At 66.0% G+C, this 112,281-nt stretch carries 103 protein-coding genes and 3 tRNA genes (1 of these 106 only partly in view); 54 read left to right on the top strand and 52 right to left on the bottom strand.

Translation table 11 applies throughout. The features are described from left to right. The 8 genes from BGO20_RS11160 to BGO20_RS11125 form a co-directional block, all read right to left on the bottom strand. A protein-coding gene (locus BGO20_RS11160) for an alkaline phosphatase family protein (RefSeq protein ID WP_291664064.1) crosses the window boundary here: on the bottom strand, positions 1 to 1,312 show its 5' portion. Its footprint begins 155 nt before the window's first position; 1,312 of the gene's 1,467 nt are visible here — the first part of the coding sequence; its start codon is at positions 1,310 to 1,312; its stop codon lies off the left edge, out of view. Between the two features lie 27 nt (positions 1,313 to 1,339). Continuing rightward, the gene (locus BGO20_RS11155) at positions 1,340 to 2,323 is read right to left on the bottom strand and encodes an ABC transporter ATP-binding protein (RefSeq protein WP_291664063.1); all 984 of its coding nucleotides are present in this window, start codon (positions 2,321 to 2,323) and stop codon (positions 1,340 to 1,342) included. Then, a complete protein-coding gene (locus BGO20_RS11150; RefSeq protein ID WP_291664062.1) occupies positions 2,320 to 3,390 on the bottom strand; it encodes an ABC transporter ATP-binding protein in 1,071 nt (356 codons plus the stop codon). The genes BGO20_RS11155 and BGO20_RS11150 overlap by 4 nt, the downstream gene beginning before the upstream one ends. 225 nt (positions 3,391 to 3,615) lie before the next feature. Then, positions 3,616 to 5,028 (bottom strand): M20 family metallopeptidase, encoded by a 1,413-nt coding sequence (locus BGO20_RS11145; RefSeq protein WP_291664061.1) that lies wholly within the window; start codon positions 5,026 to 5,028, stop codon positions 3,616 to 3,618. A 256-nt stretch (positions 5,029 to 5,284) separates the two neighbouring features. After that, positions 5,285 to 5,360 (bottom strand) — tRNA-Thr (locus tag BGO20_RS11140). A 98-nt stretch (positions 5,361 to 5,458) separates the two neighbouring features. Beyond that, positions 5,459 to 6,397 (bottom strand): prephenate/arogenate dehydrogenase family protein, encoded by a 939-nt coding sequence (locus BGO20_RS11135; protein WP_291664060.1) that lies wholly within the window; start codon positions 6,395 to 6,397, stop codon positions 5,459 to 5,461. A 5-nt stretch (positions 6,398 to 6,402) separates the two neighbouring features. Further along, on the bottom strand, positions 6,403 to 7,503 hold the full coding sequence (gene hisC, locus BGO20_RS11130; RefSeq protein WP_291664059.1) for a histidinol-phosphate transaminase: 1,101 nt from the start codon (positions 7,501 to 7,503) through the stop codon (positions 6,403 to 6,405). A 38-nt stretch (positions 7,504 to 7,541) separates the two neighbouring features. Further along, positions 7,542 to 8,375 (bottom strand): chorismate mutase, encoded by an 834-nt coding sequence (locus BGO20_RS11125; RefSeq protein ID WP_291664058.1) that lies wholly within the window; start codon positions 8,373 to 8,375, stop codon positions 7,542 to 7,544. A 169-nt stretch (positions 8,376 to 8,544) separates the two neighbouring features. Here BGO20_RS11125 and metX point away from each other — a divergent pair, with 169 nt between their 5' ends. Together metX and metW are read left to right on the top strand one after the other, a co-directional pair. Further along, positions 8,545 to 9,714, top strand: a complete 1,170-nt coding sequence (metX, locus tag BGO20_RS11120) for a homoserine O-acetyltransferase MetX (protein WP_291664057.1) — start codon at positions 8,545 to 8,547, stop codon at positions 9,712 to 9,714. Between the two features lie 2 nt (positions 9,715 to 9,716). After that, a complete protein-coding gene (gene metW, locus BGO20_RS11115) occupies positions 9,717 to 10,340 on the top strand; it encodes a methionine biosynthesis protein MetW (RefSeq protein ID WP_465246026.1) in 624 nt (207 codons plus the stop codon). Positions 10,341 to 10,412: 72 nt separating this feature from the next. On the opposite strand, the gene clpB is transcribed toward metW, so the two are convergent. After that, a complete protein-coding gene (clpB, locus tag BGO20_RS11110) occupies positions 10,413 to 13,031 on the bottom strand; it encodes an ATP-dependent chaperone ClpB (RefSeq protein WP_291664056.1) in 2,619 nt (872 codons plus the stop codon). 173 nt (positions 13,032 to 13,204) lie between these two features. Here clpB and BGO20_RS11105 point away from each other — a divergent pair, with 173 nt between their 5' ends. Both BGO20_RS11105 and BGO20_RS11100 read left to right on the top strand, forming a co-directional pair. Then, positions 13,205 to 13,519, top strand: coding sequence for a DUF2293 domain-containing protein (locus tag BGO20_RS11105; RefSeq protein WP_291664055.1), 315 nt, complete (start codon positions 13,205 to 13,207; stop codon positions 13,517 to 13,519). Positions 13,520 to 13,601: 82 nt separating this feature from the next. Beyond that, complete coding sequence (locus BGO20_RS11100) at positions 13,602 to 14,387, top strand: MOSC domain-containing protein (RefSeq protein WP_291664054.1); 786 nt, start codon at positions 13,602 to 13,604, stop codon at positions 14,385 to 14,387. Positions 14,388 to 14,463: 76 nt separating this feature from the next. On the opposite strand, the gene BGO20_RS11095 is transcribed toward BGO20_RS11100, so the two are convergent. From BGO20_RS11095 to BGO20_RS11070, 6 genes are all read right to left on the bottom strand, one after another. Next, on the bottom strand, positions 14,464 to 15,447 hold the full coding sequence (locus BGO20_RS11095; protein ID WP_291664053.1) for a DUF4167 domain-containing protein: 984 nt from the start codon (positions 15,445 to 15,447) through the stop codon (positions 14,464 to 14,466). A 405-nt stretch (positions 15,448 to 15,852) separates the two neighbouring features. After that, positions 15,853 to 16,707 (bottom strand): peptide chain release factor N(5)-glutamine methyltransferase, encoded by an 855-nt coding sequence (gene prmC / locus BGO20_RS11090; RefSeq protein ID WP_291664182.1) that lies wholly within the window; start codon positions 16,705 to 16,707, stop codon positions 15,853 to 15,855. 38 nt (positions 16,708 to 16,745) lie between these two features. Beyond that, positions 16,746 to 16,997 carry a hypothetical protein gene (locus tag BGO20_RS11085; protein ID WP_291664052.1) on the bottom strand — a complete coding sequence of 84 codons (252 nt, stop codon included), beginning with the start codon at positions 16,995 to 16,997 and terminating at the stop codon, positions 16,746 to 16,748. Between the two features lie 74 nt (positions 16,998 to 17,071). After that, entirely contained in the window at positions 17,072 to 18,157 is a 1,086-nt protein-coding gene (prfA, locus tag BGO20_RS11080; protein WP_291664051.1) for a peptide chain release factor 1, read from the bottom strand. 47 nt (positions 18,158 to 18,204) lie between these two features. After that, positions 18,205 to 20,472 carry a phosphoenolpyruvate--protein phosphotransferase gene (gene ptsP / locus BGO20_RS11075; RefSeq protein ID WP_291664050.1) on the bottom strand — a complete coding sequence of 756 codons (2,268 nt, stop codon included), beginning with the start codon at positions 20,470 to 20,472 and terminating at the stop codon, positions 18,205 to 18,207. A gap of 178 nt (positions 20,473 to 20,650) precedes the next feature. Then, positions 20,651 to 22,195: an alpha,alpha-trehalose-phosphate synthase (UDP-forming) gene (locus BGO20_RS11070; protein WP_291664049.1), complete on the bottom strand. Its 1,545-nt coding sequence runs from the start codon at positions 22,193 to 22,195 to the stop codon at positions 20,651 to 20,653. Between the two features lie 316 nt (positions 22,196 to 22,511). On the opposite strand from BGO20_RS11070, the gene otsB reads away from it, so the two are divergent. Continuing rightward, complete coding sequence (gene otsB, locus BGO20_RS11065) at positions 22,512 to 23,285, top strand: trehalose-phosphatase (protein ID WP_299857719.1); 774 nt, start codon at positions 22,512 to 22,514, stop codon at positions 23,283 to 23,285. Positions 23,286 to 23,287: 2 nt separating this feature from the next. Continuing rightward, positions 23,288 to 25,129 (top strand): glycoside hydrolase family 15 protein, encoded by a 1,842-nt coding sequence (locus BGO20_RS11060; protein WP_291664047.1) that lies wholly within the window; start codon positions 23,288 to 23,290, stop codon positions 25,127 to 25,129. A gap of 21 nt (positions 25,130 to 25,150) precedes the next feature. Here BGO20_RS11060 and BGO20_RS11055 read toward each other — a convergent pair whose 3' ends face one another. After that, complete coding sequence (locus BGO20_RS11055) at positions 25,151 to 25,372, bottom strand: hypothetical protein (protein WP_291664046.1); 222 nt, start codon at positions 25,370 to 25,372, stop codon at positions 25,151 to 25,153. An 86-nt stretch (positions 25,373 to 25,458) separates the two neighbouring features. On the opposite strand from BGO20_RS11055, the gene BGO20_RS11050 reads away from it, so the two are divergent. Continuing rightward, complete coding sequence (locus BGO20_RS11050) at positions 25,459 to 26,055, top strand: TetR/AcrR family transcriptional regulator (protein WP_291664045.1); 597 nt, start codon at positions 25,459 to 25,461, stop codon at positions 26,053 to 26,055. Between the two features lie 7 nt (positions 26,056 to 26,062). Here BGO20_RS11050 and BGO20_RS11045 read toward each other — a convergent pair whose 3' ends face one another. The 4 genes from BGO20_RS11045 to BGO20_RS11030 form a co-directional block, all read right to left on the bottom strand. Continuing rightward, entirely contained in the window at positions 26,063 to 27,271 is a 1,209-nt protein-coding gene (locus BGO20_RS11045; protein ID WP_291664044.1) for a M20 family metallopeptidase, read from the bottom strand. A 119-nt stretch (positions 27,272 to 27,390) separates the two neighbouring features. Further along, on the bottom strand, positions 27,391 to 27,930 hold the full coding sequence (locus BGO20_RS11040) for a chromate transporter (RefSeq protein WP_291664043.1): 540 nt from the start codon (positions 27,928 to 27,930) through the stop codon (positions 27,391 to 27,393). Beyond that, positions 27,930 to 28,496, bottom strand: a complete 567-nt coding sequence (locus BGO20_RS11035) for a chromate transporter (RefSeq protein ID WP_291664042.1) — start codon at positions 28,494 to 28,496, stop codon at positions 27,930 to 27,932. The genes BGO20_RS11040 and BGO20_RS11035 overlap by 1 nt, the downstream gene beginning before the upstream one ends. 17 nt (positions 28,497 to 28,513) lie before the next feature. After that, positions 28,514 to 29,146: a LysE family translocator gene (locus BGO20_RS11030; protein ID WP_291664041.1), complete on the bottom strand. Its 633-nt coding sequence runs from the start codon at positions 29,144 to 29,146 to the stop codon at positions 28,514 to 28,516. A 176-nt stretch (positions 29,147 to 29,322) separates the two neighbouring features. On the opposite strand from BGO20_RS11030, the gene BGO20_RS11025 reads away from it, so the two are divergent. After that, positions 29,323 to 29,826, top strand: coding sequence for a GNAT family acetyltransferase (locus BGO20_RS11025; RefSeq protein WP_291664040.1), 504 nt, complete (start codon positions 29,323 to 29,325; stop codon positions 29,824 to 29,826). A 49-nt stretch (positions 29,827 to 29,875) separates the two neighbouring features. Here the strand turns inward: BGO20_RS11025 and BGO20_RS11020 are convergent, their stop codons facing one another. The 3 genes from BGO20_RS11020 to gcvA form a co-directional block, all read right to left on the bottom strand. Further along, positions 29,876 to 30,382 carry a DinB family protein gene (locus BGO20_RS11020; protein ID WP_291664039.1) on the bottom strand — a complete coding sequence of 169 codons (507 nt, stop codon included), beginning with the start codon at positions 30,380 to 30,382 and terminating at the stop codon, positions 29,876 to 29,878. Positions 30,383 to 30,455: 73 nt separating this feature from the next. After that, positions 30,456 to 31,676, bottom strand: coding sequence for an NAD(P)/FAD-dependent oxidoreductase (locus tag BGO20_RS11015; RefSeq protein ID WP_291664038.1), 1,221 nt, complete (start codon positions 31,674 to 31,676; stop codon positions 30,456 to 30,458). Positions 31,677 to 31,761: 85 nt separating this feature from the next. Then, positions 31,762 to 32,676 (bottom strand): LysR family transcriptional regulator, encoded by a 915-nt coding sequence (gene gcvA, locus BGO20_RS11010; RefSeq protein WP_291664037.1) that lies wholly within the window; start codon positions 32,674 to 32,676, stop codon positions 31,762 to 31,764. Positions 32,677 to 32,841: 165 nt separating this feature from the next. Between gcvA and amaB the strand changes: the two genes are divergently transcribed. The 5 genes from amaB (at position 32,842) to BGO20_RS10985 (ending at position 39,259) form a co-directional block, all read left to right on the top strand. Next, positions 32,842 to 34,362 (top strand): L-piperidine-6-carboxylate dehydrogenase, encoded by a 1,521-nt coding sequence (amaB, locus tag BGO20_RS11005; RefSeq protein WP_291664036.1) that lies wholly within the window; start codon positions 32,842 to 32,844, stop codon positions 34,360 to 34,362. A gap of 126 nt (positions 34,363 to 34,488) precedes the next feature. Further along, positions 34,489 to 35,685 carry an acyl-CoA dehydrogenase gene (locus tag BGO20_RS11000; protein WP_291664035.1) on the top strand — a complete coding sequence of 399 codons (1,197 nt, stop codon included), beginning with the start codon at positions 34,489 to 34,491 and terminating at the stop codon, positions 35,683 to 35,685. A 108-nt stretch (positions 35,686 to 35,793) separates the two neighbouring features. Further along, positions 35,794 to 36,981 (top strand): CaiB/BaiF CoA transferase family protein, encoded by a 1,188-nt coding sequence (locus BGO20_RS10995; protein WP_291664034.1) that lies wholly within the window; start codon positions 35,794 to 35,796, stop codon positions 36,979 to 36,981. Further along, on the top strand, positions 36,974 to 38,650 hold the full coding sequence (locus tag BGO20_RS10990) for a thiamine pyrophosphate-binding protein (protein WP_291664033.1): 1,677 nt from the start codon (positions 36,974 to 36,976) through the stop codon (positions 38,648 to 38,650). Before BGO20_RS10995 ends, BGO20_RS10990 begins: the two co-directional genes overlap by 8 nt. A gap of 99 nt (positions 38,651 to 38,749) precedes the next feature. Next, entirely contained in the window at positions 38,750 to 39,259 is a 510-nt protein-coding gene (locus tag BGO20_RS10985) for a hypothetical protein (protein WP_291664032.1), read from the top strand. Between the two features lie 6 nt (positions 39,260 to 39,265). Here BGO20_RS10985 and BGO20_RS10980 read toward each other — a convergent pair whose 3' ends face one another. The 5 genes from BGO20_RS10980 to tal all read right to left on the bottom strand — a co-directional run bounded on the left by BGO20_RS10980 (position 39,266) and on the right by tal (position 42,955). After that, complete coding sequence (locus BGO20_RS10980; RefSeq protein ID WP_291664031.1) at positions 39,266 to 39,859, bottom strand: cytochrome b; 594 nt, start codon at positions 39,857 to 39,859, stop codon at positions 39,266 to 39,268. Positions 39,860 to 39,889: 30 nt separating this feature from the next. Then, the gene (locus BGO20_RS10975; RefSeq protein WP_291664030.1) at positions 39,890 to 40,453 is read right to left on the bottom strand and encodes a YceI family protein; all 564 of its coding nucleotides are present in this window, start codon (positions 40,451 to 40,453) and stop codon (positions 39,890 to 39,892) included. 120 nt (positions 40,454 to 40,573) lie between these two features. Beyond that, positions 40,574 to 41,179, bottom strand: a complete 606-nt coding sequence (locus BGO20_RS10970) for an HdeD family acid-resistance protein (RefSeq protein WP_291664029.1) — start codon at positions 41,177 to 41,179, stop codon at positions 40,574 to 40,576. 108 nt (positions 41,180 to 41,287) lie between these two features. Then, complete coding sequence (locus BGO20_RS10965) at positions 41,288 to 41,998, bottom strand: SDR family NAD(P)-dependent oxidoreductase (RefSeq protein ID WP_291664028.1); 711 nt, start codon at positions 41,996 to 41,998, stop codon at positions 41,288 to 41,290. Positions 41,999 to 42,001: 3 nt separating this feature from the next. Further along, positions 42,002 to 42,955 carry a transaldolase gene (gene tal, locus BGO20_RS10960; protein ID WP_291664027.1) on the bottom strand — a complete coding sequence of 318 codons (954 nt, stop codon included), beginning with the start codon at positions 42,953 to 42,955 and terminating at the stop codon, positions 42,002 to 42,004. A 205-nt stretch (positions 42,956 to 43,160) separates the two neighbouring features. Between tal and BGO20_RS10955 the strand changes: the two genes are divergently transcribed. The 3 genes from BGO20_RS10955 to BGO20_RS10945 all read left to right on the top strand — a co-directional run bounded on the left by BGO20_RS10955 (position 43,161) and on the right by BGO20_RS10945 (position 47,314). After that, a complete protein-coding gene (locus BGO20_RS10955; protein WP_291664026.1) occupies positions 43,161 to 44,150 on the top strand; it encodes an ABC transporter substrate-binding protein in 990 nt (329 codons plus the stop codon). Between the two features lie 31 nt (positions 44,151 to 44,181). Continuing rightward, a complete protein-coding gene (locus tag BGO20_RS10950; protein ID WP_291664025.1) occupies positions 44,182 to 45,930 on the top strand; it encodes an ABC transporter permease in 1,749 nt (582 codons plus the stop codon). A 76-nt stretch (positions 45,931 to 46,006) separates the two neighbouring features. Then, the gene (locus BGO20_RS10945; RefSeq protein WP_291664024.1) at positions 46,007 to 47,314 is read left to right on the top strand and encodes a diguanylate cyclase; all 1,308 of its coding nucleotides are present in this window, start codon (positions 46,007 to 46,009) and stop codon (positions 47,312 to 47,314) included. A 41-nt stretch (positions 47,315 to 47,355) separates the two neighbouring features. On the opposite strand, the gene BGO20_RS10940 is transcribed toward BGO20_RS10945, so the two are convergent. Continuing rightward, on the bottom strand, positions 47,356 to 48,285 hold the full coding sequence (locus BGO20_RS10940; protein WP_291664023.1) for a LysR family transcriptional regulator: 930 nt from the start codon (positions 48,283 to 48,285) through the stop codon (positions 47,356 to 47,358). 124 nt (positions 48,286 to 48,409) lie between these two features. Between BGO20_RS10940 and BGO20_RS10935 the strand changes: the two genes are divergently transcribed. The 8 genes from BGO20_RS10935 to BGO20_RS10900 all read left to right on the top strand — a co-directional run bounded on the left by BGO20_RS10935 (position 48,410) and on the right by BGO20_RS10900 (position 55,945). Further along, positions 48,410 to 49,906 carry a CoA-acylating methylmalonate-semialdehyde dehydrogenase gene (locus BGO20_RS10935; RefSeq protein WP_291664022.1) on the top strand — a complete coding sequence of 499 codons (1,497 nt, stop codon included), beginning with the start codon at positions 48,410 to 48,412 and terminating at the stop codon, positions 49,904 to 49,906. Positions 49,907 to 49,922: 16 nt separating this feature from the next. Continuing rightward, positions 49,923 to 51,071: an isobutyryl-CoA dehydrogenase gene (locus BGO20_RS10930; RefSeq protein ID WP_291664021.1), complete on the top strand. Its 1,149-nt coding sequence runs from the start codon at positions 49,923 to 49,925 to the stop codon at positions 51,069 to 51,071. A gap of 135 nt (positions 51,072 to 51,206) precedes the next feature. Continuing rightward, a complete protein-coding gene (gene mmsB, locus BGO20_RS10925) occupies positions 51,207 to 52,094 on the top strand; it encodes a 3-hydroxyisobutyrate dehydrogenase (RefSeq protein ID WP_291664020.1) in 888 nt (295 codons plus the stop codon). Positions 52,095 to 52,137: 43 nt separating this feature from the next. Continuing rightward, positions 52,138 to 53,094, top strand: coding sequence for an NAD(+) diphosphatase (nudC, locus tag BGO20_RS10920; RefSeq protein WP_291664019.1), 957 nt, complete (start codon positions 52,138 to 52,140; stop codon positions 53,092 to 53,094). 129 nt (positions 53,095 to 53,223) lie between these two features. Beyond that, the gene (locus BGO20_RS10915) at positions 53,224 to 54,399 is read left to right on the top strand and encodes an amidase (protein WP_291664018.1); all 1,176 of its coding nucleotides are present in this window, start codon (positions 53,224 to 53,226) and stop codon (positions 54,397 to 54,399) included. Continuing rightward, complete coding sequence (hpxZ, locus tag BGO20_RS10910; RefSeq protein ID WP_291664017.1) at positions 54,396 to 54,800, top strand: oxalurate catabolism protein HpxZ; 405 nt, start codon at positions 54,396 to 54,398, stop codon at positions 54,798 to 54,800. Before BGO20_RS10915 ends, hpxZ begins: the two co-directional genes overlap by 4 nt. A gap of 75 nt (positions 54,801 to 54,875) precedes the next feature. Continuing rightward, a complete protein-coding gene (locus BGO20_RS10905; RefSeq protein ID WP_291664016.1) occupies positions 54,876 to 55,622 on the top strand; it encodes a dienelactone hydrolase family protein in 747 nt (248 codons plus the stop codon). Positions 55,623 to 55,639: 17 nt separating this feature from the next. Then, the gene (locus tag BGO20_RS10900; RefSeq protein ID WP_291664015.1) at positions 55,640 to 55,945 is read left to right on the top strand and encodes a DUF6295 family protein; all 306 of its coding nucleotides are present in this window, start codon (positions 55,640 to 55,642) and stop codon (positions 55,943 to 55,945) included. Positions 55,946 to 56,086: 141 nt separating this feature from the next. Here the strand turns inward: BGO20_RS10900 and BGO20_RS10895 are convergent, their stop codons facing one another. Together BGO20_RS10895 and BGO20_RS10890 are read right to left on the bottom strand one after the other, a co-directional pair. Then, positions 56,087 to 56,941 (bottom strand): prephenate dehydratase, encoded by an 855-nt coding sequence (locus BGO20_RS10895; protein ID WP_291664014.1) that lies wholly within the window; start codon positions 56,939 to 56,941, stop codon positions 56,087 to 56,089. 8 nt (positions 56,942 to 56,949) lie between these two features. Continuing rightward, positions 56,950 to 57,693, bottom strand: a complete 744-nt coding sequence (locus BGO20_RS10890; protein WP_291664013.1) for a 3-deoxy-manno-octulosonate cytidylyltransferase — start codon at positions 57,691 to 57,693, stop codon at positions 56,950 to 56,952. A 203-nt stretch (positions 57,694 to 57,896) separates the two neighbouring features. Here BGO20_RS10890 and BGO20_RS10885 point away from each other — a divergent pair, with 203 nt between their 5' ends. From BGO20_RS10885 to BGO20_RS10860, 6 genes are all read left to right on the top strand, one after another. Beyond that, positions 57,897 to 58,439 (top strand): c-type cytochrome, encoded by a 543-nt coding sequence (locus BGO20_RS10885; RefSeq protein WP_291664012.1) that lies wholly within the window; start codon positions 57,897 to 57,899, stop codon positions 58,437 to 58,439. Between the two features lie 165 nt (positions 58,440 to 58,604). After that, positions 58,605 to 60,473 (top strand): extracellular solute-binding protein, encoded by a 1,869-nt coding sequence (locus BGO20_RS10880; protein WP_291664011.1) that lies wholly within the window; start codon positions 58,605 to 58,607, stop codon positions 60,471 to 60,473. A 7-nt stretch (positions 60,474 to 60,480) separates the two neighbouring features. Then, positions 60,481 to 61,569 carry a microcin C ABC transporter permease YejB gene (locus BGO20_RS10875; protein ID WP_291664010.1) on the top strand — a complete coding sequence of 363 codons (1,089 nt, stop codon included), beginning with the start codon at positions 60,481 to 60,483 and terminating at the stop codon, positions 61,567 to 61,569. Positions 61,570 to 61,571: 2 nt separating this feature from the next. Further along, positions 61,572 to 62,747 (top strand): ABC transporter permease, encoded by a 1,176-nt coding sequence (locus tag BGO20_RS10870; protein ID WP_291664009.1) that lies wholly within the window; start codon positions 61,572 to 61,574, stop codon positions 62,745 to 62,747. Next, positions 62,744 to 64,372 carry an ABC transporter ATP-binding protein gene (locus tag BGO20_RS10865; protein WP_291664008.1) on the top strand — a complete coding sequence of 543 codons (1,629 nt, stop codon included), beginning with the start codon at positions 62,744 to 62,746 and terminating at the stop codon, positions 64,370 to 64,372. Before BGO20_RS10870 ends, BGO20_RS10865 begins: the two co-directional genes overlap by 4 nt. Before the next feature lie 2 nt (positions 64,373 to 64,374). After that, on the top strand, positions 64,375 to 65,592 hold the full coding sequence (locus BGO20_RS10860; RefSeq protein ID WP_291664007.1) for a phosphopentomutase: 1,218 nt from the start codon (positions 64,375 to 64,377) through the stop codon (positions 65,590 to 65,592). A gap of 1 nt (position 65,593) precedes the next feature. Here BGO20_RS10860 and BGO20_RS10855 read toward each other — a convergent pair whose 3' ends face one another. Continuing rightward, on the bottom strand, positions 65,594 to 67,051 hold the full coding sequence (locus BGO20_RS10855; protein ID WP_291664006.1) for a methyl-accepting chemotaxis protein: 1,458 nt from the start codon (positions 67,049 to 67,051) through the stop codon (positions 65,594 to 65,596). Then, the gene (locus BGO20_RS10850) at positions 67,048 to 67,353 is read right to left on the bottom strand and encodes a hypothetical protein (RefSeq protein WP_291664005.1); all 306 of its coding nucleotides are present in this window, start codon (positions 67,351 to 67,353) and stop codon (positions 67,048 to 67,050) included. Before BGO20_RS10850 ends, BGO20_RS10855 begins: the two co-directional genes overlap by 4 nt. 235 nt (positions 67,354 to 67,588) lie before the next feature. Between BGO20_RS10850 and BGO20_RS10845 the strand changes: the two genes are divergently transcribed. Beyond that, a complete protein-coding gene (locus tag BGO20_RS10845; protein ID WP_291664004.1) occupies positions 67,589 to 68,017 on the top strand; it encodes a TadE/TadG family type IV pilus assembly protein in 429 nt (142 codons plus the stop codon). Between the two features lie 31 nt (positions 68,018 to 68,048). Further along, positions 68,049 to 69,770 (top strand): pilus assembly protein TadG-related protein, encoded by a 1,722-nt coding sequence (locus BGO20_RS10840; RefSeq protein WP_291664003.1) that lies wholly within the window; start codon positions 68,049 to 68,051, stop codon positions 69,768 to 69,770. Between the two features lie 4 nt (positions 69,771 to 69,774). Here the strand turns inward: BGO20_RS10840 and BGO20_RS10835 are convergent, their stop codons facing one another. From BGO20_RS10835 to BGO20_RS10810, 6 genes are read right to left on the bottom strand one after another with little or no spacing between them, the layout of a single operon-like run. Continuing rightward, complete coding sequence (locus tag BGO20_RS10835; RefSeq protein ID WP_291664002.1) at positions 69,775 to 70,179, bottom strand: arsenate reductase/protein-tyrosine-phosphatase family protein; 405 nt, start codon at positions 70,177 to 70,179, stop codon at positions 69,775 to 69,777. A gap of 47 nt (positions 70,180 to 70,226) precedes the next feature. After that, entirely contained in the window at positions 70,227 to 70,715 is a 489-nt protein-coding gene (locus tag BGO20_RS10830; protein WP_291664001.1) for a UPF0262 family protein, read from the bottom strand. 37 nt (positions 70,716 to 70,752) lie between these two features. Next, a complete protein-coding gene (gene hisD, locus BGO20_RS10825; protein ID WP_291664000.1) occupies positions 70,753 to 72,045 on the bottom strand; it encodes a histidinol dehydrogenase in 1,293 nt (430 codons plus the stop codon). A gap of 35 nt (positions 72,046 to 72,080) precedes the next feature. Further along, positions 72,081 to 72,524 (bottom strand): DUF2948 family protein, encoded by a 444-nt coding sequence (locus tag BGO20_RS10820; RefSeq protein ID WP_291663999.1) that lies wholly within the window; start codon positions 72,522 to 72,524, stop codon positions 72,081 to 72,083. A gap of 45 nt (positions 72,525 to 72,569) precedes the next feature. Continuing rightward, positions 72,570 to 73,859 (bottom strand): UDP-N-acetylglucosamine 1-carboxyvinyltransferase, encoded by a 1,290-nt coding sequence (gene murA / locus BGO20_RS10815; protein WP_291663998.1) that lies wholly within the window; start codon positions 73,857 to 73,859, stop codon positions 72,570 to 72,572. A 54-nt stretch (positions 73,860 to 73,913) separates the two neighbouring features. Further along, complete coding sequence (locus tag BGO20_RS10810) at positions 73,914 to 74,081, bottom strand: hypothetical protein (protein WP_291663997.1); 168 nt, start codon at positions 74,079 to 74,081, stop codon at positions 73,914 to 73,916. Positions 74,082 to 74,522: 441 nt separating this feature from the next. On the opposite strand from BGO20_RS10810, the gene BGO20_RS10805 reads away from it, so the two are divergent. From BGO20_RS10805 to BGO20_RS10790, 4 genes are all read left to right on the top strand, one after another. Beyond that, positions 74,523 to 75,464: an enoyl-CoA hydratase-related protein gene (locus tag BGO20_RS10805; RefSeq protein WP_291663996.1), complete on the top strand. Its 942-nt coding sequence runs from the start codon at positions 74,523 to 74,525 to the stop codon at positions 75,462 to 75,464. A 195-nt stretch (positions 75,465 to 75,659) separates the two neighbouring features. Beyond that, positions 75,660 to 77,990 (top strand): putative bifunctional diguanylate cyclase/phosphodiesterase, encoded by a 2,331-nt coding sequence (locus tag BGO20_RS10800; RefSeq protein ID WP_291663995.1) that lies wholly within the window; start codon positions 75,660 to 75,662, stop codon positions 77,988 to 77,990. Between the two features lie 89 nt (positions 77,991 to 78,079). Then, complete coding sequence (locus BGO20_RS10795; protein WP_291663994.1) at positions 78,080 to 79,540, top strand: FAD-dependent oxidoreductase; 1,461 nt, start codon at positions 78,080 to 78,082, stop codon at positions 79,538 to 79,540. A gap of 10 nt (positions 79,541 to 79,550) precedes the next feature. After that, entirely contained in the window at positions 79,551 to 81,008 is a 1,458-nt protein-coding gene (locus tag BGO20_RS10790; protein ID WP_291663993.1) for a sensor histidine kinase, read from the top strand. A gap of 6 nt (positions 81,009 to 81,014) precedes the next feature. On the opposite strand, the gene BGO20_RS10785 is transcribed toward BGO20_RS10790, so the two are convergent. Further along, positions 81,015 to 81,644: a S24 family peptidase gene (locus BGO20_RS10785; protein WP_291663992.1), complete on the bottom strand. Its 630-nt coding sequence runs from the start codon at positions 81,642 to 81,644 to the stop codon at positions 81,015 to 81,017. Between the two features lie 166 nt (positions 81,645 to 81,810). Between BGO20_RS10785 and BGO20_RS10780 the strand changes: the two genes are divergently transcribed. Then, positions 81,811 to 82,152: a DUF952 domain-containing protein gene (locus tag BGO20_RS10780; RefSeq protein WP_291663991.1), complete on the top strand. Its 342-nt coding sequence runs from the start codon at positions 81,811 to 81,813 to the stop codon at positions 82,150 to 82,152. A 72-nt stretch (positions 82,153 to 82,224) separates the two neighbouring features. Next, positions 82,225 to 83,313 carry a quinone-dependent dihydroorotate dehydrogenase gene (locus BGO20_RS10775; RefSeq protein ID WP_291663990.1) on the top strand — a complete coding sequence of 363 codons (1,089 nt, stop codon included), beginning with the start codon at positions 82,225 to 82,227 and terminating at the stop codon, positions 83,311 to 83,313. A 10-nt stretch (positions 83,314 to 83,323) separates the two neighbouring features. On the opposite strand, the gene BGO20_RS10770 is transcribed toward BGO20_RS10775, so the two are convergent. The 3 genes from BGO20_RS10770 to BGO20_RS10760 all read right to left on the bottom strand — a co-directional run bounded on the left by BGO20_RS10770 (position 83,324) and on the right by BGO20_RS10760 (position 86,171). Beyond that, positions 83,324 to 83,578 carry a DUF6460 domain-containing protein gene (locus tag BGO20_RS10770; RefSeq protein WP_291663989.1) on the bottom strand — a complete coding sequence of 85 codons (255 nt, stop codon included), beginning with the start codon at positions 83,576 to 83,578 and terminating at the stop codon, positions 83,324 to 83,326. A gap of 169 nt (positions 83,579 to 83,747) precedes the next feature. Next, on the bottom strand, positions 83,748 to 84,428 hold the full coding sequence (locus BGO20_RS10765; RefSeq protein WP_291663988.1) for a response regulator: 681 nt from the start codon (positions 84,426 to 84,428) through the stop codon (positions 83,748 to 83,750). 105 nt (positions 84,429 to 84,533) lie between these two features. Continuing rightward, a complete protein-coding gene (locus tag BGO20_RS10760) occupies positions 84,534 to 86,171 on the bottom strand; it encodes a cisplatin damage response ATP-dependent DNA ligase (protein ID WP_291663987.1) in 1,638 nt (545 codons plus the stop codon). Between the two features lie 107 nt (positions 86,172 to 86,278). On the opposite strand from BGO20_RS10760, the gene BGO20_RS10755 reads away from it, so the two are divergent. Further along, complete coding sequence (locus tag BGO20_RS10755; protein WP_291663986.1) at positions 86,279 to 87,055, top strand: SGNH/GDSL hydrolase family protein; 777 nt, start codon at positions 86,279 to 86,281, stop codon at positions 87,053 to 87,055. Positions 87,056 to 87,059: 4 nt separating this feature from the next. On the opposite strand, the gene BGO20_RS10750 is transcribed toward BGO20_RS10755, so the two are convergent. Then, positions 87,060 to 88,130: a ligase-associated DNA damage response exonuclease gene (locus tag BGO20_RS10750; RefSeq protein ID WP_291663985.1), complete on the bottom strand. Its 1,071-nt coding sequence runs from the start codon at positions 88,128 to 88,130 to the stop codon at positions 87,060 to 87,062. Between the two features lie 23 nt (positions 88,131 to 88,153). On the opposite strand from BGO20_RS10750, the gene BGO20_RS10745 reads away from it, so the two are divergent. The 4 genes from BGO20_RS10745 (at position 88,154) to BGO20_RS10730 (ending at position 92,721) form a co-directional block, all read left to right on the top strand. Then, positions 88,154 to 89,113 carry a methyltransferase domain-containing protein gene (locus BGO20_RS10745; protein ID WP_291663984.1) on the top strand — a complete coding sequence of 320 codons (960 nt, stop codon included), beginning with the start codon at positions 88,154 to 88,156 and terminating at the stop codon, positions 89,111 to 89,113. A 233-nt stretch (positions 89,114 to 89,346) separates the two neighbouring features. After that, a complete protein-coding gene (locus tag BGO20_RS10740; RefSeq protein ID WP_291663983.1) occupies positions 89,347 to 91,833 on the top strand; it encodes a ligase-associated DNA damage response DEXH box helicase in 2,487 nt (828 codons plus the stop codon). A 41-nt stretch (positions 91,834 to 91,874) separates the two neighbouring features. Next, on the top strand, positions 91,875 to 92,537 hold the full coding sequence (gene pdeM, locus BGO20_RS10735; RefSeq protein WP_465246027.1) for a ligase-associated DNA damage response endonuclease PdeM: 663 nt from the start codon (positions 91,875 to 91,877) through the stop codon (positions 92,535 to 92,537). A gap of 109 nt (positions 92,538 to 92,646) precedes the next feature. After that, positions 92,647 to 92,721 (top strand) — tRNA-Thr (locus BGO20_RS10730). Positions 92,722 to 92,838: 117 nt separating this feature from the next. Here BGO20_RS10730 and BGO20_RS10725 read toward each other — a convergent pair. Then, positions 92,839 to 94,188 carry a nucleotide sugar dehydrogenase gene (locus BGO20_RS10725; RefSeq protein ID WP_291663981.1) on the bottom strand — a complete coding sequence of 450 codons (1,350 nt, stop codon included), beginning with the start codon at positions 94,186 to 94,188 and terminating at the stop codon, positions 92,839 to 92,841. A gap of 250 nt (positions 94,189 to 94,438) precedes the next feature. On the opposite strand from BGO20_RS10725, the gene BGO20_RS10720 reads away from it, so the two are divergent. The 6 genes from BGO20_RS10720 to BGO20_RS10695 all read left to right on the top strand — a co-directional run bounded on the left by BGO20_RS10720 (position 94,439) and on the right by BGO20_RS10695 (position 98,397). Continuing rightward, positions 94,439 to 94,513 (top strand) — tRNA-Gly (locus BGO20_RS10720). 28 nt (positions 94,514 to 94,541) lie between these two features. Next, complete coding sequence (locus BGO20_RS10715) at positions 94,542 to 95,444, top strand: glycosyltransferase family protein (RefSeq protein WP_291663980.1); 903 nt, start codon at positions 94,542 to 94,544, stop codon at positions 95,442 to 95,444. Between the two features lie 131 nt (positions 95,445 to 95,575). Beyond that, positions 95,576 to 96,631 (top strand): dTDP-glucose 4,6-dehydratase, encoded by a 1,056-nt coding sequence (gene rfbB, locus BGO20_RS10710; protein WP_291663979.1) that lies wholly within the window; start codon positions 95,576 to 95,578, stop codon positions 96,629 to 96,631. A 17-nt stretch (positions 96,632 to 96,648) separates the two neighbouring features. Then, positions 96,649 to 97,206: a dTDP-4-dehydrorhamnose 3,5-epimerase gene (gene rfbC / locus BGO20_RS10705; protein ID WP_291663978.1), complete on the top strand. Its 558-nt coding sequence runs from the start codon at positions 96,649 to 96,651 to the stop codon at positions 97,204 to 97,206. Next, positions 97,206 to 98,099, top strand: coding sequence for a dTDP-4-dehydrorhamnose reductase (gene rfbD / locus BGO20_RS10700; RefSeq protein ID WP_291663977.1), 894 nt, complete (start codon positions 97,206 to 97,208; stop codon positions 98,097 to 98,099). The genes rfbC and rfbD overlap by 1 nt, the downstream gene beginning before the upstream one ends. A 4-nt stretch (positions 98,100 to 98,103) precedes the next feature. Then, on the top strand, positions 98,104 to 98,397 hold the full coding sequence (locus BGO20_RS10695) for a sugar phosphate nucleotidyltransferase (protein ID WP_291663976.1): 294 nt from the start codon (positions 98,104 to 98,106) through the stop codon (positions 98,395 to 98,397). Positions 98,398 to 98,547: 150 nt separating this feature from the next. Here BGO20_RS10695 and BGO20_RS10690 read toward each other — a convergent pair whose 3' ends face one another. Continuing rightward, the gene (locus BGO20_RS10690; RefSeq protein ID WP_291663975.1) at positions 98,548 to 99,429 is read right to left on the bottom strand and encodes a rhamnan synthesis F family protein; all 882 of its coding nucleotides are present in this window, start codon (positions 99,427 to 99,429) and stop codon (positions 98,548 to 98,550) included. A 399-nt stretch (positions 99,430 to 99,828) separates the two neighbouring features. Between BGO20_RS10690 and gmd the strand changes: the two genes are divergently transcribed. From gmd to BGO20_RS10665, 5 genes are read left to right on the top strand one after another with little or no spacing between them, the layout of a single operon-like run. Beyond that, complete coding sequence (gmd, locus tag BGO20_RS10685; protein WP_291663974.1) at positions 99,829 to 100,902, top strand: GDP-mannose 4,6-dehydratase; 1,074 nt, start codon at positions 99,829 to 99,831, stop codon at positions 100,900 to 100,902. Next, a complete protein-coding gene (locus BGO20_RS10680; RefSeq protein ID WP_291663973.1) occupies positions 100,899 to 101,840 on the top strand; it encodes a GDP-L-fucose synthase family protein in 942 nt (313 codons plus the stop codon). The genes gmd and BGO20_RS10680 overlap by 4 nt, the downstream gene beginning before the upstream one ends. Positions 101,841 to 101,845: 5 nt before the next feature. Next, positions 101,846 to 103,030 carry a DegT/DnrJ/EryC1/StrS family aminotransferase gene (locus BGO20_RS10675; RefSeq protein ID WP_291663972.1) on the top strand — a complete coding sequence of 395 codons (1,185 nt, stop codon included), beginning with the start codon at positions 101,846 to 101,848 and terminating at the stop codon, positions 103,028 to 103,030. Beyond that, positions 103,027 to 103,911, top strand: a complete 885-nt coding sequence (locus BGO20_RS10670) for a class I SAM-dependent methyltransferase (protein WP_291663971.1) — start codon at positions 103,027 to 103,029, stop codon at positions 103,909 to 103,911. The genes BGO20_RS10675 and BGO20_RS10670 overlap by 4 nt, the downstream gene beginning before the upstream one ends. A 46-nt stretch (positions 103,912 to 103,957) precedes the next feature. After that, the gene (locus BGO20_RS10665) at positions 103,958 to 105,034 is read left to right on the top strand and encodes a glycosyltransferase family 2 protein (RefSeq protein ID WP_291663970.1); all 1,077 of its coding nucleotides are present in this window, start codon (positions 103,958 to 103,960) and stop codon (positions 105,032 to 105,034) included. Here BGO20_RS10665 and BGO20_RS10660 read toward each other — a convergent pair. From BGO20_RS10660 to BGO20_RS10635, 6 genes are read right to left on the bottom strand one after another with little or no spacing between them, the layout of a single operon-like run. Further along, positions 104,972 to 105,940 carry a CatB-related O-acetyltransferase gene (locus tag BGO20_RS10660; protein WP_291663969.1) on the bottom strand — a complete coding sequence of 323 codons (969 nt, stop codon included), beginning with the start codon at positions 105,938 to 105,940 and terminating at the stop codon, positions 104,972 to 104,974. The two genes, BGO20_RS10665 and BGO20_RS10660, sit on opposite strands and share 63 nt — an antisense overlap. A 33-nt stretch (positions 105,941 to 105,973) precedes the next feature. After that, complete coding sequence (locus BGO20_RS10655) at positions 105,974 to 107,797, bottom strand: glycosyltransferase (RefSeq protein WP_291663968.1); 1,824 nt, start codon at positions 107,795 to 107,797, stop codon at positions 105,974 to 105,976. 59 nt (positions 107,798 to 107,856) lie between these two features. Further along, entirely contained in the window at positions 107,857 to 108,714 is an 858-nt protein-coding gene (locus BGO20_RS10650) for an alpha-1,2-fucosyltransferase (RefSeq protein WP_291663967.1), read from the bottom strand. A 1-nt stretch (position 108,715) separates the two neighbouring features. Then, positions 108,716 to 109,792, bottom strand: coding sequence for a glycosyltransferase family 10 domain-containing protein (locus tag BGO20_RS10645; RefSeq protein WP_291663966.1), 1,077 nt, complete (start codon positions 109,790 to 109,792; stop codon positions 108,716 to 108,718). Continuing rightward, positions 109,789 to 111,021 carry an ABC transporter ATP-binding protein gene (locus tag BGO20_RS10640; protein ID WP_291663965.1) on the bottom strand — a complete coding sequence of 411 codons (1,233 nt, stop codon included), beginning with the start codon at positions 111,019 to 111,021 and terminating at the stop codon, positions 109,789 to 109,791. The genes BGO20_RS10645 and BGO20_RS10640 overlap by 4 nt, the downstream gene beginning before the upstream one ends. 5 nt (positions 111,022 to 111,026) lie before the next feature. After that, a complete protein-coding gene (locus BGO20_RS10635; RefSeq protein WP_291663964.1) occupies positions 111,027 to 111,890 on the bottom strand; it encodes an ABC transporter permease in 864 nt (287 codons plus the stop codon). Between the last annotated feature and the right edge of the window lie 391 nt (positions 111,891 to 112,281).

Here is a 112,281-nt window from a genome sequence, read left to right as displayed (position 1 = left end):
CGAGACCGAGCAGGCCGAGGACGGTCGGACCGATGTCGATGATGCCGGCGGGCTCCTGCGAAACCGTTCCGGCTTCGGCGCCACCGAGGATCAGCACGGTGTTGAGCTCGTGGGGATTGATGCCGCCATGCATGCCACCGCCGAGCGGTACGTCGCCGGGCGTCATCGCCCCGAGGCCGGGCAGGCCGTACCGATCGGCGGCAAGGCTCGACTTCAGGATGAACATCAGCTCCGGCTGGCGTTCGGCGTGGCCGGTCCCCGTCAGGGCGAGCGAGAGCGTGCCGGGGACCTCGCCCTCGATGCCGTTGCGGTCGCGCGAGAAGAGGTGACCGACCGCCGGCTGCCGCATCAGCCAGTCGGCAATGCGCGCGATCTCCGCGGGATCGCCGCCGGCCAGGCGAATCTCGCCGCTGATGCCGCCCGTCGCGACCAGGGCCGCGTCCTCGATCAGCTTCGCGGCGCTGAGGTCGAAGCCGGCCTGCCGCGCCGTCTCGAACATCGGCTCAATCGAGTCTGTCGAGATCTGGCCGTGGTCCGAGGCTGCGAGAACCGTGATGCGTTCGGAGTCCGGCTGCGCCTCGACCCAGTCGAGAATGGCTCCGAACGCCCTGTCCGCCTCGCGCAAGCCCGCCGTCGCCTCCGGCGATCCAAGCCCGCGATAGTGGAAGGTGGTATCCGGCTCGTTGAACCAGATCAGCGCGACCTCCGGCTGCAGTTCCGGCAGCACGAGCTCCGTCATCACGCGGCCGCCATAGGCGACCTCCTGCAGCCGCGGCAGCTCCCGCTCCGGCAACGGCCCCAATCGCGCGGTCGCCTGCGCGACCGCTTCCGGCGTCTGCGTGGCTCCGGCGCCGTGCATGGAAAAGGTCCAGTGGCCGTTGGCGCGAGCACGCGGATTGATGAAATGCGCCGAGCCGGCCGAGCCGGTGTGCACGACGGCCAGCCGCTTGCCGGCGCGGGCCAGCACGTCACCGAAGGTGTCAGCGGCAAGCAGGCGGCCGTCATGATGAGCCTCCGCACGGCGGATGAGCGCGGCGTCGCTGGTATCGAACATGCGATCGGCGATGGCCGCGCGATGATAGAAGGCGTTGCCGACGATGCCATGCACGATCGGCGGCGCGCCCGCCGCGATCGAACTCGTCGCCACGCGCGTCACCGAAGGGAAGACGCTGCGCGCCTGGCGGAACCAGGTCCCGCGCGCGGCGAGCCGCAGGATGTTCGGCGTCAGCTCCGGGGTGACCAGGTCCGGCCGCAGGCCGTCGAAGACCGCAATGACGACACGGTCGGCGGAGGGGTGGGGTGGTGTGCTCATCTCGTTCCCGGTCAGCAAGGCAATCGGTCAGGCGGCGGTCGTCGCCGGAGCGGCGGCGGCCAGATGGCAGGCGGCGAGACGGCCATCGCCCACCGGCTGCAGTTGCGGCACCTCTTCCCGGCAGCGCGCCACCGCCCGCGGGCAACGCGGATGGAAGGCGCAACCACGCGGCCGGTCCACCGGATTGGGCGGATCGCCCCTCAGGATGATGCGGTCCTGGGTGCCGCGCAACGGCGTCGGCACCGCCGAGACCAGCGCCTCGGTGTAGGGATGCATCGGGCTGTGGAACAGCGCGTCGGGGCGCCCCTGCTCGACGATGCGGCCGAGATACATCACCGCGACCTCGTCGGCGATCTGCCTGACGACCTTGAGATCGTGGCTGATGAACAGATAGCCCATGCCCAGACTGGCCTGTAGATCCTGCATGAGGTTGATGACCTGGGCTGCCACCGAGACATCGAGCGCCGAGATCGGTTCGTCGCAGACCAGCAGCACCGGATCGAGCACCAGGGCCCGGGCGAGCACCACGCGCTGGCGCTGCCCGCCCGAAAGCTCGTGCGGATAGCGCTCGAACAGATCCGGCCTGAGGCCGACGGCATCGAACAGTGCCAGCGCCTTCTGCCGCCGCGCCCTTTCGCCGTCCTCGAGCCGATGGATGGTCAGCGGCTCGACGACCTGCTGCCCCACGGGCAGACGGCGGTCGAGAGCGGCAAGCGGGTCCTGATGCACCATCTGCATCCGGCGGCGGAGCGCGCGCCAGCGGCTGTCGCGTCTGGCTGTCACAGCGCTGCCCTCGAAGGCGACTCTCCCCCGCGTGGCCGGCAACAGGCCGAGCGTGAGCTTCGCGGTGGTCGATTTGCCGCAGCCGGATTCGCCGACCAGTCCAAGCGTTCGGCCGCGGGCGAGCGAGAAGCTCACACCATCGACAGCGTGCAGGAGCCTGCGTGCACCTGCCTCCGTCGCAACCGGATATGCGCGAGCAAGGTCCGAGACTTCGAGAAGCGAGGTCATGCGGGCACCTGCAGCCGTCGGAGCGGCGCCGCTTCCGGCGGCGTGCGCGCCGTCGGGGGCGGCAATTCCGCGAGGCGCAGGCACGCGGCCCGCTGGTCCTGCGCCGCGATCACGAGCGCGGGCAATTCGCGGCCGCAGCGCTCGACCGCCGCCGGGCAGCGCGGCGCGAAGGCGCATCCCGGCGGGATGGCCGCAGGCGCGGGAACCGTGCCCGCGATCGGGGTCAGGCGCCGCCGCGGGCCGTCGAGCGTCGGCAGCGCCGCGAGCAGGCCCTGCGTGTAGGGGTGGCGCGGGCACGTCAGCAGGTCTTGCGTGGCCGCGGTCTCGACGATGCGCCCGGCATACATCACGGCGATGCGGTCGCAGAGATCGCCGACCACGCCGATGTCGTGGGAGATCAAGACCAGCGCCATTCCGGTTTCGCGGCGGATGTCACGGATCAGGTCGAGAACCTGGGCCTGGATCGTCGCGTCGAGTGCCGTGGTCGGCTCATCGGCGATCAGCACGTCGGGCTCGCCAGCCAGGGCGAGCGCGATCACCACACGCTGGTTCATACCGCCCGAGAACTCGTGGGGATATTGGCGCAGCCGCCGCGACGCATCGGCGATGCCGACCCGGTCGAGCAGGCGCAGCGCCTCCCGCCGTGCGGCCTCCCCCCTCAACCCGCGATGCAGGCGCAGCACCTCGGCCAGCTGCGTGCCGATGCGCTGCACCGGATTGAGCGCACTCGACGGATCCTGAACGACCAAGGCGATCCGCCCGCCCCGGACTCCGGCAAGCTCGCGCTCGGACAGGCGGGCGAGGTTGCGCCCTTCGAGCGTCGCCTCGCCACCCGTCACCACGCCCGGGCCCAGCAGACGCAGGGCGGCGAGCCAGGTCAGGCTCTTGCCGCAGCCCGATTCTCCGACGATGCCGAGCGTCTCGCCGCGCGCGAGCGAAAGGTCGACACCGCGGACGATCGCAGCACCGCCCCGCTCCGCCACCGTGAAATCGCGCAAGCGCAGCAGCGGCTCGCTGGCACTCGCGGCGAGCAGGGTGGAGGCCGCCCCCTCGGGCCGGTTCCGCATCGGATCCGATATTGGTTGCATGAGGCTGGCATAGCGCCGGCCTCATGACCGTGTTGTGACGCCACCCGCTGAAGCCGATGCGGTGCGCAATCGGCACGCTGCCGAGCCGTCAGGCCTCCGCCCCCGGCGGATGGGTTGCGCCTGCGGTTGCGGCCAACCGCGTCGGCCTTCAAACGAGAAGAGCGGCTCGACCGGTCGGTCGACCGAGCCGCCGAGCTTGCGGCGTCAGAACATGTGGAAAGGCGGCTTGGCCTCGGCGGGCAGGAGCGCCTTGTAAGGCGTCCGTGCAAGGCGCTCGTCGAAATCGGCCTTGGCCTGTTCCAGAAGCCCCGGTTCGGCGAGCACGTCGGCGGCCACGCCGGCCATCGCCTTGGCGACGTGCACCATGCCCTTGTGCGCCAGCGGCGACTGCCCGTGCGCCGTCAGCTGCCAGGAATGCCCCGGCGTCCCGATGGTGTAGGTGGCGCCCCGCGCCTGCACGGTCGGCACGGCCCAGGAGACGTCGCCGACGTCGGTCGAGCCCATCATGCGCGGCCCCGGCACTTCCTTCGGAGCGATCGCATTGCAGAGCGGGAAGTCCGAGACCGGCAGCCCCGAACGACGGAACGCGCTCTCGATATGCGCCGCGGTCACCGTCTGCTGCATACGCTTCGCAAAAGCGACGTCTTCGGCATCGAAAGGCGGCGGCCCGAGACGGTCGAGGTTGCGTTGCATGGCGTCTTCGAGGGGCGTGTTCGCCAGCAGGCTGCTCATCGCGCTGACGACTTCACTCGTGACGGTCGTCTCCGTCATCAGCGCCGCGCCATCTGCGATCTTGCGCACACGCGCCAGCAGCTCGTGGACCTGAGACACCATCGTCGCCCGCACGACGTAGCGCAGCCTGGCCTTGGCCTGAACGACATTCGGGGCAATGCCGCCGGCATCCAGATAGGCATAGTGAACGCGCGCGTCGCTCGGCATGTGCTCGCGCATGTAGTTGACGCCGATATTCATCAGCTCGGCGGCATCGAGGGCCGAACGGCCGAGATGAGGCGCGGCGGCAGCATGGCTGGCACGCCCGGAAAACTCGAAGTCGATCGTGGTGTTCGCCAGCGAGACCGGCGCCGTCACTGCCGCGAAATCCGCCGGATGCCACGAAATCGCGATGTCGACATCCTTGAAGGCGCCTTCCTTGACCATGAAGGCCTTGCCAGCCCCGCCCTCCTCTGCCGGGCAGCCATAATAGCGGACGCGGCCCTTCAGCCCCCGCTCCGCCAGAAAGTCCTTGATCGCCGCCGCAGCCAGCATCGCGCCCGCGCCGAGCAGGTTGTGCCCGCAGCCATGGCCGGCAGGCTGGCCGGGAAGCGGCTGATGCTCCGCCACGCCCGGCGACTGCGAGAGTTCGGGCAAGGCATCGTACTCGCCGAGGAACGCGATGACCGGGCCGCCCTCCCCGGCCTCCCCCATGACGGCGGTCGGCAACCCGGCGATGCCGGTCTCGACGCGAAAACCCTCGCGGCGAAGCTGCTCGGCATGGGCCGCGGCCGATTTGAACTCCCTGTAGTTGAGCTCCGGCATTCCAAACACGCGGTCACTCAACGCGATGTAGTCCGCCTGCTTCGAATCGACGATGGTCCAGATCTTGTCGGTGTTCTGCACAGCGTTCTCCCGCGATGGCCTTTGCGCCCCTGCAGGCGCCTCTTCGTCGATCGGCTGCCGAGGACAGGCGCGACCGCGCGAGGCTACTACAGGGCGAACGGCAAGACGGTTGAATTCTACGCCCGCAACAGCGGCGCTTAGTGCAGATCGATCCGCCGCGATCCGCCGAGCTGCAGCGGATGCCGCAATGAGGCAACTGCCGGAGCGCCTGCGTCCAGCCGGCCCTGCAAGCCTCAGCGAAATCGATGGAAACGGATGGTGCCGCAAGAGGGATTCGAACCCCCGACCCCCTCATTACGAATGAGGTGCTCTACCAGCTGAGCTATTGCGGCGACGGGTGGCGCTGTACCAGCAGGCGGGTTGCTTGGCAAGCCGCAAGAGGCACCACACATGCCGGGCACGAGGCGGCTCGCGACCCGTCGCTCCTCTTTCAGTCCTTGCGCAGCTTCTCCGTCTCCGGCTTCTCCTGGCCGAGCGCGACGATGCCGCGGCGGATGGCGCGGGTGCGGGTGAAGTGCTTGTGCAGGGTTTCGCCATCGCCATAGCGGATAGCGCGGGTGAGCAGTGCGAGATCCTCGTTGAAGCGTCCCAGCATCTCCAGCACCGCCTCCTTGTTGTGCAGGAAGACGTCGCGCCACATCGTCGGGTCGGAGGCCGCGATGCGGGTGAAGTCGCGGAAGCCGCCGGCCGAGAACTTGATCACCTCGGACTGCGTCACCGCCTCCAGATCCTCGGCCGTGCCGACGATGTTGTAGGCGATGAGATGCGGCAGATGGCTGGTGACGGCGAGCACGAGATCATGGTGCTGCGCGCTCATCACCTCGACCAGCGCCCCCATGCCTTCCCAGAACTGGCGGGTTTTCGCGATGGCCGCAGCGTCCGTGCCTTCCGGCGGCGTCAGGATGCACCAGCGGTTGAGGAAGAGGCTCGGGAAGCCGGCATCGGGGCCGGAATTCTCGGTGCCCGCGACAGGGTGGGCCGGCACGAAGGCGACGCCCTCCGGCAGATGCGGCAGGACGGCGTCGACGACCGAGCCCTTGACCGAGCCGACATCGGAGACGATCGCGCCTTGCTTCAACGAAGGCGCGATCTCGGCCGCGACCGGCCCGCAGGCGCCGACCGGCACGCAGAGGATGATGTGGTCGGCATCGACAGCCGCTTCCGCCGCCGTCTCCGCGACCGCATCGCCAAGGCCCAGCTCTCGCGCCCGCTTGCGGACGGCTTCGTCGCGATCCGCCAGCACGATCGTGCCGGCTAGGTTCAGCTCCTTCGCCGCCCGCGCGATCGAGGAGCCGATCAGCCCGATGCCGATGATGGCGAGGCGGGCGAAGACCGGCTCAGAGCGGCGCGGCGCGAAGCTTTCCGCCATCTCGGTCACGCCTTGAGGAAATCGGCGAGCGCGGCGACGACGAGGCGGTTCGCCTCCTCCGTCCCAATGGTCATGCGCAGCGCGTCCGGCAGGCCATAGCCGCCGACGGCACGCAGGATGAGGCCGCGCTGCGTCAGGAAGGCGTCGGCGTCCTTTGCGGTCTTGCCGGGCGTTTTGTTGAAGTGGATCAGGACGAAATTGCCGACCGAGGGCGTGACGGTCAGGCCGAGCTTCTCCAGCTCCGCCGTCGTCCAGGCAAGCCACTTTTCGTTGTGTTCGAGGGCGGCAGCGACATGGGCCTCGTCGGCGACGGCGGCGGCTCCAGCCTCGATCGCGGCGCCGTTGACGTTGAACGGGCCGCGGATGCGCTCGAGCGCATCGATGATGTGGGCCGGCGCATACATCCAGCCGATGCGCAGATTGGCGAGGCCGTAGATCTTCGAGAAGGTGCGGGTCATCACGACATTCTCGCTCTCTGCGACGAGCTCGATGCCGGAGGCGTAGTCGTTACGGCGGACATATTCGGCATACGCGGCGTCGAGCACGAGCAGGACATGCGGCGGCAGGCCTGCCTGCAGGCGCTTGACCTCGTCGAAGGGCAGATAGGTGCCGGTCGGGTTGTTGGGGTTGGCGAGGAAGACGATCTTCGTCTTCGGCGTCACCGCCGCCAGGATGCCGTCGACATCGGCCGTGTAGTTCTTCTCCGGCACGACGACCGGCTTGCCGCCCATGGCAAGGATGGCAATGCGGTAAACCAGGAAGCCGTACTGGCTGTAGATGCCCTCGTCGCCCGCGCCGAGATAGGCCTTGGTGACCAGCTCCAGCAATTCATCCGAGCCGTTGCCGCAGATGATCCTCGCGGGATCGAAGCCGTAGCGGCCGGCGATCGCCTGCTTGAGCTTGGTCGACGTGCCGTCGGGATAAAGCTCCAGCTTGGCGGCGAGGCCCTCGAAGGCTGCGATCGCCTTCGGGCTCGGGCCGAGCGGGGTTTCGTTGGAGGAGAGCTTGTGCAGCTTCACGCCGGCGGGCGCGGCGGATTTGCCGGGAACGTAAGCCTCGATGTCGAGAACGCCGGGACGCGGGGTGGGTCGAGAGGCGGTCGTCATAGGAATTGACCTTGCAGCAGGAAGCGATTCGGGCCCGCTCAACGGGCGGATTTGACGGCGAAGCGGGCGGCATGACTGCCGACCTCGGAGAAATCGCTGAGGCCGGCCGGCACGAGCGCTTCACGGATCGCGGCCTGGTCGACCTCGCCGGAGGCCGCAACCAGCAGCGACAGATGCGAGCCGTCGGCCGCCGAGGCCGAGACCTCGGCCAGATGCTCGGCGAGCCCGTGGCGCAGCGCCTCCGACCAGCGCTCGACACGAGCGGCGTACAGCACGATTTCGCGCACGGCGGCATCGGTCAGTGGCTTGGCGATGCAGTAGACCGGCGTGCCGGCCGGGTGATCCGGCCGCTCGATGAAGGGCAGGCGCGCGATGATCTTGGGCTTGTCCGGCCCGATCAGGTCGCGCCACCAGATGCCGGCACTGGCGCCCTGGTCCATGCGGAAGATGCCGAGATCGCCAGCCGACTCGGCAACGGCACGGATCACGGCGCGGGCATCCTCATGCGGGACGAACGGCACGGTGAAGCCGAAATGGAAGCGGGCGGAATCGCGCATCGCCGGATCGCCGCCGGAGACGTCGGCGTGGACCGAATAGCTCGCCTGAACATAGGTGAAGGTCGCGATGATGATGCGCCAGATGCTCTCGACCGTGTCCAGCGGCAGAAGCCCCTTATGGCGCAGCGCAAGGCGCTTCATCATGTCCGCCTCGCGGCCCGGACGGAAAGCGGAGCCGGAGGCCTGCGTCTTCTTGACCGAGATCAGCGTCTCGATGATCTGCGAGCGCTCCATCAGCAGGGCATGCATCTCGCTGTCGATGCGGTCGATCTCGGCGCGCAGATCGGCGAGGGTCGTGGGGGCGGCTTCGGTCATGGCAAGAACGCGCTTTCCGGCAAGGCCACGCTCCTTAGCGCCCCGGCGCCACCTTGGCAAAGCGTCCATGCAGTCCCGCGTTGACAGCGGCGCGCCGGCGCGGCATCGCTAGTTCGATTTTCCGAACGCCTGGACCGGCAAGACAAATCCCACTGCCGAAGCGGACGACATGCGCGATCCTTTTCCCAGCCTGGCCGATCCGCTGAAGGAGGCGAACGAGCCTTCGAGCCTCGTCGCGCGCTTCGGGCCGGAGGCGCCGCTCCTGATGGACTGCGGCGTCGTGCTCGACCATTGGCAGATCGCCTACCAGACCTATGGCGAGCTGAACGCCTCGCGATCCAACGCGATCCTCGTATGCCATGCCCTGACAGGCGACCAATATGTCGCGAGCCGTAATCCCGTCACCGGCAAGGGCGGCTGGTGGACGGCGATGATCGGGCCGGGCAAGCCGATCGATACCGAGCGCTTCTTCATCATCTGCGCCAATGTCATCGGCGGCTGCACCGGCACCACCGGCCCGGCCTCGACCAACCCTGAGACGCGCAAGCCCTGGGGCCTGTCCTTTCCGGTGGTGACGATCCGCGACATGGTGCGGGCGCAGGCCGCGCTGATCGATTCATTGGGCATCGAGACGCTGTTCTGCGTCGCGGGCGGCTCGATGGGCGGCATGCAGGTGCTGCAATGGGCGGCAAGCTATCCCAACCGGGTCTTCTCGGCACTGCCGCTGGCCACCGGAGCCAAGCATTCGGCCCAGAACATCGCCTTCCACGAGGTCGGCCGGCAGGCGGTGATGGCCGACCCCGAATGGCGGCAGGGTCGCTATCTCGAGGAGGGCACGCGGCCTTCCAAGGGGCTTTCCGTGGCGCGGATGGGCGCGCACATCACCTATCTCTCCGAGCAGGCGCTGCACCGCAAGTTCGGCCGCAAATTGCAGGACCGTGAGGCGCCGACATTCTCCTTCGACGCGGACTTTCAGGTTGAAAGCTATCTCCGCCATCAGGGCCTGAGCTTCGTCGAGCGCTTCGACGCCAATTCCTATCTCTATGTGACGCGGGCGATGGACTATTTCGACCTCGCCGCCGACCATGACGGCGTGCTGGCGTGCGCCTTCGCGGGCACCAAGACGCGCTTCTGCGTGGCCTCCTTCACCTCGGACTGGCTGTTCCCGACGGCGGATTCGCGTGCCATCGTGCATGCCCTCAACGCGGCCGGTGCCTCGGTCTCCTTCGTCGAACTGGAGAGCGACAAGGGCCACGACGCCTTTCTGCTCGACGAACCCAACCTCTTCGCCACGACGCGCGGCTTCCTGAGCGCAGCGGCGCGGGCACGGGGGCTTTGACGATGGCGCTGACCGAGCCCCAGACCAACCGCATCGACCTCAAGCTCGTCGCCGAGATGGTCCAGCCGGGCACCCGCGTGCTCGACGTCGGTTGCGGCGACGGGGCGCTCCTCGCCTTGCTGGCCGAGACCCGCAATGTCGATGCCCGGGGCATCGAGCTTTCGCGCGAAGGCGTGGCCGATTGCGTCGCGCGTGGCCTCTCGGTGATCCAGGGCGACGCCGATACCGATCTCGCCGACTATCCCGACGACTCGTTCGATTACGTCATCCTGTCCCAGACGATCCAGGCCACGCGCAATCCGCGGCTCGTGCTGGAGCAGATGCTGAGGATCGGCCGGCGCGCCATCGTCTCCTTCCCGAATTTCGGGCATTGGCGGATGCGCAGCCAAGTGTTCTTCCAGGGCCACATGCCGGTGACCGACGCGCTGCCCTATAGCTGGTGGGACACGCCCAACATCCATTTCTGCACGATCCGTGACTTCGTCGCGCTCTGCGACCTGATCGGCGCGGAGAAGGAGCGGGCCGTGGCCCTCGACGCCGCCGGCGGCAAGGTCGGCGTCAACGCGCCCTGGTGGTTCTGGAACCTCTTCGGCGCGCAGGCCGTGTTCCTGCTGAAGCGGGGATAAGCAAAGTCGCCTTGCCAGAAACGGAAAAGGGCCGCTCGCGCGGCCCTTTCCTGTTCATCTGGCGGTCACAGGTCAGTTCAGTGCGACACCAGCCGGCCGCTTCTCCTTCACGGCCGCGACATCGCCCAACATCAACGAGCCTGGACCGACCGTGATCGGCACGGTCTCGCCGTCGACGATCTCGCCGGCAAGGATCGCTTCAGCCAGCGGATCCTGCACGAACTTCTGGATCACGCGCTTCAGCGGGCGCGCGCCATAGGCCGGATCGTAACCCTTGTCCGCCAGCCACTCGCGCGCCTCCTTCGAGAGCTCGAGCGTGATCTTGCGGTCGGTCAGCAGCTTCTGAAGCCGGGCCATCTGGATATCGACGATCGCGTCCATGTCCTTCCGCCTGAGGCGATGGAACAGGATGATGTCGTCGATCCGGTTCAGGAACTCCGGCCGGAAAGCGTGGCGGACCACGCCCATGACCTCCTCGCGGACCGCGTCGCTATCCTGCCCTTCGGGCTGGTTCACCAGGAACTCCGAACCCAGGTTCGAGGTCATGATGATCAGCACGTTGCGGAAATCGACGGTGCGGCCCTGGCCATCGGTCAGGCGGCCGTCGTCGAGCACCTGCAGCAGGACGTTGAACACGTCCGGATGCGCCTTCTCGACCTCGTCGAAGAGCACGACCTGATAGGGCCGGCGACGCACGGCTTCCGTCAGCGCCCCGCCCTCCTCATAGCCGACATAGCCGGGAGGCGCGCCGATCAGCCGGGCGACCGAGTGCTTCTCCATGTACTCGGACATGTCGATGCGCACGAGCGCCGTGTCGTCGTCGAACAGGAACGACGCCAGCGCCTTGGTCAGCTCCGTCTTGCCGACGCCGGTGGGGCCGAGGAACATGAAGGAGCCGATCGGACGGTTGGGGTCCTGCAGGCCGGCCCGCGCACGACGCACCGCGGTGGAGACCGCCTCCACCGCCTCCTTCTGCCCGACGACGCGGGAGCCGAGAACCTCCTCCATGCGGAGCAGCTTCTCCTTCTCGCCCTCGAGCATGCGGTCGACCGGCACGCCGGTCCAGCGCGAGACGACGGCGGCGACGTGATCGGGCGTCACCGCCTCCTCGACCATGCCGGCGCTGTCGCCCTTCTCCTCGATCTCGGCCAGCTTCTTCTCAAGCTGCGGGATCTCGCCATAGGCGAGCTCGCCCGCCCGCTGGTACTCGCCCTTGCGCTGCGCCTGGGCGAGTTCATTGCGGGCGTTGTCGAGCTTGGTCTTGAGCTCCGCGGCCTGGCCGAGCTTGTCCTTCTCGGCCTTCCACGTCGTGGTGATGGCGTCGGAGCGCGCCTCCAGATCGGCCAGCTCGGATTCGAGCCGCTTCAGCCGCTCCTTCGAGCCGGCATCGCTCTCCTTCTTGAGCGCCTCCTGCTCGATCTTGAGACGGACGATCTCGCGATCGATCGAATCCAGCTCCTCGGGCTTGGAGTCGACCTGCATGCGCAGACGCGCCGCGGCCTCGTCGACGAGGTCGATCGCCTTGTCCGGCAGGAAGCGGTCGGTGATGTAGCGGTTCGACAGGGTTGCAGCCGAAACCAGCGCCGAATCCGCAATGCGGACGCGGTGATGCTGCTCGTATTTCTCCTTGAGACCGCGCAGGATCGAGATCGTGTCCTCGACCGTCGGCTCCTCGACGAACACGGGCTGGAAGCGCCGCGCCAGCGCCGCGTCCTTCTCGACATACTTGCGGTACTCGTCGAGCGTGGTCGCGCCAATGCAGTGCAACTCGCCGCGCGCGAGCGCCGGCTTCAGCAGGTTGGAGGCATCCATCGCGCCGTCGGTCTTGCCGGCGCCAACGAGGGTGTGCATCTCGTCGATGAACAGGATGACGCCGCCATCCGAAGCAGAGACCTCGGTCAGCACGGCCTTCAACCGTTCCTCGAACTCGCCGCGGTATTTCGCGCCCGCGATGAGCGAGCCCATGTCGAGCGCGAGCAGTTCCTTGTCCTTCAGGCTCTCGGGCACGTCGCCATTGACGATGCGCAGAGCGAGGCCCTCGGCGATGGCGGTCTTGCCGACACCGGGCTCACCGATCAGGACGGGATTGTTCTTGGTCCGGCGCGAGAGAACCTGAATCGTGCGACGGATCTCCTCGTCGCGGCCGATCACTGGGTCGAGCTTGCCATCGCGCGCCGCGGCGGTGAGGTCGCGGGCATATTTCTTCAACGCGTCATAGGCCTGCTCGGCCGAAGCGGAATCGGCGGTGCGGCCCTTGCGGATCGCCTCGATCGCGGCGTTCAGCGCCTGTGGCGTCACGCCGGCCTTGGAGAGCGCCTTGCCGGCCTCGGTGTCCTTCTCGATCGCGAGCGCGAGCAGCAGCCGCTCGACCGTGACGAAGCTGTCGCCGGCCTTCTCGGCCGCCTTCTCGGCGGTGTCGAAGACGCGGGCGAGGCCAGGCGTCAGGTTGAGCCCGCCCGAGCCGCCCGTCACTTTGGGCAGCTTCGCCAGAGCCTGATCGGTCAGTTGCAGAGCGACGCGCGACTGGCCGCCAGCCCGGTCGATCAGGCCGGCCGCCATGCCCTCGTTGTCGTCGAGCAGCGCCTTGAGCAGATGCTCCGAGGTGAACTGCTGATGTCCTTCCCGCAGGGCGATCGTCTGCGCCGCCTGGAGAAACCCCTTTGCGCGATCGGTATATTTCTCAATGTTCATTCAAATCACTCCCGCCCGCAGGCGCGCCCCGTAGCGACGCCAAGCCTGCTGCCTTTCATCGAGATAGGGCGCCGCTCGGGCCGCCCTTCGCCTCTCAAGATAGTGTGGCATTGGCGCAACGGAAGAGGGGCGGACACAATTGACCTCGCCGGTCGCGCAGGCCCAGATCGGGCATGGCCGGAACCAAGCGACAGCAGGCGATTCGTAAGGCGCTCAGGGCGCTGGCGCCCGGCATCCCGCTCTCCGACGCCGAAGCGGTGATCGCGCTGGCGGAGCGGCGACATATGAAGGACCTGCCACCCTCGACGGCACTGTGGCTCGCGCTCGGCAGCCATGTCCGCCACGTCCATACCGACTATGAGCGCCTGCTGTCCGAAGGCTACGACCGGGATGCGGCGCGCTTCTTCGTCGCCGAGGAAACCGACGCGGTCCTTGCCGGCTGGGGCTGCCAGCGCTCGGTCAGCGAGGGCGAGGATGCGGAGGAATGATCGCAATCGATACAGAATTTGATCTGTCGGGCTGCCGAAAGGCAGCTATGGTCCCGCCTGCCTTCAACCTGCCGGACCGATCATGCGCATCGAGACCCTCTACCGCTACCCCGTCAAGGGGCTTTCACCGGAGCGCTTGACCGAGGCGACGCTTGCGACGGGCGGCTTCTTTCCCGGAGACCGGCTCTTCGCCATCGAGAACGGCCCGTCCGGCTTCGACCCCGCCGAGCCGGTCCATCAGCCGAAGATCAAATACCTGATGCTGATGCGCAACGAATCGCTGGCGCGGCTGAAGACCCGCTACGTCGATGCCAGCGGCGAACTGGTCATCCATCAGGACGGCCACGAGACGCTGCGGGCCGACACGACCACTCCGGAGGGGCAGGCCGCGATCACGCGCTTCTTTCAGGACTTCATGCCGGAGGAACTGCGCGGCGCACCGAAGCTGCTGACGGCACCGGCGCCCTACCGTTTCACCGATTCGCGCTCGGGCTTCGTCTCGATCATCAACCTCGCCAGCGTCGCCGACCTGGCAGAGCGCGTCGGCCGTCCGGTCGCCCCCCTGCGCTTTCGCGGCAACCTGATGGTCAGTGGTCTGGAGCCCTGGGCCGAGAACGAACTCGTCGGCCGTGACATCGACGGCCCAGGCGGGCTGCGGCTGCAGGTCATCAAGCGGATCGAGCGCTGCGCCGCCACCAATGTCGACCCGGACAGCGGCGCCCGCGACATGCAGATTCCCAAGGCGCTGATGCAGGGCTACGGCCATGTCGACTGCGGCATCTATTGCCGGATTCTCGCAGATGGAACGTTGCGGGAGGGCGATGTCCTGAGCCCGACGGAGGCTTCGGCCGCCCTGGATACGGCCTGATCCCGTATCGAAGTACCGGAGCGAACACAAAAAAGGGCCCTCGCGGGCCCTTTCTCAACTGTCGAAAGCGTGCGGATCACTCGGCGGAGCCGTCAGCCTCGGAACCCAGCGCGTCCATCACCTCGCGCGGCGAGCGGCGGCGGCGCGTGCGCTTGGCGGGCGCCGCCTCGGCGGAAGCCTCCTCGCTTGTCTCGACCGCCGCGGGCGCAGCCGGCTCGGCGGCAGCGGGCTCGACCGGAGCAGCGGCGCGAACCGGATTTGTCAGAAAGGATGGCAGGGCTGCCGGCACATCCTCCGCCTCCGCCTCGGGCTGCCGTTCGCGGCGCGGACGACGCTCGCCGCGCTGCGGACGCTCGGCCCGATCGAAGGAACGCTCGGCCTGAGGCTGCTCGGAAGCGCCTTCGGGAGCCTCCTCGACAGCGCCGACGGGGATATCGGATCGCGGCGCGTCGGGCCGCGGGGCGTAGCCGCCCTGCCCGCCTTCGCCGTTGCGGTCGAAGCGACGCTCGCCCCGGTCCTGCCGGTCGAAGCGGCGTTCGTTGCGATCATTGTTGAAGCGGTCGCGGCGACCCTGGCGGTCGAAGCGCTGGCCGCTGCCCTGCTGCTGCCCGTCACCGGCCTCGCCATCGGCCCGCTGGCCGCCATGGCCGTTGTAGCCGTTTCCGTTCATGTGACCGCTATGGGGCCGCATTTCGGGCTGAGGCCCGGTGCCTGGCTGGAAGCCGCCCTGCCCGTCATCGTCGCCCTCCTCTTCCATATCGTCCTCGACCTCGACGAAGGCGCGATTCGGCGGGAAGGTATGCCCGAACTGCTGGGTCATCTGTTCCTGCGCCGCGAGCAGGATGCGGTAATAGTGCTCGGCATGCTGGAAATAGCTCTCGGCCGCGACCGTATCGCCGGACGACTGGGCATCCCGGGCGAGCTGCAAATACTTCTCGGCGACATGCTGCGCAGTGCCGCGGACCTTTACGTCCGGGCCGTTGGATTCGTAGCTACGCTGCAACGGGTTCGGAGATTTACGATTGCCGTTATTGTTGCCGTTATTATTGCGGCCGCGCATACGCCGGTTCTGACCTGGTCTCATTCGCGTCTGTCTCGCGCTTCTGTGTTCAAAGCAACCGTGGCATCGTCATGCGCGTTTCGACACACAGCGGGTTGCGACGCCGTGTCGGGCTGAGTGGACCTGAAGGGGCCTTGCGCCGTTTCTGGTCTTCACGCGCTCTTATTCCAAAGGGGTGCCAACCCCGAAAGCCGAGGGCTGCCGTAGCGCCTTCGGTGTTCAATCTGACTCGTCAGTCGCATCGCTTCAGGAACACGCCCGTAAACAACGCTGATCTTGAGCAAAGGCTTGCCGTTCGAGAGGCTGCCCAACGCTCCGGCTCCGACGCCGCCAGCTTCGGCTGAAAGCTGCATAACCGCTTTTGGCTGCTTCTCCAAGCGAAATCGACCAAAAGCCTGTGCATTATCAGGCAGGCGCGAAGATCAACGCCCGCTCATGGCCCCCGAGATCGTGACGCATCGCCCGCAATTCAAGACCTTCCGCCGCCATGATCGAGACGACATCAGATGTCTGGCCGGCGCCGATCTCGAAGACAATGAAGCCGCCCGGCGCGAGCAGCCGCGGCACGTCGCGCGCAAGGACGCGATAGGGGGCCAGCCCGTCCGGACCTCCGTCCAGCGCCAGGAGCGGGTCATGCTCCCGCACCTCGGCCGAAAGGCCCGCGATCTCCGAGGCCGGGATGTAAGGAGGGTTGGAGACGATGACATCGTAGATGCCCGCCAGACCGTCGACCCAGTTGCCCTGTCGGAAAGCTGCGCGTCCGGCCACGCCGTTCGACGCGGCGTTGCCCGCCGCCATGCGGCACGCTTCCTCGGACAGGTCGATCCCGAGCCCGGTCGCGAGCCGGCATTCGCTTAGGAGGGAAACGAGCAGGCACCCGGTCCCGGTCCCCAGGTCGAGGATGGAGAGCGGCTCGTCGCGACGCGGCCCCAACTGGCGCAAGGCCGCCTCGACGATGGTCTCGCTGTCCGGCCGCGGCTCGAGCGTTGCGGGCGACAGGCGGAAGGTCAGCCCCCAGAACTCCCTTTCGCCGAGAATGCGCCAGACCGGTTCGGAGGCGAGCCGCCGCTGGATGAAATCCGCGAGCTTGCCAAGGTCTGCGGAATGCAGAACACGCCCCGGATCGAGGTCCCGTTCGCCCACGCTGCCTTCGAGCAGAAGCCGGGCATCGAGGCCCGCGTTCTCGATCCCGGCGGCACGCAGTGCCCGCACGACAAGGCGCCGCGCCTCCCCGACGGTCGGCGCGGCGCCCTCCCCTATTCCCGCGACGACCCGTCCGGCCGCCGCTGCAGATGGGCTCAGCTGTTGCCCTGCATTTTCTGGTTGATGCACTGCCTCATCTTGAGGTTCAGCGACTTCTTGCTCTCGCGCGTGCCCCGCATCTCGGCCTGGCACGCCTTGCGGGCCTGGGCCTGGGTCATGGCGCCCTGCACGGCCGCCGGCTGGCCCGACGTGATCTTGCGGAGCGTCTTCTCCTGCGCCTGCGAAGCGCCCGACAGCGCCGCGGCCATCAGGCCGGCCATCGCGATCGTCGAAAACATCTTGATCATGGGTTGCTACCCCCGTTGCTGGTGTCGATGCGTCAGCAACGCCGCCAGTGCGATTTGGTTTCATCGCAGCCATCTCAGGCCATGCCCTCTTCGGACAGCAGCCTTGCCTGATGCTCGGCCGTCAGCGCGTCGATGATCTCGTCGAGCACAAGACCCTGCATCATCTCCTCGAGCTTGTAGAGCGTCAGGTTGATGCGATGATCGGTCACGCGCCCCTGCGGAAAATTATAGGTGCGGATGCGTTCGGACCTGTCGCCGGATCCAACCTGCGCACGCCTGTCGGCCGCACGCTCCGCATCGGCGCGATTGCGTTCGAGATCGTAGAGCCGGGCACGCAGCAATTCGTAGGCGCGGGCCTTGTTCTTGTGCTGGGAGCGCTCGTCCTGGACGAGCACCACCGTGCCGGTCGGCAGATGCGTCAGCCGGACGGCCGATTCCGTCTTGTTGACGTGCTGGCCACCGGCGCCGCCCGAGCGCAACGTATCGATCCGGATGTCGGCATCATTGAGTGCGATGTCGACATCGCTCGCCAGCGGCAGCATCGCGACCGTTGCCGCCGATGTGTGAATGCGCCCGCTCGCCTCCGTGTCGGGCACGCGCTGGACGCGATGGACGCCGGATTCGTATTTCAGCCTGGCATAGACGCCGCGGCCGTTGATCTCGGCGATGACCTCCTTGTAGCCGCCGACCGTGCCTTCGCTTTCGGCCAGGACATCGACGCTCCAGCCCTTCTGCGCCGCGTAGCGCTGGTACATGCGCAGCAGATCGCCAGCGAAGAGCGAGGCCTCGTCACCCCCCGTCCCGGCCCGGATCTCGAGGATGACGCCGCGCTCGTCGGCGGCATCCTTCGGCAGGAGCGCGATCAGGATCTCGCGGCCGCGGGTCTCGATCTCGGCCCGGGCCGTATCGCGTTCCTCATAGGCGAGGTCGCGAAATTCCGGGTCGGTGGCGGGGTCGGCGATCAGCGCCTCGGCCTCGTCCAGCGCCTGCTGCGCCCGCCGCCAGGAGGCGATCGCCGCGACGACCGGATCGAGCTCGGACAGCTCCTTCGCCAGCTCGACGGTGCGCGCCGGATCGCTCGCGTGGTTGATCTCCTCGGTCGCGGCGGCGTGGCGCGCCACGATGCCGTCGAGACGATCCTGCGGAAGCTGTAGGGACATGGAGCAACTCTTGAAATCGACCGATCACGGGGCGCGACGGAGCACCGCTAGACCGGAACCTTGAACTCGGAGGCGAAGGCCGCGAGCTGCGGGCGCAGATTGATCACGCCTTCAGGCGAGGCAAGCATCCAGTCGAGCCGCTCGCGGAGCTTGCCGGCGTCGAGCGCACGCAGCATCGCCTTGACCGGGCCGATCGAGGCGGCCGACATCGAGAAGGCGCGGTAACCCAACCCGATCAGCGCCATGGTCTCCAGCGGCCGGCCGCCCATCTCGCCGCAAACCGTGACCGGACAGCGGCTTTCGCGCGCGGCATCGACGATGCGCTTGAGCGCCCTCAGGGCTCCGACGCCGAGCGGATCGAAGCGATCGGCCACCCGCTTGTTCTCGCGATCAGCGGCGTACAGGAACTGCATCAGGTCGTTGGTGCCGATCGAGAGGAAATCCGCCTCATGCGCGATCTCCGGCAACTCGAACAGCAGCGACGGCACCTCGACCATCACGCCCACCCGCAGGTCGCGCGGCGGCGCCACGCCCTGCTTCTCCAGCATCGCCTGCTCGCGGTTCAGAATCATCCGGGCGCGCCGAAACTCCTCGGTCGTCGCCACCATCGGCAGCATGATCTTGAGGTCGCGCCCCGCGCCCGCCCGCAGCATCGCCCTGAGCTGCGCCCGCAGCAGGCGCGGCTTGTCGAGACCGATGCGGATCGCCCGCCAGCCCAGCGCCGGGTTCTCCTCCTCGATCCGCTCCATATAGGGCAGCACCTTGTCGCCGCCGATATCCAGCGTGCGGAAGGTGACCGGGCGGCTGCCGGCTGCGTCGAGCACAGCGGCGTAGAGCGCCTGCTGCTCGCTGGTGGTCGGCATGTGCTGCGCCACCATGAATTGCAGCTCCGTCCGAAAGAGACCGATGCCGGAGGCCGCCGTCGCCGCAATGTTCGGCATGTCGATGATCAGGCCGGCATTGATCTGCAGCGTGATCTCGGCACCGTCCCTGGTGACGGCCGGCAGCTCCTTGAGCTTCTCGTACTGCTTCTGCTTGCGCGCCCGGAGCCTGGCCTTGTCCTTGTAGGCGTTCTCGACATCGGGCTGCGGGCGAATCTGCACCTCGCCGGCCTGCCCATCGACGATGATGGCGTCACCGGCCTGAACCAGCGCGGTGGCGTTCACCACCTCACCGACCGCAGGAATGCCCAGGGCGCGCGCCACGATGGCGATGTGGCTCGCCGGCCCGCCCTCTTCGAGGAGAAGGCCGCGCAGCCGCGACCGGTCGTAGTCGAGAAGCGCCGCGGGCCCCATCGAGCGCGCCACCAGGATGGCGTTCTCCGGCAGGTCCTCGCGGGCGACGCCGTTGGCCTTGCCCGTGAGCGTTCGCAGCAGCCGGTTCGCCAGATCGTCGAGATCGTGCAGGCGCTCGCGCAGATAAGGATCGGTCTGGCGCAACATCTTGGCGCGCGTATCGGACTGGACGCGCTCGACCGCGGCCTCCGCGGTGAGACCGGTCAACACCACCTCGCGCATCCGGCGCAGCCAGCCCTGGTCATGAGCGAACATGCGGAAGGTCTCGAGCACGTCGCGATGCTCGCCGGTGTGGGCGACGTCCCCGCGCTCGATCAGTTCGTCGATCGAGGCGCGCATGTCGCCGATGGCAGCCTCCAGCCGGGTCACCTCGGCCGCCGGGTTCTCGGCGATGAGGTTGGTGATGGTGACGCGCGGCTCGTGCAGCACCGCATGGCCGAGGCCGACGCCGTCCGCCAGCGAAACGCCGACGCCGTGGATCGGCCGGTCGAGGCCGATCGAGGCGCCCGGCGCCGCCAGCGACTTCAGCCCGCCGGCCGCGATCATCTCCGCCATGATCATGGCGGTGGTCTGCAGCGTCTCGATCTCCTCCTCGGAATAGATCCGGGAGGCGCGGTTCTGAATGACGAGCACGCCCATCACAGCGCCGCCGCGCAGGATCGGCACGCCGAGGAAGGAACGGTAGATCTCCTCGCCCGTCTCGGGGCGGTAGGAGAAGGCCGGATGCGCCTGCGCATCGGACAAGGCGAGCGGCTCCGCCTCGCTGGCGATGAGACCGACCAGTCCCTCTCCGGCCCGCATGGTCGTCAGATGGACCGCCTCGCGGTTGAGGCCTTCGGTAGCGTACAATTCGAGAGAGCCGTCCTCGCGCAGGACGTAGACGGAGCAGACCTCGGCGACGAGGTTGCCGGCGATCAGGACGACAAGCCGGTCCAGCCGCTCCTGCGGGCTGACGGACGCGGCCATCACCTCGCGGAGGCGGCGCAGCAGAACGCCCGGTCCTCCGAGAGCGCCTCGCATCGATCTCAGCCCTCCGCCCGCCTCCTCAGCCATCGACGATACGATGCCTGTCCAGACCCTGAGTCGCCCACCCGGATCATTGCGCCTTCTAGCGACGAAAGCCCGCCTTCGGCAAGGGGCGCCGACAAAGCTAGCGGCATCCGATACCCTCCAGGGCCGGTGCCATCACATTCACGCTTCACCGGACGAGCGTCAGATGGGAGCCGTCGTCGGAGGCAACGCTACGCTTCCGAGCGCCTCCAGGCGCGCGGCCCGTTCCCTCGCCGCGCTCCGGTCCCGCGGGATCTGTCTTGCGGCTTCCACGCTTCGGCGGCGCCTTAGCCTTGGGCGGCAATTCGGCTGCCTCGTCCGGCGCGCGGTTACCTGTGAGCGCATCCAGATAGCGCTGCGTCCACCAGTGGATACCGCTGTTCTCGATGGCGCCATAGAGCAGCTCGAACCGGCGTATGCGCTCGCTTTTCGGCATGGCCAGCGCGGTGCGGATCGCCTCGGCGACCTCGTGGGTATCGTAGGGGTTGACGATCAGGGCCTCGGAAAGCTGCTGGGCGGCACCGGCAAAGCGCGACAGCACGAGCACACCGGGGTCGGCTGGATTCTGGGCCGCGACATACTCCTTGGCGACGAGGTTCATGCCGTCCCGCATCGGCGTGACCAGCCCGACCTGGGCGCGGCGATAGAAGCCGGCCAGCGCCGTGCGCGAATAGGCCTTCTTGACGACGCGGATCGGCGTCCAGTCGAATTCGCCGAGCTGCGCGTTGAGCCGACCGGCTACCTCGTCGGACATGCGGTCGAGCTCGGCGTATTCCGGCACGTCGCTGCGGGACGGCGGCGCGATCTGCAGCAGGCTGACCCGGCCGCGCTCGTCCGGATGACTGCGCAGGAACTGGCCGAAAGCCTCGAGGCGCTGGACGATACCCTTGGAGTAGTCCAGCCGGTCGACGCCGATCACCAGCTTGCGCTCGCCCAGCGATTCGCGCGTCGCCCGCAACGGCGTGGCCGCCTGCCTCACCGAGGCAGAGGCCAGACGACGGAAGGCCTCGACATCGATCCCGATCGGGAAGGCCTGCACCGCCGTTTCACGCACCCCGAGCCGCACGCGCCGCCCGTCCGAGACGGCGCCGCACATCGTCACGAGGCAATCGACCAGATTGCGGACATCCGGAGCCGTCTGCATTCCGACGAGATCGTAGGCGGCGAGCGTCCGCACGAGCGTGGCGCTGAACGGGAGCGCCGTCAGCGTGTCGGCCGAAGGCCAGGGGATATGATGGAAATATCCGATGCGATTGGTCACGCCCCGGCGGCGCAACTCGGCGGCCAGCGGGATGAGGTGATAGTCATGGATCCAGATCACGTCGTCGGGCCTGAGCATCGCCGACAGTTCGCGGGCGAAGCGCCGGTTGACGCCGAGATAGCCCATGTAGTCGTCGCGCTGGAACTCGGTCAGCCCGAGCCGATAGTGCATGATCGGCCAGAGCGCCCGGTTCGAGAAGCCGAGATAGTAGCTCTCGCGCTCGGCCTCGCTGAGATCCGTCACGGCATAGGTGACGTTGCCGCGTTGCATTTCGCGAACCTGGCGGGCGGCTCCTACCACTCCGCTCCAGCCGAACCAGAGGCCGCCATGCTTCTCCAGCGCCTCGCGCAGAGCCACCGCCAGGCCACCGGCCGTCGCCTTCTCATGACGATCGGGAATGGTGACGCGGTTCGAAACGACGACGAGACGCATAGGCGACGAATTCTCCGAGGGAAGGCCGCCCGATTTTCGCCACCGGCGGCAGGAACAGAACGCCGCGAAAGGCGTAATGTTTCCGTGATGCAGGGCCGGGGGCGTGGCGAAGCAGTGGCGGCCTTGCGGTGAAATCGTGTCCCGCATGTTAGGCATCCAGTAGATTCAGACAACCCCAGCGACGAAATTTCCGGGGCGACGCCCTGCAAATTGTGAGAAGAAAGGATTATCGGGCTGGGCGGCCGTTCTTCTGCCGCCTTCCTTGCCCAGATACACAGCGATGACGACCTTGATAGAGCCAGAATCTGCCTACGGCTTGCGCAATATCGTTCCAGATCAGGAGCAGATCGCTCTCTTTCTGGACTTCGACGGTACGCTTGTCGAAATCGCGCCTTCGCCGGAAGACGTGAAGCTCGACCGCCGTGTCGCGCCCGCGCTCGAGGCTTTGCGGAACAGGCTCGGCGGCGCGCTCGCGCTCGTCTCCGGCCGCCCGATCGCCTTCCTCGATACGATGCTCGCCCCGCATGTCTTCGACATCGCCGGGCTTCATGGCGCGCAGATCCGGGTCGGCGGCGAACTGCGGGCCCAATCGGAGGCCCCGGGCAGCCTGCATGAGGCCGTGCGGGATCTGGTCCGCTTTGCCAACAGCCATGTCGGCATCATCGTCGAGGACAAGCGGGTATCGGTGGCGCTGCATTGGCGCCTCGCCCCCTCGCTGCAGGACGAGGCGCTGGCGCTGATGCGCAGGACAGCGGCGGCAATGGGCCCCGGGATGCGTCTGCAGGAAGGCAAGTCGGTCGCAGAGCTGGTTCCGGCGGGGGCCAGCAAGGGCAGCGCCATCGGTTGGCTGATGGAGACACCCGCCTATGCCGGCCGCCGGCCGGTGTTCATCGGCGACGACATCACCGACGAGGACGGCTTCAAGGCCGTCAACGCGATGGGAGGACTGTCCGTGCGGATCGGACGTGACCGCGAGAGCCATGCCGCGCTGCGGCTGGCGTCGCCGACGGCGCTGCGCCACATTCTTCTCGAGGCTGCCGAAACCGGCCGTCTTTCCGCCGACAGCTTCGCCGCGACGAACCAGGACTGACCATGACCGTAACGACCACGGCCGCGGGGCACCACTCCGCCTCGCTCGACCTCGGCGTCATCGGCAATTGCTCGATCGCCGCGCTCATCGACCGCCGGGCCCGCATCGTGTGGGGCTGCTTTCCACGTTTCGACCGGGATCCGGTCTTCTGCTCGCTCATCAACAACGAGGCGGATGACGGCGACGAGGCGCTGGAAAAGGGGTTCTTCGGCATCGAGCTCGTCGGCATGACGCGCTGCGAGCAGAGCTATCTCGACAACACCGCGATCCTCTCATCGGTGCTTTCCGACGATCAGGGCAACGCCATCGAGATCCTCGACTTCGCCCCGCGCTTCGTCCGCTACGAACGCTTCTTCCGCCCGCCGCAACTCGTGCGGCGGGTGCGGCGCGTCTCCGGCCGCCCCCGCATCCGCGTACTGCTGAAGCCCTGTCTCGGCATCGGCGAGGAGCCGGATGAAATCACCCGCGGCTCCAACCATGTGCGGTTCGTCGGCGCGGACCAGACCATTCGGCTGACCACCAATGCACCGCTCTCCTATGTCGTCGAGGGCACGCCCTTCGCGGTCGACCACAACTATTCGTTCTTCATCGGCTCGGACGAAGCGCTGCGCGCCGAGATCGAGACGACCTCGCGCGAATTTCTGGACAAGACGACCGACTATTGGCGGGACTGGGTCCGCTCGCTCTCGATCCCGTTCGAGTACCAGACGGCGGTGATCCGGGCCGCGATCACGCTGAAGCTCTGCTCGTTCGAGGAGACCGGCGCGATCGTGGCCGCACTGACCACCTCGATCCCGGAAGCCCCGGGCACGCAGCGCAACTGGGACTACCGCTATTGCTGGCTGCGCGACGCCTATTTCGTCGTGCACGCGCTGAACCGGCTCGGCACGACCCGGACGATGGAAGACTATCTCGGCTTCATCACCAACATCGTCGATTCGTTCTCGGAAAGCGGCGCGGAACATCTGCCGCCGCTCTATCCGATCACCCGCGGGGGAACGCTGACGGAGTTCGAGGCGAGCCACCTGACCGGCTATCGGGGGCACCGGCCGGTGCGCTTCGGCAACGGCGCCGCGGGGCAGATCCAGAACGACGGCTATGGCGCGGTCGTGCTGGCGGCGACGCATTCCTTCTTCGACCGCCGCCTCATCCAGCCCGGCAAGGATACCTTGTTCGGCCAGCTCGAACGCATGGGCGAGCTGGCTCTCGGCGTCTTCGACAAACCCGATGCCGGGCCCTGGGAGCTCCGTGAAAAGGAGGCGGTCCATGCGTTTTCGAGCGTGATGTGCTGGGCTGCCTGCGATCGACTCGCCCGCATCGCCGGGGCGCTCGGCCGAGCCGACCGCAAGGACTATTGGAAGAGCGAGGCCAAGCGCCTGCGGGGCGTGATTTCCGAGCGCATCTGGAACGAGCACAAGGGTCATTTCGTCTCGACCTTCGACGGCGAAGACCTCGATGCGACGCTGCTGCTGCTAGCCGAGCTCGGCTTCGTCAAGGCCGACGACGCCCGTTTCGTCGCCACCGTCGAGGCGATCGGGCGCGACCTGAAGCGTGGCGACCTGCTGCTGCGCTACGCCACGCAGGACGATTTCGGCTACATGCATACCGGCTTCCTGATCTGCGCCTTCTGGTATGTCGACGCGCTGAACGCGATCGGACGCGGCGACGAAGCCAAGGAGTTGTTCGAGCGGATCCTGCAGCGGCGCAACAGCTTCGGCCTATTGTCGGAAGATGCCGATCTCAAGACCGGGGAGCTGTGGGGGAATTTTCCGCAGACCTATTCCATGGTGGGCATGATCAACTGCGCGATGCGCCTCAGCCGCGATTGGGAGGAGGCCTTCTGAAACGGCCAGGAGGCGCGCGACTCAGCGCGGCGTTCCGAAGCGGAAGGCGATCGGGATCACTCCATAGACCATGGCCAGCACCATGGGTGGCACCGCGAGAGCCGTGACGCCGAAGGTGGACCAGCCCGCCGTGAAAGGCGTCAAGGCCGCCAGCAGCAGATTGATGGCGGCATAGGCGCCGAGGATAGCGACGGCCAGAAAGCGCAGGCGCGACGCGAAGCGCGCAAAGAACAATCGGATCATCCGGGGTCTCCATATAACGAAACGTTCCGTTTCTATTGATTGAACTAAACGGGCCGTTTCGTTATGTCAAGCGCAGGATGCAGCGAATGAGGTGGACGCCCATGGAGCCCAAGCCGAGACGGCGCGCCTCGATCGGCGCCAGGCGCAGCCCGGAAACCGAGGCTGCGGTCAAGGCGGCCGCGCGGGAACTCCTGGCGGAGAAGGGCTATGCCGGCTTCTCGATCGAGGAGGTCGCGCGCCGGGCCGGTGCCGGCAAGCCGACGATCTATCGCTGGTGGCCTAACAAGGCGGAGCTCTTCATCGCGATCTATGGCGTCGAGAAGGACGCGGCGATCCCGGTCCCCGACGAAGGTTCGCTCCGCGAGGATCTGCTGCGCTACACCCGCGACCTCTGGCGCTTCTGGCGCGAGGATGCGGCGGGGCGCGTCTTCCGCGGGCTGATCGCTGAAGCGCAGAGCAGCGAGACGGCGCTCGCGGCCTTACGTTTCAAATTCATGCCGGAGCGGCTGGCGTCACCGCGCCGGATGTTCGTCCGTGCGGCGGAACGCGGCGAGATCGGGCCAGAAGAGATCGACGACCGGCTCGAACTCTGGGTCGGGTTCAACTGGCTGCATGTTCTGACCGACCGGCTCAGCGAGGACGAGCCGTCGCTGAGCCGCAAGATCGCGTTGCTCTCCCGTTAGTGCCCGGTCATTCCACCCTGGCGGCCGCGCGCATCACGGCGAGCGCCAGCGTCTGCGCGGCCGGGACGATGCTCTCGACCTCCAGGAACTCGTCCGGGGTATGGGCCATGCCCCCGATCGGGCCGACGCTGCAGAGCGTCGGGGTACCCTGCGCCGCCGTGAAGCCGGAATCGGCGCAGCCGCCGGTGAATTCCGCATTGACCCCGATGCCGAAAGCAGCAGCCGCCTCGCGATAGGTCTCGTAGAGCGCAGCCGATTCGGACGAGCGCTCCAGCGGCAGGAACTCGCCCTTGATCGAGAGCACGGCACTGGTGCCGGCCACCTCGGGCGTCTCGACGATCGCCGTGATCTTGCCGACCATCTCGTCGCGCTGGACGGCGGTGACATAGCGCAGGTCGATCTCGCACCAGGCGCTGGGCGCGATGGTGTTGACGGTCTGGCCGCCACCGATCAGGCCGACATTGACCGTGACGCCCTTCTCGAGATCGGTGAGGCCCTGGAGCTTCGGAATCTTGATGCCGAGATCGACGATGGCCGAGGCACCCTTCTCGTAATTGGCGCCGGAATGGGCCGGCTTGCCGGTGAACTCGGCCCGCATGAAGACGCCGCCCTTGCGGCCGCTCGTGACGGATTGCCGGTGATCCCTGGCGAATTCGGTGCCGGCCGGGAGGCGGCTCGGTTCCGCATTGAAGACGCAGCGCGACTCGCGCGCCGCCGCCTCGATCACCGGACGCGACGACGGCGAGCCGATTTCCTCGTCGCTCGTCGTCAGCATCAGCAGCGGCGAAGCCAGGCCGCCGCATTCGGCGAAAGCGGCGGCGACGAAAGCGGAAATAACCACCCCGCTCTTCATGTCGGCGACGCCGGGCCCATAGGCCCGCGAGCCCTTGATGGTGAAGGGCCGGCGCGTCGGCTCTCCCTGCGGGAAGACGGTGTCGCGATGACCGAGCAACAGGACGGGACGCTGGTCGTTCGCCGCCGGGTTGGGCAGGCGCGCCCTGACGGCGTCTCCGAAGCGGCTGTCCGGCACGATCTCGACATCGAGCCCGTTGGCGCGATGGAAGCGAGCGACCACCTCGCCGGCCGCATCGACGCCGGCCTTGTCGTAGGAGCCCGAATCGGTATCGACCAGTTCGCGCAGCAGAGCGACCATGCCCTCCTTGCGGTTCGCCAGCCACTCCGTGACCTTCTGTTCCTCGGGACTCAACGCGCTCATCGGCTCACTCGCCTTCGTTCCGGATGGGACAATGCCGTCAGATTAGCGGCTGGGCTGCATGCGGCAATGAGGGATGGCGGCGGCGGCGCCATTCACGCATTGCATGTCGCATCCGGGCATCAGACGAGGCCGGCGGCCCAGACGGCCGTGTACGCCAGCGTGCCGACCGCCATCGGCACCAGCGGATTGACCTTCGAGCGATAGGTGACGACGGCCGTGGCCGCCGTGATCGCAAAGCCGAAGAGGCCGGCATCGGCCGCGAGCGCCGCGACCGCGCCGCTCGCCAGCATCAGGCCGAGCGCGATCGGCACCAGCGCCAACGTCACGATCCTGACGACGCGGTTGCCGCTGAAGCGCTGCAAACCGCGGCTGCAGGCGAGCGCGAGCACCGATGACGGCAGCAGCATCGCCCCCGTCGCGACGAGCAGGCCGCTGGTTCCGGCGACATGCCAGCCGACGATGCTGGCCAGCATGACGTTCGGCCCCGGCGCGGTCTGGGCGATGGCGAAGAGCCGGGCGAAGGTCGGCGCGTCCATCCAGCCGAGGATTTCGACGATCTGCCGATGGACCTCTGGCACGACCGCGTTGGCGCCGCCGATCGCCATCAGCGAAATGGTGCCGAAGGTGAGGATGAGCTGGCCGAAGATGCCGCGTTCCATCAGACGCGCCGCGCTCCGAGCGAGGCCGCGACGAGGCCGACAGGCACGAGCACCAGCAAGCTGGGCAGCATGGGCAGCCGCAGCACCCCGACGGCGAGAAAGGCGGCTGCCGCCATGACCCAGGCCCAGCGGGCGAGGTCGGCCTTGGCGAGCAGGCGCGCCGCCGTGCCGAGGATGAGGCCGGCGGCGCTGGCCGCGGCCCCGGTCAGCGCGACCTGCGCCAGCGGATGATCGGAAACCGCCTCATAGAGGTTCGCGATCGCGACCAGCGAGAGCAGCGGCATCGCCATCAGGGCGAAGACGCAGGTCAGCGCGCCGGCCGCGCCGCGGAAGCGGTCTCCCAGCATCACCGCGGCATTGACGGTGTTGGCGCCGGGCAAGGCCTGGCAGAGCCCCATGAGCTCGGCATAGGCGCGATCGTCGAGCCAGTTTCGTTCCGCGACGATGATGTGGCGCGCCACCGGGCCGACGCCGCCGAAGCCCATCAGTCCGATCTTGAGAAATCCGGTGAAGAGGTTCGGCAGGCTCGGCCGGCTGGCGCTCGCCGCTGTTTCAAGAGCGTTCATCGGCAATCGGCAAGCGGCTAGCGCCGCGCTTCCATCGCCATGCGCAGTGCAAAGCCGGCAAGCACCGTGCCCATCAGCCAGCGCTGCACCAGCGACCAGAACGGCCGCGTCTTCAGGAACAGCGCGATGCCGCCCGCGGCCATCGCGATCAAGGCATTGACGCTGCCGCTGATGACGATCTGGGTAAATCCCAGCACGATCGACTGGCTCAGCACATGGCCGGCGGCGGGATCGATGAACTGCGGCAGGAGGGCGAGATAGAGCATCGCGATCTTCGGATTGAGCAGGCTGGTCAGCAGCCCGATGGCGAAGAGCTTGCGCGGCCCGTCATGCGGCAGGTCACGCAGATTGAAGGGCGAACGGCCGCCGGGGCGCACCGCCTGCCAGGCGAGCCAGAGCAGATAGGCGGCGCCGCCCAGCCGCAGCGCGTCATAGGCATAAGGCACCGCGAAAAGCAGTGCCGTGATGCCGAACGCGGCGCAGAACATGTAGACGAAGAAGCCGAGAATGACGCCGCAGAGCGAGATCAGCCCCGCCGCCCTGCCCTGCGCGATCGAGCGCGATATCAGGTAGATCATGTTTGGCCCCGGCGTGAGCACCATGCCGAGCGCGATCAGGGCAAAGGTCGCGAGTGTCGTCATCTCGGGCATGGGCGAGAACTCCGGCAGGGATCCGGCGCTTGGAGCATGGAACGCCATGGCGAACAATCGACGGCGGCGCCGAGGCGGCCATGCGGCGCAGGGATGCGCTCGCGAGCCGGCACCGTCGCGCTTGCGGAACCCTGCGCCCTGGCTTGCCGTTGTGCCTGAGGGCGCAGGGGGGAACGATGACGCTATTCAGCCGCTTGCTCTATACGCTGATTTCCATCGCGCTTCTCGGCGCATCGGTCATGCTGATCGGCGTGGCGGTCTGGCGCACCGCAACCGGCTACTGGACCGGCGAGAACGCGCTCGACGGGATGCTGGACGCGATCGGCCTGATCATCATCGCGGTCGCCGTAGCCGATGTCGGCAAGTTCCTGTTCGAGGAGGAGGTGGTGGCGGATCGCGAGATGCGCCGGCCGGCCGAGGCGCGCGGCTCGCTGACCAAGTTTATGTCGATCATGATCGTGGCGCTCTCGCTCGAAGCTCTGGTGCTGATCGCCAAGACCACCCGGGAGACGATCAGTGACCTGGTCTATCCCGGCCTGCTTGTCCTGCTCGCCGTCCTGGCGCTGATCGGCCTCGGCCTGTTCCAGAGACTCAGCCAGCATACGACCGCCGCCGTGCCGCCGAAGCATCGGGATGGCGCCGAGGAAGCCGAAGATGCGGAGCGAGGACCGTCGGCCTAAGGCTCCATCCGGCCATCCCGAACGGCGCATTCCGATGCCGCAGACAGCCTCACCTCGCCTCGTCGACGAGGAAGAGATCAGTATCGCCCGGCGTGGCGCCGGCCGCCGTCAGCATCGCATGGATCTGGCCGCGATGGTGGGTCTGGTGGTTGAAGAGATGCGCGATGACGAAGGCCCGCGGCTTGCCCATCTCGCGCCCGGCGGCGCCGGAGTACCAGATCAGCGTGCCGCGCAACCAGTCGGGCTGGACGCTTTCGGCCCATTCGAGGATCACCCGGTCGCGCTGGCGCCGGCGGGCGCAGAACTGGTCCCAACCTTCGAAATAGCTGGCGGAGTCGCGCCCGCCGACCGCCGGTTTTTCCGTGCCGACGAGGCGGTTCAGCCAGACCTCGTCCGCCCAGAGCACGTGATTGAAAGTGCCATGGATCGACTTGAAGAAGGCGCCGCGATCAAGCTTGCGCGCGTCGTCGGTCAATGTCTGCGCGGCCGCCATCAGGCTTTCGTTCTGCCAGGCATTGTAGCGCGCCATGGTCCGGACAAAGGCGGGATCGACCATGGCGGGCTCCTCTCAGGCAATCGCGGCGATCGCATTTTCTTCACGCATCCAGCCTGCGAGAAAATGCTTCGCTTCAGATGATGTTGGCCTCCGCAAGCGGCCTGCCCGCCACGATGCGCTCATGGCCGAGATCGGCAAGATCGAGCGAGCGATAGCGGCCATGCACGATGTGCTCGGCGATGCCGCGTCCGACCGCCGGCGATTGCTGCAGGCCATGGCCGGAGAAGCCGTTGGCGAGATAGAGGTTCGAGACGCCGACCGCCGGCCCGACTATGGCGTTGTGGTCGAGCCCGCACATGTCGTAGGGGCCCGCCCAGGCCCGGCCCGGCCTGATCTGCTCGAAGGCCGGGATGCGATGGGCGAGCGGCGCCCAGACGGCCTCCTCGAAGAAGGGCCAGTCGACATCCTCGACGGAGGGGTCGGCCTCGATCCACTCGACATCCTGCTCCGGCGTCAGCGGTGAGCAGCTGCCGATGAAGAGCTGGCCTTCCGCCGTGCGCTGACCCTCCGGACGGCACCAGGCGCCGTTCGTGTCGATCAGGAGCGGGCAGCCATCGACATCGCCCTTGCAGGTGAAGGTGAAGACGTAGCGCTTCATCGACCTCACCGGGATATCGATGCCGGCCGTAGCCGCGAGCCTCGCGCCGTGGGTCCCGCTCGCATTGACCACTGCTCCGCAGGCGATGCGGCTGCCGTCGGCAAGCTCGACGCCGGTGACCCGGCTGTTTTCGGTGAGGTAGCGGGCGACCTCGCCCTGCCGGTATTCAATACCGAGGCTGCGCGCCTTCTTGCGAAAAGCCTGCAGCAAAGCCCAGCCGTCGAACCAGCCTTCGCCGCTGACGCCGAAGGAGCCGCAGGCGAGATCCGAGGTGTTCAGCCAGGGGAATTTGCTGCGCAGCATATCTGCAGCATAAAGCGCGATATCGGCGCCCTCCTGCTGCTGAAGCTTTTGATTGGCTTCGAGAATTCCTTTGCCTGCCTCGCCGGCGAGGTAGAGATAGCCGCCCTCGTGGAGATCGATCGCCGGCACCTCGCCATCGACCGCCAGATGGGTGCCGATGCTGCGCAGGAAATCGATGCCGAAGAGCGAGATGCGGATGTTGACCGCACTGGAAAACTGTTGCCGGATCGATGCGGCAGACAGCGCCGAGGCCGAATAGCGGTAGGTCGGATCCTTCTCGATGACCACGACCTTGCCGGTGAAGCCGGGATCGGCGGCGAGATGATAGGCGACGGAGGAGCCGATCGCGGCGCCGCCGCAGATCACGACATCGGCGGTTTCGGAGACGGACATGACGAGCCTCGCGCGGCAGCCCTGCAAAGAGCCGGTTGGTGAATTCCGCGCATGAATGACGCGAGAACCCAGCCTTGTCGAGAGGCTAGGCCGACGGCCCGACCTCGGCCAGGAGCCAGTCGCGAAACGCCGTCACGGCCGGCAGGTTCGCCTTCTCCTCGGGATAGACCAGATAATATCCCTCCTGTCCGACCAGCGACCGGTCGACCGGGATGACCAGGGCCCCGGAGCGCAACTCCTCTTCGACGAGGAAGCGCGGCACGATGGCCAGGCCGAGCCCCGCCACCGCCGCCTGCGAGACCATGGCGAACTGCTCGAAGCGCGGGCCCATCAGGGCGCGCTGCGGCGGCAGGCCCTGCTCCTCCAGCCAATTGGCCCAGGCACGCGGCCGGGTCGATTGCTGCAGCAGCGGAGCCCTCAGCATGTCGGCCGGCTCGGCCAGTCCGAAGCGGGCGACGAGCGCGGGCGAGGCGACCGGCACGATCTCCTCTCCCATGAGGCGGTGCAAGCGGGCGCCGGGCCAGATCGGATCGCCGAAATGGACCGCGGCGTCGAGCGGCTCTCGGTTGAAGTCGAAGGGCACGAGCTTGGTGGCGAAGTTAATGGTGATGCCGGGATGGGCCTCGGTGAAACGCGGCAGCCGCGGGATCAGCCAGCGCGTGCCGAAGGTCGGCAGAATGGCGAGATTGAGCACGCCGGCGGCGCCGCGAAAGGCCATCGCGGAGACCGTGGCGGCGGCAAGCCGGGACAAGCCGTCGCGAACCTCCGCGGCATAGGCTGCTCCCGCAATGGTGAGGCTGACGCGCTTCTTGACGCGCTCGAACAGGCTGACACCGAGCACTTCCTCGAGATGGGCGACCTGCCGGCTGACCGCGCCTTGGGTCAGGCTCAGTTCCTCGGCGGCGCGGGTGAAGCTGCCATGCCGGGCCGCCGCCTCGAAGGCGGCGAGCGCGGAAAGCGAGGGCACCGACAAGCGGCCGGGAACGAGCGCATCATCCATGAGGAATACTCACCAAGTGGTGAGAACATATCGGTTGCCCAGGCCACAGGAAAGAGGGCATTCTGCCGGCCTCAAGCGCGGCGGCCTTCGGTTCCCGCGCCTTTATGTCATGCGCCCCAGGGCACGCGCCCTTCGGCTCCCGCTCGCGACCGCTGGAAGACAAAGATGGCCACATCCCTGCCGAAAGACACGCTCGCCCTGCTCAAGCGCCTCGGCGTCTCCGAGAGCGCCTATGCCGATGCGGGCCTGTCGGCGCGCTCGCCGATAACCGGCGAGACCGTCGTGACCCTGCGCGAGACGTCGCCGACGGAGGCCGAGGCTGCGATCGGCCGGGCCCAGTCCGCCTATCTCGCCTGGCGGAAGGTGCCGGCGCCGCGCCGCGGCGAGTTCGTGCGCCTGCTCGGCGAGGAATTGCGCGCCGCCAAGACCGATCTCGGCCTGCTGGTGACGCTCGAAGCCGGCAAGGTGACCTCCGAGGGCCTCGGCGAGGTCCAGGAGATGATCGACATCTGCGACTTCGCCGTCGGCCTGTCGCGCCAGCTCTACGGTCTCACCGTCGCGACCGAGCGCCCGAACCACCGGATGATGGAGACCTGGCACCCGATCGGCGTCTGCGGCGTGATCTCGGCCTTCAACTTCCCGGTCGCGGTCTGGTCCTGGAACGCCGCGCTCGCCTTCGTCTGCGGCGACAGCGTCGTCTGGAAGCCTTCCGAGAAGACCCCGCTGACCGCTCTCGCCGTGCAGGCCATCGTCGAGAAGACGATGAAGCGCTTCGGCCCCGAGGCCCCGATCGGCCTCTCCGAAGTCCTGATCGGCGGCCGCGAGCTCGGCGACATCCTCGTTCAGGACCATCGCGTCCCGGTCGTCTCGGCCACCGGCTCGACCCGGATGGGCAAGGAAGTCGGCCAGAAGCTCGCCGCGCGCTTCGCCCGCGCCATCCTCGAACTCGGCGGGAACAATGCCGCGATCGTCGCTCCTTCGGCCGATCTCGACATCGCGCTGCGCGGCATCGCCTTCGCAGCGATGGGCACCGCCGGCCAGCGCTGCACCACGCTGCGCCGCCTGATCGTGCATGAAAGCGTCTATGACGCGCTCGTGCCGAAGCTCGCCAAGGTCTATGCTAGCGTGAAGATCGGCGATCCCCGCGAGGCCGGCGTGCTGGTCGGCCCGCTGGTCGACGAAGCCGCCTATCAGGGCATGCAGAAGGCGCTGTCCGAGGCCAAGGCCGAAGGCGGCAAGGTCCATGGCGGCGAGAAGGTCGATGTCGGCGCTGGCGGCTTCTATGTCCGCCCGGCGCTGGTCGAGATGCCCAGCCAGTGCGGCCCGGTCGAGCGCGAGACCTTCGCGCCCATCCTCTATGTGATGAAGTACAACTCCATCGACGAGGCGATCGCGATCCAGAACGCGGTCGGCGCCGGCCTGTCCTCCTCGATCTTCACGCTGAACATGCGCGAGGCCGAGCTGTTCGTCTCCGACGAGGGCTCGGATTGCGGCATCGCCAACGTCAATATCGGCCCCTCGGGCGCCGAGATCGGCGGCGCGTTCGGCGGCGAGAAGGAGACGGGCGGCGGCCGCGAGGCCGGCTCTGACGCCTGGAAGGCCTATATGCGCCGCGCCACCAACACGCTGAACTACGGCACCACGCTGCCGCTGGCGCAGGGCGTCAGCTTCGACGTGGATGCGTGATCACTAAGACACGTCATTCTCGGGCGTAGCGAAGCGCAGACCCGAGAATCTCGCGACCAGTAGCTGGTTTCCGAGATGGTCGGGTCAAGCCCGACCATGACGCAAACGATACGGGAGAGACAGAAAATGGCCGGCAGCCACAAGCTCGCGAAGTTCACCTGGGACGATGCCTATCTGCTCGACGAGCAGCTGAACGAGGACGAGCGGCTGATCCGCGACACGGCCCGTGCCTATGCGCAGGAGAAGCTCGCGCCGCGCATCCATGACGCCTATCTCGACGAGAAGACCGATCGCTCGATCTTCAACGAAATGGGTGAGCTCGGCCTGCTCGGCGTCACCGTCCCCGAGGAATACGGCTGCGCCGGCGCCAACTACGTCTCCTACGGGCTGGTTGCCCGCGAGGTCGAGCGCATCGACTCGGGCTATCGCTCGATGATGTCGGTGCAATCCTCGCTGGTGATGTACCCGATCTATGCCTATGGCAGCGAGGAGCAGCGCAAGAAGTACCTGCCGAAGCTCGGCTCGGGCGAATGGGTCGGCTGCTTCGGCCTGACCGAGCCTGATGCCGGCTCCGATCCCGGCGGCATGAAGACCCGCGCCGAGAAGGTCGCCGACGGCTACAGGCTGACGGGATCGAAGATGTGGATCTCGAACTCGCCGATCGCCGACGTCTTCGTCGTCTGGGCGAAGTCAGCCGCGCATGACAACCAGATCCGCGGCTTCATCCTCGAAAAGGGCATGAAGGGCCTCTCCGCGCCGAAGATCGGCGGCAAGCTTTCGCTGCGCGCCTCGATCACCGGCGAGGTCGTCATGGACGGCGTCATCGTGCCGGAAGAGAACCTGCTGCCGAACGTCTCCGGCCTCTCCGGCCCGTTCGGCTGCCTCAACCGCGCCCGCTACGGCATCTCCTGGGGCGTGATGGGCGCCGCCGAGGATTGCTTCCACCGCGCCCGCCAGTACGGGCTCGACCGCAAGCAGTTCAACAAGCCGCTCGCCCAGACGCAGCTCTACCAGAAGAAGCTGGCGGACATGCTGACCGAGATCACGCTCGGCCTGCAGGGCAGCTTGCGCGTCGGGCGCCTGCTCGACGACGGCAAGATGGCCCCGGAGATGATCTCGCTGGTCAAGCGCAACAATTGCGGCAAGGCGCTCGACATCGCCCGCCAGGCCCGCGACATGCATGGCGGCAACGGCATCCAGATCGAGTATCAGGTGATGCGCCACGCCGCGAACCTCGAGACGGTGAACACCTATGAGGGCACGCATGACGTCCACGCGCTGATCCTCGGCCGCGCGATCACCGGCCTGCAGGCGTTCTTCTGAGCAACGTCAGCCGTCATGCCCGGGCCTGACCCGGGCATCTCGTCCCACGCGAACCTCCCCGGAGATGGTCGGATCAAGCCCGGCCATGACGCCCGAGTCGAACCCGCCATGACGACCTCTCCCCTCGCCGGCCTGCGCGTCCTCGAATTGGCGCGCATCCTCGCAGGTCCCTGGATCGGCCAGTTGTTGGCCGATCTCGGCGCCGATGTCGTCAAGGTCGAGGCGCCCGAGGGCGACGACACCCGCAAATGGGGGCCGCCCTTCGTCGAGGGCACCGGCGACGAGCATCTCTCCGCCGCCTATTTCCACGCCGCCAATCGCGGCAAGCGTTCGATCACCGCCGATTTCCGCACGCCGGAGGGACAGACGCTGGTCCGGCGGCTCGCCGCCCATGCCGATGTGGTCATCGAGAACTTCAAGGTCGGCGGCCTCGTCAAATACGGACTCGACGCGGCCTCGCTGCGCAAGGAGTTCCCGCGCCTCGTCTACTGCTCGGTCACCGGCTTCGGGCAGGACGGCCCCTATGCGCCGCGCGCCGGCTACGACTTCCTGATCCAGGGCATGGGCGGCGTCATGTCGCTCACGGGTGAGCCGCAAGGTGCTCCGATGAAGGCCGCCTATGCGACCGCCGACATCTATACCGGACTCTATGCTACGGTCGGCATTCTCTCGGCACTGCGCCGGCGTGACGCCACGGGTGAAGGCGCCAGCCTCGACATGGCCCTGCTCGACTCGCAGATCGCGGTGCTCGGCAACCAGGCATTGAACTACCTGGTCTCCGGCTCCCTGCCACCACGGCTCGGCAACGCCCACCCGAACATCGTGCCCTATGACGTGTTCCCGGTCGCGGACGGTCATATCATCATCGCCACTGGCAATGACGGGCAGTGGCGGAAGCTCTGCGAGGTGCTGGGCGAGCCGGCACTGGCCGACCATCCCGACTATCTCGACAACAAGTCGCGCGTGACGAACCGCGTCGCGCTGACGGCCAAACTGCACCTGCTCTGCCAGCGCTATGCCAAACTCGATCTGCTGGCAGCGCTGGAGAAGGTCGGCGTGCCCGCTGGCCCGATCAACGATATCGGCGAGGTCTTCGCCGACCCGCAGGTGATCGCGCGCGGCGTCAGGGTCGACCTGCCGAGTGACGCTGCGAAGGCCGGCCATATTCCGACTGTCGCCTCGCCGATCGTCATGAACGGCGTGCGGCAGGTGGCCGAACGCCCGAGCCCACGGCTCGGCGAACATGCCGACGACATTTTGAACGACCCGGCCTGGGGAGGGCCGCAGCATGGCTAATCGCACTGGCGGGCAGATCCTCGTCGACCAGCTTCTGATCCACGGCGCCACCGACGCCTTCTGCGTGCCTGGCGAGAGCTATCTCGCCGTGCTCGACGCACTGCACGACGCCTCGATGAAGGTCACCATCTGCAGGGCCGAGGGCGGCGCCTGCATGATGGCCGAGGCCGCCGGCAAGCTCACCGGCAAGCCCGGCATCTGCTTCGTGACGCGCGGCCCCGGCGCCACCAACGCCTCGCCCGGCATCCATATCGCCGACCAGGACTCGACCCCGCTCATCCTCTTCGTCGGCCAGATCGACGGCAGCATGCGCGAGCGCGAGGCCTTCCAGGAGCTCGACTACCGCGCCGTCTTCGGCACGATGACCAAATGGGCGACCGAGATCGACGATGCCGCACGCATCCCGGAGATCATCAGCCGCGCCTTCCATGTCGCGACCTCCGGCCGCCCCGGCCCGGTCGTGATCGCGCTGCCCGAGGACGTGCTGACCGACCTCGCCGATGTCGCCGACGCCGAGCCCTATCAGGTGACGGAGCAGCACCCCGCCCCGGCGCAGATGGCCGATCTCGCCCAGCGCTTCGCTGCGGCCAGGTCGCCGATTGCGATCCTCGGCGGCTCGCGCTGGAGCCCGGAGGCGATCGCCGATTTCCAGGCCTTCGCCGAGCGTTTCGACCTGCCCGTCGCGGTGTCGTTCCGCCGGCAGATGCTGTTCCCGGCCGACCATCCGAACTTCGCCGGCGATCTCGGCATCGGCCCGAACCCGAAGCTGCTCGCCCGGATCAAGGAGAGCGATCTCGTCCTGCTGGTCGGCGGGCGCCTCTCGGAGATGCCGAGCCAGTCCTACACCCTGTTCGGCATTCCCAATCCGGGCCGACCGCTGGTGCATGTCCATGCCGACCCGGAAGAGCTCGGCCGGGTCTATCGCCCGACACTCGCGATCAACGCCTCGCCGGCCGGCTTCTGCGCCGCGCTCAAGACGATCGAGCCGCTGAAGGCTCCGGCCTGGAAGGGCGCCGGCGCTGCCGCGCATGAAGCCTATATCGCCTGGAGCGAGCAGCCGGCGCCCGTGCCCGGCGAATTCCATCCCGGCGAGATGGTGCGCTGGCTGCGCAGCCAGCTCCCCGAGGACGCCATTATGTGCAACGGCGCGGGCAACTATGCGACCTGGGTGCACCGCTTCCACCGCTTCAACAAGTTCGCGACGCAGCTGGCCCCGACCTCGGGCTCGATGGGCTATGGCGTGCCGGCCGCGATCGGCGCCAAGCGGCTTTTCCCGGATCGCACCGTCATCGCCTTCGCCGGCGACGGCTGCTTCCTGATGAACGGCCAGGATTTCGCGACGGCCGTGCAGTACGATCTGCCTGTCATCGTCGTCGTCGTCGACAACGGCATGTACGGTACGATCCGCATGCATCAGGAGCGCGAATATCCCGGCCGCGTTTCGGCAACGACGCTGAAGAACCCGGATTTCGCGGCTTACGCCAAGGCCTTTGGCGGCCATGGCGAGCGCGTCGAGAAGACCGAAGAGTTCGCCCCCGCCTTCGAGCGCGCGGTGAAGAGCGGCAAGCCCGCTATCATCCACTGCCTGCTCGACCCCGAGGCGATCACCCCGGCGAAGTCGCTTTCGACGATCCGGGCAGAGGCCCTTGCCGCCAAGGGCAAGCACTGAGGCCACGGCATCGAGACAATTCGACCGCTGCATTGAACCCGAAGCGAACTTTTCGCGACCATTGCTCGTTATCTCCGGCGAGGGAGAGGGAGAGCGGCAATGGCGCGCAAAGATCTGGCACGGCTCGGAGTGGCGGTCGCGATTTTGCTCGGCGGTCTCTCGCAGGCGCAGGCGGCCGGGTTGTTCGAAGGGCTGGCGCGCGCCATCTTCGGCAGCCCTCGGCTCTATGCGTCGCCGATCTACGAGCGCGACGAGCCGCCACGGCCAAGGCAGCGCCATCGTGCGCCTGAGGTCGCGTCGAAGCCGACACCGCCGGTCGTCGCTCTCGATCCGCAAACCGATCCTTACTGGTACCTGAAGGACCCGACGCTGAGGCGCGGCGACATCGTCGTCACGGCAGGCGGCGTGCTGGTCTATCAGGGCCGCGACAGCGATGCATCGCGCCCAGCCGATTTCGTTGCCCTCGGCGGCAGCGACCCGAAGGGCTGGAAGCAGAAGCTGCAGACCGCAGCCGCTGGTGGCCGCACCATGTTCCACAATGAACCGGCCCGCCCGGAAACCGTCACGGCGGAGGCCGGCGAGAGCGACGAGGCAGGGTCTCTCCGCTAGAGAGCTCTACTGCCAGCGCCGGCCGAACCACATCCGGCCGAGCAGCCCGTCCCGCCAGAGCAGCATATGACAGGCGACCGCCGCGACGTGGACGCTGCCCAAAGCGATCAGGATGTTGCCCGTTTGATGGTGCAACCACAGCATCCGCCGGTAGATGGCGGGGTCCGGGCCAAGCGGATGCGGCACGCGGAACAATCCGAAATAGAGCGTTGGAATCTCGATCGGCGCCGCGGCAGCCATCAGGAGGCCGGTGACCGGCAGGGCGCAGAGGCAGAGATAGAGTGCGCCGTGAACCAGGCCGGCGGAACGGCGCAACCAGGGATCTGCACTGTCGGGACCGGGCTGGCGCACCGCAAGACGCAGGACGAGCCGCAGGATCACGAAAGCCGCGATGGTCAGCCCGACGGATTTGTGAAGCTGATAGAACTCGAAGCGCGAGAGCAAATCACGCTTCTCATCCAACATGGGGCCGGAAACCCAGAACTGGAACAGGATCAGCAGGAAGGTCAACCAGTGCAAGGCGACGCTGGCCGGGTGCCAGCGCCTCGGCTTGCTCTCGGCACCCCGTCCGGTGCCGTCCCGATGCGACTTGATATCCATCTCGTCCGACAATAGGCCCCGGCTACGCGCTCATCGCGCCAGCCGGCCCCTGATCTCGATGTCGATCTGGTCGTCCACGATGTTGACGTCGCGGCCGATGTCATAGGCGGGGCGCAGGAAGCTGCCGCTGGCGTGGAACGGCAAGGCATCGCCATGTCGGGCGCCGTCGACATCGCCGTCGATCATCACGCTCACCTGAAACGGATGCGTCATACCCTTGATCGTGAGGCGGCCCCGGATGTCGAGGCCGCGCTCGCCAGTCCGGATCACGCTGTCGGAGACGAATGTCGCTGTCGGAAACCGTGCGCTGTCGAGCATGCTCGCCCCGGTGATGAAGCCATCCACCAGCGCCGAACCTGCCTTGATGGAGGCCGTGTCCAGCGTGACCTTGATGCGGCTCTTCTCGGGATGGTCGAAATCGATCGCGAAGGTGCCGTCATAGTGCTCGAAGCGGCCGTTGGTGACGACCGCGCCGAATCGATGCCCCACGAAGGCGATCTGGGTCGCCGCGCGGTCGAAGTTCCAGTTCGACTGCGCCTGCAGCGGCAGCGTGAACAGCAGGACGGAAAGAGCGGATGCAGCAGTGCGGAGCATGATGAATACCGGGGAGCCATGCGAGGCCCGCAAGCTCGCACCGCTTCGAGGGAAAAGCATGGTGAAAAGCGCCGCTACACGCAAAGGTGAAACGGCCCGACAAACCGCCGGCGAAAGCTCTCAGTTCCGCTTCGTGATGACGCCGTCGAAGGTCGAACGGATGGCCCGCGCAAGCGCGATCGCCGCCCAGCCCTGGAAGATCAGCTCGATGGCGAGGAAGGTGCCGAGCACCCAGAGGCTCGAGCCCGGCCACTGCATCAGGATCATGCCTCCGAGCAGCAGCGACAGCACCCCCGAGAGCGCCACCCACGTCCAATAAGGCAGTTGCCGATTCTGGAAGGCGACGATCAGACGAAGCACGCCGGTCGCGACCAGGGCAGCGCCGACGAGGAGCGTCAGCGAGGCCGTCGCGAGCAGCGGATTGACGAAGGTCATCACGCCGACGGCGAGGTACAGCGCTCCGATCAGGATGTGCCAGAGGCGGCTGCGCCAGCCCTGGTGACGAAAGGCGTCGATCAGCACGACGACGCCGCCGACGAAGATCATCGCGCCGAACCAGATCGCGCTGGCGAGGCTGAGCAGCGCCACGGCGCCAAGCCCGAGGACTCCGAGGATGATCAGGACTATGCCCTCCGCCATCAGCCAGCCCCAGTTGCGCCGGAGGGGGACGAGATGGGTGCCGAGGGAAGCGGGTTGATGCGCGGAGGTTTCAGAGGGCGTGCTCATGGCGACCGGCTCCGTTGGAGGCAGCCGCCGACGATCGGGACCGCCTGTCAGACCCAGCCATGAGAAACCCGCGCCACCGCCGCGTCAATCGGCGCCGCGGCCCCTGTTTCAATAGGTCGCGCGGCCGCCGGACAGATCGAAGACCGCGCCGGTCGAGAAGCTGCAGCGTCCGCTCGCCAGCCAGGCGACGAGCTCGGCCAGCTCCTCGACGGTGCCGAGGCGCTTCAGCGGACTCTTGTCGATCATCGTCTGAACGGTCTCCCGGCTCATCTGCTGAAGCAACTCGGTCTCGATCGCGGCCGGAGCGACGGCATTGACCAGGACCCCGGTTCCGGCGAGTTCCTTGCCGTGGGCCTTGGTCAGCGCGATGACACCGGCCTTGGCGGCGCTGTAGGCCGAAAGCGTCGGCGTGCCCTCCTTGCCGGCGAGCGAGGCGATGTTGACGATACGGCCGTAGCCGCGCGGCACCATCATCGCCGCGACGGCGCGCGAGCACAGGAAGGTCCCGTCGAGATTGACGGCCTGGATCTTCCGCCACTGCGCCGCCGGCGTCTCCGCGACCGTGGTCGAGGGCCCGGTGAGCCCGGCGTTGTTGACGAGAACGCCGATCGGACCGTGCTCGCGCTCGGTGGCGGCCGTCGCGGCCGCAACCGACGCCTCGTCGGCGACATCGCAGCGAATGTGAGCCGGTCCCGCGGCGATCGGGGCCGCGAGATCCCAGACGACAGGCGTCAACCCGTCCTGCGCGAGCCTGGCGGCGACCGCCGCGCCGATGCCCTTGGCGCCGCCGGTGACGACGGCGATCCGCGCTTGCGCCATTGCTCAGGCGAGCTTTTCGGTGACGAGCTTGCGCAGGCTGCGCAGATCCTTGACGAAGCCGCGAATGCCCTCGGCCAGCTTCTCGGTCGCCATCGCGTCCTCGTTCATGGCGAAACGGAAGGCCTTCTCATCGAGCGAGAGCTTCGCGGGCGCCTTGCCGGGCGCCTCCGGGTCGAGCTGGCGCGGCAGGGTTCCGGTCGCGGCGGCGAGTTCGTCGAGGAGGCCGGGGCCGATGGTCAACCGGTCGCAGCCGGCCAGCGCCTCGATCTCGCCGGTATTGCGGAATGAGGCGCCCATCACCACCGTGTCGATCCCGTAGGTCTTGTAGTAGGCGTAGATGCTGCGTACCGAAACGACGCCGGGGTCGGTCTCCGCGGTGTAGGGCCCTCCGCCTGCCTTGACGTGCCAATCGAGGATGCGACCGACGAAGGGCGAGATCAGGAACGCCCTCGCATCGGCGGCGGCGACAGCCTGCGGCAACGCGAAAAGCAGCGTCAGGTTGCAGTCGATGCCTTCTCCCTGCAGCACCTTGGCGGCCTGCAGCCCTTCCCAGGTCGAGGCAATCTTGATCAGGATTCTCTCCTTCTCGACCCCGCGCTCCTTGTAGGCGGCGATGATGGCCCGCGCCTTGTCGATCGTCGCCTTGCCGTCGAAGGACAGGTCGGCATCGACCTCGGTCGAGACGCGACCGGGCACGATCTTGGTCAGCTCGGTTCCGAAGCTCACGGCCAGGCGATCGCAGACGGCCTGGACCGCCTTCTCGCCGCCTCCCTGCTTCCGTCCCCAGCCGATCGCCTCCTCGACGAGGTGAGCGTAGGCCGGGGTCTCGACCGCCTTGAACAGCAGCGTCGGATTGGTGGTGCAGTCCACGGGCTTGAGCCGACGCACCGCCTCGATGTCACCGGTATCGGCGACGACGGTGGTCATCTCGCGGAGCTGGTCGAGCTTGGAAGACATGATCTGTTCCCGGCTTCTTGAACGTGAACACCTGCCTGCAATGTGGCGTCTCTGACCTGCCATTGCGAGCCCGGGATGGCAATCCGGCGATGCGCACGGGTGACACGCGCTGGGCGGCCATTTACCACACGAGCTTCACGGAACTGTCACGCGCAGGGTCTACCCGCAGCGCCATCCGCAGACGCGGGCAGAGATGGAGAACAACATGCAGCGCAAGGCATTGGGCGCCCTCACGGTGGCAGCCGGCCTCCTCGTCGCGACATTCGGCGCCAGGGCGGAGGGCGTCGAGGGCAAGCTCGTGCTCTATACGAGCCAGCCCAACACCGACGCCCAGCAGACCATCGACGCCTTCAAGGCGAAGTATCCGAAGGTGGACATCTCCTTCGTGAGGGATGGAACGCCGCGCATCCTGGCCAAGCTCAGGGCCGAGTTCGAGGCCGGCGCGCCGCAGGCCGACGTGCTGCTGATCGCCGATTCCGTGACAATGGAAGGGCTGAAGAAGGAAGGCCGACTCGAAGCCTACGACAAGGCCGACGTCTCGGCCTATCCCGCCGGCATCCATGATCCGGCCAAGTTCTGGTTCGCGACCAAGCTGATCACCACCGGCATCGTCTACAATACCAAGGCGACGATGCAGCCCAAGAGCTGGCTCGATCTCACCAGGCCGGAGGCGAAGAACCAGATCGCTATGCCGAGCCCGCTGAATTCCGGCGCCGCCCTGATCCACACCATCACGCTGACCAGCAACCTCAAGGACGGCTGGAAATACTACGAGGCCCTCAAGGACAACGGCACGGTGGCCGCCGGCGCCAATGGCGACATCCTGCGTCAGGTCGCCACCGGTGAGAAGCTCTACGGCATGATCGTCGACTTCATGCCGATCCGCGAGAAGGCCAAGGGTGCGCCGGTCGCCTTCGTCTTCCCCGTAGAAGGCGTGTCCTCGGTCAGCGAGCCGGTGGCCGTGCTCAAGGGCACCAAGAACAGCGCGGCGGCTCACGCATTCATCGATTTCGTGCTCTCGAAGGAGGGACAGGAAGTCGCGCTGAAGCAGGGCTACGTCCCGGCTCGTCCCGACGTCGCGTTGCCGGCGGGATATCCGGCCCGCGACGCCATCAAGCTGATGCCGTTCGACGCGGCCAAGGCGCTCGCGGAATCGGCCGCCGCTCGCAAGCACTTCGGCTCGATCTTCGAATGAGGGCAAGCTTGCCTGCCGGGCATCGGGCGCGATGACGCTCGTCCTGCGTCAGTCGCGGAAGCCGGAGCGCGCGCCCGCGCTCCGGCTTCCGCAATTCCTGATGCCGGCCGAAGCGGGGTTGCCCGCGCTTGTCGTCGCGGCCGCCGTGCTCTTCGGCGGGCTGCCGTTCCTGCGCCTCCTCCTTGCCGCCGTCGCGCCAGGCTGGCAGCTCGCACCGGCCATCGCCGTCGAGGCCCTGACGAGCCGGGCGGCGGTCGCCGCGACGCTGCATACGCTCGACACCTCCTTCTTCTCGGCGCTGGGCGCGCTCGCGATCGGCACCGTCACGGCCTTGGCGCTGGGCGTCACCGACGTCCGCGGCAAGCGGCCGCTCGCCTTCGGCTTCGTCTTCTCGATGATGATCGCCCCGCAGGTCGCGGCACTCGCCTTCCTCAGCCTGCTCGCGCCGAATTCGCAGGTGCTGATGCTGCTGGGGCTCGCGCCTGAGCCGGGGACGACGAACCCGTTGCTCGGGCGCGGCGGCATCATCCTGGTCATGGCGCTGCACCATGCGCCACTCGTCGCGATCACGCTCTGGACGGGGCTGCGCAGCATCCCGCATTCGCTCGTCGAGGCGGCGCAGATGGAAGGCGCCGGGCCGGCGACCATCACGGCGCGCATCGTGCTGCCGGTGCTGCGGCCGCAACTCATCGCGGCGGGACTGATCGCCTTCGTGGCCGGCGTCGGCAATTTCGGCATCCCCGCCCTGCTCGGACTGCCGGTGAACTACCTCACCTTGCCGACGCTGATCTATCGCCGGCTCTCCAGCTTCGGCCCCGAAAGCCTGCCGGAGGCCGCTGCGCTGGCTCTGCTCGTCGGCATGGTGGCGGCGCTCGGCATCCTGGCGGGCATGGTGGTCTCCCGCCGCCGGGGCGGCAAGGTCGAGATCGAACGACCGCTCGAACCCTATTGGCGGCTCGGCCCGGCCCGCGGCCTCGTCACGGCCGCGCTTTGCCTGCTGCTCGCCGTCAAACTCTGCCTCCCCTTCGCCGCACTGCTGAGCGAGGCCCTCACGCCCGCGCTGGGCGTGCCGCTCACCTGGCACAGCCTGACCTTCGACAAGTTTGCCGAGGTCCTGTTCCGGCAGGCCGTCACCATCCGAGCCTTCTGGAACTCGTTCTGGTTCGCGGCCACGGCCGCGGCCCTGCTCTCGCTCGGCTCGATCGCCTTCGCCTACGGGCTCGAACGGCGGATGGGCAAGCTCAGGCGCGCGGCCGAGCTCGTCGTGGAATTGCCTTACGCCCTGCCCGGCGTGGTGCTGGCGATCGCCTGCATTCTGCTTTTCCTGCGGCCCCTGCCCGGCATCGGCATCAGCCTCTACGGCACGCCGTTCATCATCCTCTTCGCCTATCTTGCGCGCTTCCTGCCCTTGGCCCTGAAAGCCCCGCTGGCGGCCATGGCGCAGATCGAGGCGCATCATGAGGAAGCAGCCCGGCTCGACGGCGCCGGCCTCTGGCAGATGCTGCGCTTCATCGTCGCGCCGATCCTCGCGCCCGCCGCCGCGGTCTCGGCCCTGATGGTCTTCCTGATCGCGTTCAACGAACTGACCGTCTCGGCGCTCCTGTGGTCCTCCGGAACGGAGACGCTCGGGGTCGTGCTGTTCAGCCTCAAGGAAGCCGGGCTTGCCGGGGAGGCTGCCGCCATCGCAATCAGCGCCTCCGCCGTCATCCTCGCGGCGATGTTGCTGCTGGATCTTCTCGGCCGCCGCCTCCCGCCGAACGTGCTGCCGTGGCGCATCTAGAGAACCGCTCGCTCCGCGAGGCCCTCGCGCAACGATCGTGACGGAAAATTAAACTTGGCGACGCCGTAGATGGAGCATGAATGCTTTGACGACGGCGATTGTGGATCATCACCCCGAAAAGGACGGGCGCGGAATCCTCGTGATCGAGGACTCGCGCACATTCTCGATCGCCCTGCGGCAGTTCCTCGAAGCGGAAACCGGGCTTCCCGTCACCACCTGCGCCTCGCTCAAGGACCTCAGCGAGTTGATCGTCGCGGCGCCCGGAGCCTATGCGATCGCGGTGGTCGATCTCAACCTGCCGGATGCGCCCCGCGGCGAGGCTCTCGACTGGACCGTCGCCCACGGCATCCCGACCGTCGTCTTTACCGCGACCTTCGACCTCGCCACGCGCGGACGCGTCATGGAGCGCGAGATCATCGACTATGTCCTGAAGGACAATGAATTCGCGCTCGGCAACCTCGTCGCGACCGTCAAGCGCGCGCTCGACAACCGGAACACCCGCATCCTCGTCGTGGACGACACGCGCACCACCCGCAAGGTGCTCGCGCGGATGCTGTCGATCCAGCAATATGTCGTGGTCGAAGCCGGTTCCGGCGCCGAGGCGCTTTCCCTGCTCGACGCCAATCCCGATCTGGAGCTCGTCGTCAGCGACTACTACATGCCCGACATGGACGGCTTCGAACTCGCCCGCCGGATCCGGCGGCGCCATCCCAAGGTCCGCCTGATCGGCATCTCGTCCTCGACCGACAGACAGACCTCAGCCGGCTTCCTCAAGGCCGGCGCGCATGACTTCGTCTCACGTCCCTTCGTGCTCGAGGAGCTGCAGTGCCGCATCGCCTCGAATGTCGAGACGCTGATCCGGCTCAAGCGGCTGCAGGAGCTCGCGGCCCGGGACTATCTCACCAACCTGTTCAACCGCCGCCATTTCTTCGAGCATGGTCCGGCCCTGGTCGAAACCGCGCGGCAAGGCGGGTTTCCAGTCTCGATCGCCCTTCTCGACATCGACCACTTCAAGCAGATGAACGACCGTCACGGGCATGACGGCGGAGACCAGGTTCTGGACGCGGTCGCCCGCAATCTCAGCCGTCTGGCCGAGCGCGAGACCAATCTGCTGGCGAGGGTCGGCGGCGAGGAATTCGCGATCCTGTTCGCCGGCGCCGGTCTCGACGAGGCCTGCCGCCTGGCCGAGGAGATCCGCCGGGAGATCGCCCGCCAACCATTGATGCTGGCCGGCGAGGAAATGACCCTCACAGTCTCCATCGGCGTCACCGAGATCAGCGGTGCCGAGAAACTCGGCGCCAGCCTCAACCGGGCCGACCGGGCGCTCTATGCCGCCAAGCAGGAGGGACGCAACCGGGTCTGCTCCGCGGTTGCGGAAGCCTAGACCGCCAAGGTTGCTCCGACCGCGCCTCTCCGACCGGCCGGTTACTCCGCCGCCGATCGCAGCTCCGGCTTCGCCTCGCCCATCAGGAGCGATCGAGCCGCCTTGGCCTCGCGGACGACGAAATCGACGATCGCGCGCACCCGCGCCACGTCCTTGAGGTCGGCGTGGACCAGGAGCCAGAAGGACCGCGTGATCTGCACCGCCTCGGGCAGGACCGGCACGAGCCGGGGGTCATCGTGAGCCATGAAATGGTGGATGACGCCGATGCCGGCCCCCGCCACCACCGCATTCATCTGCGCAATCACACTCGAACTCTGGACATGGGCGCGCAATCCCTTGGCGACCTCGTCGAGATAATCGAGCTCCGGCGAGAAGATCAGGTCGTCGATATAGCCGATGATGCGGTGCTCGAAGAGATCGTCGGGCTTCGTCACCGGCGGCATCGCGGCAAGATAATCCCGTGAAGCGTAGAGGCCGAGGCGATAGTCGGCGAGCTTGCGCGCCACCACCTTGCCCTCCTTCGGCGGCGCGAGCGTGATCGCGACATCGGCCTCGCGCTTCGACAAGGAGAGCAGGCGCGGCATTGCGATGAGCTGGATCTCCAGCCCGGGAAAGGCCCTGGCGAAGACCGCGAGCCGCGGCGCGAGGAAGGCGGTGCCGAAGCCGTCCGGCGCGCCGATCCGGACCGTGCCGGAGAGCGCCATGTCGGCGCCGCCGATATCGCTCTGGATCGCGAGCGCCTCGGTCTCCATGCTCTCGGCCTTGGCGAGCAGACGCTCGCCATGCGCCGTCAGCGTGTAACCCTGGGGGCGGCGCTCGAACAGCTTGGCCTTCAGCGCCTCCTCCAGCGAGGTGATGCGGCGCGAGACGGTGGCATGGTCCGCACCGAGACGGCGGGCCGCCGCCGTGAGGCGCCCGGAGCGCGCCACCGCGAGAAAGAAACGCAGATCGTCCCAGTCGAAGCGCTCCAAGCCTCCCTCCTCATATTTGCGTTTTTGCACGGCTGGCGTTCCGCTCTCGCTATAGCCGTGCGCAAACGAGAATGGTAGGAAAACCATGGGATCGTCACAACAGCCATTCGTAGGGAGGGCGCCCATGCGTCAGGTCGGACATTTCATCGGCGGCAAGAACGTCGCCGGCACCTCTGGCCGCACGGCCGACATCTACCAGCCGATGGACGGCTCGGTGATCGGCAAGGTCGCTCTCGCCTCGGCAGCCGAACTCGATGCCGCCGTCCGCAACGCGGCCGAGGCGCAGCCGAAATGGGCCGCGGTCAACCCGCAGCGCCGCGCCCGCGTGCTGATGAAGTTCCTCGACCTGATCGCGCAGAACAACGACGAACTGGCGGAGCTGCTCGCCCGCGAGCACGGCAAGACCATCCCGGATGCCCGCGGCGACATCCAGCGCGGCGTCGAGGTGATCGAATATTCTCTCGGCGTGCCCGGCCTGATGAAGGGCGAGTTCACGGACGGCGCCGGCCCCGGCATCGACATCTATTCGATGCGCCAGCCGCTGGGCGTCTGCGCCGGGATCACGCCGTTCAACTTCCCGGCGATGATCCCGCTCTGGAAGCTCGGCCCTGCGATCGCCTGCGGCAACGCCTTCATCCTGAAGCCGTCGGAGCGCGATCCCGGCGTGCCGATGCGCCTCGCCGAGCTCTTCGTCGAGGCCGGCGGCCCTCCCGGCATCCTCAACGTCGTCAACGGCGACAAGGAGGCGGTCGACGCGATCCTCGACCATCCCGAGATCAAGGCGGTCGGCTTCGTCGGCTCGACCCCGATCGCGGAATACATCTACGCCCGCGGCTGCGCCAACGGTAAGCGCGTGCAATGCTTCGGCGGCGCCAAGAACCACATGATCGTGATGCCCGACGCCGACATGGACCAGGCGGTCGATGCGTTGATCGGCGCCGGCTACGGCTCGGCCGGCGAGCGCTGCATGGCGATCTCGGTAGCGGTGCCGGTCGGCAAGGCCACGGCCGACGAACTGGTCAAGCGCCTGATCCCGCGCGTGGAGAGCCTCAAGATCGGCCCCTCGACCGACCTCAACGCCGACTATGGCCCGGTCGTCTCGAAGGCGGCGATGGAGAAGATCAAGTCCTATGTCGACATTGGCGTCCAGGAAGGGGCCAAGCTCGTGGTCGACGGCCGCGAGTTCAAGATGCAGGGCTACGAGAACGGCTTCTATGTCGGCGGCTGCCTGTTCGACAACGTCACCAAGGACATGCGCATCTACAAGGAGGAGATCTTCGGGCCGGTGCTCTCGGTACTGCGCGCCGAGAGCTACGAAGAGGCGCTGAAGCTCACCAACGACCACGAATACGGCAACGGCACTGCGATCTTCACCCGCGACGGCGACGCGGCGCGCGACTTCGCCTCAAAGGTGCAGGTCGGCATGGTCGGCATCAACCTGCCGATCCCGGTGCCGCTGGCCTACTACACCTTCGGTGGCTGGAAGCGCTCCGCCTTCGGCGACCTGAACCAGCACGGCCCGGACTCGATCCGCTTCTACACCAAGACCAAGACGGTGACGGCGCGCTGGCCGAGCGGCATCAAGGACGGTGCGAGCTTCGTCATCCCGACGATGAACTGACGACAGCGAGGTGGCCATGTTCTCGTTGACCGAGGATCAACTCGCCATTCAGGAGATGGCCACCGCCTTCGCCGCCGAAACGCTCGCCCCCCATGCCATGCGTTGGGACGAGGAAAAGCACTTCCCGCTCGAGGAGATGCGTGCCGCCGCCGCGCTCGGCATGGGCGGCATCTACATCCGCGACGATGTCGGCGGCTCCGGCCTCTCGCGCCTCGACGCCGCGCTGATCTTCGAGGCGCTCTCGACCGGTTGTCCGACGGTCGCGGCCTATATCTCGATCCACAACATGTGCGCCTGGATGATCGACCGCTACGGCTCGGACGAACAGCGCCAGCGCTTCCTGCCGAAGCTCTGCACGATGGAGCATCTGGCGAGCTATTGCCTGACCGAGCCCGGCGCCGGCTCCGACGCCGCCGCTCTGAAGACCAAGGCGGTGCTCGACGGCGACCACTACATCCTCGACGGGCAGAAGCAGTTCATCTCAGGCGCCGGCGTGTCGGACATCTATGTCGTGATGGCGCGCACCGGCGAGGCCGGCCCCGGCGGCATCTCGACCATCGTCGTCGAGAAGGACACGCCCGGCCTGTCCTTCGGTGCCAACGAGAAGAAGATGGGCTGGAACGCCCAGCCAACGCGAGCCGTGATCCTCGAGAACTGCCGCGTCCCCGTCGCCAACCGTCTCGGCCCGGAGGGCATCGGCTTCAAGATCGCCATGGCCGGGCTCGACGGCGGCCGGCTCAATATCGGCGCCTGCTCGATCGGCGGCGCGCAAGGAGCGCTCGACAAGGCCATCACCTATGCCAAGGAGCGCAAGGCCTTCGGCTCGGCCATCGCCGATTTCCAGGCGCTGCAATTCAAGCTCGCGGACATGGCGACGGAGCTTGAGGCAGCGCGCACCCTGCTCTGGCGTGCCGCCGCGGCGCTCGATGCCAAGACGCCGGATGCGACGAAGCTCTGCGCCATGGCCAAGCGCATCGCCACCGACACCGGCTTCGAGGTCGCCAATGACGCGCTGCAGATCCATGGCGGCTACGGTTATCTGGCCGATTACGGCATCGAGAAGATCGTGCGCGACCTGCGCGTCCACCAGATCCTCGAGGGGACCAACGAGGTGATGCGGATGATCGTGGCGCGCGGGCTGGTGGGGCGGGCGAAGGGGAATTGACGCCGAAGACGTCATCCCGGACGCCGGACGGCGATCCGGGATCGCAAGACGGGAAAGCGCCTTTTCTGATGACGATCCCGGATCTGCTCTTCGAGCAGTCTGGGATAATACCAAGAACGACGAGAGGAGACGACCATGACCAGCATTGCCTTCATCGGCCTCGGCAATATGGGCGGCCCGATGGCCGGGAACCTCGTCAAGGCCGGGCATAGCGTCAAAGCGTTCGATCTCGTGCAGGCGTCGAAGGACGCGGCGGCAGAGATGGGCGTGGGCATCGCGAGTTCGGCCAAGGAGGCCGTCGCGGAAGCCGAGATCGTCGTCACCATGCTGCCGGCCGGCAAGCACGTGCTCTCGGTATGGGCCGATATCCTGCCGGCGGTGAAGCCCGGCACGCTGCTGATCGATTCCTCGACGATCGATGTCGAGAGCGCGCGCAGGGCCCATGCGCTGGCAGCGGAGCACGGCTGCGCCTCGCTCGACGCGCCGGTCTCGGGCGGCACCGGCGGCGCCAAGGGCGCGACCCTCACCTTCATGGTCGGCGGCACGGCGGAGGCGTTCGACCGTGGCGAGCCGATCCTGGCCAAGATGGGGCGCCGGATCGTGCATTGCGGCGGCGCCGGCAACGGACAGGCCGCGAAGATCTGCAACAACATGATCCTTGGCATCTCGATGATCGGCGTCTCGGAGGCTTTCGTGCTGGCCGAGAAGCTCGGCCTCTCGCATCAGGCCCTGTTCGACGTGGCCTCGACGTCCTCCGGGCAGTGCTGGTCTCTGACGACCTATTGCCCGGTGCCGGGGCCGGTGCCGACCTCTCCGGCCAACAACGACTACAAGCCCGGCTTCGCCTCGGCGCTGATGCTGAAGGACCTGAAGCTCTCGCAGGAGGCGGCGCAGGCTGCGGGCGCGTCCACGCCCCTCGGCGCAGCGGCCGCCCAGCTCTTCGCGCTGCACAATGCCTGGGGTCAGGGCGGCACGGATTTCTCCGGGATCATCCATCTTCTGCGCGGCCGCGACGAGGCGTGAGAGGCGCTTGCGCGGCGGGGCTTCGCGGGTCTAGACCCAAGGCATGAACGATACGCTGCCCCGCCGCGAACGCTCTTCCCTGACCGGCTTCGCGGTCAACCGGCTCGACCGGCGGGAGGATCTGCGCAACAAGCCCGATGCGGTGACGGCGCTGCGTCATCGCTCCGATACGCTGATCGCCGCGGTCGCCGGCGAGACGCCGATCCTGAACCGGATCGATGGCGAGACGCTGTCGGTGTGGTTCAGCCACGGCGAGGCGGAAATGCTCGGGCCGGCGCTGGAGGAGATTTTCCTCGGCATGGCCGAGGACGGCTCTCCGCGCTTCGGACGATTGCTCGACCGGGCCCTGGCCGAAACCCTGAAGGAACGCTCCGAACTGGTCGTCACCGATCTGCGCTCGGTGGCGCTGAAGCGGCTGGTGCCGGAAGACGAGGTCGGCCCGCTCGGCGAGGCCAAGGCCGTGCTCGACTGGCATGCCCGGCACCGCTTCTGCGCCCAGTGCGGCGGCCAGACCGTCGCCGGCACCTCCGGCTGGCGGCGTGAATGCACGGTCTGCGGCGCCCTGCATTTCCCCCGCACCGATCCGGTCGTGATCATGCTGGTGACGCGCGGCGATTCCTGCCTGCTGGCCCGCCAGGCACGCTTCGCACCGGGCATGTATTCCTGCATCGCCGGCTTCGTCGAACCGGGCGAGACGCTGGAGGATGCCGTACGTCGCGAGAGCTGGGAGGAAGCGGGCCTGAGGGTCGGCACAGTCCGCTACATCGCCTCGCAGCCCTGGCCCTTCCCGTCCTCGATCATGGTCGGCTGCATCGCCGAATCCCTCGGCGACGAGATCACGCTCGACATGACCGAGCTCGAGGCCGGCCGCTGGTTCCCGCGCGAGGAAGTGCTGCAGATGCTCGAAGGCCGGCATCCCGAGGGTTTGGTGTGCCCGCAGCATATCGCCATCGCCAATACGCTGGTGCGCGCCTGGGCGCTGGAGGGCGAGCGGATCTGACATGCGGGCGCTGCAGCCGCTGCGGCTCGGTGCTTGCATCGCCCCGGCGGCGCGCGCTGTCGAGACCTTCTCCTTGCGCCCCCCCGAACAGGAGCCGGCGGCGGCCGGCAGACCGGAGCCGATCCAACAATGACCGACGCGATCAACGCCTTCGTTCCTGGCCCGCGGGCCCATATCGCGGGCCGGCCGGGCTTGCCGCTCTCGGGCCTGACCTTCGCGGTGAAGGACCTGTTCGACGTCGCGGGTGTTGCGACCGGGGGCGGCAACCACGACTGGGCGAAAGCCAATCCGGTCCCAGCGCGCAACGCCTGGGCGGTGCAGGCGCTGCTCGACGCCGGTGCCGAGCTGGTCGGCAAGACGATCACGGACGAGGTTTCGCTTGGAATTCTCGGCGAGAGCGCCTTCGACGGCACGCCGCTCAACAGCGCCGCGCCGGAGCGCGTGCCGGGCGGCTCCTCCTCCGGCTCGGCCGCCGCCGTCGCGGCCGGACTGTGCGATACCGCGCTCGGCACCGATACGGGCGGCTCGATGCGCGTGCCGGCGAGCTTCTGCGGGATCTATGGCATCCGACCGAGCCATGGCCGGATCGACCTGGCCGGGCTGATGCCGCAGGCGCCGAGCTCGGACACCGCAGGCTGGTTCGCCCGCGACGCGCGGACCTTCGCGCGCGTCGGCACGGTGATGCTGGGCGAGAAGCCCGGCCCCCTGCCGACCAAGCTTCTGATCGCGGTCGATGCCTTCGGCTTTGCCGACCCCGAGGTCGCCGCGGCGCTGCACCCGATGGTCGAACGGCTGGCGCGAGTGGTCGGCTCTTCGCCGCGCGAGGAGCTCATGGCCCCGCAGGGCCTGTCCGTCTGGGCGCGGGCGCAGCGCAGCCTGCAGCCGGTGGAAGCCTGGCAGAGTTTTCGGCCCTGGATCGAGCAGCACAACCCGCGGATGGCCTTCAGCGTCGCCGCCGGACTCATCGCCGGCTCGCAGGTGCCGGCAAGCGATCGCAACTGGGCGGCCCTGATGCGCGAGGAGGCGCGGGCCCGGCTGCGCCATCTGCTGCCGCCGGGAACGATTCTGTGCCTGCCGACGACGCCCTTCCCGGCGCCGCTGCGAGGCCAGTCCATCCCGGCGCTGCAGCCCCTGCGCGATCGCATCACCTGCCTCTGCGCGCAAGGCGGGCTGGCGGGCCATCCGCAGGTCAGCCTGCCGGGCGCGACCGTCGAGGGTGCGCCGGTGGGCCTGTCCATCATCGGCGCCCGCGGCAGCGACGCCAGCCTGATCGCCGTCGCACAAGCCATGGAGGATGCCGCGTGACCGACCTGACCCCGAACCGGCCCGAGGTGGTCGCCGAGATCAGCACATTGTTCGAGGCTTACGAGCAGGCGCTGATCGACAAGGACGTCGACGTGCTCGACGCCAGCTTCTGGGACAGCCCGCACACCATCCGCTACGCTCTCGGCGAGAACGGCTACGGTTTTTCCGAAATCCATGCCCACCGCGTCGCGCGCCCGCCGGGGCCGGGGATCAAGGAGAAGCGCATCCGGCTGGAGATCCTGACCCTCGGCCGCGACTTCGCCACCGTGAACCTCGAGTTCAAGGTGCGCGGTCGCGACGTGATCGGGCGCCAGAGCCAGAGCTGGGTGCGCTTTCCCGATCTGGGCTGGAAGGTCGTTTCGGCCCATGTTTCGACGATGGAGGGTCCGCGCCCCTGGTGAGCGGCGTGACCTCGCCATGAAGATGGCTCGAAGCCGGCGTTGAGTGCGCCGGTCGTATACCTATGGAGGACCGCGATGTCGTTCTACCGAGGCATGACCTGCACGAATGTTGCCATTGCCGGCGACGGCGGCGATCCCATCACCGCCTATGTCGCCAAGCCCGAGGGCCCCGGCCCCTTCCCGGCCGTGGTGCTGGTCCACCACCTGCCCGGCTGGAGCGAATTCTACATCGAGACGACGCGGCGCTTCGCCCACCACGGCTATATCGCAATCTGCGCCAATCTCTATGAGCGCTCCGGCCCCGGCACGCCGGACGATGTCGCCGCCAGGGTGCGTGCCGAAGGCGGCGTGCCCGATGCGCAGGTTATCGGCGATACCGAAGCAGCGGTTAAATGGGCGCGCAGCCAGCCGGAGCACAACGGCAAGGTCGCGCTGTTCGGCTCGTGCTCGGGCGGGCGTCACGCCTTCCTCTACGCCTGCCAGAAGCACGACGTCGACGCCTGCGCCGAGCTCTGGGGCGGGCGCGTGGTGATGGCGCCGGAGGACCTCAACGCCAAGACGCCGGTCTCGCCGATCACGCTGACCACAGACCTTTCGTGCCCGCTCATCGGCATCTTCGGCAATGAGGACCGCGCGCCGAGCCCCGAACAGGTCAACCAGCACGAGGCCGAGCTGAAGAAATGCGGCAAGGCCTACGAATTCCACCGCTACGACGGTGCCGGCCACGGCTTCTTCTATTGGCATCGGCCAATGTATCGCCCCGAGCAGACCATGGACGCCTGGAGCAAGATCTTCGCGTTCTTCGGCAAGCACCTGTCGTAACCGGAGGGTCGGAAGCAATGTGCACGTCGATTGTCGAGATCGTCCCGGTCGAGGGCATGGCCAAGCGCGGCGACGCCTGGTTTGCGCTGACGCAGGCCGTCGTCGCCTATGACCATGCCCGCCACGCGCCGCTGGCGGACGTCATCACACTGGATTTCGTCAATGCCCGGCTCGATGCCGGGGCACGGGCCGGCGTCGAATTGACGCTGGAGACCGCGAAGGCGCTGCACGCGGCGCTGGGCCGGGCGATCGCGGAGGCGGAATTCGAGGAGGCCGAGGTGCGCGGCAAGGGCGCAACGCCGGGCCTCGTCAGAGCCGCCTGAAGACGGCTTTCGCTCGGGCTGGACCGTCATTGCGAGCAAAGCGAAGCAATCCAGGGGCGGCCGCGCTCCACGTCCCCCTGGATTGCTTCGTCGCTTTGCTCCTCGCAATGACGGGCATCGCTGCGATCAGAGCGGAAACCGCTACTCCGCCGGCTCCTCGATGGTCGAGCGGAAGTCGCTCGCCGGGTAGACGCCCATGATCTTCATCTCCTTGGAGAAATAGGAGAGCTCGTCGAGCGCGCGCCGCAGCGCCGGGTCGTCCGGATGGCCTTCGACATCGGCGTAGAACATGGTCGCGGAGAACAGGCCGTCGACCATGTAGCTTTCCAGCTTGGTCATGTTGATGCCGTTGGTGGCAAAGCCGCCCATCGCCTTGTAGAGCGCGGCAGGAATGTTGCGGACGCGGAACATCAGCGTGGTCACCGTCTTGCCGGCACCGTGGCGGGCATATTCCGGATATTTCGAGAGCACGACGAAGCGGGTGGTGTTGTGCTTCTCGTCCTCGATGTCCTCCATGAGAATGTTGAGGCCGTAAACGTCGGCCGCGATGCGCGGGGCGATGGCGGCGCGGGTGACGTCGCCGGCTTCCGCGACCTGCCGGGCGGAGCCTGCGGTGTCCGCCGCGACCTCGGCCTTGAGGCCGAGCTTGCGGATGATCTTGCGGCACTGACCGAGCGCGTGGATATGGCTCTGCACGACCTGGATCGTCGCCAGCGTCGCGCCCTCCACGCCCATCAGGTGGAAGCGGATCGGCAGGAAGTGCTCGCCGATGATGTGCAGCCCCGAGCGCGGCAGCAGATGATGGATATCGGCCACGCGCCCGGCGATCGAGTTGTCGATCGGGATCATGCCGTAGCGGGCCTTGCCGTCGCTGACGGCGGCGAGCGCATCCTCGAAGGTCGCGCAAGGCAGGAGCTCGCAGTCCGGAAACACCTGGAGAGCCGCCTGCGAGGAGAAGGCTCCGGGCTCACCCTGGTAGGACACGACGAAGGACATGGGGATTCTCAGGCTCCTGCGCGGGATTTCAGGATCGCGCGGGCGCGATCGAGATCATGGGGCGTATCGACGCCGAGCGGCACGTCTTCGACGACGATGATGTCGATGCGCATTCCGTCCTCGACGGCGCGTAGCTGCTCCAGCCGTTCGCGCTGCTCCAGGGGCGATGGCGGCAGAGCGACGAAGCGGTCGAGGGCGCGGCGGCGATAGGTATAGAGCCCGATATGATGATAGAGCGGCCCCTCCCCGCTCGGAGCGGTCGCGCGAGTGAAATAGAGCGCCCGCATTCGGCCGGGCCCGATCTCGCTGCCGATCGCCTTGACCACGCTGGGTTCGGTCTTCTCGTCCTCGCGGGTGATCACCGCGGCGAGGGTGACGATATCGACCGCCGGATCCTCCAGCGGCGCGACCGAGGCGATGATGACGCGCGGATCGATCGTCGGCAGGTCGCCCTGCACGTTGACGATGACGTCGTGCCGCCCTTGCGGATCGACGAGATCCGCAGCTTCCTTGATGCGGTCGGAGCCGGACGGATGGTCGGCGCGGGTCAGGACGGCGCGGCCGCCCGCCTTTTCCACAGCCGCGACGATCTCGGGCGTATCGGTGGCGACGACGACGGGCCCGAGCCCGGTCTCCATGGCGCGGCGCCAGACATGGACGATCATCGGCTCGCCATGCACGTCCGCGAGCGGCTTGCCCGGCAGCCGCGTGGACTGCATGCGGGCGGGAACGAGAATCATCGGATTCGGCATGGCAGGCGGCGGGTCCCGTGGGGCACCGCACCGGATCGGACGCGGCGTCGAAAAGTTCTCGAAAGGAAGCGCGCTTATACGAGTTGCAATCAAGCGCGCAAAGCGGTTAAGCAGCATCCGAAGCTGGAGCCGTCCAAGGCTCCGGCCCAAGCGCTATCTCGTCTCCGCGCCTTGGCTGCGGAAGGCTCCAGGGTTCGGATACGATGAATATCGAAGCCAACAAGATCGCCGGCGCGGTTCTCTCGACGCTTCTGGTCGTGATGGGTCTCCAGATGGTGGCCGGCATCGCCTTCACGCCGCACAAGCCGGCGGTTCCCGGCTACGACCTGCCGAGCGCGGAACCGGCCGCGGCCGGCGGCGCCGCCCCCGCGGTCGCGGAAGACCCGCCGATCGCGGAGCGCCTCGCCAAGGCCGACCCGGCCAAGGGTGAGAAGGCGACCGCCGCCTGCAAGGCCTGCCACAGCTTCGAGAAGGGCGGCCCGAACAAGGTCGGCCCGCATCTCTACGGCGTCTACGGCCGCAACGAGGGCTCCGTCGAGGGCTTCGGCTACTCGGCCGCGATGAAGGCCCGTACCGACAAGACCTGGGAGGCCGAAGGTCTCGACCACTTCCTGAAGAGCCCGAAGGCCTATGTTCAGGGCACCGCGATGTCCTTCGCCGGCATCAGCAACCCGAACACCCGCGCCGACGTGATCGCCTATCTGAACACGCTCTCGGACTCGCCGAAGCCGCTGCCGAAGCCCTGAGCGGCTTCCTCGACGTCTGCTGGACGCCGCGAGCCGGGCCTTGAGCCCGGCTTTTTGTTGCGACGTCCAACTCTCGCCTTCACGATGGGCAGAATGCCCGGCATTGCCGTTCCCTGCTCCGCGGGCGACAAGAGAACGGCGAATCGGAAAAGGAGACGCGAGACGATGGCGATGCGCATCACACGCCGCCGGCTGATCGAAGCCGCAGGCGTCACGGCGGCTTCCGCCGCCCTGCCGGGCTTGCCCGGGGCAGCGCTCGCTGAAGCGACCGAATCGCACGGGCTGTCGACGTTCGGCGAGCTCGCGCTGCCGCCGGACTTCCCGCATTTCAGCTACGTCAATCCGGAGGCCCCCAAGGGCGGCACGCTGACGCTGCAGATCAAGCAGGCCAGCGGCAACCAGAGCTTCGACACCTTCAACACACTCAATATCTGGGTGCTCCAGGGCGACGGAGCAGCCGGCATGGATGCCTGCTTCGACAGCCTGATGGCTGGATCGGGCGACGAGCCGGGCTCGCTTTACGGGCTCCTGGCAAAGAGCGTCGCGATTTCCTCCGACAAGCTGACCTATCGCTTCCGGATGCGACCCGAGGCGAAGTTCCACGACGGGTCCCGGGTGACGGCGAAGGACGTCGCCTTCTCGCTCAACACCCTCAAGACCAAGGGACACCCCTCCTACCGGCTGATCCTGGGCGAGCTCGTCTCGGCCACCGCCGAAGGCGACGACATCGCCGTCGTCCAGCTCTCGCCCAAGCGCAGCCGCGATCTGCATCTGATCGTGGCGAGCCTGCCTGTGTTTTCGGAGAAATACTGGTCGACGCGGGACTTCACCGCCTCGACGCTGGAGCCGCCGCTCGGCTCGGGCGCCTACAAGGTCGGCCGCTTCGAGCAGGGCCGCTTCATCGAGTTCGAGCGCGTCGCGGACTATTGGGCGAAGGACCTGCCGGTGAATGTCGGCACCAATAATTTCGACCGGGTGCGCTGGGAGTATTTCCGCGACCGTCAGGTGGCGTTCGAAGGTTTCAAGAGCGGTATCATCACCTTCCAGGAGGAGTTCACCTCGCGCATCTGGGCGACGGGCTACGACTTTCCCGCGCTCAAGGAGGGCAAGGTCAAGAAGGAAAGCCTGCCGAGAACCGAGCCTGTCGCCTCGCAGGGCTGGATCTACAATTTGCGGCGCGAGAAATTCGCCGATCCGCGCATCCGCGAGGCCTTGGGGCTGGCTTTCGACTTCGAGTGGACGCGCAAGACGATCATGTTCGGCTTCTACGAGCGGCTGACGTCCTATTTCGAGAATTCGGATTCGAAAGCTGTCGGCAAGCCCTCGCCGGAGGAGCTGGCACTGCTCGAGCCCTGGCGCGGCAAGGTGCCGGACGAAGTCTTCGGCGAGCCCTGGCTGCCGCCGGTCTCGGACGGCTCGGGCAGCGACCGCGCCCTGCTGCGCAAGGCCGACGAGATGCTGCGCGCCGCCGGCTGCAAGCGCGACGGCAACGTACTGAAGCTGCCGAACGGCCAGCCTTTCGAGATCGAGTTCCTCGACTCCAACCCGGCGCTGCAGCCGCATACGCAGCCCTTCCAGGCCAATCTCAAGCGGCTCGGCATCAGCGCCACCTCGCGCTTCGTCGATCCCGCGCAGTACCAGCGCCGCCTCGACGAGTTCGACTTCGACATCATCACGCGCGCGCTCAGCGGCAGCGCCATCCCGAGCGACACGCTGCGCGTCGTCTATGGCTCGGAAGCGGCGAAGACGCGCGGCTCGCGCAACCAGAACGGCATCAGCGAGCCAGCAATCGACGCCATGATCGAGAAGATCGGGCAGGCCCGCAGCTATGCCGAGGCCGTGACCGCAGCGAAATGCCTCGACCGGCTGCTGCGCGCCGGGCGCTACTGGATTCCGATGTGGTGGAACGACCAGGTCTGGATCGCCCACTGGGACATGTTCGATCGGCCGCAGACCAAGCCGAAATACGGCTCCGGCGCGCCAGGCACCTGGTGGTACGACGCCGAAAAGGCCAAGCGGATCGGGAAAGCGTGAAGGCCGCATGCTGAGCTATATCGCCCGGCGTCTCGCCCTGATGGTGCCGACCCTGTTCGGCATCCTGCTGGTCTCCTTCGTGATCGTGCAGTTCGCTCCGGGCGGGCCGGTCGAGCGCGTGATCTCGCAACTCCAGAACCCGAACAGCGGCGCGGCCGACCGCGTCGGCGGCGGCCAGGGTGGCGATGCCGGCGCGCAGGGCGGTGAAGCCAGTGCCTACCGTGGCGCCCAGGGCCTCGACCCCGCCTTCATCAAGGAGCTGGAGAAGCAGTTCGGCTTCGACAAGCCGGCGCCCGAGCGCTTCTGGAAGATGCTGACCGACTATGCCCGGTTCGATTTCGGCCGCTCCTATTTCCGCGGCGCGCCGGTGCTGCAGCTGATCAAGGAGAAGCTGCCGGTCTCGATCTCGCTCGGCCTGTGGATGACGCTGCTCTCCTATGCCATCTCGATCCCGCTCGGCATCCGCAAGGCTGTGAAGGAAGGCTCGCGCTTCGACACCTGGACGAGCGCCGTCGTCATCGTCGGCTACGCCATCCCAAGCTTCCTGTTCGCGATCCTGCTCATCGTGCTCTTCGCCGGCGGCTCGTTCTGGCAGATCTTCCCGCTTCGGGGGCTGACCTCCGACAATTGGAGCGATCTTTCGCTCGTCGGCAAGGTGAAGGACTATCTCTGGCATATCTGCCTGCCAGTGACGGCGATGGCGCTCGGCGCCTTCGCGACCTCGACACTCTTGACCAAGAACTCCTTCCTCGACGAGATCAGGAAGCAATACGTGCTGACTGCGCGGATGAAGGGCCTTTCCGAGCGCGGCGTGCTCTACGGCCACGTCTTCCGGAACGCGATGCTGATCGTCATCGCCGGCTTCCCCGGCGCCTTCGTCTCGGCGCTCTTCGCGGGCTCGCTGCTGATCGAGACGATCTTCTCGCTCGACGGCCTCGGCCTGCTCTCCTTCGAAGCGATCGTCAACCGCGACTACCCCATCGTCTTCGCCAATCTCTACATCTTCTCGCTGATCGGCCTCCTCGTGCATCTGATCACGGACCTGACCTATAGCTGGGTCGATCCCCGCATCGATTTCGAGACGCGGGAGAGCTGACGATGAGCGACACATTGCTCGAAGCTCCACCGCCACAGTTGCGCAGCGATGCGGCGCTCGCACCGGTCGAAGCGCAGCAGGGCTGGCTGAAGCTCACGCCGATCAACCGGCGCCGGCTCAACAACTTCAAGGCCAACCGGCGCGGCTGGTGGTCCTTCTGGCTGTTCCTCACCCTGTTCGTGCTGTCGCTCTTCGCCGAGTTCATCGCCAACGACCGCCCTCTCCTCGTGCGCTACAAGGGCGAGTGGCTCTTTCCCGTCGCAGTGAACTATCCGGAGGAGAAGTTCGGCGGCTTCCTCGCCACGACCGATTATCGCGATCCCGTCATCGCCAAGGAGATCGAGGCGAACGGCTTCACGGTCTGGCCGCCGATCCGCTACAGCTACAATACCAACAATCTCGATTTGCCCGTCCCCGCGCCGGCACCGCCGACCTGGCTGCTCAAGGACGAGCAATGCAGGCCGATCGCCGAGCGGACCGGAGGCACGGGCTGCCGCGATCTCGAATGGAACTGGCTCGGCACCGACGACCAGGGCCGCGACGTGGTAGCGCGCCTGATCTACGGCTTCCGCATCTCGGTGTTGTTCGGACTGATCCTGTGCGCCTTCTCCTCGGTCATCGGCATCGCAGCCGGCGCCGTGCAGGGCTATTTCGGCGGCTGGACCGACCTGATCTTCCAAAGGCTGATCGAGATCTGGACCTCTATTCCCGCGCTCTACCTGCTGATCATCGTCGCCGCGATCATCACGCCGAGCTTCTTCGTGCTGCTCGGCATCCTGCTGCTGTTCTCCTGGGTCTCGCTGGTCGGCGTCGTCCGGGCCGAGTTCCTACGGGCACGGAACTTCGAATATGTCCGGGCGGCGCGGGCGCTGGGCCTCTCCAACCGTACCATCATGATCCGGCATCTGCTGCCCAACGCGATGGTGGCGACGCTGACCTTCCTGCCCTTCATCCTGAACGGCTCGATCACGACGCTGACCTCGCTCGACTTCCTCGGCTTCGGCCTGCCCCCAGGCTCGCCCTCGCTGGGAGAGCTGCTGGCGCAGGGAAAGGCGAACCTGCAGGCGCCCTGGCTGGGTCTTTCCGGCTTCGCCGTCATCGCGCTGATGCTGTCGCTGCTGATCTTCATCGGCGAGGCGGTGCGCGACGCGTTCGACCCGCGGAAGACCTTCGCATGAGCGAACCGCTGCTTTCCGTCCAGGACCTCTCCGTCGCTTTCCGCCAGGGCGGCAGGGAGACGCTCGCGGTCGATCATGTCTCCTTCGCGATCGACAAGGGCGAGACCGTCGCGATCGTCGGCGAATCCGGCTCGGGCAAGTCGGTCTCGGCGCTGTCGATCCTGAAACTGCTGAATTACCCAGCGGCTTATCACCCCTCCGGCAAGGTGCTGTTCAAGGGGCAGGACCTGATCGCGGCCGACGAAGACGCGATGCGCAAGGTACGCGGCAACGACATCACCATGGTGTTCCAGGAGCCGATGACCTCGCTCAACCCGCTGCACACCATCCAGAAGCAGATCGGCGAGATCCTCGAGCTGCATAAGGGGCTGCGCGGCGAGAAGGCGCGCGCTCGCACGCTCGAGCTGCTGGGCCTCGTCGGCATCCGCGATGCCGAGAGCCGGCTCGACGCCTATCCGCACCAGCTCTCGGGTGGTCAACGCCAGCGCGTGATGATCGCGATGGCGCTCGCCAACGAGCCAGATCTGCTTATCGCCGACGAACCGACGACGGCGCTCGACGTCACCGTGCAGGCGCAGATCCTGAAGCTGCTCAAGGAACTCCAGAGCCGGCTCGGCATGGCCATGCTGTTCATCACCCATGACCTCGGCATCGTCCGGCGCATCGCCGACCGCGTCGTGGTGATGCTGAAGGGCAAGATCGTCGAGGAGGGGCCGGTCGCGGAGATCTTCGGCAACCCGCAGCACGCCTACACGAAGCGCCTGCTTGCGGCCGAACCGAAGGGGCGCCCAGAGCCTGTCGCAACCGATGCCGCCACGCTGCTCGAGGCCGGACCGATGAAGATCTGGTTCCCGATCAAGTCCGGCTTCCTGCGCCGCGTCACTGGCCATGTGAAGGCAGTCGACGGGATCTCGGTCAAGGTCCGCGAGGGCGAGACGCTCGGCGTCGTCGGCGAGTCCGGCTCGGGCAAGACGACGCTCGGCCTCGCCATCCTCCGGCTGATCTCATCCGAGGGGCCGATCGTCTTCCTCGGCGACCGCATCGACGGGCTGTCGAGCCAGCAGGTCCGGCCGAAGCGGAAGGACCTGCAGGTCGTCTTTCAGGACCCCTATGGCTCGCTCTCGCCGCGCATGTCGGTGGCCGAAATCGTCGCCGAGGGGCTCGGCGTGCAGCAGAAAAACCTGTCCTATGCACAGCGCCGCGAAATCGTGGCCCAGGCGTTGGCCGATGTCGGCCTCGACCCGGCGGCGATGGACCGCTATCCGCACGAATTCTCCGGCGGCCAGCGCCAGCGCATCGCGATCGCGCGCGCAATGGCGCTCGATCCGAAATTCGTGGTGCTCGACGAGCCGACCTCGGCGCTGGATATGTCGGTCCAGGCGCAGATTGTAGACCTCCTGAGGGGGCTGCAGGCGAAGCGCAAGCTGGGCTATCTTTTCATCAGCCATGACCTCAAGGTGGTGCGGGCACTCTCGCACCGGCTTATCGTGATGCAGAACGGCAAGGTCGTCGAGGAAGGCCCGGCCGAGGAGGTCTTCGCCCGGCCACGCGAGGCCTACACGCAGGCGCTGCTCGCCGCCGCGCTCCATATCGAGCCGGCCGCCGGCGGTGCCGTCAGGGAGTGAGCATGGCACGCGCGCTGCTCATCGTGCTGGATTCGGTCGGCTGCGGTGGCGCCGAGGATGCCGGAACCTATGGCGATGACGGCTCCGACACGCTCGGCCATATCGCGGAAGCCTGCGCCAAAGGTCGCGGCGACCGCGAGGGCTTGCGCAGCGGGCCGTTGCAGTTGCCGAATCTCGTGCGGCTCGGCCTCTCCCATGCCTGCGAGGCTTCGACCGGGCGCGCACTGGCCGGTATGCCGGAGCCCGCGCAGCCACAAGCGCGCTGGGGCTATGGCGTCGAGGTCAGCCAGGGCAAGGACACGCCTTCCGGCCATTGGGAGATCGCCGGCTGCCCAGTGAACTTCCGCTGGGGTTATTTCACCGCGCTGGAGAATTCCTTCCCGCCGGAGCTCGTCGCGGGGATCGTCAAGGAAGGCGCCCTGCCCGGAATCCTCGGCAACAGGCATGCCTCGGGCGTGGCGATCATCGAGGAGCTCGGAGCCGAGCACATCCGGAGCGGCAAGCCGATCTGCTATACCTCGGTCGATTCCGTGCTGCAGATCGCTGCGCATGAAGAACATTTCGGCCTCGACCGACTCTACGCGCTCTGCAAAACCGTGCGTGGGCTCGTCGATCCGCTCAGGATCGGCCGCGTCATCGCACGGCCCTTCATCGGCTCGCCCGAAGACGGCTTCACCCGCACCGGCAACCGCAAGGACTTCGCCATCCCTCCGCCGCGGGAGACGATCCTCGACCGGCTCGCGGCGCAGGGTCGCGCTGTCGTCACCGTCGGCAAGATCGGCGACATCTTCGCCCATCGCGCCACTGGCACCGAAATCAAGCCCTTCGGCAACCATGCGATGGTGGAGGCCGCGCTAGAAGCGTGGGACGGGTTGTCCGACGGCGGCTTCTGCTTCGTCAACCTCGTCGATTTCGACACCGAGTATGGCCATCGCCGCGACGTGCCGGGCTATGCCGCGGCGCTCGAAGCCTTCGACCGGCTGCTGCCACGCATCGAGGCGGCGTTGAAACCCGGCGATATCGCCGTCATCACCGCCGACCACGGCAACGATCCGACCTGGCGCGGCACCGACCACACCCGCGAGCACGTGCCGATCCTCGCCTTCGGCCCCGGCATCGCACCGCAACCGCTCGGCCGACGCGAAAGCTTCGCCGACATCGCCGCGAGCCTCGGCTTCTGGCTCGGCATCGGCCCGGTGGGGCCGGGCCGGCACTGGTAGCTCAGGCGGCGGCGATGTTGCCGCAGAACAGGGCGACATCCTGGCGGATGCTCTGGGCCTGCTGAGCCAGGGCAGCGGCGGTCTCCTGCAGCTTCTCGGCTGCCCCATGCGTCTCGACGGTCATCGTCTCGAAACCGCCGGCCATATCGGCGCTGCGCTGCGCCCCGTCGAAGGACAACCGGACCTGATAAGCGATCTCGGAGGTCGCCCGGCTCTGCTCGTCCACCGAGAGCGCGATCGCATTCGCGACGCGCTCCACCTCGCCGATGGCCTCGACGATCTCCCGGATCGCCCTGAGCGAGCCCTGCGTCGCCTGCTGCATGGCGCCGATATGACTCGAGACCTCGTCGGTCGCCTTGGCGGTCTGAGCCGAGAGCGTCTTGACCTCGCTCGCCACCACCGCGAAGCCGCGCCCCATCTCGCCGGCACGCGCCGCTTCGATCGTCGCGTTCAGGGCGAGCATGCTGGTCTGTGCCGCAATGCCGCGAATGATCTCGACGACCGCGCCGACATCCTGGCTGCGCTCGGTCAAGACCTCGATCTCGCGGCTCGCCTGGCGCGCCAGCTCGGCCGTCGATTTCGAGCCATGGGCGGACTGCCCGGCATTGCGGCCGATTTCCGCAATCGAGGCTGCAAGCTCGGTGCTCGCGGCCGAGAGCTGGTCGATATTGGCCATCGTCCCGGCGGCCGCCTCGGCGACCAGGGTCGTCTGTCCCCGGGCGTGGTCGGCCGTCTTCGTCAGGGTGCCGGCCTTCGTCTGCATGGCTTCGGCCGAGCGATCGAGCATGGCCATGGCGCCGTCCATCTGGTTGCGGAAGCGTGAAACGAGCTCCTGCAGGCTGGCGGCGCGGCGGCCGAGCTCCTCCGACAGGGCCCGCTCCTTTTCGCCCGCCAACCTTTCCCGCCCCGCCACTTCCTGCGCACGGGCCAGATTCTCCTCGCCTTCCCGCAAGCGCCTCTGCAGCAAAAGCGCGAAGGTCGCGAGAAACGCCGTCTCGATCAGCACGATCACGGCATGGAGCAGGACCCGCAGCAGATTGCCGCCCTGGTAGAAGACAGCCGCCGGCAAGGCATATTGCAGCACGAGATGATGGAGCGCGGTCAGCGTCGCCCCCAGCACGATCGGCCGCCAGTCGCAGAAGCCGGCGAAGAGCGCGAGGATCGCGAAATAGTACATATGCATGTCGGGTTGCCAGGGGTGCCCGGCAAAGCTGAACACCAGCGCGGAAACCTGCCCGATCAGCACGGTGACGATGGCGAGCTGCGTGACCAGCGTCGCACCGGCCACGCGATAGAGAAGCAGGAGGACGGCGACGGCGGTGGCGATGAGCGCCACGGGCAGCAGGGCCGCATGCCCGCGCATCCAGAAGCTGAGGGCCAGCAGCGGTACATGCAGCAGGGCGAGACCGATCAGGGCGAGCGCCACGCGGCGGCGAATGACCTGCAGGGACCAGTTCATCGGGGCTCATCTCCCTGCGCAGCCGCGCCGTCGAGGCAGCCGGCAAGGCCGGCGAGTGTCAAGGACAGCCATGCGCCGCGCGGCAGCGAGGCGGATTCCGGCCGCGGCGCAACGACGACGATCGACGGCAGCCGCCCGCTTCTCAGCACACGGTCGCCGGCAGCGAAGCTGCGCGCCACCGCTTCGGCACCACTCATCCAGAACGGGAATACGATCGCGACCGGCTCCCCTCCCTCCCTTCCCTGCGGGAGGCTTGCGAGCGCGGCGGCGCCGACAAGCAGCGTCAGCAGGACGACGAGCATCGCCGCAGCGGCGGCACCCGTTCGGGGTGTTGCAGCGGAAGGCTCCACGCAGGGATCGTCGGATAGCAAGCGGTTCGTCCGGAAAGGAATGCAGGACTACGAACGATACTCCCGTAAAATTTCACTTAATCCGGCAAGTCTCGCTTAAGCAACGGAACGACGCGCCCGGCGCATTAAGGGTTCCTCAACCTCCCGAATACAACCATCGGTTGTATTCTTCATTGGAACCTCCGCGATGATTGCTTCACCGAAGCGCATGCTGAGAAACGAAGCCGGGACGAGCGCCATCGAGTTCGCATTCGTCGCGCCGGTCCTGCTCCTGCTGCTGTTCGGGATCATGGGCTACGGCTACGTCTTCGGAATCTATCACAGCGTCCAGCAGATCGCCGCCGAAGCCGCACGCTCCTCCGTAGCCGGGTTGAGCGACGCCGAACGCGCGCAGATTGCCCGGGACTACGTCGCCGCCAATGCCGGTGCCTACGCCTTTATCGACCCCTCCAAGGTGCGCGTCCGCACCCAGCAGACGGGCCCGCAACAGCAGAGCTTCGAGGTCGCCGTCAGCTACGACATGACCGGCTCGCTCTATGACGAACTCAGCAGGCTCGCGGCACTGCCGCAGCCCCTGATCGAACGCCGCGCCGTCGTGCAACGCGGCGGCTACTGACCGACCGACACCAGGCTGGGGAGGCTTCACCATGCGCAAGATCAGGGATTTCCGGCGCGACGAGAGCGGTGGAGCCGCCATCCTCTTCGCCGTGGCGCTCGGCACGCTGCTCGGCTTCGGCGCCATGGCGGTCGATGTCGGCAGCTTCTTCTACGAGAAGCGCCGGCTCCAGACCGCGAACGACCTCGCTGCGCTCGCGGCCGCGGGCGACATCCCACGCGCCCAGGCCGCGGCGCAGGCCAGCGCCGGCCAGAATGGCTTCGAGGCGCGCCACATCAGCGCGGTGCAACCCGGCACCTACACGCCGGACCCGGCGAAGGCACCGGCGGATCGTTTCGTCCCAGGGACAGGCGCGAGCGCGAATGCGGTCAGGATCGACATGCGGACGATGGCGCCGCTGCTGCTCGGGCGCGCCTTCGCCGCCACCAGCCGGCCGGAACGCCCGCCCGGAACGAAGCCGTCGCCGATCCAGGCCAGCCTGGACGCAGGCGAGGTGCCGATCGCCAGCAGCGCCATCGCCTATCAGGATGCCCAGGCCTCCTTCGCCATCGGCTCACGCCTGCTCAAGCTCGACGGCGGCTTGCTCAACGGTCTGTTGGGCGGCCTGCTCGGTGGCGGAGTCTCGCTCTCGGTCATGGACTACGAGGCTCTGATCAGGGCCCGCGTCGATCTCTTCGATTTCGCCAAGCATCTGGCGACCCGACTCGATCTGACCGCCGCGACCTATGACGACGTGCTGAGAGCCCATGCGACGCTGGGCGACGTCCTCTCCGCGATCGTCGACGCCTCGCGCGACAACGATGCCCGCAGCGGCACGGCCACCGCTGCTCTGGGCCGGCTCGCCTCCGTCGCCGCCAGCGGCTTGCCCGTCGACCTCTCGAAGCTCGTCGCCTTCGGACCCGCCGGCGACAGGTCGGTCTCCGCGCCGAACCCCCTGGGGGCCTCGCTTTCCGCCCTCGATATCGTCTCGGCCGTGGCGCAGATCGCCAACGGCCAGCGGCAGATCGACGTCGGGCTCGCGCTCAACCTGCCGGGGATCGCCGCAGTCAATCTCAAGCTCGGCATCGGCGAGCGCCCGGTCGGCAGCGCCATGATCAGCGTCGGACGGACCGGCACGAGCATCCACACCGCGCAGACCCGCCTGCTCCTCACCGCCGACCTGATCGGCTCCGGTGCCGCGTCGCTCGTCAGGTTGCCGGTCTATCTGGAGCTCGCCGCCGCGACGGCGAAGCTCACCGCCGTGCAATGCTCGCCGGGCGACGTCTCGACCTCGCGCGTGACGCTCGGCGTCAGGCCGGCGCTGGTCGATGCCTGGGTCGGCCAGGTCTCGATGGCCGAATTCAACAATTTCAGCACCGCGCCCAATCCCCCCGCGGCCACCCTGCTCAACGTCGTCGGGCTCGCCAAGGTCACGGCCCGCGCCCATGTCACGATGACCAACCTCGCCGAGACGCCTGTCAGCTTCAGCTACGCCGAGATTCAGCGCGGCGACAAGAAGACGACCTCGACGCAGAACTTCGTCGCAACCTTGCTCGGGCGCCTCGTCGGCGACCTCGAGCTGCGCGTCGAGGCACTGGGGCTCGGCATCGGCCTGCCGGGACTGGACGGGCTGGTCGGCGGCATCGTCGGCAACGCGCTGACGCCGCTCGACCAACTGCTCAACGGCGTCCTCGGCACGCTCGGCATCGGGCTGGGCCAGGCAGACAGCTGGGTGACCGGCGTGCGCTGCGGCGGGGCAGTGCTGGTGCGATGAAGGATCAGTCCCGCAGCCTCTCCTTGATCCGCCGGATCAGCCCGTCGCGCACATCGCGATAGGCGTCCAGCCTCTGCTCCCGGGCGCCCTGCACGAGGGTCGGATCCATCGTCGGCCAGTACTCGACCTCCGCCGCCAGAGTCCGGGTCAGCTCCAGAGCCCGGTGATGAGCCTCCGGCGACAAGGAGATGATGAGGTCGAAATTGAGGCCTTCCCACTCCTCCAGCTCGTCCACCGTTTTCGGCGCGTGTCGGCTCAGATCGATCCCGATCTCGTCCAGAACCTCGCGGGCAAAACCATCGACCGCCCCCTTCCGGGCACCGGCCGACTGGACGTAGATCGACTTGCCGAAGAAGTGCTTGGCCAGCGCTTCGGCCATGGGCGAGCGAACGGCATTCATCGCGCACATGAAGAGCACGCTCTGGACCTTCCGCGGGATCGCCGGCTCCAAACGCGTCAGCCCTTCCAGTGCAGCGCGTAGATCAGCGTGAACAGGCGTCGCGCCGTGTCGAAATCGATCTCGACCTTGTTTGCCAGGCGGTCGACCAGGATGGCCGCCGCTTCGTCGTGCAGGCCGCGTCGCCCCATGTCGATGGCCTCGATCTGATCCGGCGTCTGCGTGCGGATCGCCGCATAGTAGCTCTCGCAGATCAGCTCGTAGTCCTTGACGATCCGGCGGAAGGGGCTGAGCGAAAGATGGTGGGTGACGACGGGTGCGCCGTCCGACTCCTTGATGTCGAACACCAGCCGGCGCTCGACCAGGGCGAGATGGGCGCGATAGGGCCCGCCGTCATGGCCAGGCACCGCGAAACGGTTGCGCTCGATCAGGTCGTAGACCGCGATCGCGCGCTCGTGCTCCTGGTCGGGCGAGCCGCGCCCCAGGGACGTTTCGTCGAGGGTCAAGCCGACGAGGGATTGCTTTTCGGAAGACGGTTCGGCCGACATCGCTCCTCCTGTCGCCGCGCCGCCCTGCAGGCGGCGCTCAGAGATTGAGTCTGATCGTCACGGAACGCCCGTGCGCCTGCAAGCCCTCTGCTTCGGCCAATTGCGTGGCGGCAGGGGCCAGCCGGCGCAGCCCCTCGGGCCGGCACTTCAGGAGCGAGGTGCGCTTCATGAAGTCGCCCACGCCGAGGCCGGAGGAGAAGCGCGCCGAGCGCGCCGTCGGCAGCACGTGGTTCGGACCGCCGACGTAATCGCCGATCGCCTCCGGCGTATGGCCGCCGAGGAAGATCGCGCCGGCATTGCGGATGAGTCCGGCGAGGCGATCGGGCTCTGCCGTCATGATCTCGAGATGTTCGGGAGCCAGCCGGTCGACCAGTGGCACAGCGGCCTCCAGATCGGCGACCAGCATGATCGCGCCGAAATCCTGCCAGCTCTTCCCGGCGATCGCCGCGCGCGGCAGGGTCGCAAGCTGGGCGGCGACCGCCTTTTCGACCTCGACCGCGAGCGCGGCATCGTCCGTCATCAGGATCGACTGGGCCGAGACATCGTGCTCGGCCTGGGCCAGGAGATCGGCGGCGATCCAGTCGGGATTGGCGGTGTTGTCGGCGATGACCAGCACCTCGGAGGGACCGGCGATCATGTCGATGCCGACCTGGCCGAAGACGCGGCGCTTGGCGGCCGCAACATAAGCATTGCCCGGGCCGACGATCTTGGCCACGGGAGCGATCGTGCCGGTGCCATAGGCCAGCGCCGCCACCGCCTGCGCGCCGCCGATACGGTAGACCTCGTCGACGCCGGCGAGCCTGGCGGCCGCGAGCACGAGCGGATTGGTCTCGCCGCGCGGCGTCGGCGCGACCATGACGATGCGCGGCACGCCGGCGACCTTGGCGGGGATCGCGTTCATCAGAACCGATGAGGGGTAGCTCGCCGTGCCGCCCGGCACATAGAGGCCGACCGCCTCGATGGCGCTCCAGCGCCAGCCGCTCTCGATCCCGGCTTCGTCCACGACCCAGGAATCCTCCGGCCTCTGGCGCCGATGATAGGTCTCGATCCGCTCGCGCGCGGTCTCCAGGGCGGCCAACAGGTCCGGCGAGCAGGCGTCGATGGCGGCGTCGATCTCCGCCTCGCCGACGCGCAGGGTTTCCGCCGTCAGGTCGAGCGCATCGAAGCGGCTGGTATAGGCGATCAGCGCCGCATCGCCCTTCCCGCGCACCTCCGCGATGATGTCCGCGGCGACGCGGTCGACCTCCTCGGAAACCTCGCGCTTGGCGGAAAGCAGCGCCGCAAAGCCTTCGGCAAAGCGTGCATCCCTGTCATCGAGCCTGATCGGCATCGCTGGTCCCCGGCAATGATCGCGAGAGGTTGCTGTCAGGCGTCGGGATGGCCGGGCGTCGCCACGGCTTCCCAGACCGGCCCAAGATCCTTCATCTGGGCCTCGACGCATTCGACGGAGAGCCGGATCGCGGCTCCTTCCGAGAAATGCAGCGTCACGTCGCCGGCCGGCTCGTCGTTCTGCTCGAAGGTGATCGCCAGCAGGTTCAACACCTTGCCGGCATCGTTCTTGTCGAGCTTGGCGCTGCGGACAGCGAGAACGCGGTCGAAATGCAGGGCCGCCAGCCGGCGGCGACGCTGGCCGTGCACGGCGCCCTCCCAATCGAAGCGGCGCAGCGCCAGGGCGAAGCGCTTCTCGCCGGGCAGATAGACGATATCCGCCGTCTTCAACACCGCATCCTGAAGATGGGCGGAGACGATGGCGAGGTCGTCGGCGTCGAGCGCGACGAGCTTCAGCGGTTCTGCGGCGTCGTCAGACATGACATCGTTCTGACGAGCCGCTTCGAGAAAATCAACCGTCGAGACTCAGCTGCTGATGCGCTCGACGACCGCCCCGCAACGCCCGAGCTTGGCCTCGAGCGCCTCGAAGCCGCGATCGAGGTGATAGACACGGTTGATCGTGGTGTCGCCCTCGGCAGCAAGCCCGCCGATCACGAGCGAGACGGAGGCGCGCAGATCGGTCGCCATCACCGGCGCGCCAGTGAGCTTCTGGACGCCATCGACATGCGCGACATCGCCGTCGAGCCGGATCTTCGCACCAAGGCGGGCAAGCTCCTGCACGTGCATGAAGCGGTTCTCGAAGATGGTCTCGCGGATGCGCGATGTGCCCTTGGCCTTGGTCATCAGCGCCATGAATTGCGCCTGCAGATCGGTCGGAAAGCCGGGGAACGGATCGGTGTCGATATCGACCGCATCGATGCCGTGGCCGTTGCGGCGCACGCGAATGCCTTCGTTGGTCGAGCTGATCTCGACTCCGGCCTTGGTCAGCACGTCGAGCGCCGATTGCAGGAGCTCCGGGCGCGCGCCCTCCAGAACGACGTCGCCGCCGGTCATGGCGACCGCCATGGCATAGGTGCCGGTCTCGATCCGGTCCGGCAGGACGGCGTGGTGGGCGCCGCCGAGCCGCGAGACGCCGGTGACGACGATGCGGGAGGTGCCGGCGCCTTCGATCCTGGCGCCCATCTTGACGAGGCAGGCGGCGAGGTCGGTGACCTCCGGCTCGCGCGCCGCGTTCTCGATCACCGTCGTGCCCTGGGCGAGAACCGCGGCCATCAGCGCGGTATGCGTGCCCCCCACGGTGACTTTCGGGAAGACGATCTCTCCGCCCTTGAGGCCTTTCGGCGCGCGGGCGAGCGCATAGCCGTTCTCGATCTCGATCTCGGCGCCGAGCTTCTCCAGCGCCATCAGCAGCAGGTCGACCGGACGCGTGCCGATGGCACAGCCGCCCGGCAGCGAGACCTTGGCCTCGCCCATGCGGGCCAGGATCGGCGCGATGACCCAGAAGCTCGCCCGCATGGTCGAGACCAGCTCGTAGGGTGCGCAGGTGTCGACGATCTGACGCGCGGTCAGCGAGATGTTCTGACCGGTCTCGGCCGACTGGCCGATGCGTTTGCCGGCGACCGTCCGGTCGACTCCGTGATTGGAGAGGATACGCGAGAGGGCTGTGACGTCCGACAGGCGCGGGACATTGGTCAGCGTCAGCGTCTCGTCGGTGAGCAGGCTCGCGATCATGAGCGGCAGGGCCGCATTCTTGGCACCGGAAATCGGAATCGCGCCATTGAGGCGCTGGCCGCCGGTGATGCGGATCTTGTCCATCGTCAGGTCCTGCTCGGCCGGCGGTCGAGCGCCGCGGCGTGAAGAAACGGGGAATCAGGTCCGGTTCGTGTCGGCCTGAGCTGGCGGCGCCGCTTCATGGTCGCGACCCTGCGCCTCGTCCGCGCGGCGAGCGCGAGCCTGGGCCTTACGGCGCTTCAGGTTCTCGCGCAGGGCGGCGGCAAGGCGCGCCTGCTTCTCGTCGTCGGCAGTCTGGCGAGTCACGTCATCAACTCGGCATCGATGTTTGAACGCGGGAACGCGGCGAATTCGCGGCGACATCGTTAGCCCTCCCGCGGCCCGGGAACAAGCGCGGCGAGGCCGCACGCCGAGACGGCCGCGTCCCGCATCAGAGCAGGACACGTCCCGTTCTGCGACAGCCGCCCCGCATCGCGAACGGCTTGCGCTGCGGGATTTTGGGAATTCGGCACGCAGATCCACTTTCCGCCCCCTGCGGTGCATTTTGCGCAATTTGATTGCGCCGAGAGGGCCGAGGCACCGGGGTCCGAATCTTGCCCGGCGTTGGCAACACGGGCCGGAGGAATGCGAGTTCATTACCATAGGTCAGGTGAAAATATTAATGAAATTAACCATTTCCGGCAGAATGCGTTTACAGTTTGTTAAGCTCGTTTAGGCTGCCGATGTTGATGTTGCAGAGGTGGCGTCATGTTCGAATCGTTCACGGTGAATGAAGACCGCGTCGCTCCGGCTCTCCTCGAGAGCTGCGACGTGATCGATGCCATCCGCTACAAGGCGGGCTTCCTGCCCGAGGTGGAGCTGGCCTACGAGGCTGCGATCAAGACGTTGTGGGTAACGATCCGCCCGGAGCTCAAGCCGGTCTTCACGCTGCAGCTGCTCGACAGCCTGGTGAAGATCCAGAGCGCGATCTTCGCGCTGTGGGGCGCGCCCGACCAGTATCACCGCGCGCCGGTTCGCTTCCTCGCCTTCCGCGGAACCGGCCCCTTCTTCACGCTGGGCGGCGATCTCGATTTCTATCTGGATTGCCTGGCGAAGAACGACCGCGCGGCGCTCTCGGAATATGCCCGGCTCTCGGCCGAGGGCGCCATCTGGAACAGCGGCGGCCTGAACGGCCTGGTGGTGACGCTCTCGACCATTCACGCCAAGGCGATCGGCGGCGGCATCGATGCGCCGCGCTCCTGCAACGTGATGATCGCCGAGGAACAGGCGTCGTTCGTCTATCCGGAAATCAAGTTCAACCATTTCCCGATCACCGCCGTCGCGATCCTGTCGCGCCGGATGGGGCCGCGCGCCGCCGAGAAGCTGCTGATGTCCGGGGAGGAGATGAGCGCGCAGGCCTTCATGGAGGCGGGAGGCCTCGAAGCCGTCGTGCCGACCGGCACCGGCGAGGCATGGATCCGCAAGTATTGCGCCGATGCACTGCCGATCCATGCGGCCAAGACCGCCCTGTTCGCGGCGTTCAACCGGCGCGCCGGAGATCTGCGCGAGGAACTGGCGCATCTCGGCCAGATCTGGGCCGACTGCATGCTGCGGCTCAGCCCGAGCGCCATCTCGAAGCTGCAGCGCATCGCCCAGACGCAGGACCGCATGCTGGCGCGGGTCTACCAGCGGCAGACGGAAACCGCCTGAAAGCAACCAGCGGCTGCAGAACTGCGGCCTATTCAATCGGGAAGATGCGCAACGCCTGCCTATTCGCAGGCTTAATCGAACATTGAATCAAAATCTCACGAAGCATTTACTTCTGCCAACCTAAAGCTTCAGATGACGTGAGACGTCCGGAAACCTCACGCATCGCGCCGTCCGAAGCGGCAAAGGCAGGAGTGAATGGCAGACGCTTTCCAGCGTTTGATGGCCTCGGGGCGGCAGGAGCGGGGCGACGAGTTCGACCTGACCGGCTACACCCTGCTGGTCAACTCACTCTTCTCCTCGCCCGCTTCGATCATCCCCGGCGGCATCGCCGGCATCCTGACTCCGTTTCTCTGCTGGGTTTCGACGGAGCGCTTCATCTTCGTCCAGCTCACCCTGCTGGTTGCGCTGGTCGTGGTCCTTCGCCTGGTCACGCTGATCGCCTACAGGCGCCGCAACCATGCGAGCGACAGCTACACCGAGACGCGACGGTGGGACCGCGACTATTTTCTCGGGGCCACCGCTTTCAGCGCGGTACTCGGCTATAGCTGCTACGTCGCACTGGTGCAGACCGACGACGCCGCCGCGCACATCACCTCCGTCTCGTCGACGATCGCGCTCGCCTCGGGCTATGTCGCGCGCAATGCTGGACGGCCGAAGTTCGTGGCGGTGCAGCTGCTGACCTTCTGCATTCCGATGGCGATCGGCCTGATCGCCGCCCAGAATCCCTATTACAAATATATCGGCTACTTCGCCTTCCTGTATGTCGCCGCGAATATCGCGATCACCAACTCGCTGCACCGGAACCTCCTCGCGCTCAGCGATGCGACCAAGCAGTCGAAAGGGCTGGCGACCGCCCTGCACTCGCAGAACCTGACGCTCGACGCCGCGCTCAACACCATGATCGACGGGCTGGCGATGTTCGACCGCAGTCTCAAGCTCGCGGTGAGCAACGCTCCGCACAGCGCGCTCTACGGCCTGCCCGAGACGCTGGCGTTGCCCGGGACGCCGCTGACTGCCATCGCCCGTTTCCTGGTCGAGCGGCAGGTCATCAGTTCCGATCAGCTGCGTGACATCCGCTCGGCCCTGGTTTCGGTCCAGTCGACTCAGCAGGCGGCGAGCCAGGAGGTCGTCACCCGTGGTGGGCTCGTGCTCGTCGTGACATTCGCGCCCGCCGCCGAGGGCGGCATCCTGATGCTGACCGAGGATGCGACGGAACGAAAGCGGACGGAGGCGCGGATCGAGCAGATGGCGCGCTTCGACGAGCTGACCGGGCTTGCGAACCGCTTCGAGTACAACCGGCATATCGACGATGCCTTCGCGCGGCTCGAGCGGACCGGCGAGGCCTTCGCGCTGCTCTATGTCGATCTCGACGGCTTCAAGCAGGTCAACGACAGCCTGGGGCACGACATCGGCGACCTCGTGCTGATGGAGACGGCCAGCCGCCTGCGCAACGCAACGCGCGGCAACGACGTGCTGGCGCGCTTCGGCGGCGACGAATTCCTGCTCATCCTGCCTTCGGCGGATCAAGGGGTAGTGACGGCGATCGCCCAACGCATGATCGACAGCATGACACGCGCCTTCGTCGTCGACGGCAAGACCGTCTATGTGACGGCGAGCATCGGGATCGCGATGGCCCCTGACGACGGCTCGTCCCCGGCCGACCTGCTCCGCCATGCCGACACCGCGCTCTACAAGGCCAAGTCCGCCGGCCGCAACACGCAGATGTTCTTCAACCCGGCCATGGCCGAGGAGATGACGGAGCGGCACGAGATCGAGGTCGACCTGCGCAAGGCCTGCAATGACGGCTCGCTGGAGCTCTTCTACCAGCCGATCGTCGACCTGAAGACGCAGGCCGTCGTGTCGCGCGAGGCCCTGATGCGCTGGCGCCATCCGACGCGCGGCATGGTGCCCGCCGGCGTTTTCATCCCGATCGCCGAACAGTCCGGGCTGATCGCGGCCATGGGCGACTGGGCCATCCGGCAGGCCTGCAAGGACGCCGCCGGCTGGGAACCGGGTATCGGCGTCTCGGTCAACGTTTCGCCGCTGCAGTTCCGCGAGCCGCGGCGCCTGGTGGATACGGTCAAAGAAGCGCTGATAGCATCCGGGCTGAGCTCGCGGCGATTGACGCTCGAGATTACCGAATCGCTGCTGATCGAGGACAACAAGCTGACATTGTCCGTTCTGGAGGAGCTGAAGGCTCTCGGCGTCAGCTTCGCCCTCGACGATTTCGGTACCGGCTACTCGGCTCTGGGCTATCTCTCCGCCTATCCGATCGCGCAGGTGAAGATCGACCAGAGCTTCGCCCGCGACGTCCACAACAGCGAAGCGCCCAAGGCCATCATCGAAGCCGTGTGCCAGCTCGCCCGGCGCCTGCAGATGAACGTGGTGGTCGAAGGCATCGAGACCGAGCAGCAGCGCCTCGCCGTGCAGTTGCTGGGCGCCCAGCGTGCCCAGGGCTACCTGTTCGGCCGGCCGGAGAGCCTCTCGACCATCAGACGCAACGGCGGTGGCCGCAACGTCGCCTGAACGATGCGGCCTGGAGGCGCTTCGGTCTTGATTCCGCCCGCAGGGCAAAGCATCTGCAACAAGGGGCGAGAGCGGGAGCGGATCAGCTGGTGAGCGATGCCAAGGCGAAGACGGCGAAGCCCGCTGCGCTCACACCCGATCTCTGCGTCGTCGGCGCGGGCGAGCGGGGCATAGCGCTGGCCACGGCGGCCGCCGCCTTCGGCGTGCCCGTGGTGCTGGTGGAGCGCCGGACCACCGGCGGGCGGCCGACGGCGCTCGCCGCCAGAGCCCTCATCGAGGCAGCAGCCCGCGCGCAGGAGCTGCGCGAGGCGGGACGGCTCGGGATCGAGCCGGCATCTCCAGCGGTCAAGGACACACAGCTCAACGACCAAATCCGGCGTGCGCTAGCCGTCTCCGCTGCCAACCATCGGCCGGAACGCCTGGCTGCGCTCGGCATCCGGCTGATCCAGGGCGAGGCTCACTTCACCAGCCGCGGCAGCCTCGCGGTCGGGGAGCTCATCGTGAAGGCCCGGCGCTTTGCGATCGCGACCGGCTCGCGGCCGGACCTTTCGGCGCTTCCAGGCATGGCAGCCCTCGCCCCGGCCCTGATCCTGAGCGAGGACGACCTGCCCGGTTTGACGCGATTGCCGGAGCGGCTTGCCGTTCTCGGCGGTAGCGCCCCCGCCGTCGCGCTCGGCCAGGCCTTCGCCCGGCTCGGAAGCAGCGTCACCATCGTTTGCCCGGGCGACATCCTCCCGGAGCATGACGGCGAAGCGGTGATGACGGTGCGGCAGCGGCTGCTGCGCGAAGGCATGACGCTGCATGAGGGCAGCGAAGTCACGCATCTCGAAAGCCGACGCGCCGGGGTGAGCCTGACGCTGAACGGGCCTGCGGGCGACGTCACGCTGGAGGCCTCGCGGCTCCTCGTGGCCGGCTACAGGCGGCCCGATATCGAAACCCTCGATCTCGACCTGGCCGGTGTGCGCAGCGATGCGGCAGGCATTGCGGTCGACAAGAGCCTGCGGACCGCCAACCGGCGAATCCATGCCTTGGGAAGCTGTGCCGGAGGCGCCGCAGCCGGATCGTCCGGGTTCGCCGGGGACGATCATGTCGGCATCGTGCTGCGCAGCGTCCTGTTCCGCCGGAGCGGAGCGCTCGATCTCGCGGCGAGCCCCCGCGTCGCGTGGTGCAGGCCGGAGATCGCATCGATCGGCGAGAGACAGCCGATCGAGCCGGCTGCGCCCGGGCAGCTTCGTGTGATGCGCTGGCCTTTCGCCGAGGTGCCCGGTGCCGTCGCGGCCGGTCGCACGGAGGGCTATGTCAAGCTCGTCACCGACCGGAAGGGCCGGCTGCGCGCCGTCACCATCGTCGGTGAGGGTGCGAGCGAGCTGATCGCGCCCTGGAGCGTGGCCTTGAAGGCCGGCCTCGGCGCCCCGGCCATGGCGGGAAGCCCATTCCCCGCCATGGCCGCCTCGGCGGCGTCCCGCAGCGCGGCGCTGACGTTCCTCGCGCCTGCGACGACTCGTCCAGGCCTGCGCCGGCTCATCGGCTTTCTGCGCCGCTTCGGCTAAGGTTCGACGGATGTACGAGTCCGGCTCGCCCAGACACGACCTGTCGATCAGCCTTCCGCGCGGTCTGACCCGGCTCGGCCTCTCGGCCAAGCTGCTGCTGGTCACCGTGCTGTTCGTCATGCTGGCGGAGGTCTTGATCTACGTCCCCTCCATCGCGAACTTCCGCCGCAACTGGCTGAACGACCGGATCGCCGCGGCGCAGGTTGCGGCTCTTGTCCTGGAGGGCGCGCCGGAGGACGGCTTGCCGGAAGGCAGCGAAAACCGGCTCCTGATGGGTGTCGGAGCGCGGGCGATCGCGGCCCGTGTCGGTGGCGCGCGACGCCTGCTCAGCCTCGATTCGATGCCGCCGCCGGAAGTCTCGCGCTTCGTGGACCTGCGCCATCTCGACTGGTGGACCTCGATCCGCGAGGCGCTGGCCGTGCTGCTCGCACCCGCGACCATGCCGATCCGCGTGGTCGGGGAGGCCGTCGGCGGGGCGGATTTCGTCGAGATCGTCATCGACGAGGCCCCGCTGCGGCGCGCGATGCTCAAGTTTTCATGGAGTCTGCTGCTGATCTCGCTGCTGCTGACCGGATTGACCGCCCTCGCCGTCTACATCGCGCTCAATGCGCTGATCGTCGGGCCGATCCGGCAGCTTGCGGCCAATGTGATGGAGTTCGAGGCGGAGCCCGAGAACCCGCAGCGGATCATCGCGCCCTCGCGCAGGGCCGACGAGATCGGCGAGGCGGAGCGGGCCCTCGCCCGCATGCAGGGAACGCTCGCCGACGAGTTGCGCACCAAGAAGCATCTTGCCGAGCTCGGCCTCGCCGTCAGCAAGATCAATCACGACCTGCGCAACATGCTGGCGGCGGCGCAGCTGATGTCCGACCAGCTCGTCGAGACGCGCGATGCCAAGATCCGGCGCTTCGCGCCGCGGCTGATCGCAACGCTGGGCCGCGCCATCGAGTTCTGCCAGGCCACCCTCGCCTATGGCCGCGCGGCCGAGGCGACGCCCGCGATCAGGCAGGTTGCGCTGCGCCAGCTCGTCGCCGAGCAGGCGGAATTGCTCGGACTGCCCGACAGCAAGCTGCTGCGCTTCGACAACCAGGTGCCGGCCGAGCTCGCCGCCGCCTGCGACCCCGACCAGATGGCACGCGTCTTGACCAACCTGATGCGCAACGCCGTCCAGGCGCTGACCCAGGCAGGGGCGGAGGCGGGCAGCCAGCCGCTGCTGACCGTCGCAGGTGCTGCGACGAACGGCTCGGTGACGCTGCGCGTGATCGACAACGGCCCGGGCGTGCCGCTACGGGCGCAGGCCAATCTGTTCCAGGCCTTCCGCGGTTCAGTCACCCCCGGCGGCACCGGCCTGGGCCTCGCGGTCGCGGCCGAGCTCGTCCGGCTGCATGGCGGCACGATCGAACTCGAGCCGTCATCGGTCGGCGCGGTCTTCCGGGTCTCCTTGCCGCTGCGGCGCAGCAACGGGCACTGACCGGCCTTATTGGCTCGCCCAGATCACGCGGGCCATGAAGGCGATCTCGGCCAGGTTCAGCACCCGGTCTGGATGCTCGGGATTGAGCGAGGCGAGCTCGACGGTCCTGGCGGTCTGGCGCTTGAGCTGCTTGGCCAGCACCTCGCCTTCCACCGTCTTGACCACGACCCGGTCTCCCCGCCGGACCGTCGCCGCCGGCGAGACGATGATCGTATCGCCGTCGCGATAGAGCGGCAGCATCGAATCGCCCGAGATCTCCAGCGCATAGGCCTTCTCGTCGGTCGACCCCGGAAAAGCGACCTCCTCCCAGCCCGCCCCGACCGGGAAGCCGCCATCGTCGAAGAAGCCACCGGAACCGGCCTGGGCGAAGCCGATCAAGGGTATCGTCCGCGGCGGCGCCGCCTCGCGCCGCATCACCGCACTCATGAACTCGTCGAGCGTGGCGCCCGTCGCCGCCAGGATCTTGGCGATCGATTCGGTCGAGGGCCAGCGCTCGCGCCCATCCGGCCCGACACGCTTCGAGCGATTGAAGGTGGTCGCATCGAGCCCCGCCTTGCGAGCCAGACCAGAAGCGGTAAAGCCATAGCGCTGGGCCAGCGTGTCGATCGCCCCCCAGATCTGGTCATGTGACAGCATCGCTCGGGCCTCGCAGGGCTGTTGCCGTGAAACGGGGATTGGTCATAGGAAATATCCCCTATCGAATAAGATTTCAATCCGATTCTTGCCTCACCACACCGCCGGCTTGCGAAAAGCTCCTGCCACTGTCTATGCCGGCTGCGACCGTTTTCGCAGGAGGCCGCCGATGCCGCTGATCTACAAGATATGCCCTGCCGCGCTGTGGCAAAATGCCGAGGCCGAAGGCTCCTTCCGCGGCGCGCCCGTCGATCTCGCCGATGGCTACATCCATTTCTCGACCGGGGCGCAACTCGCCGAGACCGCGGCCAGGCACTTCGCCGGGCAGGACGGCCTGCTCCTGATCGCGGTCGAGGATGGGCGGCTCGGAAGCGCGCTGCGCTACGAGCCGTCGCGCGGGGGCGCCCTGTTTCCGCATCTCTACGCGGCGCTCGACCCGAGAAGCGTGCGCTGGGTGGCGCCGCTGCCGCTGCAGCCCGATGGCGGCCACGCCCTTCCGGCCGATCTCTGAACCGGCCATCCCGCGCCGGCCGCGGCGAAAAATCCATATCCACCGGCGCCCGCCATGGTCTAAAGACCCCGCATGCTCGCAAGCCTCTTCCACGTCGCCCGCCCGCTGATTCATCGGATGGATGCGGAGACGGCGCATCGCATGACGATCGCCGCGCTGGCGGCGGCGCCGGCATTCAGGATCTCTCCGGACGACCCCGTGCTCTCGACCGAGGCATTCGGCCTGTCCTTCCCCAATCCCGTCGGGCTGGCTGCCGGCTTCGACAAGAATGCGGAAGCGATCGACGGCGCGCTGGGGCTGGGCTTCGGCTTCGTCGAGGCGGGCGGCGTGACGCCCCTGCCCCAACCCGGCAACCCGCGCCCGCGCGTCTTCCGGCTGCTCGAGGATACCGCCGTCATCAACCGTTACGGCCTCAACAGCGAAGGTATGGAGGCCGTCGCCCGACGGCTCGCCGCCCGGCGCGGACGCGCCGGCATCGTCGGCGTCAATCTCGGCGCCAACAAGGATTCGGTCGACCGGGAGCAGGATTACGTCATTCTGGCGCGGCGGCTTGCGCCGCTCGCGGATTTCCTGACCATCAACGTCTCCTCTCCGAATACACCAGGCCTGCGCAACTTGCAGGCAGAGAACGTGCTGGACGGCCTCGTCGCCCGGACGCTGGCCGCCTGCGACGAAGCCGCGGCCGGAGCAAAGCGTACGCCGGTCCTGCTCAAGATCGCCCCGGACCTGACGCTGCCCGAGCTGGACGGCATGGTCGCAGTCGCACGCAAGCGCGGGATCGACGGCATGATCGTCTCGAACACCACGGTGGCGCGGCCGGACACGCTTCGCAGTGCCGCGAAGGCCGAGACCGGCGGGCTCTCCGGCAAGCCGCTCTTCGCCGCCTCGACCAGGATCCTGGCCGAGACCTACCTGCGCGTGGAGGGGCAGTTCCCGCTCATCGGCGTCGGAGGCGTCGACTCGGCCGAGACCGCCTTCGCCAAGATCCGGGCGGGCGCGACGCTGGTGCAACTCTATTCGGCGCTCGTCTTCAAGGGACCGGGTCTGGTCGCCGAGATCAAGGCGGGACTCGCGTCGCAGGCCCGCCGGGCCGGGCTGCCGCGTCTCACCGCCCTGATCGGCCGCGACGCCGCCGCGATCGCCCGCGGCGAGGCGCTATAGCCGCGCCCGGCTATCTCCGCGCCGCGAAAAGCCGCATCAGCAGCCAGAGCGGCACCACGATCAAGGCACCGGCCACGAGCCAGTCGCCGACCTCGCGGACGGCCCCGAAACCGAGGCCCGTGATCGAGCGGATGAAACGGGCGGCCGCCTCGTAGAGCCCCCGCGGGGACAGGCCGAGAAAGGCCATCGCCGCGCCGACGAGCAGCGAGACGAAAATCAGCCTGACGAGGACGCTGAGCGGCGAGCCGCCGATGAACCGTTCCATGAAACCCTGGCCATCCTGTTGCGCGCTCCCGCAGCCGCGAAGCGCCCCGGGAGCCTCCTAACCTGAAATATGCGGCAGTTGAACGGCGACTGAACATCCCGCGCGGCCGGGGGGACCCGGGCCGGCGCGGAACGTGGCGCGTGCGGAAGCCGCGGACGGTCGATCCGGCTCAGGCGGACGCTCCGGCCCCGGTGTTCGCCCAGGCCGTACCGGCGATCTTCGAGGCAGCGATGACCGCCTGGGTGCGGCTGTCGACGTCGAGCTTGGTCAGGATCGCCGAGACATGCGCCTTCACCGTCGCCTCGGAGACGCCGAGCTCGTAGGCGATCTGCTTGTTGAGCAATCCTTCCGACAGCATCATCAGCACGCGCACCTGCTGCGGGGTCAGCGTCGAGAGGCGACGAACCATGTCGGCGACCTCGGCATCGACCGGAGCCGTAAGATCCACTCCGGGCGGCGTCCAGACGCCACCGTCCAGCACGGCGCGAATCGCTTCGCCCATCTGCGCGACATCAGCCGTCTTGGGCAGGAAGCCGAGCGCGCCGAACTCGATGCAGCGGCGGATCACGGCCGGGTCGTCATTGGCCGAGACGACGATGACCGGGATCTCGGGATGGTCCGCGCGCAGGAACAGCAGGCCGGAGAAGCCCTGCACGCCAGGCATGGTCAAATCGAGCAGGACGAGATCGGCATCGCCACCGCCGGCCAGCACCTCGGTCAAGGCCTCGAGAGACCCGACCTCGCTGACTTCCGCGCCCTCGATGGCGTGCGAGACCGCCTGTCGCAGCGCGCCGCGAAAGAGCGGATGATCGTCGGCGATGACGATCCGTGTCGAAGGCTGCCTGGTCATCGCGCCACTCCCCCTGTCGCGACCTCATGATCGCATCGTTCATTTTGCCCCAGGGGCGACGCGGATCACAAGCATTGCACGCGCATGAGCGCAACCGTCCGGGCCTCAGCCATTGGTCGGCAGCAGTGCCTCCAGCACCTCGATATGGTCGGCCTCGCGCGGCGGCTTATCCCAACGGATGCGGTTGATCCGCGGAAACCGCATGGCGAGCCCGGATTTGTGCCGGGTCGAGCGCTGCAGCCCCTCGAAGGCGACCTCGAAGACAAGCCCGCTGTCGACCGTGTGGCCGACCTCCCGCACCGGGCCGAAGCGGTTCAGCGTGTTCTTGCGGACATATTTGTCGATCTCGAGCAGTTCCTCGTCGGTGAAGCCGAAATAGGCCTTGCCCACCGGCACCAGTTCGAGACCGCCCTCCTCGGCGACGCGCCAGACTCCGAAGGTGTAGTCGGAATAGAAGGAAGAGCGCTTGCCGTGGCCGCGCTGCGCATACATCAGCACGCAGTCGACGAGCCGCGCATCGCGCTTCCATTTCCACCAGTAGCCCTTGGGACGGCCGGGCAGATAGGGCGAATCGCGGCGCTTGATCATGCAGCCCTCGACGGCCTCCGCATCGGCGCCCGCCCCGGCGCCGGCGGGATCGGCACGTGCGGCCGTCAAGTCCTGCCAGGAGCCGAACGCGATCGTCGGCGAGAGATCGAAGCGGGTGCTCGCCAGCCGCGACAGGAAAGCTTCGAGACGCCTGCGCCGCTGCTCGAAGGGCAGATGGCGGACGTCCTCCTCGTCATCAACGAGGAGGTCGTAGACACGGATATGGGCCGGGAATTCGCCCAGCATCTTCGCTGTGACGGTCTTGCGGTTCAGCCGCTGCTGCAGGGTGTTGAAGCTCTGGACCGCACTCTCCCGCATCACCAGCAGTTCGCCGTCGATCGCGCCATCCTGCGTCAGCTCCTCGACGAGGTCGGGGAAGGCACCGGCGATGTCCTCGCCGGTGCGCGAATAGAGACGGGTCACGCGCGTGCCGTCATCCTTGCGCCCGCTGGCGGCCTGGACGCGGATTCCGTCCCATTTCCATTCGGCCATGAACTCGGCCGGATCGAGCCTGTCGAAATCCCCATCCTCCAGCGGGTGCGAGAGCATCACCGGGCGGAACGGTGCCGGATCGCGGGCCTCGGGGCGCGGACCGTTCCCTTCGAGCCAGGCGAAAAGCTCGGCATAGGGCGGCTCCAGACCGTGCCAGACCTGCTCGACCTCGTCGGGCGGCACGCCGCCAAGGCTCGCGGCCGCCGTCTTCGCCAGCCTGGCCGAGACGCCGATGCGCAGCGAGCCGGTGATGAGCTTGAGGAGCGCCCAGCGGCCGGTCTCGTCGAGTGCATCGAGCCAGGAGGCGACGAGGCGCGGCAGGTCGGTCTTGCCCGCCTCGCGCAGACTTTCGACCACCTCGGGCAGATGCGGCACCGCATTGGCGCCGTGTCGGGCCGGCCACATCAGGGCGACCGTCTCCGAGAGGTCGCCGACATAGTCGTAGGACAGGGCGAAAAGCACCGGGTCGGTACGCTCGGCGATCAGCGCCCGGATCAGCCCGGCCTTGGCGTTGCGGAAGACCAGCCCGCCCGTCATCGCCGCCAGCGCATAGCCGCGATCGGGGTCGGCCGTGGTGCGCAGATAATCGGCGATCAGCGCGATCTTGGCGTTGCGGCGCGGCTCGTAGGCGAGGCGGTCGAGCAGCCAGGCGAAGCGGTTCATACCGTCACCTTCGCGCCACACACATCCGCTGCATGCTTCTTGCTTCGCATCGTTCAGATACCGTTCATGAAGCAAACCTTAACGGCTGCCTTATCGTCAGGAGAGACATGCCGATGCGCCCCGCGATGCGGTTCCTTGCCTCTGCCGTCATCGCTGCCACGCTTTGCGCCGGCCTTGCCGCACAGGCGGCGGGTTTTTCCTGCCGGGAAACGCCGATCGTGCAATCGCGGGCATTGCTCACGCCGCTGAGCGAGAAGGTCGCCCAGGGCCGGCCCCTCGCCATTCTCGCCATCGGCTCGTCCTCGACGGAAGGCGTCGGCGCCAGCACCAAGGACAGGACCTACCCGGCACGGCTGCAGGCCCTGCTCGCCAAGGCATGGCCGAAGTCGCGGACCGAGATCGTCAATGCCGGCATCGGCGGCGAGACCGCGCCCCAGACGCTGGTGCGGCTCGAAACCGCCCTGATCGAGCGCCGCTTCGATCTGGTGATCTGGCAGGTCGGCACCAACGACGCCGTCAAGGGCGGCGATCTCGACAGCTTCCGGGACATGCTCGGCGAGGGCATCAGGCTGGCGAAGAGGGCGAACACGCCGATCGCCATCCTCGACCCGCAATTCTTCCCCGCCGTGCGCAATCCCGAGATCTACAGGCGCTTCGTCACGGCGGTGGCCGATGTGGCCCGCCGCGAGGTCGTACCGGTCTTCACCCGCTATGCGACGATGCGGGAATGGCACGACAGCGACGCCGAGGCCTTCAAGTCGGCACTCTGGACCGACGGCTTCCATATGAGCGATGCGGGCTATGATTGCCTCGCCCGCGACATGGCGGCGGCGCTGGTCGAGATGGCCACGCCGGGCCGGCCCGTCATGGCCGAGGCACGTTGATTTTTCAGGCGGCCGGCGCATCGACTGCCCCGCCTTCGCTTTCCGCTTCCCCCTCGTCGCCATAGCCGACGAGATGCAGCGGCTTGGCCTTCAAGCCAGCCGTGCCGCACCAGTGGACCAGCGCATCGGCTTCGCCATGGGTAACCCAGATCTCCCCGGCCTGGACCTCGCGGATCGTCGCAAGCAGGTCGTCCCAATCGGCATGATCCGAGATCACGAGCGGCAATTCGACGCCCTTCTGCCGGGCCCGCGCCCTGATCCGCATCCAGCCGGAGGCGAAGACGGTGACCGGGTCGGGGAAGCGGCGCGCCCATAGATCCTGCGTCGCGCTCGGCGGGCAGATGACGATCTCGCCGCCCAGCGTCTTGCGATCGCTCTCGGAAACAAGCCGGATCTCGCCGAGCGGGATGCCCTCTGCCTGGTAGAAAGCCGTGATCTTCTCGACGGCGCCGTGGATATAGACCGGCCGCTCGTAGCCAGCCTCGCGGATCAGCGCCATGACGCGCTGCGCCTTGCCGAGCGAATAGGCACCGACGATATGCGTGCGCTCGGGGAAGAGCCTGACGGATTCGAGCAGCTTGGCGACCTCGCCCGCGGCCGGCGGATGGCGGAAGACCGGCAGGCCGAAGGTCGCCTCGGTGATGAAGATGTCGCAAGGTACGGGCTCGAAGCCGGCGCAGGTCGGATCGCGCTCGCGCTTGTAGTCGCCGGAGGCGACGATCCGCAGCCCCCGGCTCTCGACCGCGATCTGCGCGGAGCCGAGGACATGCCCCGCCGGGACGAAGGTGAAATCGACCTCGCCGATGCGAACGCTCTCGCCGGGCAGCGCAACCTGCTGCGAGCCGGTAAAGCCGTCGCCATAGCGTAGCCCCATGATCGCCAGCGTCTCCCGCGTTGCCAGCACGGCGCCGTGCCCGGCCCGCGCATGGTCGGAATGGCCATGGGTGATCAGCGCCCGCGGCACCGGCCGGACCGGGTCGATATGAATGTCGGCCGGCGGGCAATAGAGCCCGGCCGGCGTCGGCAGCAGCAATTCGGAGGGGCGCCAGCAGGCGCTTTGTCTGGCCAGCGTCACACTCCTAGGCTAGACCGATCGCTATGACCGATACAGGCTCGACCACGCATTTCGCCTCCTCAGGCGACCCCGTGCTCGACCGCCGCTATGGCTGGGCCGAGGCTGCGCTGAAGGGCGGAGACGCGCAAGCGGCCGTCGAGATTCTCGATCAGACGCTGGCGCAGGCCTACCATTTCACCGCCGCTTGGCATCTCTATGGGCTCGCGCAAGAGGCGCTCGGCCATAAGGAGGACGCCGCCACCGCCTGGCGGCAATGCCTCGATCTCGATCCCAACGACCATTTCGGCGCTCGGCTCGACCTGGCCCGCATCGGCGCCCTGCCGGCCGAGCAGGCGACCTCGGAGAACTTCTCCGGCGCGCTGTTCGACGCCTATGCCGACCGCTTCGACAGCCATCTCACGCAAACCCTGCATTATAACGCGCCCGACCTGCTGAAGGCGGCGCTCGTCCGCTGCTGCAGCAACGCCGGCCGGCCCTTCCGGTTCGACATCGTCTATGATCTTGGCTGCGGTACCGGATTGATGGGCGAGGCGATCCACGAGCAGAGCGGCTTCATCGCGGGCTGCGATCTCTCGCCGCGCATGATCGAGCGGGCGCGGGCCAAGCTCGCGCCGGACGGTACGCCGCTCTACGACAAGCTCGCCGTCGCCGGGCTGACCGCCTTCCTGACCAGCCGGCCGGATGCATCCGCCGATCTTGTCGTCGCGGCGGATGTCTTCGTCTATCTCGGCGAGCTCGCCCCCTGTTTCGCCCAGAGCGCGCGCGTGCTGGAACCGGACGGGCTCCTGGCCTTCACCGTGCAGAGCCATGACGGCGAAGGCGTCGTCGTGGGGGATGACAGGCGGTTTGCGCATGCGGAGGGCTGGCTGAGGGAGCGGCTGATCGAAGCCGGGCTTACCCCCGTACTCGTCGAGCCCGCCAGCACGCGGCAGGATCGCGGTGCGCCAGTGCCGGGACTGCTGGTCGTGGCGGAGAAGCGATGAGGACCATTTGACCGCCGCAGCCCGCAGGAGCGACCCGGCCGCAAAGGGGGGTTCGCGGCCGGGCCAGCCCCAGGGTGCGGCTTTGAGGCGGGGCCAGACCTCGACACATATACGTGGCGTCGGTGCGTTTGGATGTCTGCCGGATCGACGCCGTTGCGGCTGGGGCATATCGACGGCGGCCATGGCGCCATTCTCCTTTCGTTCTCGCTCGTCGTCGCCTATCTTCGGCCGGCATGGCCGCCCCCTCCCCGCTCCCTCCCGCCTTCGAGGCCTGGTTTTCCGGGCGCGGCTGGAGCGTGCGGCCGCACCAGCTCGCCTTGCTGGAGGAGGCCCGTGCCGGGCGCTCGACGCTGCTGGTCGCGCCGACCGGCGCCGGCAAGACGCTCGCCGGCTTCCTGCCCTCGCTGGTCGAGCTGGCCGAGCGCAAGGGCAAGCATGACGGTCTACACACGCTCTATATCTCGCCATTGAAGGCGCTCGCCGTCGATATCGCCCGGAATCTCGAAGCGCCCGTGCGCGAGATGGCGCTGCCGATCACGATCGAGACGCGTACGGGTGACACCTCCGCCGCCAAGCGCACGCGCCAGATTCAGCGCCCGCCCGATATCCTGCTGACGACCCCGGAGCAGCTCGCGCTGCTGGTCTCCCATCGCGATGCCGCGCCGTTCTTCTCATCCTTGCGCCGCATCGTACTCGACGAATTGCATGCGCTGGTCACTTCCAAGCGCGGCGATCTGCTGGCGCTCGATCTTGCGCGTCTGAAGGCGCTGGCACCTCAGGTCTCGGCCGTCGGCCTCTCGGCTACGGTGCGCGAGCCCGCCGACCTGCAGCGCTATCTCGGCGGCGCAGACACCCCGGCAGGGCTCGTCACCGTCGCGGGCGGGGCGAAGCCGCGCATCGGCATCCTCGACACGGAACGCAACCTTCCGATCGCCGGCCACACCACCCTGCATGCGATGGCCGAGGTCTATCAGGCCATCCGCACGCACAAATTGACGCTCGTCTTCGTTAACACGCGCATGCAGGCGGAATTCGCCTTCCAGGCGCTGTGGAACCTGAACGACGACAACCTGCCGATCGCGCTGCATCACGGTTCGCTCGACGCCGAGCAGCGCCGCAAGGTCGAGGCGGCCATGGCGGATGGCCGGCTCAAGGCCGTGGTCTGCACCGCGACGCTCGATCTCGGCATCGACTGGGGCGATGTCGACCTCGTCGTCAATCTCGGCGCACCCAAAGGGGCGAGCCGCCTGATCCAGCGCATCGGCCGCTCCAATCACCGCATGGACGAGCCTTCCGAGGCCCTTCTCGTGCCCTCCAATCGATTCGAATTGCTCGAATGCCGCGCGGCGCTCGAAGCCGTCCATGAGGCCGCGCAGGACACGCCGCCGCCGCGTATCGGCGCGCTCGACGTGCTCGCCCAGCATGTGCTCGGCGTCGCCTGCTCGGACGGGTTCGAAGCCGATGCGCTCTATGAGGAAGTTCGTACCGCCTCGCCTTACGCCGATCTCAACCGCGCGGATTTCGACGCCGTCGTCAATTTCGTGGCGACCGGCGGCTATGCGCTGAAGAGCTATGAGCGCTTCGCCAAGCTCCGGCAGGACAAGGCCGGGCTCTGGCGGGCCAGCCATGCCCGCGTCATCCAGCAATACCGCATGAATGTCGGCACCATCGTCGAGGCGACGATGCTGAAGGTCCGGCTCGGACGGGCGCGCGCCGGAAAGCCCGGCCAGCCGGGCATGATCAGCCGCGGCGGGCGCGTGCTCGGGGAGATCGAGGAGTATTTCGCCGAGACCATGGTGCCGGGCGACACCTTCGTCTTCGCCGGCGAGGTGCTGCGCTTCGAGGGCATCGTCGAGAACGAGGCGGTCTGCTCGCGCGCCGCCGCCGGCACCGATCCGAAGATCCCCTCCTATGACGGCGGCAAATTCCCACTCTCGACCTTCCTCGCGGCCCGCGTGCGCGCGATCCTGGCTTCGCCCAGCCTCTGGCACACGCTGCCGGAGGAGGTCTCGGCCTGGCTGCATGCGCAGAAGCGGATCTCGCGCCTGCCGAAGCCCGGCGAGCTTCTGGTCGAGACCTTCCCGCGCGGCGGGCGCTTCTATCTCGTCGCCTATCCTTTCGAGGGCCGCCTCGCCCATCAGACGTTGGGCATGCTGCTGACCCGCCGGCTGGAACGCGCCCGGATGCGCCCGCTCGGCTTCGTCTGCAACGATTACGGCATCGCCTGCTGGACGCTCGGCGACATGACGGCGGCAATCGCGCGCGGCGCGCTCGATCTCGACGAGCTCTTCGCGCAGGACATGCTCGGCGACGATCTGGAGGACTGGATGGCGGAATCGGCGCTGATGAAGCGGACCTTCCGCTCCTGCGCCATCATCGGCGGGCTGATCGAGCGGCGCTTCCCGGGCCAGGAGAAGAGCGGCCGGCAGGTGACGATCTCGACCGATCTCGTCTACGACGTGCTGCGCCGGCATGAGCCCGACCATATCCTGCTCAAGGCGGCGCGGGCCGATGCGGCGACGGGCCTGCTCGACATTCGCCGGCTTGGTGAGATGCTGACACGAATCAGCGGCCGAATCGTGCACCAGCCGCTCGATCATGTTTCGCCGCTCGGCGTCTCCGTCATGCTCGAGATCGGGCGCGAGGCTGTCTATGGCGAGGCGGCGGACGAGATCCTGGCGGAAGCAGAGGCGATGCTGACGGAAGAGGCGATGGCGTGACGGCTGCAGCGGCAGCGCTGGCGAAGACGAGCGAGGCCTTCATGCTGGGCCGGCTCGCGCTCGTGCCCGATCTGTCGGGTGCGCTCTGGCTGCCGGACGAGCGCACGCTCGTCGTCGCCGACCTGCATCTGGAAAAGGGCTCGGCTTACGCCGCACGCGGCGTGATGCTGCCGCCCTACGATTCGACCGCGACACTGGCTGCACTCGGCCAGGCGATCCTGCGCCATCGGCCGGCGCGGGTCATAGCGCTCGGCGATTCCTTCCATGATCGCGACGCCGAGAATCGCCTGGCTCCGGAAACCCGCGCCGCGCTCGGCACGATGCAGCGGGGCAGCGATTGGCTCTGGATCACCGGCAACCACGACCCGGCAATCAGCCGCGCGATGGGCGGCGAGAGCGCGGCGGAGATCGTGCTCGCCGGCGTGAGCTTGCGCCACGAACCCAGCGCCGCCGAAGACGCCTACGAGATCGCCGGGCATCTGCATCCCGCGGCGAAGGTCAGGATGCGCGGGCGGGCGATCCGGCGGCGTTGCTTCGCTCTGTCGGCAAGGCGCTGCGTGATGCCGGCGATGGGCGCCTATGCCGGCGGCCTCAACCTGCGCGACGCGGCGTTCCGGCCGCTGTTCGGCCGGGAGTTGAGTGCGCATCTGATCGGCGACGGCCGGCTCTTCCGGATCGATCCACGGTTATTGCTGCCGGATTGAACGAGCGGGTTGCGCCCGTCACGTGGTTGTGGCATCAGGGCGCCGCTTCGCAACGAAGCCGCGCCGCAAACGCCTCCGGGCAAGCGCCCGCGACTTGGCTGACGATCCTGCTGCCGTAGCTCAGTGGTAGAGCACTCCCTTGGTAAGGGAGAGGTCGAGAGTTCGATCCTCTCTGGCAGCACCAGCCGAACGAAGCGATTTGGCTGAGCGGCGCCCTCGCATGAGCGTTGTGCGCCCCGGCCTCATCGAAGTCCCGCGATGCGCACCCCTTCCATCGGCACAGCGCTCCATCGAGGGGTCGTCACGCCTTTACAACATGGTCCGCCCGCAGACCGTTCCGCTCGCAGACATTGCGGGTGTCGACGATCAGGCGAGCGCCCCGAACCAGGCCATTGTAGTCGACGTCGTCGTGATCCGTGGCGATCAGAACCGCATCGTAAGTCGCGACGCTGCCATCGCGGAGATCCACCGAACGCCGACCCGCGAGGGCAGCGTGCTCGCGGGTCCTCGGAATGACCGGCACATGCGGATCATGATAATCCACTGCGGCGCCTCGCTCCTCCATCAGCTCCATCAACCGCAGCGATGGACTCTCGCGCATGTCATCGACGTTCTTCTTGTATGCGGCACCGATCACGAGAATGCGGGCGCCGTTCAATCCACGCCCGCTGCGCTCGTCCAGTGCCTGCGCCAGCTTCTCGACCACGATGCGCGGCATCGCCGTGTTGATCTCTCCAGCGAGCTCGATGAAGCGCGCCGGAATGTCGTATTCCCGGGCTTTCCAGGACAGGTAGAAGGGATCGATCGGGATGCAGTGTCCGCCCAGCCCCGGGCCGGGATAGAACGGCATGAAGCCGAACGGCTTGGTCTTGGCCGCCTCCACCACCTCCCAGATGTCGATGCCCATCGCCGCGTAGATGAGCTTGAGCTCGTTGACGAGCGCGATATTGACCGAGCGGAAGATGTTCTCCGTCAGCTTGACCGCCTCGGCCGCCGCGGTCGAGGACACGGCCACTGTCTTCACGACGAACGCGCCGTAAAGCGCCTCGGCGATCCGCAACGCATCCGCGCCGTCTCCGCCCACCACCTTCGGGATCGATGCGGTTTCGAAGTGGGGGTTGCCCGGATCCTCGCGCTCCGGCGAGTAGGCGAGATAGAAGTCCCGGCCGCTGCTCAGACCGGAGCGTTCCAGAATCGGCTTGACCACCTCTTCCGTGGTGCCGGGATAGGTCGTGGACTCCAATATGATGATCTGCCCCGGGCGCAGACGGCGCCCGATCGCTTCCACCGTGGTCACGATGAAACTCAGATCGGGATCGCGATGGCGGGTAAGCGGCGTCGGCACACAGATGACCAGCCCGTCAGGCTCGTCGAGCCGCGCTAGGTCTTCGGTCGCCGAGAAGGTGCCTGCCGCAACCGCGGCTTCGAGTTCTGATCCGCCGATGTGCTTGAGGCCGGTCCGGCCTCGATTGAGCCCGGCGACGCGCTCGGGATTGATGTCGAAGCCGATCACCTCGAAACCGGCGCGCAACGCCGCGAGCGCGAGCGGAATCCCCACATAGCCGAGGCCGATGATCCCGACCTTGAAGCTGCGATCCCGGATGCGCCGCAAGAGTTCGCTTGCGGCTTCGGATTGAACGGTGTCCTGCATGGACTGGCTCTAGGACGCCATCCGCCCGCAGACAAGACGGGCGCTCGCGCCGCAACCCGGATTGGGCTGGAACCGCCGGCCGGCGAATGGCGCAGACCATCCGATTTCGCGGGACGATGCGGCCGGAACTCCGCCCTTGGGGTCGATTCCGGCACAGCCGGACCCAGATCAAAAAGCGGGATGACACCGGAAACCCGAACCGCTATGAACACTGCGCTGCCGGGCGACGCAATCAATCGTGGCACAGCACGCGGGCGTAGTTCAGTGGTAGAACGTCAGCTTCCCAAGCTGAATGTCGTCGGTTCGATCCCGATCGCCCGCTCCAAAATCCCCTCAATCGCAGTGACAGCAGGATGGCCGCCGCGGAGACGAATCTGCACAGAGCTCGGGCCTGCGCCGGTGTGGTTCTCTACAAGCCCGATCCGGTCTTGCTGAGGAGACAAGCCGAGGCACTGCGAGGACAGAGATTATTTGCCTTCGCCAACGGCCCCGTCGACGCGGAGGCCCTTGCGGCGCTGGCACCGGCAGATCTGCGGCTGATCGAGAGCGCCGAGAATATTGGCCTGGGCCGCGGCCTCAACGCTGTAACCGAAGCTGCGCTGGCCGAACGCTTCAGCCACATCATGCTGCTCGATCAGGACAGCGAGCCGCCGCCCGACATGCTCGATCGCCTGGCGGCACGCAGCCTCGTGCTGGAGCAGCGGGACAAGATCGCCGTCCTGACACCGCTGCTCGTCCCGCCAGCCGAAGGCTTCTACAAGCCGATCCGATACGAGCGGCGCGGGCCGGCTCGCCGCGATGGCCTCACTCCCCTCGACTTCGCACCAACCTCGGGATCGCTGATCAATCTCGAGGCCTACGCCGCCGTCGGGCCGTTCCGCGACGATTTCTTCATCGCGGGAATCGACGTCGAATGGGGTTTTCGCGCCTGGGATCGTGGTTGGGGCACCTATCTGGCGCCCGAGTTGGTGATGCCGCACCGGTGGGGCGAAGCCGTCAGCGCCGAGGAACTCGGCAAACCGCAGATCCTTCGCCATTCCAATCTTCGCAACTACTATTATGCGAGGAATGTGATCGCGACCGCGCGGTTGGCCCATGTGCCTTTTCGATGGCGAGTGAAGTCGTGTGCCGCGCTAGCCGCGCAGATCGCCATCCTCGCCACAAAAGGACGCAAGCACTCCTGGCATCCGATCCAGGCAGGGCTTCTGGACGGGCTGCGCGGCAAGTTGGGCCCTGCCCCAGACACCATGAAATAAGGCCCCTGCCTGAGGAAGCGCCTGGAGAAGCTACCAAGGAGGCTGTGCTTGACACAGACCGTCATGGCTGCTTCTTCCACGCTGCTTTACGGCCATTCTCATCGATAGCGGTCTTTTCGGAGCGGCGCAGCGTGTCATTGAAGTTCCTCGTGACCGGCGGCGCCGGCTTCATTGGTTCGGCGGTGGTGCGCAAGCTGATCGGTGAGACCGGCCATGATGTCTGCGTCGTCGACAAACTGACCTATGCAGGCAACCTGGCTTCGCTGGCGTCGGTATCGGGCAGCAACCGCTATCGCTTCGAGCAGGCCGATATCGGCGATGGCGAGAGCATGCGGGCGCTCTTCGCCGATTTCCAACCCGACATTGTGATGCATCTGGCGGCCGAGAGCCATGTCGACCGCTCGATCGACGGTCCCGGCGATTTCATCCAGACCAATATCGTCGGCACCTTCGCCCTGCTCCAGGAGGCGCTGCGACATTGGCGTGGGCTCGAAGGCGAGGCCAAGGCGCGCTTTCGCTTCCACCACATCTCGACCGACGAGGTCTTCGGCTCGCTCGGCGCCGATGGCTTCTTTCGCGAGGACACCGCCTACCAGCCGAACTCGCCCTATTCGGCCTCGAAGGCGGCCTCCGATCACCTCGTGCGCGCCTGGCACCACACCTACGGCCTGCCGGTCGTGATGACCAACTGCTCGAACAATTACGGGCCCTATCATTTCCCCGAAAAGCTGATCCCGCTGATGATCATCAACGCGCTGGAGGGCAAGCCGCTTCCGGTCTACGGAAATGGCCTGAACGTCCGCGACTGGCTCTATGTCGACGACCATGCCGATGCGCTGCTGACGGTGGCGGAGCGCGGTCTGCTCGGCGAGAGCTACAATATCGGCGGCCACAACGAGAAGGCCAATATCGAGGTCGTGAAGGGCATCTGCGCGATCCTGGACGAAATCCGGCCCGACCCGAAGGGCCCGCATGAGCGATTGATCAGCTATGTGACCGATCGCCCCGGGCATGATGCGCGTTATGCGATCGACGCCGGCAAGATCGGCCGCGAGCTCGGTTGGGCTCCGAAGGAGACCTTCGAGACCGGCCTGCGCCGCACGGTCGAATGGTATCTCGCCAATGCCGCCTGGTGGGGCGACATCCGCTCGGGCGTGTATCGCGGCGAACGGCTCGGCGCCGCCTGACCGGAACGGACGAGATCATGCTCAGCGTCGAAGAGACTGCGATCCCGGCGGTCAAGATCATCACTCCGAAAAGGCACGGCGACCACCGCGGCTTCTTCTCGGAGGTCTACAAGCAATCGGACATGGCGGAGGCGGGCATCGATCTGGTCTTCGTGCAGGACAATCACTCGCTGTCGGCCCAGGTCGGTACCTTGCGGGGCCTGCATTTCCAGTCGGCGCCCTTTGCCCAGGACAAGCTGGTGCGGGTCGCCCGTGGCCGCATTCTGGATGTCGCCGTCGATATCCGGACTTCGTCGCCGACGTTCGGCCGGCATGTCGCCGTCGAGCTCTCCGCCGAGAACTGGAAGCAATTGCTGGTGCCGATCGGCTTCGCCCACGGCTTCGTCACGCTGGAGCCGGATACCGAGGTGCTCTACAAGGTGACGGCTCCCTACGGACCGGACAACGACCATGGGCTTGCCTTCGACGATCCGGCGCTCGGCATCGACTGGGGCCTTCCAGCCGACAGGCTCGTTCTCTCCGAGAAGGACCGCAAGCATCCGCGCCTGGCCGAGATGCTGCGGTATTTCGACTGATGACCCTGAGGATCGCCGTCACCGGCTGGACCGGTCAGGTCGTGCAGGCCATGCTGGAGCGCGTGCCGGTCGGCGTCGAGGTCATCGCGCTGCGCCGCCCCGAGCTCGATCTCGCCGATCATCCGACGATCGCCCCCGCGCTACGCGCTGCCAGGCCTGATGTGATCGTCAACGCGGCCGCCTACACGGCCGTGGACCAAGCCGAGAGCGAGCCCGACCTCGCCATGCGCGTCAATGGCGGGGCTGCCGGCGAAGCGGCCCGGGCGGCGGCCCTGCTCGGCGTCCCGATCATCCAGCTCTCCACGGATTATGTCTTCGACGGAAAGCTCGACCGCCCCTACCGGGAGGATGACGCAACCGGCCCGATTTCAGCCTATGGCGCGAGCAAACTGGCCGGCGAGCGGGCCGTCGCCGCAGCAACCGCGAACCATGCGATCCTGCGCACGGCCTGGATCTACAGCCCCTTCGGCAAGAACTTCGTCAAGACCATGCTGCGTCTCGCGGAGACGCGCGACGAGATCGGCGTCGTCGCGGACCAGCGGGGATGCCCCACCAGCGCCCTCGACATCGGCGACGCAGTTTTCGCTGTAGCGCGCAACCTCGTCTCGCAGCCACAGGACGTGGCGCTGCGCGGCGTCTTCCACATGAGCGCCGCGGGCGAAGCGGTCTGGGCCGACGTCGCCGAGGCGATCTTTGCCGAGCGGGAGCGTCTCGGCCGCCCGCCAGTGCGGGTGAAGCGCATCGCGACCGCCGACTACCCGACGCCGGCGCAGAGGCCGGCGAATTCGAGACTCGACTGCAGCAAGCTCATCGCGCGGCACGGCGTGGCGCTCCCCGTGTGGCGCCCCTCGCTTGCGGCATGCGTCGAGCGCCTCCTCCGGGATCAGGTATAGATACATGAAGGGCATCATCCTGGCCGGCGGCTCGGGGACGCGGCTGCACCCGATGACGCTGGCGATGTCGAAGCAGCTTCTGCCGGTCTACGACAAGCCGATGATCTACTATCCGCTGTCCACGCTGATGCTGGCCGGCATCCGCGAGGTGCTGATCATCTCGACGCTCGTCGAGGCCCGCAGCGCCATCGCCTCATGGAAGGAGGACTACAACCGGTACCGACCCCACTCGGCCCTCGGCAACATCACGCCCGCCGAGTTCGCACTCAAATCCACGCTGGAAAAACACGCCGCCTGAGGCCAGAAATCAAACTCAGGACTCTCCCTCAGACCGGAGGAAGATCAGGGTCTCAGGTCACGTCTCGCAAGAGTGGAAACGCCTGCTTCACAGCCACTTTTGATATTTACACCCTAGACGATCATTAGAGCTTCTTTTGACGCTTCGATTCTATTTCAACAAACGACCATCAAGCCCACATACGATATAGTCGTCGGCCCAAGCTGAGATTGTGAAGCAACGCTCCAATGCGTGATGCAAAGTCTGATCTAGCTGTCGCATTTCCGGCTCAAAATTTTCTTGCGAAAGCTGGAGACGACGCAGACGGGAAAGCGCGGCAGGTCTGAACCAGAACATTGACCCTTCGAAGAAACCCAAGCGAACCGCGCCGTCCGGCACCTCCATCAATGCCGCGAGTGTCCTAACCCTTGCTTCATTGCCCATCCAATAGGGTGCGGCCTCGCGATAGCAGGCCTGCCAGCCGACGATTCCGATGCTGGGCGTCTCGAACAGGCTCAAGATTCGCGAGGTCGCGCCACGCTCACCTGCCAACACGCTGAACAACAGCTTTCGTCGAATCTCGCCATCAAGCAGATGAGGACTGCGCTTTGTATGGAGCTTGAGTACCGCATCATAGGCGTCAAACGTCCCCGCATTCAACAAACCGATAAAAGGGGCTACATCGCGACCGCGATTTTCGAATGGGTGGACTAAGACGTCTGAGACGTCACGCACCAATCGCCGAGCCTGCTCGACCTTGTCGAAAGGAACGGTAAGATGGAGAATCGACCCCGCAGGCAGAGTGGCGCGGCACTCGAGAATCTCTGGCAGGAGGTCGAGATAGTAGAGATGGGCGACAAGAGCAGCGCGAACGTTGGGGTTAGGCCGCCTCCGCTTGTATCGCGCCATCCACCGCCGGACGTATCGACCAGTCGGCGAGACGAAAACGGCTCCAAGCGTCAGCGCTGCGATCTTTTGATAAAGATGGAGCGCATAGGCACGGGAGCGAAAACCAAGACGGCCGATCGCTGTCAAGCGGGCTGGCGGGGCCATGTTGTCAGCTCAGCTCCACAATAATCGCAACTCCTTCGATAAGCGTTCCAGCCCCGCTCATTAGCCCGATTTTCCCGTAAGTCCATCGCGATCTGTCAGATTCTGAACTGTGAGATCGCCTGCAATGTTGGTCCCGTGAGGGGTGGTTATCGCTTTGAAGAGCCTTCAACGCGATAAGAGGGCTGCCCTTCAACGCGATTTGACAGCCCGGGCCAGAGCGAACTTCACAATGGATTAGGCCAGAGGGGCAACGTCACTCGGCTCTTCGATGGAATTAAAGCTGTTCGGGCTGGCCATCCTCCTTCGCATCAATTAAATGCCTCGCGTGATAGTCGGCAAGGATCACCCGCAGCGAAAGCGGTCATACGAACCGCGATGCGTTGGGATGGGACAAGTAAAATGAGCGAATCGAGCAAAGTAGCGTTGATTACCGGCATTACGGGACAGGATGGCGCTTATCTTGCCGAGCTTCTACTTGCCAAGGGGTATATTGTTCACGGAATCAAACGGCGAGCGTCCCTATTTAATACATCCCGAATCGATCACATGTTTCGTGATCCTCATGAATCCGACAGCAAATTTCATCTGCACTATGGCGATATGACCGATTCTACCAATCTCATTAGATTGATTCAACAATGTCAACCGAACGAGATATACAACCTTGCCGCACAGAGCCACGTTCACGTAAGCTTCGACACACCGGAGTATACGGCCAACGCTGACGCTATTGGCCCGCTTCGTATTCTTGAAGCTATTCGTATACTCGGCATTGAGGAAAAGTGCCGTTTTTATCAGGCCTCGACTTCTGAGCTGTACGGGAAAGTTCAGGAAATTCCGCAGCGAGAGACAACGCCGTTTTATCCTCGTTCTCCCTATGCGGCAGCCAAGTTGTATGCCTACTGGATCACGGTCAACTATCGTGAGGCATATGGAATGCATGCCTCTAACGGCATCCTGTTCAATCACGAGAGTCCAATCCGAGGCGAGACTTTCGTAACCCGTAAGATCACTCGCGCTGCGGCGGCGATCGCGCTTGGAAAGCAAGAGAGTTTGTTCCTTGGCAACCTTGATGCCAAGCGCGACTGGGGCCATGCGCGAGATTACGTCGAGGGCATGTGGCGCATCCTCCAGCAGGATGAGCCCGACGACTATGTATTGGCTACCGGCGAAATGAAGTCGGTCCGGGAATTTGTCGAGAAAGCTTTCTCGTATGTGGGCTTCACCATCGCATGGCGCGGTGAAGGCGTCGATGAAGTTGGCATTGATGAGAAGAGCGGCAAAACGCTCGTGCGAGTCGATGCCCATTATTTCAGGCCAACCGAAGTCGATCTCCTGATTGGCGATGCAACGAAGGCGAGGCAGCGGCTCGGTTGGTCGCCGACAACGACCTTCGAGCAACTCGTTGAAGAGATGACGCTTGCCGATCTAGCGTTGGCCCGGAAGGCGAAGCAACTCGGCGAGATGTTATGAGAGTCCTTCTTACGGGAGGGAACGGCCTTGTCGGAAAAGCCATTCGACGCGTCGCCGCTGAGCTGGATTGTGACTGGGAGCTAGACGCTCCGTCGCGCCTCGAACTCAACCTTAGTAGCCAGGCCGCCATCTCAGAATGGTTTGGCGGACGCCGATACGACGCTATAATTCATGCAGCGGCGCGCGTTGGCGGGATCAAGGCCAACATTACGTATCCGACGGCCTTTCTCGCGGAGAATGCGCTCATCAACACTCTCGTCATCGAAGCGGCACGCCTTCACGACGTCCGGAATCTCCTTTTCGTGGGAAGTTCCTGCATGTATCCAAAAGATCTTGAGAAGAAGCTCGAGGAAACCGACATTCTGACGGCCCCTCTGGAGCCGACCAACGAGGGTTATGCCCTGTCGAAGATTCTTGGGGCACGCCATTGCAGCGCCATCGCCAGCGAGTTCGGGCTAAACTACCGGACCGTTATTCCCTGTAACCTTTATGGGCCGGATGATCATTTCGATTTAGAGAAAGGCCATCTCGTCGCATCGGCCCTGCGCAAGGTCTCAATGGCCCACTCCCTATCGCTGCCTTCAGTGGAAATTTGGGGTGATGGAACGGCTCGACGCGAGTTCATGTATGTCGACGATCTCGCGCGCTTCGTAATCGACTGGCTGCCGCGCCTTGAGGATCTGCCTCAGTTGATCAATGTCGGCGTGGGCCATGATCATACCGTCAACGACTATTACCGAATCGCTGCGGAGGTCGTCGGCTATGCGGGCAGCTTCGAGCACGATATCTCGCGCCCCGCTGGTATGCGCCGAAAGCTTATGGACGTCGGGCGATCCAACAGTCTCGGCTGGCAGGCGAAGACGCTGCTCGACGACGGAATGCGGCAAGCTTATCTCGGCATGCTCCAGCAGGATGCGCAGGCCGCAAGGAAGGTGTGACAGATATGAGAGTTTCATTTCCTCTTGCGTCAACGACCTGGGACGATGAAGAACGTGCGGCGCTGCAACGCGTCATTGAAAGCGGCCGCTTCACCATGGGCCAGGAAGTTCGGATATTCGAGGAGCAGTTTGCAGCCTTTTTCGGCAGCAAGTATGCCGTGATGGTCAACTCGGGCTCGTCGGCCAATTTGCTGGGCCTGGCAGCCGCATTCTATCACCCTGACCTCGGGCTTCAGCCTGGCGACGAGGTCATCGTGCCCGCGGTATCTTGGAGCACAACCTATTATCCGGTTCATCAATGCCGGCTATCACTGCGTTTCGTCGACGTCGATCGCGAAACCCTCAATCTCGACCCGGACCTCGTTGAGTCGGCGATCACACCCCGGACCAAAGCCATTTTCGCGGTCAATCTCCTCGGCAACCCATGCAATTTCTCTAGACTCCGAGAAATCGCGGAGCGGCATTCGCTGCTGCTGTTCGAGGACAATTGCGAGTCGATGGGGGCTCTCTTCGATAGGCGGCAGGCCGGGACGATCGGCCTCTTCGGCACGTTCTCCACCTTCTTCTCTCATCACATCTGCACAATGGAAGGCGGCGTTGTCGTTACTGACGATCGCAAGCTCTACCACACCATGCTCAGCCTGCGTGCCCATGGGTGGGTGCGGGAGCAACCGCAGGACAGTCACCTTTCCGATGACACCGACGACTTCAAACGCCTGTTCCGCTTCGTGCTCCCCGGCTACAATCTGCGCCCACTCGAAATGGAAGGCGCGCTAGGCCAGACGCAGTTGCGCAAGCTTCCCAGCTTTGTCGCCGAGCGACGAGCCAACGCCGCGCGCTTCACGAATGCTTTCGGCAATCTCCCGGGGGTGCGCATTCAGCAGGAGACCGGCGAGAGCTCGTGGTTCGGCTTCGCTATCATTCTGGAGGGGAAGCTCGCAGGTAAACGGGCCGAACTCGTCAAGGTCCTGCAGGACGAGGGCGTGGAATGCCGCCCGATCGTGGCCGGCAACTTTACGGCCAATCCGGTGCTCGCACATCTGGACCATACTATATCCGGCCCGCTTCCGGTGGCGGAGGAGATCGACGCCAACGGCTTCTTCATCGGCAATCATCACTACGGCACTGGCGAAAAGATCGAGGCTATCGCTGATCTGGTCCGAGACTTCGCATTGAGGCATGCAGCATGACGACTGTTTCGGACAATCGCGGCCGCACTTGCTCGCTATTCGAACGGCCGGTCGCCAACTATGTCGTTCCGGACGAGGTGATAGGCGGCATCCTCGCGGATCCGGCGCAGCCTCTAGCACGAATTGCGAAGATCATACCCCCGGAAGCGCGCGTGCTCGACGTCGGTTGCGGCAACGGCAATCTGGGACGGGTCCTGAAGCGGGCGGGTCGGGCGAGCCCGATCGACGGGGTGGAGCCTAACAGCTTTGCCGCTAGGCTCGCGCGCGAACACTATCAGCACGTCTACGAGAATGGCGTGGCCGAATTGATCGCGGATGGCACGCTCGGCGATTATGACTTTCTCATTCTTGCGGACGTGATCGAGCATGTGTCGAACCCATTCGATTTTCTATGTGGTATCGACCCGTTGGTCCAGCGCGGCACCCGCGTGCTGCTGTCGGTGCCCAACGTCGCTTTTGGCGCCGTGCGGCTTTCACTGCTGAACGGATCTTTCGACTATGTTGATTCAGGTCTGCTGGAAAAAACGCATCTGCGTTTCCTCACCTTGAAAACCTTGCTGCAGCTTTTTTCCGATTTAGGATGGGGCGTCGAAAAAGTTGCGCGGCTGCAACGCAGCTTTTTCAACGTCGAATTCGATCGGAATACCATTGCTGCCGAGGAATCGGTGCTTCGCCGGCTCGCAGCCGACAGTGAAGCGCGAACCTATCAGCATCTCTTCATGGTATCGTCGCGCGGCGATACCATAACGCAGTACGAGGAATACGGCGCCAGCGAAGCTGATATCCTGGCGCAGATTCCGAATGCCGCCCTCCTTCCGGCAGGCGGCGGACGGGATGGTGCGCCAACTGGCCTCTTCAGCAGGCTGCTCGGACGTATGTGACCAGCGGCCAGTGATGCCGGGCGCACCTTTCAGGATAGCCGAGACGATGACCAAAGTTTCTATCTGCGTCCCGGCCTATAAGCAGGTCGAGTTCCTGCGAATGACTCTCGCCTCCGTCGCCGAGCAGAATTTCCAAGACTACGAGATCATTGTTTCGGACGATTCTCCCAACGACGATGTCGAGAGGCTGGTCGGTGAGTTCGACTTCGGCGACCGACTTCGCTATGTCAGAAATCCCGAGGCGCTCGGTTCCCCCCGCAATTGGAACGCTGCGCTAGCCCTTGCGCAAGGTGAATATCTCAAGATCCTGCACCACGACGATCACTTCTCGCATGCCGGCGCGCTCGGGCGGTTTGTGGCGCTTCTCGACAACAACCCAGAGGCTCTTTTTGCTTTTTCGGGAACGACCGTCCAGAACGTGGAAGACGGCTCCTCCCGCCATCATCGCATCTCCGAGGCCCAGGCGCAGTCGCTCTCGCTCATGCCCGAACAATTATTCATGGGCAACTCTATCGGTGCGCCCTCTGCGACAATCGTGAGGCGCTCGCTGAGCCTTGACTACGATCCGCGCATGAAATGGCTGGTCGACCTAGATTACTATATTCGCGCGCTTCAGGTGTGCCGCAGCTTCGCCTATACGGCCGATCCGCTGATCACGACGCCGACCAGCGCCGCCCACCAGGTTACGGAATTGGTGCGCGACAATGCCGCTGTCGACATCGGGGAGGCGCTGATTCTGTTCGAGAAATGCCTCGACCAACTCAAGACGAATCCGGACGCGCAGGAAATCTGGATCAGGCTTCTCCGGAAGTACAAGGTCCGCTCGGCTGGCCAGTTGTCCAGCTTCGGGCGCGTGTCGGTCGCGCTGCAAAGCTATTTCGACGAGCTTTACCAAACGCCGCGCCTCCGACCGTTCAGATCTGAAATGACGGATGCGGCCAGAATGCTACTGCGACCGCATATAAGCCAAAGCCTTTTTGCATCGCTCAGTCATGGCCGACATTTGGGTCGGGTGACACGGAACCATGCAATCGCGGCGCTCTCGCGTCTATATTTCGCCCTACCGCCCGGCTTTCGAGACACTTGGCGCAGCGTCAAGAGAAGCCTCAGAAACCCCGACTGACGCCGTGATCTTCTTGATCGTCTCTTTCGCTTGGTCAAAATCCTGATCCCACCAGCAAGACTGGCGGATCGCATCCTGGATTACGCCATCAAACCGAAATTTGATCACGCGAGCTGGCGTACCCGCCACAATCGCAAAATCTGGAACATCCTCATTGACAAACGAATTGGCGCCGACGACGGCACCGTTGCCGACTTTGACGCCGCGGCGAATGACCGAGTTCGCACCGATCCAAACGTCATGTCCGATCGAGCAGGGGGATGCGGTCAACGCTCGATAGGCGTCGTCCATAAAAATGGAATTCGTTGACACAGCATCCAGCGCATGCTCTCCCGGCCCAATCGAAACATTATTAGCGACGGAGCAGTATCTTCCTATTGTCGAGTTCGACACTAAGCAATTATAACCGATGTAAGTGTAATCTCCAATTGAACTATCATTTGATACAATCGAGCCCTTCATCACTTCGATATTTTTTCCGCAGAATGCATCACTCATTATTTCGTCGGACTTTATTGATCGCCCCAGAGGCATCGACTTAAGTCTAGAATTAATCATCTCTAAATACATATCTCCGAGAGACGCAGTAATCCGCAATTCCTTTGAACGGAAGCCAACCTTCAGCAAATCTACCATTTCTCCATTGTATTCGTTCGCCACCCTTAATCGCAGAAGATCTCCAGTAAGTCCTGCGCCGACAAGCTCCTTGGCGAACTCGTCCTTCAAAAGTTCGGTTCTGATCCTCGAGAGAATTGCTGACCGCTCACCCCGATCAGAAAAATGTCTTTCGAGCATGTCGGAGAAGATGGATTCGTCGATCGTTCTTACGATGAAGGCAGGACTCATCAACCTCGAAAGAATCGCGACGAGCTTAGTCTCGATTCTTTTTTTAATCGCGATTTTCAAATTCTTGATCAGAGTTGCCGCCCTTTGATTACTTCACTTGGTAATAAGACGTTTTAGACGCCGCTTGAGCGCCTGCCCGACGTGGCCCGCGAAGGTCTCTCGCGCCGCAACCCCGCCTGCGCCGGGCGGCGGCAAAGCTTTGGCGTCACCCTCCACATTCCAGGTCGTGACCGCCGAAAGCGCGTGCGCCCGATAATAGGCCTCCTCCTCGTCGACGATCGCGCTGTTAGTGTACCAGGGCAGGTGCCGCGCCTGATAACGTCCCATCGTCCGCAGCGCAGGACCATAACAATAAGGCACACCCGGCCGATACAGCGCAAAGGTGGTGTCGATGTCGGCTTCGAAAACGTCGGGTTCGACCTCACGGCCATAAAGCCCGCTTTCCCATGACACGACGCGCTCTTTGAGATGATAGTGATCGGGAAGATCGTCGATCCGCAACCCGAAGCCAGCCTTCAGAATATGCGGATAGGCTTCCATCAATTGCCTGAAGCGCGACACGGCATCCAGGGGCGTGTCTTCCGACGGGATCACGTCCGGGTCTGTATAGACAAACCATTCCGACATGATCACCGGATGAAGATCCGACAGCTTCCAGAGCGAGGTATGCCCCAGATTGTCCGGGCTGCGAATAACGCGATGCCTCGTAGTGTCGAGATAGGCAACAAGCGGCGGATAGGTCGAGGCATTGTCAATAATCGTAATATTCTCATGGCCCGCGCGTTCCAGCCAAGCTACGAGGCTGCGCAGACAGGCCACACGGTCACGTGTATTGATGAAGATGGGCACAGACTTGGTGAATTCGGGAGAAACAATTGCGGGAACCATGGCAGGCTCCGCAGCAATCCTTCCCCTGCCGCGCAGGATCGGGCGCAACGACGAGGCCGCCCTGTGCAGGGCGCGATCAATCGTTCTTCTGCCGCTCTGGAAGACCTTGCCGTATTCGGCGACATGACGACGCAGATCGGCAACCTCCTCTGCCGAGACTCCGAGGCGTGGCTCCACCATGGCGAGCAGATCCTCGAGCTTCTGCACTTGGTACCCATCTCCCGGCCTGACCGGAAGAGTGTTACCCGTAATAACGGCATGGGCGACTTGCTGGAAACGCGGCTCGAGCCACGGTCCCAGCTTTTGCGTCCCCCCGGTATAATGGGCGAGCTGACGAAGGGCGATAGAGCGTGCAATACGCTCGTGACCGGCTGCGCGAACATGACTGTCCGAAATCGGATGAACACGATAGCGCACCAACGCTTCAGGAAGATTGTCCCCCTTCGCCCCACGAACGAGCATCCTGCCCCATAAGTCGTAATCCTGCGCGGGAATGTCGTGATAGCGAAGCTGGTGAGCATTCAAGAAGTCGCGCCGCATCATCACCGCCGGATGCGCGAATGGCGTTCCGACAATCGAATGCAGAGCGACCGCCGCGGCTCCCCGCGGCTCCCGATGCAGCCCTGTGGGATTGCCTTCGGGATCTATCATCTCGATGAACGAACCAAGGATGGCACAATCCGGATGATCCGACAGCCAGCCGACCTGTCGCGCAAGCCGGTGTGGAAGAGCGATGTCATCGGCGTCGAGCCGCGCGATCAAGGCACCCCGCGCCTCGTCCAGCCCCAGATTCAGTGCGTGGGACAGGCCAGCGGCGCTCCCGTCTCGCCGTATCACTCTGAGGCGCGGATCCACCTTGGCATACCGTTCCAGGATAGCAGGCGAATTGTCTGTCGACAGATCATCGATCACCAACAGTTCGAAGTCCGCAAAGGTCTGGCCCAGAACCGATGAGATCATCCGATCCAGGTACTGCTCTCCATTATGAACGGGAACGAGCACCGATACGAGCGGTTGGCGATAATCCATATCTGCAAGTTATCCTGGAAATCCGAGATAGACGCTTCCGGCGTAATGCCGAACCCAGCTTACAGCCTGTTCCAGCGCGCTGGAACAAGGTCAGTGGCGTCCATACCTTGATCTGCGAACCAGCGAGCAGGCGCTATGACTTTCGTATCCTCGCGCGGGTCAAGCCAAGCGCCCCACCAGCTGAACGTGCTGTTGGCAATAACATGATGGCGGCAAGCGGCCATGATCCGCATGTCCTCGTAAGCCTTCTCGGCAACGTTGCCTTCAACATGAACCATTTCAATCGGCAGGCGAAGGTTCTCACGCGTCCAAGAGTGATCATCTGAAAAGACAAATGCCACAAGATCCTTCCCGCACTCCTCCATCAGGTTTTTTACAGCTTTCTCGTAATAGTCGGGAGAGCAGGTGCCGTGGACAGCAAGCGCGCTAGGGTTCGTAACGTAGTCCCCCCGACGAATATGAAGCGACACGGTGTTATCGGCTGCTGCCCGCTTGAGCAGTGCAGCATTTGCCGGAGACGGCGCATGACGGAACTGAAAATCCGTTCGTAACACGTCGGCAAAGTCGGAAAAGTACTGTTCGCTCTGCCAATACCCATCGAGATAGATGTTTCCCGATAAAGAGGCGACAGCTGGGTCGAAGCGAAGCCCAGCCTCCACGACATGCCGAACTGGCTTCCGCCAGGTTAGGAGTCGCCTCAGACCGCGAGCCGACTCCAGTTGAGCAGGCAGCCCGCCAACAGTCGCATCAGGAGCATCTAGCCGGAAAAAATCCAGCGCATATGAGTGAACACGATAGTCCGCGAACGCCCGGCGATCGATCGCCAGCCCGCTACGATTTCGAAGCGCCAGCGCTCGGCCTGCGGCGTATTGGAACATTTGGTTGCCCAAGCCGCCGATTATACGTGTGGTTATCATATTATCGTTGCTTTCCGCCGATCGATAAAGCTTCACGAAACGCAGACAGAAGATGTCGGAGTGTGCTTGGCGGCGGGCTCTCAGTTGCGGACAGTTGCGGCGCCACAGGCTCGATCTTCGGGACAAGCTCGGCTTCTGAAGGGATCCCTTCCTTAGCGCGAGCGGCATCCTCCTCAACGAACTCGCTGTTCGGCCTGATCAAAACCGTTTCGGGCTGGCTGCGACTCAATCCAACGATGACCTCCAGGGCGCTAGCGAGATTTCCAAAAAATTGCCAGCGGGTCAGATAGTCCTGCCTCGCAGCCAACAACGCCGGAAGCCGGGCAGCGTAACCTGCCTCGTCCCCAAGCAGGGCGCCAATCTGTTTGATGGCGTTGTCCGGTTCGGCGAGATCGATGCGAGTGAATGCATTCGGAGAGGCATATCGGTCGGCGTTGATGCACCCGGAATAGATCGGATGGCAAAACGCGAGCCAAGCGTCGGGCATCTTCTCGGTGACGAAATCCGGTTCGTCGCTGTTTTCCAGAACAATCGTATATCGATAGGGAACAAGCGTATCCCACTTGCTATCGAAAGGGCGAATTCCACGACCGAAGACGTCGATTGCCGGATAAATTTCCCGCAATCGATCGACGAAAGCCAAGCGGCGACGGTGCCCTTCGGTGAAAGCCTTGTCAGAGATCAGAACGCAGATATCGCGATCCTTTGCCGGGGGTGACATGATGATCAATTCATCAAGATCACGCTCGACGAACCACGGATGGGAGGGCTGCAGGCGAATCTGTCGAGGGTGAGAGAGATCATTCCGCCCGCTGATCACATAGGCGAATTGAGCGAGGAACTTTGGATGGTACCGCCCGATGTCGCTGGGCTCGCCGGTGATGAAGACTGTCCGATCCGGCTGGCAGATACATTTCGCACTCGCCTCGATCGACTCGAATACAGCCCAAGCCTCGCATTGCTCGACGTTGCGGTCGACCTGGAACTGGAAGCTTCCCCAACTGCCCGATTTGGCTGGTGTCTGGCGCAGCCAAGGCCATTTCGGCGCACAAGTGTCGAGTCGGACCAGCCTTGTCATAGACGCCGCATCTGCCAATTCGGATCGAGATGAACATACCCGAAAGGCTGCTCGCCCTTGTGCCGCCTGTTATATTCCTTAGCTTCCGCAAGCCGGAAGGAAAGTTGTCCAGCTTCGCCGAAATAGTCGCAAATACCAAATCGGCTTGCATGGACTTCGAAAATGTACTCGCCATGCACAAGTAGATTTGCGGGAACGACTCCCTCTAGAACAAAATGTCCTGCGGGGAACCGTGATTTTTCGGGATCCCAGTCATTGAACAACGCGCGTGCGATGACATGGCCGTCGATGGTCTTTATATAAAATCCAACCCTTAGATCATCCAACGGCGTCAAAACATCAATCTCTATGGAAATTTCTATTGAATCTTCTCCAAGAAATTCCATAAGATCGCGCGAACCTTGACGAATATTCATATCGACCAAGATGATGTCGTCGGTCACGATAGGAAGAGAAGCAGTCCGTCTCTTGATCGTCGTATTCAGATACTTTCTCACTGCGCTTTCGACAGCCTGTTTCGGGCCGGCACGGCCCGACTCGAGCAACAGCGCAGTATCGCAGACACCGCGGACGGCTGCCATAGAATGGCTGACAAAAAGAACTGTGCGCCCTTCATGGGCCAAGGCGTCGAGCTTCTTCTGCGATTTGGCCTGGAAGCCGGAGTCTCCCACGGCCATCACTTCGTCGAGGATGAGGATATCCGGCTCCAGATGCGCAGCGACGCCGAATGCGAGACGAACATACATGCCGCTCGAATAGCGCTTGACCGGCGTATCCAAGAATTTCTCAATCTCGGAAAAATCGACTATCTCGTCAAATCGCCGCTTCACCTCGGACTGCTTCATTCCGAGAACGGCGCCGCTGAGGAAGATGTTCTCGCGGCCCGTCAACTCCGGATGGAACCCCGTCCCGACCTCAAGCAAACTGCTAAGCCGGCCCCGCACACTGATCTTTCCAGTTGTCGGCGCCATTACACGCGAAAGCACCTTCAGCAGCGTCGACTTACCTGAGCCGTTTCGGCCAATCAGCGCCATGCGCTCACCCGGCTCAACGTCGAAACTGATATCCTTCAGCGCCCAGAAGTCCGTCGTCTCATCGTCTTCTGCTGAAGGGCGCAGTGACTGAATCATCCGACCAATTGAGCCGCGTAGGCTACCACTCTCGGTACCACTCACCCGACCTATCTGGAAGCGCTTAGATATACCTTCGGCAATGATCGCTTTTTTCATCGTTCTTACAGGTCGTCGCAGAAGCGACTTTCAGATCTGGTGAAGTATCGCACGCCCGGAATCAGACAAACGACAGTGAAACCTACTGCAACGGCAAAACTGAAGGTTGGGAACGGCGTTCCGGCATCGAGTAGCGACCAACGGAACCCATCAATGATGCCCACCATGGGATTCAGCGCGAAGATAATACCCCATTTTCCGGGCACCACACTGCTGGCATACCCAACTGGAGACATATAGGCGCCTAATTGCAGTACGACCGGCAGAAGATAACGAAAATCACGATAGCGCACGTTCAAGACCGCAACCCAAGTACCGCAAGCCATCACGAACAGGCACAACAAGATAATACACACCGGCAAGAACATTACATTCCACCCAGGCGGGTGCTTAAAATAAACCGCTAGCAAGAAATACAAGCAAAACGATATGACAAAATCGACCGTCCCCACTATTATTGAACTAAACGGCAATATTATCTTCGGAAAATAAACTTTCGATACGATAGGAGTATTTGCTATTACACTATTGGCCGCCTCAGAGAACGTCGTTGCAAAAAACATCCAAGGCAATAATCCAGTGAAGACAAGAAGAGCGTAGGGCGTATCATTCGACGGCAGTTTCGCAAAACCGCCAAACACGATCGTGAAAACGATCATCATCGTCAGCGGACGGATGACTGACCAGCTAAATCCGATGAGCGTCTGCTTGTATCGAACGACGAGGTCGCGCCAGACCAGCAACTGGAAAAGCTCCCGATGCTCCCATACATCCCGCCAGTATGCTGGATTTTGCGCGTCAGCCGTAATCTCGATCACTGTTTGCTTATCGTCCGTAGATCGCCCCTCCTCAGCAATGAGATACGCCATTAAACAGATTCCCTGCAATTTTCCCAACTCGCGCACGAAGCAGGTAGTGCAAATTCACTTCCGTTTCCACCCCCTTGGATCGCGCTGGTAGCGCGGGAAAAGGAAGAAGCCGCGTAGGGGCTATTTTTCTGGCTCCCTTCAGAACGGTCGCTGTCGAGGCAGCCGCCAACTGCTGCTGCCTGCGGAGAGCATCAAGCTTCGACAGGGCATGCGACGCGCAATCGACCTTTTCCGCTCGGGCGTAGATCGCATCAACCCCGAGGAATGTCGCCGAGGAACTGCCGCGCTCGGGCACACGATCGCCGCCTCCCCCCCTGATCCGCCCCCGCCGGCAGGTCCAAGGTGATTGTTAGTGGACCCGCCGGCAGGTCCAAGGTGATTGTTAGTGGAC

It is taken from the genome of Allobosea sp. 67-29, assembly GCF_001898115.1.
Lineage (GTDB): Bacteria > Pseudomonadota > Alphaproteobacteria > Rhizobiales > Beijerinckiaceae > Allobosea.
Note: the sequence above shows the minus strand (reverse complement) of the source record. Positions and strands in the feature narration are given on the sequence as shown.

What these genes read in the sequence shown, in the direction of transcription:
- BGO20_RS10790 (WP_291663993.1), top strand. Translation starts at nt 79,551, where the DNA reads ATGTACGAGTCCGGCTCGCCCAGACACGACCTGTCGATCAGCCTTCCG.
- BGO20_RS11050 (WP_291664045.1), top strand. Translation starts at nt 25,459, where the DNA reads ATGAGGTGGACGCCCATGGAGCCCAAGCCGAGACGGCGCGCCTCGATC.
- BGO20_RS11055 (WP_291664046.1), bottom strand. Translation starts at nt 25,372, where the DNA reads ATGATCCGATTGTTCTTTGCGCGCTTCGCGTCGCGCCTGCGCTTTCTG.
- gmd (WP_291663974.1), top strand. Translation starts at nt 99,829, where the DNA reads ATGAGCGAATCGAGCAAAGTAGCGTTGATTACCGGCATTACGGGACAG.
- BGO20_RS10655 (WP_291663968.1), bottom strand. Translation starts at nt 107,797, where the DNA reads ATGGATTATCGCCAACCGCTCGTATCGGTGCTCGTTCCCGTTCATAAT.
- BGO20_RS10945 (WP_291664024.1), top strand. Translation starts at nt 46,007, where the DNA reads ATGAATGCTTTGACGACGGCGATTGTGGATCATCACCCCGAAAAGGAC.
- BGO20_RS10680 (WP_291663973.1), top strand. Translation starts at nt 100,899, where the DNA reads ATGAGAGTCCTTCTTACGGGAGGGAACGGCCTTGTCGGAAAAGCCATT.
- BGO20_RS10695 (WP_291663976.1), top strand. Translation starts at nt 98,104, where the DNA reads ATGAAGGGCATCATCCTGGCCGGCGGCTCGGGGACGCGGCTGCACCCG.
- BGO20_RS10965 (WP_291664028.1), bottom strand. Translation starts at nt 41,998, where the DNA reads ATGGCGCAAGCGCGGATCGCCGTCGTCACCGGCGGCGCCAAGGGCATC.
- BGO20_RS10640 (WP_291663965.1), bottom strand. Translation starts at nt 111,021, where the DNA reads ATGAAAAAAGCGATCATTGCCGAAGGTATATCTAAGCGCTTCCAGATA.
- BGO20_RS10890 (WP_291664013.1), bottom strand. Translation starts at nt 57,693, where the DNA reads ATGCCGAATCCGATGATTCTCGTTCCCGCCCGCATGCAGTCCACGCGG.
- BGO20_RS10980 (WP_291664031.1), bottom strand. Translation starts at nt 39,859, where the DNA reads ATGGATATCAAGTCGCATCGGGACGGCACCGGACGGGGTGCCGAGAGC.
- BGO20_RS11070 (WP_291664049.1), bottom strand. Translation starts at nt 22,195, where the DNA reads ATGCGTCTCGTCGTCGTTTCGAACCGCGTCACCATTCCCGATCGTCAT.
- BGO20_RS10995 (WP_291664034.1), top strand. Translation starts at nt 35,794, where the DNA reads ATGACGACCTCTCCCCTCGCCGGCCTGCGCGTCCTCGAATTGGCGCGC.
- BGO20_RS11000 (WP_291664035.1), top strand. Translation starts at nt 34,489, where the DNA reads ATGGCCGGCAGCCACAAGCTCGCGAAGTTCACCTGGGACGATGCCTAT.
- clpB (WP_291664056.1), bottom strand. Translation starts at nt 13,031, where the DNA reads ATGAACATTGAGAAATATACCGATCGCGCAAAGGGGTTTCTCCAGGCG.
- BGO20_RS10760 (WP_291663987.1), bottom strand. Translation starts at nt 86,171, where the DNA reads ATGAACCGCTTCGCCTGGCTGCTCGACCGCCTCGCCTACGAGCCGCGC.
- BGO20_RS10875 (WP_291664010.1), top strand. Translation starts at nt 60,481, where the DNA reads ATGCTGAGCTATATCGCCCGGCGTCTCGCCCTGATGGTGCCGACCCTG.
- BGO20_RS10905 (WP_291664016.1), top strand. Translation starts at nt 54,876, where the DNA reads ATGTCGTTCTACCGAGGCATGACCTGCACGAATGTTGCCATTGCCGGC.
- BGO20_RS10850 (WP_291664005.1), bottom strand. Translation starts at nt 67,353, where the DNA reads ATGCTCGTCGTCCTGCTGACGCTGCTTGTCGGCGCCGCCGCGCTCGCA.
- BGO20_RS10740 (WP_291663983.1), top strand. Translation starts at nt 89,347, where the DNA reads ATGGCCGCCCCCTCCCCGCTCCCTCCCGCCTTCGAGGCCTGGTTTTCC.
- metW (WP_465246026.1), top strand. Translation starts at nt 9,717, where the DNA reads ATGGCGCTGACCGAGCCCCAGACCAACCGCATCGACCTCAAGCTCGTC.
- BGO20_RS10880 (WP_291664011.1), top strand. Translation starts at nt 58,605, where the DNA reads ATGGCGATGCGCATCACACGCCGCCGGCTGATCGAAGCCGCAGGCGTC.
- BGO20_RS11095 (WP_291664053.1), bottom strand. Translation starts at nt 15,447, where the DNA reads ATGCGCGGCCGCAATAATAACGGCAACAATAACGGCAATCGTAAATCT.
- BGO20_RS10970 (WP_291664029.1), bottom strand. Translation starts at nt 41,179, where the DNA reads ATGAGCACGCCCTCTGAAACCTCCGCGCATCAACCCGCTTCCCTCGGC.
- BGO20_RS10635 (WP_291663964.1), bottom strand. Translation starts at nt 111,890, where the DNA reads ATGGCGTATCTCATTGCTGAGGAGGGGCGATCTACGGACGATAAGCAA.
- BGO20_RS11045 (WP_291664044.1), bottom strand. Translation starts at nt 27,271, where the DNA reads ATGAGCGCGTTGAGTCCCGAGGAACAGAAGGTCACGGAGTGGCTGGCG.
- murA (WP_291663998.1), bottom strand. Translation starts at nt 73,859, where the DNA reads ATGGACAAGATCCGCATCACCGGCGGCCAGCGCCTCAATGGCGCGATT.
- BGO20_RS11105 (WP_291664055.1), top strand. Translation starts at nt 13,205, where the DNA reads ATGGCCGGAACCAAGCGACAGCAGGCGATTCGTAAGGCGCTCAGGGCG.
- BGO20_RS10675 (WP_291663972.1), top strand. Translation starts at nt 101,846, where the DNA reads ATGAGAGTTTCATTTCCTCTTGCGTCAACGACCTGGGACGATGAAGAA.
- BGO20_RS10855 (WP_291664006.1), bottom strand. Translation starts at nt 67,051, where the DNA reads ATGAACTGGTCCCTGCAGGTCATTCGCCGCCGCGTGGCGCTCGCCCTG.
- BGO20_RS10820 (WP_291663999.1), bottom strand. Translation starts at nt 72,524, where the DNA reads ATGTCTGACGACGCCGCAGAACCGCTGAAGCTCGTCGCGCTCGACGCC.
- ptsP (WP_291664050.1), bottom strand. Translation starts at nt 20,472, where the DNA reads ATGCGAGGCGCTCTCGGAGGACCGGGCGTTCTGCTGCGCCGCCTCCGC.
- BGO20_RS10690 (WP_291663975.1), bottom strand. Translation starts at nt 99,429, where the DNA reads ATGGCCCCGCCAGCCCGCTTGACAGCGATCGGCCGTCTTGGTTTTCGC.
- BGO20_RS10935 (WP_291664022.1), top strand. Translation starts at nt 48,410, where the DNA reads ATGCGTCAGGTCGGACATTTCATCGGCGGCAAGAACGTCGCCGGCACC.
- nudC (WP_291664019.1), top strand. Translation starts at nt 52,138, where the DNA reads ATGAACGATACGCTGCCCCGCCGCGAACGCTCTTCCCTGACCGGCTTC.
- BGO20_RS10650 (WP_291663967.1), bottom strand. Translation starts at nt 108,714, where the DNA reads ATGATAACCACACGTATAATCGGCGGCTTGGGCAACCAAATGTTCCAA.
- rfbD (WP_291663977.1), top strand. Translation starts at nt 97,206, where the DNA reads ATGACCCTGAGGATCGCCGTCACCGGCTGGACCGGTCAGGTCGTGCAG.
- pdeM (WP_465246027.1), top strand. Translation starts at nt 91,875, where the DNA reads ATGCTGGGCCGGCTCGCGCTCGTGCCCGATCTGTCGGGTGCGCTCTGG.
- BGO20_RS11035 (WP_291664042.1), bottom strand. Translation starts at nt 28,496, where the DNA reads ATGAACGCTCTTGAAACAGCGGCGAGCGCCAGCCGGCCGAGCCTGCCG.
- BGO20_RS10915 (WP_291664018.1), top strand. Translation starts at nt 53,224, where the DNA reads ATGACCGACGCGATCAACGCCTTCGTTCCTGGCCCGCGGGCCCATATC.
- BGO20_RS10830 (WP_291664001.1), bottom strand. Translation starts at nt 70,715, where the DNA reads ATGTCGGCCGAACCGTCTTCCGAAAAGCAATCCCTCGTCGGCTTGACC.
- BGO20_RS10745 (WP_291663984.1), top strand. Translation starts at nt 88,154, where the DNA reads ATGACCGATACAGGCTCGACCACGCATTTCGCCTCCTCAGGCGACCCC.
- BGO20_RS11085 (WP_291664052.1), bottom strand. Translation starts at nt 16,997, where the DNA reads ATGATCAAGATGTTTTCGACGATCGCGATGGCCGGCCTGATGGCCGCG.
- BGO20_RS10985 (WP_291664032.1), top strand. Translation starts at nt 38,750, where the DNA reads ATGGCGCGCAAAGATCTGGCACGGCTCGGAGTGGCGGTCGCGATTTTG.
- BGO20_RS10645 (WP_291663966.1), bottom strand. Translation starts at nt 109,792, where the DNA reads ATGACAAGGCTGGTCCGACTCGACACTTGTGCGCCGAAATGGCCTTGG.
- BGO20_RS10805 (WP_291663996.1), top strand. Translation starts at nt 74,523, where the DNA reads ATGTTCGAATCGTTCACGGTGAATGAAGACCGCGTCGCTCCGGCTCTC.
- BGO20_RS10870 (WP_291664009.1), top strand. Translation starts at nt 61,572, where the DNA reads ATGAGCGACACATTGCTCGAAGCTCCACCGCCACAGTTGCGCAGCGAT.
- mmsB (WP_291664020.1), top strand. Translation starts at nt 51,207, where the DNA reads ATGACCAGCATTGCCTTCATCGGCCTCGGCAATATGGGCGGCCCGATG.
- BGO20_RS10835 (WP_291664002.1), bottom strand. Translation starts at nt 70,179, where the DNA reads ATGTGCGCGATGAATGCCGTTCGCTCGCCCATGGCCGAAGCGCTGGCC.
- BGO20_RS10885 (WP_291664012.1), top strand. Translation starts at nt 57,897, where the DNA reads ATGAATATCGAAGCCAACAAGATCGCCGGCGCGGTTCTCTCGACGCTT.
- rfbC (WP_291663978.1), top strand. Translation starts at nt 96,649, where the DNA reads ATGCTCAGCGTCGAAGAGACTGCGATCCCGGCGGTCAAGATCATCACT.
- BGO20_RS10990 (WP_291664033.1), top strand. Translation starts at nt 36,974, where the DNA reads ATGGCTAATCGCACTGGCGGGCAGATCCTCGTCGACCAGCTTCTGATC.
- BGO20_RS11040 (WP_291664043.1), bottom strand. Translation starts at nt 27,930, where the DNA reads ATGGAACGCGGCATCTTCGGCCAGCTCATCCTCACCTTCGGCACCATT.
- BGO20_RS11020 (WP_291664039.1), bottom strand. Translation starts at nt 30,382, where the DNA reads ATGGTCGATCCCGCCTTTGTCCGGACCATGGCGCGCTACAATGCCTGG.
- BGO20_RS10955 (WP_291664026.1), top strand. Translation starts at nt 43,161, where the DNA reads ATGCAGCGCAAGGCATTGGGCGCCCTCACGGTGGCAGCCGGCCTCCTC.
- metX (WP_291664057.1), top strand. Translation starts at nt 8,545, where the DNA reads ATGCGCGATCCTTTTCCCAGCCTGGCCGATCCGCTGAAGGAGGCGAAC.
- prfA (WP_291664051.1), bottom strand. Translation starts at nt 18,157, where the DNA reads ATGTCCCTACAGCTTCCGCAGGATCGTCTCGACGGCATCGTGGCGCGC.
- BGO20_RS10860 (WP_291664007.1), top strand. Translation starts at nt 64,375, where the DNA reads ATGGCACGCGCGCTGCTCATCGTGCTGGATTCGGTCGGCTGCGGTGGC.
- BGO20_RS10670 (WP_291663971.1), top strand. Translation starts at nt 103,027, where the DNA reads ATGACGACTGTTTCGGACAATCGCGGCCGCACTTGCTCGCTATTCGAA.
- BGO20_RS10840 (WP_291664003.1), top strand. Translation starts at nt 68,049, where the DNA reads ATGCGCAAGATCAGGGATTTCCGGCGCGACGAGAGCGGTGGAGCCGCC.
- BGO20_RS11030 (WP_291664041.1), bottom strand. Translation starts at nt 29,146, where the DNA reads ATGCCCGAGATGACGACACTCGCGACCTTTGCCCTGATCGCGCTCGGC.
- BGO20_RS10975 (WP_291664030.1), bottom strand. Translation starts at nt 40,453, where the DNA reads ATGCTCCGCACTGCTGCATCCGCTCTTTCCGTCCTGCTGTTCACGCTG.
- BGO20_RS11015 (WP_291664038.1), bottom strand. Translation starts at nt 31,676, where the DNA reads ATGTCCGTCTCCGAAACCGCCGATGTCGTGATCTGCGGCGGCGCCGCG.
- BGO20_RS10785 (WP_291663992.1), bottom strand. Translation starts at nt 81,644, where the DNA reads ATGCTGTCACATGACCAGATCTGGGGGGCGATCGACACGCTGGCCCAG.
- BGO20_RS10725 (WP_291663981.1), bottom strand. Translation starts at nt 94,188, where the DNA reads ATGCAGGACACCGTTCAATCCGAAGCCGCAAGCGAACTCTTGCGGCGC.
- BGO20_RS10800 (WP_291663995.1), top strand. Translation starts at nt 75,660, where the DNA reads ATGGCAGACGCTTTCCAGCGTTTGATGGCCTCGGGGCGGCAGGAGCGG.
- BGO20_RS11125 (WP_291664058.1), bottom strand. Translation starts at nt 8,375, where the DNA reads ATGACCGAAGCCGCCCCCACGACCCTCGCCGATCTGCGCGCCGAGATC.
- BGO20_RS10715 (WP_291663980.1), top strand. Translation starts at nt 94,542, where the DNA reads ATGGCCGCCGCGGAGACGAATCTGCACAGAGCTCGGGCCTGCGCCGGT.
- BGO20_RS10895 (WP_291664014.1), bottom strand. Translation starts at nt 56,941, where the DNA reads ATGTCCTTCGTCGTGTCCTACCAGGGTGAGCCCGGAGCCTTCTCCTCG.
- BGO20_RS10845 (WP_291664004.1), top strand. Translation starts at nt 67,589, where the DNA reads ATGATTGCTTCACCGAAGCGCATGCTGAGAAACGAAGCCGGGACGAGC.
- BGO20_RS10865 (WP_291664008.1), top strand. Translation starts at nt 62,744, where the DNA reads ATGAGCGAACCGCTGCTTTCCGTCCAGGACCTCTCCGTCGCTTTCCGC.
- hisD (WP_291664000.1), bottom strand. Translation starts at nt 72,045, where the DNA reads ATGCCGATCAGGCTCGATGACAGGGATGCACGCTTTGCCGAAGGCTTT.
- gcvA (WP_291664037.1), bottom strand. Translation starts at nt 32,676, where the DNA reads ATGGATGATGCGCTCGTTCCCGGCCGCTTGTCGGTGCCCTCGCTTTCC.
- BGO20_RS11100 (WP_291664054.1), top strand. Translation starts at nt 13,602, where the DNA reads ATGCGCATCGAGACCCTCTACCGCTACCCCGTCAAGGGGCTTTCACCG.
- BGO20_RS10665 (WP_291663970.1), top strand. Translation starts at nt 103,958, where the DNA reads ATGACCAAAGTTTCTATCTGCGTCCCGGCCTATAAGCAGGTCGAGTTC.
- BGO20_RS10765 (WP_291663988.1), bottom strand. Translation starts at nt 84,428, where the DNA reads ATGACCAGGCAGCCTTCGACACGGATCGTCATCGCCGACGATCATCCG.
- BGO20_RS11135 (WP_291664060.1), bottom strand. Translation starts at nt 6,397, where the DNA reads ATGGCGGAAAGCTTCGCGCCGCGCCGCTCTGAGCCGGTCTTCGCCCGC.
- BGO20_RS10775 (WP_291663990.1), top strand. Translation starts at nt 82,225, where the DNA reads ATGCTCGCAAGCCTCTTCCACGTCGCCCGCCCGCTGATTCATCGGATG.
- BGO20_RS10780 (WP_291663991.1), top strand. Translation starts at nt 81,811, where the DNA reads ATGCCGCTGATCTACAAGATATGCCCTGCCGCGCTGTGGCAAAATGCC.
- amaB (WP_291664036.1), top strand. Translation starts at nt 32,842, where the DNA reads ATGGCCACATCCCTGCCGAAAGACACGCTCGCCCTGCTCAAGCGCCTC.
- BGO20_RS10755 (WP_291663986.1), top strand. Translation starts at nt 86,279, where the DNA reads ATGCCGATGCGCCCCGCGATGCGGTTCCTTGCCTCTGCCGTCATCGCT.
- BGO20_RS10770 (WP_291663989.1), bottom strand. Translation starts at nt 83,578, where the DNA reads ATGGAACGGTTCATCGGCGGCTCGCCGCTCAGCGTCCTCGTCAGGCTG.
- BGO20_RS10930 (WP_291664021.1), top strand. Translation starts at nt 49,923, where the DNA reads ATGTTCTCGTTGACCGAGGATCAACTCGCCATTCAGGAGATGGCCACC.
- BGO20_RS10900 (WP_291664015.1), top strand. Translation starts at nt 55,640, where the DNA reads ATGTGCACGTCGATTGTCGAGATCGTCCCGGTCGAGGGCATGGCCAAG.
- tal (WP_291664027.1), bottom strand. Translation starts at nt 42,955, where the DNA reads ATGTCTTCCAAGCTCGACCAGCTCCGCGAGATGACCACCGTCGTCGCC.
- BGO20_RS11025 (WP_291664040.1), top strand. Translation starts at nt 29,323, where the DNA reads ATGACGCTATTCAGCCGCTTGCTCTATACGCTGATTTCCATCGCGCTT.
- BGO20_RS11155 (WP_291664063.1), bottom strand. Translation starts at nt 2,323, where the DNA reads ATGACCTCGCTTCTCGAAGTCTCGGACCTTGCTCGCGCATATCCGGTT.
- BGO20_RS11060 (WP_291664047.1), top strand. Translation starts at nt 23,288, where the DNA reads ATGACCGTAACGACCACGGCCGCGGGGCACCACTCCGCCTCGCTCGAC.
- hisC (WP_291664059.1), bottom strand. Translation starts at nt 7,503, where the DNA reads ATGACGACCGCCTCTCGACCCACCCCGCGTCCCGGCGTTCTCGACATC.
- BGO20_RS10950 (WP_291664025.1), top strand. Translation starts at nt 44,182, where the DNA reads ATGACGCTCGTCCTGCGTCAGTCGCGGAAGCCGGAGCGCGCGCCCGCG.
- BGO20_RS11150 (WP_291664062.1), bottom strand. Translation starts at nt 3,390, where the DNA reads ATGCGGAACCGGCCCGAGGGGGCGGCCTCCACCCTGCTCGCCGCGAGT.